We start from the raw sequence: 112,571 nt of genomic DNA on the forward strand, positions 1-112,571 counted from the left end.
GTCGGGTCGCATCATGAGGTGCTGGCTCCTGAAAAGAATCGGGAGCACAGCATTAAGCTTCAATGGCTGGTTGGGAATGTGGGGTTCATGAGGCGCTTACGATATTTCGGCAATTACTGTAGGGCCTTTCCTAACTACACGATCCAGAAAAAGCCGCAATAAGTGGTGATAACGTATTTTATCACCAGTAATGGTAAAAAATCAGATTGTGTCATTTGCACCCAATCAATGGACTCGACTCGGGAGGAAAAATAAAAATTGAAGAAAGACTACATTTGGACTTCAAACATGCGGCTTCGGCAATGCGAAAGCAGCCAAGCGATATGCATCAGTTCCTCGGTGCAACTAAGAAGGAGGTCTCAACTCATGCGAGTTGAAACAATTAGCTATCTGAAACGCAACGCAGCCGACCTGCCTCTCGATGAGCCATTGGTCGTCACGCAAAACGGTGTCCCGGCCTACGTGGTGGAGTCTTACGCTGATCGTAAGCGCCGCGATGAGTCAATTGCCTTGGTGAAGCTCCTCGCAATCAGTTCCCGTGAATACGCCCAAGGCAAGCACTGTTCTACTGACGAACTCAAAGCTCGATTGAGCAGGAGGTTTGCCCACAAATAAATAGAAGCATAAATGAATACGTCTGCACTACGCTTTACCGATGTTGCACAGCAAAGCCTCGAAGATCAGGTTGAACACCTAGCTGTCTATCAGGGATTCTCATCATCTGCTCAACGTATAGATTCCCTGATAGATGCCATCCAGGACAAGCTCCTGTCAACCCCGCTGGGCTACCCGGTCAGTCCTCAATTGAGTGAGCTGGGCGTATTGCACTATCGAGAGTTGAACACTGACGGATACCGAATCTTTTATGAGGTGATGGATTCAGATGGTATTACCGGCATCGTCGTATTGCTGGTATTAGGTGGTAAACAAAGTGTTGAACAGGTATTGATCCGCTATTGCCTGCTTCAACTTATTTAGAATTTTGACTTTAAGGCCGCCTGTTGAATCAGTCCTTTTGCTCTAGTCCTGAGCTTTGATAGCAACAAGACTAGAGGCTAAGCGTACTCAGGTTGAGGCCGAAATATTTTAGCGCGCGTCTGCAGACCATAAGTCCTTTTGAACGCGCATCCGGTCTCATATCTTGATTAGTTTCCCCACGGCCTTGGAGAAAGTGTCGACATTCTGATTGACCCACTCGGATTTATGGTCGTGACAAAACGCTCTGGAGAAGCTGGGATTCCAGCATGCACTTCCATCGCGTGTTGTAGAGCTTCCCGCATATCACTCCAGGCGGACATATCGTCTCGCATCGCCTGAACGTTTTCATGGGCCAGCATTCCAGGATTGACACCTGAAGCTTCTGTCATAAATCTATGCTGCATATCGGCCATGTGCAACGTTCGCTGAGTGTGAGTGTAGAGCCTGTTAAACCGGTTTTGTAAGGCTTGGGGCGCTTGACTAGTGATGAATTCATACTGGTCTCTAGGTAAGCCTGCCGCATCTGCCAGTTGATGCCTGACGTTAAGTAACTGGTTGGACGTTACATTATCATCTTCTCCTGAGTTGTTGCTGACTCGGTCCGGAGAGTTTACCTGATGGGCCATCCTGGATCCGCCAACACATATGTTTCCCATTTAAAATATCCTCTTCAATACGGTATCTGTGACCGCGTATGAGTGGTCCTTGGCAGGATTTGGTTCCATACGTACGTAAAAAATTGATTAAGCTTGGCGGAACGGTGGAATGTCACTAGGTGAAGCTCCTGGCAATCAGCTCCTGCGCGTATTCACAAGGCAAGCACTGTTCCACTGACGAATTCAAAGCCCTATTGAGCAGGAGGTTTGCCCACAAGTAAGTATGGACATCAATGGATACGTTTGCACTGCGCTTTACCGATGTTGCCCAGCAAAGCTTCGAAGATCAGGTTGAACACCTGGCTGTCTATCAGGGATTCTCATCATCTGCTCAACGCATAGACACCCTGATCGATGCCATCCAGGACAAGCTCCTGTCCACCCCGTTGGGCTACCCGGTCAGTCCTCAATTGAGTGAGCTGGGCGTACTGCATTATCGTGAGTTAAATGCTGACGGATACCGGATCTTTTGTAAGCGCTCCATAAACCCCACCTGTTCAAAAACAGGTGCCGCGCTTAGTGATGCAATGCGGGCGAGCAGTTCCACGGCAACAGCGCTTCGTAATCTTTTACCTAGCTTGCCAGTGGCAGCCGTTCTAATGCGTGGCGCAGCCACGTATAAGGCTCTTGGCCGTTGAGTTTGGCGGTCTCGACCAAGCTGTAGATCTGGGCGCTGGCCGTCGCCCCTTTGGGGGTGTCGCTAAACAACCAGTTCTTTCTTCCGATGGCAAACGGCCTGATTGCTCTTTCGGCAGCGTTGTTGTCGATCGGCAAGTAGCCTTCTTCGACATACCGTTCCAGTTTATTCCAGTTACTCGCCGGATAACCGATGGCCTTGCCCAAGGCGTTCTGAGACGTAACGTGTGGCTGCGTCTTTTCCAGCCAGCTTTTTAACTGAACCAGTATCGGCAGGCTCCGACCATGACGGCCTGTTTTACGATCGCCGTCACATGCGTCCTTCAGATCACGCTCTACGCCATAAAGTTTGTTAATCAAGTTCAGCGCGACGTCAGCACGTCCCGTCTTGCCTTTGGGCTGTACTTTTTGGGCCTCAACAAACTTGCGCCTTGCATGCGCCCAGCAGCCCAAACGCTCAACACCAGCTTGCGCGCCCAACACGTTATAACCGGAGTAATCATCGGTCATCAGATAGCCACGATAGCCATCGAGCAGGCGGGTCGGTACCTCCTGCGCGCGGCTGGTGGAATAGTCAAAAAGGATCACTGGCTTATCTGGCGGGCCGCTGGCTTGCACCCACATCCAGGACTGGCTGGTCGGCTCTCGGTCAGGTTCTTTCAACACCTGTACCCGTGTTTCATCACAGTGGACAACACGGCTGCCCAACAGGCTATCGCGCATTAAATTCAGCAGCGGCTGGAAGTGTTCGCTGCACTGGATTATCCAGCGAGCCAAGGTCTGACGCGGTATCTCGATGCCATGCCGGCTCAGCACTGTTTCGAAACGATGCAGGGGCAAGCCGTCGACATATTTGGTGGTCAGCAGCATCGCCAGTACGCTCGGGCTGGCCATGCTTTTTTCGATTAGCTGAGCCGGCTTGTCCGCAGTAACCGGTGCCATCTCGCAGTCGCGGCAACCGTAAACTTTACGCACGTGTTTGATCACACGGATCTGCATCGGCACGATTTCAAGCTGCTCGCTGACTTCTTCGCCAATCGTGTGTTTGCGGCAGCCGCAGACGCACGTCAGTTCTTCACCCTATGTCTTGGGCTGGGAATAACTGACTACCTCAACTCTGGACGCCCCATTTTCGAAATCGTCGCCACGGTTTTTTCACCTAACTGGCCTATCTGGGGATTTTTTTCTTTTTTGATCGCCAGCTACGGACTGTTTTTGCTCCAAGCCGTTTACCAAATTTCCACCACCCCCCCCATCCGCTTCAATCGCCAGCGCCGCGAAGTAGCGTACGTCGCCAAACGCGGCCAGCCGCCCAGGTTTATTCCGTGGGAAGAAGTCATTGCTTGCGTTAGCAGCAGCATCGTGCCAACGGAATATGGCTCTCAGCAGAAGTTCGCGCTGATGATCGGCCTGGTAGGTGCCTCGGACGGGCAAGTGATGTGGCTCACGGTGCCAACCTTCGCGCTCGGCATGGCCGTCAGCGAGTGGGAAGCCATCCGCGCGTACATGGAGGAAGGTCCAGACGCCCTGCCCAAGCCGATGATGGGCGATACTCCTGAGCAAGGCACCGTGGAGTTTTTCCACATGTGCCGCCGTGATTATCTGCTTGACCACGGCTACTTGCGCTACTTCTTCGGCTTTCTTTTGATCCAGTTATGCAGCGGCTGGACCCTGCCCTGCCACATCGCCACCTGGGTCGAGCGACTGCCGAAAACAGCTTTCCCGAAGTCGGTGCAGAACTGGTCCAAGCCCCTGCCTCGCGATCAATGGCAATCCCCGAGTGCCGAACTGATTGCGCAAAGTGAAGAAGTCCGCAGAAGCTTTCGCAAGGGGATGAGCATCTTCGAGCACTTTCGCGAGAGGGAAAACAACCCGAGCAAGACCGAAGGCTGATCAGGCATCAGCCCTGATCAATACAGCGTATCCGCAATCCGTCCGGGCAAGGCTTTGTCGTAGGCGTCACCATCGATTTGCTCGGCTGAAACTGCTTTCAGTATTTGCCCCGCCGAAGGCAGCGAGCTACGTTCGATGTGTTGTGTCGCGTCCCACAGGCCTGACCGGATGGTTGCCCGGCTGCACTGGAAATACACACTGGTCACGGTGATGCGCAGGACTGATTTGGGCAATTGGCCCTTCACTGCGAAACGCGCCAGCAGTTCGGGCTGAATCGAGATCTGCGCGGTTCCGTTGATGCGCAGGGTTTCACCGACGCCGGGGATGAGAAACAAGAGCGCGACGCGCGGGTCATTGACGATGTTGCGCAGCGTATCGATCCGGTTGTTGCCGCGTCGGTCAGGCAGGTAAAGCGTCTTGCTGTCTTCGATGTGCACGAAGCCCGCCTGATCGCCACGCGGCGACGCATCGAGGCCATCGGGCCCGGCAGAAGCCAGCACGACAAAAGGGGCGGCTTCGATGAAGGGCCGGTAGGCCGGGTGAATATGGTCGACTTCCTTGATCAGGGAAGGCGGCGCAATCGGACCATACAGCGCTTCCAGCGCCTGGGTGGTGGTCACGAACGCGCTGTTGTCCGGATTTTCCATCGGATAATCTCTGTTGGGCGGCCCATGCAGCATAAGCAAAAATGCCAGGGGCCGGCCAGCTTCAAAGATTCGTAACAACGCATTACGTCAGATGCAGTAAACGATAATCCCTCTTATTCAAACTGCAGCAGACTGATAAGCTTGCACGCCCTGATTTCCGCCTCGTTGCAGGATGTGTATGAGTACGCGGTTCCGTCTTTCTCTTGCCTTGCTCACGACTCTGGTCCTGAGCGCGTGCGACGACGCCCCGCGCTTCACTCATGCCGAGCCGGGCGAAGCGTTGTCCGCAGGCAGCGCAACAGTGCGCAAGACTGACCAGAACGCGTTCTCCATGCCATCGGCCAATCTGTCTCCGCTGCGACGGCTCGACTTCAGCGTCGGCAACAGTTTTTTCCGCAGCCCGTGGGTGATCGCTCCATCCACCACCACCGCTCGCGACGGCCTCGGGCCATTGCTCAACACCAACGCCTGCCAGAACTGCCATATCAAGGACGGCCGGGGCCACCCACCGGAAACCAGCGACAGCAATGCGGTGTCGATGCTGGTCAGGCTGTCGATTCCGGACGACCCGGCCTACGCCGATCTGATCCGTCACAACGGGGTGTTGCCTGAACCAACCTACGGCGGACAGTTGCAGGATATGGCCAACCCCGGCGTGGCGCCGGAGGGCAAGGTGCGGGTCGAATACGACGCGCTGGCGGTCATGTTTCGCGACGGCACGACTGTAGAGTTGCGTCAGCCCACCCTCAGCATCACCCAGTTGGGCTACGGCCCGATGCACCCGGATACTCAAATTTCGGCGCGTATCGCCCCGCCGATGATCGGCCTCGGGCTGCTGGAAGCCATTGCAGACGAGGCCATCCTCGCCAACGCCGACCCCGATGACAAGAACGCCGACGGTATTTCCGGTCGCGCCAACTGGGTGTGGGACGACGCGCAGCAAAAAGTCGTGATGGGCCGGTTCGGCTGGAAAGCCGGGCAACCCAATCTCAATCAGCAGAACGTGCACGCCTTTGCCGGTGACATGGGGCTGACGACCAGCCTGCGTCGTTTCGATGATTGCACCCCGGTCCAGACTGATTGCCTGGCAGCGCCGAATGGCAATGGCCCGAACGGCGAACCGGAGGTCAGCGACAACATCCTGCGCCTGGTGGAGTTCTACACCCGCAACCTGGGCGTTCCGGCGCGGCGCAAAGTGGATGATCCTCAAGTACTCGCTGGCAAGAATCTGTTTTTCGAGACGGGCTGTCAGCAGTGCCACACGCCAGCGTTCAAGACCCGTGGCGATGCTGCCGAGCCCGAACTCGCCAATCAGGAGATTCGCCCTTACAGCGATCTGCTGTTGCATGACATGGGCGACGGGCTGGCCGACAATCGTTCTGAGTTTCAAGCCACGGGAAGCGAGTGGCGCACGCCGCCGCTGTGGGGGCTTGGCTTGACCGGCACCGTGAGCGGACACACGCAACTGTTGCATGATGGTCGCGCCCGCAATGTACTTGAGGCGATACTCTGGCACGGCGGCGAGGCGCAGGCTGCGCAACGCAAAGTGCTGACATTCGACGCTGAACAGCGTGAAGCGCTGCTGGCCTTTCTGAATTCGTTATGATTGCGCCCAATTCCAACATTACTTCTTCAAAAATAAGGAGCCGGACATGTTCCGACCCAAGTTGTTGCTGACCAGCCTTGCGGCTCTCGCATTGGGTGCCTGTTCGCCATCCGACCCGCAAGCAGTCACGTCTGCGGCCATCGCCAAGCAGGTGATCCTGCCGACCTACAGCCGCTGGGTCGATGCTGATCGTCAGTTGGCAGCCAGCGCTCTGGCGTTTTGCCAGGGCAAGACCGATCTGGCAGCCGCCCGCGCCGACTTCCTCAAGGCGCAAAAGACCTGGGCCGAGTTGCAGCCACTTTTGATCGGCCCGCTGGCCGAGGGCAATCGCGCCTGGCAGATACAGTTCTGGCCGGACAAGAAGAATCTGGTTGGCCGTCAGGTCGAACAACTGGTTGCCGCGCAGCCGCAAATCACAGCCGATGAACTGTCCAAAGCCAGCGTCGTGGTTCAGGGTCTGTCCGCTTACGAATACATCCTGTTCGATGCTGAAATCGACATGGCCAATGCCGAGCAGAAAGCGCGTTACTGCCCGCTGTTGATGGCCATTGGTGAACGCCAGAAACAACTGGCGGAAGAAATACTCAACAGTTGGAACAGCACTGACGGCATGCTCGCGCAACTGAGCAAGTTTCCCAACCAGCGTTACGCCGACTCCCATGAAGCCATTGCCGAGCTGCTGCGGGTTCAGGTCACCGCACTGGACAGCCTGAAGAAAAAACTGGGGACCCCGCTGGGTCGCCAGAGCAAAGGCCAGCCGCAGCCGTTCCAGGCTGACGCATGGCGCAGCAAAGCGTCGCTCAGCAGTCTGGAAGCCAGCCTGATCAGCGCCGAAACAGTCTGGACAGGAGTGGATAACAAGGGCTTGCGAGGCTTGCTCCCGGCTGAACAGAAACCACTGGCCGACAAAATCGATGCAGCCTACGCCACCAGCCGCAAACTGCTCACGGAGCTCAAGCCACCGCTGGCCGACCTGCTGGCCAGCGAGGCCGGACGCCAGCAACTCAATGCGTTCTATGACAGCCTGAACGCAGTGCATCGCCTGCATGAGGGCGAACTGGCCAAGGCGCTGGGTATTCAATTGGGCTTCAACGCCAACGACGGCGACTGATCAGAGGATACGAATGATGTTGCGACGTCAGGTCATGGCCCTCACCAAATGGTTGCCAAGTGCTCGCATGCTCGGCGGCTGGACGCTGTTCAGGCAAAAGGACCAAGGTCCCCTGCTGCTTTCCGCGCGTGACGATAGCGACGGTCGGCATTACGCAGTGGGCTACCGACTTGACGGCACGCAGGTATTCGCCACCCAGGTCGGCCAGCGCTGTCACGACATCATCAACCATCCGGGCCTGCCGCTGGCGGTGTTCATCGCGCGTCGTCCGGGCACCGAAAGCTACCTTATCGATCTGCGCGACGGCAGCCTGCTGCAAACCATCACCTCACAGCCCGATCGACACTTTTATGGGCATGCCGTGATCCATCGTGACGGCGAATGGCTTTACGCCACGGAAAACGACACAAGCGATCCAGGTCGCGGTCTGCTGGGCGTCTATCGATTTGTCGGTGAGCGACTGGAGTATTCAGGCGAAATACCAACGCACGGCATCGGTCCGCATCAGGTGTCATGGATGCCGGACGGCGAAACCCTGGCAGTTGCCAATGGTGGCATTCGCACTGAAGCGGAAAGCCGCGTTGAAATGAACCTCGATGCGATGCAGCCCAGCCTGGTGCTGATGCAGCGCGACGGGACGTTGCTGAGCAAGGAAGTGTTGTCGCAGCAGATGAACAGCGTGCGGCATATGGGCATCGCAGCAGACGGCACCATCGTTGCCGGCCAACAGTTCATGGGGCCCAGCCACGAACTGGCCGAGCTGCTGGCGATCAAGCGTCCGGGCCAGCCATTTCAGGCGTTTCCGGTGGCAGAAGAGCAACTGCGCGCGATGGCCCACTACACGGCCAGCGTCGCGGTGCACAGCGAGCTGCGACTGGTCGCTCTCACGGCTCCGCGTGGCAATCGGTTTTTCATCTGGGATCTGGACAGCGGCGCCTTGAAACTGGACGCACCGCTGCCGGACTGCGCGGGCGTTGGTGCAGTGGCAGACGGTTTCGTGGTCACGTCAGGCCAGGGCCGCTGCCGGTTTTACGATTGCCGCAAAACCGGATTAATGGCCAAGCCTCTGGATTTGCCCGCAGGGCTTTGGGACAACCACTTGCACGTGGCGTAACTGTCGACACAAGCGACCGCATGCAAAAAGACCCCTTGAAGGGGCCTTTGGATGGACGTGAAACAGGCTCAGTTACGAACGCCGGTTCCCTGAACCAGGCCGTACATGAGCAGCAAAAGGTCGTGATCCGGGCTCACCGCAACCAGGCTTTTCGCCACTCGCGGCATCGGACAGTACCCCTCACCATGCACCGCGCTGAGTATCCGGGTCGCCGGTTGCTCAAACGCAGCAATTGCAACGGTCGCTGTCGCCAGCGCACCGAACACAAACAGACCTCTTGCCATTTCTAGTTTCATGACTCTAAACCTTTGATGGAGCTGCCAAATGCCGCCTCGTAAAAATAGACCAGCTTCTGCCAGTCTGCATCACTGAATGACGAATGGCGTCTGAGCTGTTTCATGTCGTGCTGGGCCGCACCGTAAGCGGTCACGCGGCGCCGGCCTTTTTCCAGATCGAGCAAGGCCACCTGGACGTCGGCGTCGGGGCCTTCGCCGGTTACGCGGACAAAAATGTGCTTGATGTACAGACAGCTGTGTTGCCAGCGACCGAGGTGCATGCGCGCCAGGGTAGTTGCGACTTCCTTGAGCATCCGCTCGTAAAACAGCTCGCCATGGCGCTCTCTTCCGCCGGCATCGAGCCATTTCTGGATTTCTCCGAAACCCACCAGTTCGACGGTGACCAACAGCGCCTGCCAAGCATTTTCATCGCCGCGTCTGGCACCGCAGAACACGACTTCCGGTACGACCACACCCTGCTTGCGCAACCCTTCGAGCGCCTCGCGTTCACGCAAGACCGTCGGGCGTCCGAGCGGATGCAACAGGCTGCGGTAGATATGACCCGTCTGGCGTTTGGCGTAAAGGGTCTTGCCGTCCTCCATCAGCAGCCGCTGTACGCCACTTTCTCCGCCGCGTCGCACATTAGGCTCTTCAACCCATTCGCCGCGCTTGCTCCAGAAATGGCTGAACTCATCCTGGATCGAGTTCACAACTGGCTTTTTCGAGGACTGCAAACCCATCTTTTTACCTTTTACGTAAGACATAGACACGCCACATGGCGTACATCGGCAGGAAATCCATTCGGTTCTGAATGCGAAATCCGGCCTGCTCAAATTCGGTTTCTACTGTTGTTACAGGTAACACAAAACGGTTCTGGTAACCTTCCTGCACACCTTTTTGCGAACGTTTTTTCTCCAGACGTCCGCGCTTCCAGGCCTTGAAGTTGCCGTCGACCCATAGCGAAACAATCACGCTGTCCCGGGTCACCCGCTGAAACTCCCTCAATAGAGCCATTCGGTCGGTGGACTGACCAATATGGTGCATCAGACGCATGCAAAAGATACTGTCTACCGCGTTGTCAGGCAGATCAATATCGAAGGCAGATGTCTGCAAGGGTTGTACCCTTTTCACAATTTCTGCCGGCTGCGACTCCATGGCGGTGTTAAGCATATGGACAGAGTTGTCAGCGCCGATGATCGAGCGGTTGGGCTTTTCGGCCAGTAATGGCCAAAAACGACCGGCACCGCACGGCAGATCCAGAACGAGCCCGGGGTCACCGGCCATGTGCAAAGCCTTTCTGGCCAGTTGCTCGTCACGATGGTGCGACAGCTTGCGCCACAGACCATCCTGATGCTTTTCAAAATATCGACGGGCGTGCGTCCTGTCGTATTTACGGGAAAACTCGAGTTCTATGCGCTCGCTCATGAGGGCAGCTCCTGACAGTGATGCGAGCCAAAGTAGAGGCCACGCCGTTACTGTCAGGTCATCTCAACGTGAAAAATTTGTCACGCTGGTGATACAGGTGTATCGAGATTTTACAGAGAGATAAGCACTGTGTGTGACCAATCGACGAAATGCAGTCGATTTCCGATCACACACTGACGCTTTTTGTCAGAGAAGGGACTCAGGACTTGACGACGTTCAGGGTCACGCTGAACCGGCAGCCATGCGGTTCCATGGGGCTCAGATCCACGCTCCAGCCCTGATTGACGCAGATGCGCTGTACCAGTGACAGGCCGAGCCCCAGCCCTTCACCCCGCTGCTCGTTGCCGCGCACGAACGGCTCGAACATGGCTTCGCGTTTTTCTTCCGGAATGCCGACGCCGCTGTCCTCGACCGTGAAGCTTTCCGCTTGCAGGGTCAGAATGATGAAGCCTTCGTCCGTGTAATGCAGGGCATTGCGCAGCAGGTTGCCCATGACCGCGTGCAGGAAAGTCGCGTTGTAACGAATGTCCGAGACCTGGTCTTCGGGTGGAGGGTTGTAGGTCAGCGTAAGGCCTTTGCTCTCGATAGGGTCGCGCCACTGCGAGATCAGTTGTTCGGCCACGCCGACCAGGGTGGCTTTCGGCGTCATGGCCGGGTCTTCACGCTGAGTGCGGGCGAGCATGAGGAAGGTCTGCACCAGATCGCGCATTTCCTCACAGGCACGGCCGATCCGCTCGACCTGCCGACGCGCGCGCTGGTCGAGTGCAGGATTTTCCAGCAGCAGCTCGCAGGAACTGGCCAGCACCATCAACGGTGTGCGCAGCTCATGACTCACATCGCTGGTAAACATCCGCTCGCGAATCAGCGCCTGTCTGAGGCGGCCCAGCGTAGCGTCGAAGGCGACTGCCAGCTCACCCACCTCATCGGCGGCGTAATCGGGTGCCAGCGGCGGTGCCAGCCCCAGAAGCTGGTCACGATGACGGACCTGCCTGGCAAGGCGCACGACCGGCGCCATGACGCGACGCGCCAGCACCCAGCCGAGAAACACCGCCAGCGCCAGCGCCAGCACGAAGCCCACCAGCACGACGGCAAACAGCACCCGCTCGCGCTCTTCGAAGTCGCTTTGGTCCTGCAGCAGCGCGTAATGCCGACCGTCCACCACCTCGATCATGGCGTGGTAAGACAATGGCCCGCGAAAAACCTCGTGAAAGCCCGGTTCAAGATGCCGAAGGTCCTTGGGCAGATCGAAGTCACCAGGGCCGTTGCTGAAATAGAACAACTGATCAGGCTTGGGACGGTGGCTCCAGTCGCTGACACTGTCCATCAACATCAGGCGATTGAGGTCGCCGCCAAGGCCCGCAGAGATCAGTTTTTCTTCGACCAGATGGACGGTGGAAATGATGCCGATGGCAAACGACCCGGCCACCAGTGCGCTCATCAAAGCGAAGGCAATGATGATCCGTTGGGCAAGACTCTGTTTAAACTCCATCCCGGCCCTCGGCCAAGCGATAGCCCACACCATGCACGGTTTGCAACAGCGGTTTGGCGAACGGTTTGTCGATCACCTGACGCAGTTGGTGCACGTGGCTGCGCAGGCTGTCGCTGTCCGGGCAATCGTCGCCCCACAACGCTTCCTCAAGAATCTCGCGACGCAGCACGTGCGGGCTCTTCTGCATCAGCACGGCCAGCAACTTGAGCCCGACCGGGTTGAGCTTGAGCAGGCGGCCTTCGCGCGTCACCTCAAGCGTATCGAGGTCGTAGATCAGATCGCCCACCTGCAAGGTGCGTCGCCCACCGCCCTGCGCCCGACGCAACACGGCTTCGATACGAGCGGCCAGTTCGGACAGGGCGAACGGCTTGAGCAGATAGTCGTCAGCCCCCGAGCGAAACCCCTGCAAACGGTCGTCCAGCTGGTCGCGGGCGGTCAGCATGATGACCGGCGTATCGCGACGGGCGTCCTCGCGCAGGCGCTTGCACAGCGTGTAGCCGTCAATGCCCGGCAGCATGATGTCGAGAACAATGAGGTCGTAATGCTCGGTGGCTGCCAGATGCAGTCCTGAGAGGCCATCCTGGGCGCAATCGACGGTGTAGCCTTTCATGCCCAGATAATCGGCCATGTTCGCCAGGATGTCGCGGTTGTCTTCAACCAGAAGAATTCGCATGGAGCACTCTCATATGCAGTTTGGGCTGGCGCAGCTTAAGACGAAGTGGGCCTCAGAGCCAGCGCCGAAATGGCATGACGTTTTTTTCACCTATGATCAACAACGCCCATGACACACTTTGAGACCTGCTGTAGCCCGTAAAAACAGCCGCCGTTCACCCATCGTTCTGGATTCGATATGTCGAAAACCGTCGCCCCGCCCTACTCTCGCTCGCTCAATCCATGGATTTATCTGGGCATCCCCATCACTGTCGCGATAGTGCTGGTGCTGCTCGAACTGACCTCGCTGGACATGGACATCGCCAAAATGGCCTACGACCCGGTCAGTGGCGAGTTCATCGGCAGGCACAGTCACTTTCTCGAAGATGTGCTGCACGACCGCGCCAAACAAATGGTCATGGCCTTCGGTGCCCTGGCCATCATCGGCTTTGCCGCGTCATTCAAGGTAGAACGTCTGATTCCATGGCGCAGGGAGCTGGGTTGCCTGGTGCTGTCCATGGCCCTGTCGACCGCCTTCGTCACCCCGGTGAAAGTCGTGACATCGGTGCAATGCCCGTGGAGCCTGAAAGAGTTCGGCGGCGAGGAAACCTACAGCGAACTATTGAGCCCGCGCCCCGCCACCGAAAAACCCGGACGCTGCTGGCCGGGTGGTCATGCGGCGACCGGCTTTACCCTGTTTGCACTGTTTTTTGCGCTGCGGGATCGTCGCCCACGGCTGGCAAAAGCGGGACTGGCGCTGGCCTTCGGTCTGGGATCGATATTTTCCATCGGCCGGATGCTGCAAGGGGCGCACTTCTTTTCCCATAACATCTGGACGGCAGTGTTTTGCTGGTTGATCTGTCTGGGGGTTTATTATTTCGTGCTGTATCGGCCTACGCCCAAGCAGCAGGTAAAAACGGAAACTCAGGCGACTCACTGAGTATTCCGACCCAAATTACCGGCATAAAAAACCCCGCACAAGGCGGGGTTCTTTATGGGTGTAGCTTAAGGGGTAAAGCCGGCTTACATCATGCCGCCCATACCACCCATGCCGCCCATGTCCGGCATGCCGCCGCCTGCTGGCTTGTCTTCAGGCACATCAGCGATCATTGCTTCAGTGGTGATCATCAAGCTGGCGATGGAGGACGCCGCCTGCAGAGCAGAGCGAGTCACTTTGGCCGGGTCGAGGATACCCATTTCGATCATGTCGCCGTATTCGCCGGAAGCAGCGTTGTAACCGAAGTTACCCGAACCCTGCTTGACCTTGTCGACAACCACGCTTGGCTCGTCGCCGGAGTTGGCAACGATCTGACGCAGAGGCGCTTCGACTGCACGACGCAGCAGAGCGATACCGACGTCCTGATCGGCGTTGTCGCCTTTCAGACCTTCGATAGCCTGCAGCGAGCGAACCAGTGCTACGCCACCGCCAGGTACCACGCCTTCTTCAACGGCTGCACGGGTTGCGTGCAGGGCGTCTTCAACGCGGGCTTTCTTCTCTTTCATTTCAACTTCGGAACCGGCACCGACCTTGATCACTGCAACGCCGCCAGACAGCTTGGCCAGACGCTCTTGCAGTTTTTCCTTGTCGTAGTCCGAGCTGGTGTCGCCGATTTGCTGGCGAATCTGAGAGATGCGCGAGTCGATATCGGCTTTAACGCCAGCACCATCGATGATGGTGGTGTTTTCTTTGTTCAGAATGACGCGCTTGGCATTACCCAGGTGTTCCAGGGTAGTGGTTTCCAGGCTCAGACCGATCTCTTCGGAGATGACGGTACCGCCAGTCAGAACAGCGATGTCCTGCAGCATAGCCTTGCGACGGTCGCCGAAACCTGGCGCCTTGACCGCTGCAACCTTGACGATGCCGCGCATGTTGTTGACAACCAGAGTTGCCAGCGCTTCGCCTTCAACGTCTTCAGCAACGATCAGCAGAGGACGACCAGCCTTGGCGACTGCTTCCAGAACCGGCAGCATTTCGCGAATGTTGGAGATCTTCTTGTCAACCAGCAACAGCAGCGGGCTGTCCAGCTCGGCCACCATGGTGTCCGGCTTGTTGATGAAGTACGGGGACAGGTAGCCACGGTCAAACTGCATGCCTTCTACAACAGACAGCTCGTTGTCCAGACCCGAACCTTCTTCAACGGTGATAACACCGTCTTTGGTCACTTTTTCCATGGCTTCGGCAATGATGTCGCCGATGGAGTGATCCGAGTTCGCCGAAATAGTACCGACCTGGGCAATTGCCTTGGTGTCGGTGCACGGCTTGGACAGCAGCTTCAGCTGAGCAACGATGGCGATGGTCGCCTTGTCGATGCCGCGCTTCAGATCCATCGGGTTCATGCCGGCAGCGACAGCCTTCAGGCCCTCGTTGACGATTGCCTGAGCCAGAACGGTAGCAGTCGTGGTGCCGTCACCGGCGTCATCGTTGGCACGGGAGGCAACGTCTTTGACCAGCTGCGCGCCCATGTTTTCGAAACGGTCTTTGAGCTCGATTTCCTTGGCAACCGACACACCGTCTTTGGTGATCAGCGGAGCGCCAAAGCTTTTCTCGATGATGACGTTACGGCCTTTTGGGCCCAGGGTCGCTTTTACTGCGTCAGCCAGGACGTTTACACCGGCGAGCATTTTTTTACGGCCAGCATCGCCGAACTTAACTTCTTTAGCAGCCATGATCATTATTCCTTGAATACTTTGTGGTAACGGAAATCAGCGGGAGCACTCAGCCTTCGACAACAGCAAGAATCTCGTTCTCGCTCATCACCAGCAGGTCTTCGCCGTCTACTTTCACTGTGTTGCTGCCGGAATAAGGGCCGAACACAACCTTGTCACCCACTTTTACGGCCAGCGCACGCACTTCACCGTTGTCCAGCACGCGGCCGGTACCTACAGCGACGATCTCGCCACGGTTAGGCTTTTCAGCAGCCGAGCCTGGCAGAACGATACCGCCGGCAGTTTTCGTTTCTTCTTCACTGCGACGAATGACGACGCGGTCATGCAGAGGACGAAGCTTCATTGCGATCTCCTGATTATGTTTTTTTATCGGCCGGTGAGTGCACTGGCCGGTTCAAATCCGGACTTGCCGGTTACGGTTCGACGCGCGAACCGCAGAATACGGTCTGGCCTTCAGGCCAGAAACCTTGCGGTGACCCATACATAAGGGCGAGCGAGTTGATTACAAGTCTTGGCACAGAAAATTTTTACAATCCGATACCCGTTCTGAAACCAGCGCGGCACCCGAAGGTGCCGCGCTGCGAGGCTGTGCAGGTTACTTGTCGCGGTGTTCGAACTCGCCCTCGATGACGTCGGGTTCGCGGGTCGATTGGTGAATCGCACTGGGGCGGCTGGCGGGCCCTTGATTGGCGGGTGTTTGCAAATCGTCAGCAAAAGCGCGTTGACGCATCGCCTGATCCTGAGCGCGCTGGCGCACTTTGCTGATCAGCAGGCGACGGGTTATCGGCAACAGACAGATCACGCCGAGAATGTCACTGATGAAACCCGGCAGCAGCAACAGACCACCACCCACAGCAACCATCAGGCCTTCGAGCATCTCCTGGGCAGGCAACTCGCCGCGCGTCAGGCTTTCGCGCGCGCGCAGCGCCGTTGCAAAACCGGCCACTCGCATCACGAACAGCCCGAGCATGGACGTCGCGACGACCAGCAGAAAGGTCCAGAGAAAGCCGATGGACATCCCGACTCGAACCAGCAGAAAGAGCTCGAGCACCGGGAATAATAAGAACAGCAGCAAAAAAACACGCATCAAATGAGTTCCTCAGGGGAAGAATGCCTTCCGAGTAGACCGTATGTGATGTCAGAAGATCGTTAATTCAAGCTCCGCGCATCTCGGTCGCAGGCTGATTATGCGCATAAACCGGCTGAACACAGGCTTCACGAACGTGTATCGGTGTATTTCAAGGCAGGGCAAATCTTCGGTCACAGCAGCGCCGGGCATTGGCTGGAGCCCCTGCTGCAGCGTCTTGCCGCGAAGGGAAGACGAGCGCGCGGAAACAGAATATAACGTCGTCTGGCTATGGCATTAGCACTCGCATCCAGCCAGTGATGCCATGGAAACGATCAACTGATTGGGCACGCACATGGAATTGAAAGACAAGCTGATAATAATCACCGGCGGATGCCAGGGCCTGGGCAGAGCCATGGCCGAATATCTGGGCAGCAAGGGCGCTAACCTTGCGTTGCTGGACCTGAATCAGGAGAAGCTGGACCAGGCGGTCGCCGCCTGCGAAGCGCTAGGCGTCAAGGCGCGCGCCTACCTGTGCGACGTCGCCAACGAAGATCAGGTCGTCGACACGGTCGACAAGGTCGCTAACGATTTTGGCGCCATTCACGGTCTGGTGAATAACGCCGGCATCCTGCGTGATGGCCTGCTGGTCAAGGTCAAGGACGGCGTGATGACCAAGCTGAGCCTCGCGCAATGGCAGGCGGTCATCGACGTCAACCTGACCGGCGTGTTTCTTTGCACCCGCGAAGTGGCAGCGAAAATGATCGAGCAGAAGAGTCAGGGCGCGATCATCAACATCTCGTCGATTTCCCGGGCCGGAAATATCGGACAGACCAACTATTCAGCCGCCAAGGCAGGTGTCGCGGCTGCAACAGTGACGTGGGCGAGGGAGCTGGCGCGCTATGGCATTCGCGTGGCGGGCGTGGCGCCGGGGTTCATTGAGACCGAGATGACCGGCAGCATGAAGCCTGAGGCGCTGGAAAAAATGACCTCAGCCATACCGCTCAAACGCATGGGCAGGCCGGACGAGATTGCGCACTCGGTGGCTTATATTCTGGAGAATGATTATTTCAGCGGACGCATCCTGGAGCTGGATGGCGCGATGCGGATCTAGGATCTGCTCCTGTTTCATCGCGGCCGCGTCGGAGTCTGTTTTGCCGCGAGGCAAGGCAGGCCCGACCCTTCGGGTTGCGTGCCAAATNCCTGCCAGTCGCTTACCAGCTCACGCCAAAGCCAGCGGTGTAGCGCGTCTTGTCGACGTCGCCATTGCTCGAACCGCTGATGACGTTCTTCTCGGCTTTCAGATTGAGCGACGCCCAATCGGTGACCTTGTAACGCAGGCCTGCCTCGGCATCCAGCGAGTAATCGGCTACGGCACTCAACGGTTTGCCCAGTTCGCCGTTGGTGAAGAATTCGACTTTCTTGCCGATCAGGTAGCGGGTGTAGTCCCAGGTGCCTGCCACGGAGTAGAAGTTTTCTTTCTGGCCGTTGGAGAATTCGAAGTCTGTGCGGTTGAGCAGCGCGCCGACTTTAAAGGCGCCCAGCTCGTCATCCCACAGCTGATAACCGGGACCGGTACCGACAACGCGCTGACGGGACAGATCTTCGACCTTGTCACGCTTGTAGCTGATGCGGCCGTCCCAGAAGAATTTCTCGGTCAGGAAGCGGTCCAGCGAGTACTCGGCGCTCCAGTTGTCGGTGCCGACCACTTCGTCCGTGGTCTCGCGGTTGTAATCGCCCCTGGCATTGTGGCGCCAGTCGCCATGACGAGCCGAGGTCTTGAAGGCGACGTTGTAGTCATTGGTATCGTTTTCAGCCTGCTGGAAGTCCAGCGCGGCATCGATATTGCCCTTCCAGACCAGATCGGTGATCACCGGTTTCGGCTTGATGATCTGCTGAATGCTCGCCAGCTCGACGGTCTTGGGCGCATCACCATTGGCCAGCACGACCTTGCCGTCATCGGCAGCCTGCAACGATTTGGCGACTTCGCCGGTGTGCTCGTCCTGCTTGACCAGCAAAGGCTGGTCGCTTTTCAGCGTCTTGACCTGTTTCCAGTCCAGCGCGATGGCGCCGCCGTACTCGGTCTGCAGCAGCAACTTGCCGCCATCGAACACTTTAATGGTCCCGGTCAGCCGATCGCCGTTCTTCAACCAGACGGTATCGGCAAGCAACGGAGTGGAGACGGCGGTGATTGCAAGGCACAGCAGGGTTCTGGACAACATAAGCGATAACTAGGCTCTGTAAGGCGGGAAATCGGGCATTATCCTGCGGGAAGGCGTCGGGGCGATCCATGTACCACCAAGCACGGTGGTAACAGACAGCCTGATTCAGCAAAAGTTCAGCGAACGACAATCAATATCGTTTTTATACAGGATTAATGTGTGGCTGACCCGAACTTGACATTACTTTACCCAGACGGGCAGTCGCCTGACGAAGTGCGACGTGCCGCTCTTTACCTGACCATGGCGCAAATACCGGAGGGCAAAGTAGTCGCCTACGGTCAGTTGGCCGAGCTGGCAGGCCTGGGCCGCGCCGCGCGCTGGGTCGGGCGCACGCTGAGTCAGTTGCCGGACGGCTCCTCTCTGCCGTGGCACCGGGTTTTAGGGGCTGACGGTCGCATCAGCCTGCCCGTCGGCAGCGCTTCCGGTGACGAACAGCGCGCACGTTTACGGGCCGAGGGCGTTACCGTTACGAATAATCGGGTTGATATGCAGCGCCATGGCTGGCGTCCGCTATAGCACAGCGGTTAGAGTGCGCCCTTTGTTTTCGTAACCTGAGGCAGATTCCAGCCCATGCCCCGTAAAACCTGGCGCGCCGCGCTCGCCGCATATGCCAGCCCGTCGACATTAGTGTTACTGCTGCTCGGATTCGCTGCGGGCATGCCTTACATGCTGGTCTTTTCAACGTTATCCGTCTGGTTGCGCGAAGCGGGTGTTGCTCGTGAAACCATCGGCTATGCAAGTCTGATCGGTCTGGCCTACGCCTTTAAATGGGTGTGGTCGCCCTTGCTCGACCAATGGCGCCTGCCCCTGCTCGGCAAACTCGGGCGCCGCCGCTCCTGGCTGGTGCTTGCGCAAAGCCTAGTGATTCTGGGCCTGATCGGCATGGGTTTCTGCGACCCGCAAAAACACCTGTCGTGGTTGATCGCCATTGCGGTAGTGGTGGCCTTTGCCTCTGCGACTCAGGACATCGCCATCGATGCCTATCGTCTGGAAATCGCTCAAGACACCCAGCAGGCCGCCCTCGCCGCCAGCTATATGTCGGGCTATCGGGTCGCCGCGCTGCTGGCAACCGCCGGCGCGCTGTATTTCGCCGAAGGCTTCGGCTCGACCGGCTTTGCCTACAAGCATTCGGCATGGACCGGCACCTATGTGCTGTTCGGCCTGCTGATGCTGCCCGCGCTGGTCACTACGCTGATCATGCGCGAGCCACCAGTGCCGCTGCGCACTCAGCTGTCGGCCGCGCGCTACGGTTTCACTCACCAGTTGGCGTCGGTGTTCGTACTGATCGTATTGCTGGTGTCCGTGCCGGCGATGTTTACCCAGCTTTACAACACCGACTTCGCCAGCGTGCTGTTCGACGGCACCAGCTGGATGGACCTGTTGCTGGAAGACCGGGCGTTTCTGCGCGCCATTCTCTACACGCTCCTGACCTTCGCCTGCCTGTCTGCAATGGGCCGGCGCGGTCTGGCACCGGTGCTGACACCGATCAACGATTTCATCATGCGCTACCGCTGGCAGGCCCTGCTGTTGCTGGGCCTGATCGCCACCTACCGGATGTCGGACACGGTGATGGGCGTGATGGCCAACGTGTTCTATATCGATCAGGGCTTCACCAAGGATCAGATCGCCAGCGTCAGCAAGATCTTCGGCCTGATCATGACCCTGCTTGGCGCAGGTGTCGGAGGGCTGCTGATCGTGCGTTTCGGCATTATGCCGATCCTGTTCATCGGCGGCCTGACCTCGGCATCGACCAATATTCTGTTCCTGCTGCTGGCAGACATGGGCCCGAACGTGAAGATGCTGATCCTGACCATCTCACTGGACAACCTCAGCTCAGGGCTGGCGACCTCGGCGTTCGTCGCCTACTTGTCGAGCCTGACCAACCTGAAGTTCTCTGCCACGCAATACGCCCTGCTCAGCTCCATCATGCTGCTGTTGCCGCGCCTGCTGGGCGGTTATTCCGGTGTGGTGGTGGAAAAGTTCGGCTACCACAACTTCTTCCTGATCACCGCCCTGCTGGGTATCCCGACGCTGGTGATGATCATCCTGCAATGGAACAGAGAGATACGTACGGCGCAGACCGAGGAGCCCAAGCAGGTTTCCCCGGTCGACCAGCCCTGATCCCTGGCTAACCCATCAAGGAACACCCTTGGACACTGAAAACAAAGCACGCTCTTTCAACCCGGTTCCACTGGGCCTTATCAGCCTGGGAATCTGGCTGCCGATCATCGGCGCCGCATTCCTGTCGAGCGGGCCTGCCGATCCGTCCGGATCGATGGCTTTCAGCGGCGGCACGGTCATCCTCGCGCAGATTGAAATCTTTGCGGTCATCTTTCTGCTGCTGTATGCCATCGCCATAAAGCCGTGGCGGCTTTCCAGAACAGTACGCACAGTGTTCTGGATCAACGCAGTGGCCGCCGTCGTTGCGGCAATTACCATCATTACTACGCTGGCCAGGATGTAGTGACCGCAGGGCGAAAAAAAGCCCTGACTCTCGCGAGCCAGGGCTTTCCCATATCGGTCTGACCACTATTCCTGAACCACCCGCACAATCCGCTGCGGCAGTGGAATCTCGATTCCGGCGTCCTTCAAACGGTCGCGCGCCTCGATGTTGAACATCGACGTCACATCGCCCATATCGCCCGTACTGGTCCAGACCCGCAATGACAGGGTAATCGCGTTCTCGCCAAGCGCTGCCACCACGGCCTGCGGGGCCGGGTCTTGCAGCACGCGGGGGTCATCGGCCATGTCCAGCAGGACCTGCAAGGCCTTCCTCAAATCCGCATCATGGCTGACGCCGATGTCGAAGGTGATTTTGCGGGTCGGCTGGCGGTTGGTATTGGTGATGATGCCATTGGACAGGTTGCCGTTGGGGATGATCACGGTACGGTTGTCGCCGGTGCGCAGGACGGTGTGGAAGATCTGGATGTTGTCGACGGTTCCCGACACACCCTGGGCTTCGATCCAGTCGCCGATACGGAACGGACGAAACAGCAGAATCAGCACGCCGCCTGCAAAGTTCGCCAGGCTGCCTTGCAAGGCCAGACCGATGGCCAGACCGGCCGCACCGATCGCGGCCACGAACGAGGTGGTTTCGACGCCGATCATCGACGCGACGCTGACCACCAGCAGGATTTTCAGAATGATGTTCGCCAGGTTGCTGACGAAGCCCTGCAAGGCCAGATCAGCGTGGCGCAGCGCCAGTAAGGCGCCCAGCCTGCCGGTTAGCCGATTGATCAGCCACCAGCCCAGGCACAGCGTTACCAGGGCCAGCAGCAAACGGCTGCCGTATTCCATGATCATCGGAATCCACGCCTGCGACGCTTGCCACAGATGACCGACTTCAGCGTTTAAATCCATTGTTGTCCCCATTACCCGTTACGAACCGACGTCAAATCGCGCTCAAGGCGATTCGGACTGGCCGGGGACCGCAAGGGTTCCCCGCAGCACAGTACCCATGTTCAGTCACGGAAGTTATTGAATTGCAACGGCATGTCCGCATCGTAGGCACGCAGTGCAGCGATGGCTTCTTGCAGATCGTCACGCTTTTTGCCGGTCACCCGAACCTGCTCGCCCTGAATGGCGGCCTGAACCTTGAGCTTGGCTTCTTTGATGTGAGCAACGATTTTCTTCGCCAGCTCTTTGTCGATGCCTTCGCGCAGCGTGGCTTCCTGCTTCATCAGCTTGCCGGACGCATAGGCGTCTTTGACTTCAAGGCACTTGGCGTCGATCTTGCGCTTGACCAGCGCCAGCTTGAGGATCTCGATCATGGCTTCCAGCTGAAAATCCGCTTCAGCCGTCAACGTGATGGTCAGTTCCTTGAACTCGAACGTGCCTTTGCCTTTGAGGTCGTAGCGACGGTCCAGCTCTTTGATGGCGTTGTCGACGGCATTCGTGACTTCGTGTTTATCCAATTCGGACACTACGTCGAACGAGGGCATGTATGTTCTCCAGATAAACGGCGTGCGCACAAGGATCGGGCACGCATGACTTGACGGTTTGAAAGAACGCTCATTATAACGAGACTTTCCCTGCGTTCACTGTGAGCCTTTCATGCACATCCCTGTTTTCACGTTCAGCAGACCGTTTCCGTCCATGATCGTGCCACGCTGATGGCCGTGATCTGGCATGTGCTGGGGGCCGGCAGTCTAGGTTGCCTGTGGGCGACGCGTCTGCGCCGGGCAGGCCTGCCGGTGCGGCTGATACTGCGTGACGCCGAGCGGCTGGCGGCGTATCGCGCCAATGGCGGCTGCGTGACGCTGATCGAAAACGCGCTGCCCCAGGCTTATCCCGTCGATGCGCAGACGGCAGATCGGCAAGAACCGATCGAACGCCTGCTGGTCGCCTGCAAGGCCTACGATGCCGAACAGGCCGTTGCGCAGTTGATTCCGCGCCTTGCGAAGGGCGCCGACGTCATCCTGCTGCAAAACGGCCTGGGCAGTCAGGACGCGGTGACAGCGCGCATTCCCGACGCTCGCTGCCTCTTCGCCTCCAGCACCGAAGGTGCATTTCGTGAATCGGACTGGTGTGTCAGGTTCGCCGGCCACGGTTTCACCTGGCTGGGTGATGCCACCAACCCGGTTGCACCGCTGCTGTTGAAGGATTTGCACGACAGCGGCATTCCTCATGAATGGACGCCGGACATCCTCTCGCGGTTGTGGCGCAAGCTGGCAATCAATTGCGCGATCAACCCGCTGACCGTGCTGCACGACTGCCGTAATGGGGGGCTGCTGGAACATGGCGGCGAGGTTGCAACCCTCTGCGCCGAACTGACGCAACTGCTGGAGCGCTGCGGTCAGTCCGCTGCCGCCCAAGACCTGCACAGCGAAGTGCTGCGCGTGATCAACGCCACGGCAGCCAACTACGCGTCAATGCATCAGGATGTCGCCAACCGGCGACGCACCGAAATCCGTTACCTGCTCGGCTATGCCTGCGCTGAGGCAGTTCGCCATCACTGCCCGACGCCACACCTGCAGCATTTGCAGACGCTTCTGACAGCTCATCTGGCAAGCAAGGGTTTGCGTACTGACTAGCCCGCGCTACCCTGCTCGCACCACCCGCCACTGCGACTCGCCCATGCCTTTGCGCCAACGCCTGGAAAACCTGCCGGTCGGCCAGAAACTGCTGGCCGCCCTGCTGATCCTGATGACCACCGTGCTGCTGGTCGCCAACCTGACTTTCATCAGCGCGGCCTATTACATCTCTCAAGAGGCCATGGCCCCGCAGGCCCTGCAAACCATCGGCCGCCTGATCAGCAGCGCCAACCTCAACGAGCGGGCCTTGTACTCGCCGAAGGAGGCGCGCGCCTTGCTCAAGGAATTGAGAAGCTACGGACCGTTACGGGCGGCAGCGCTGTATGACAACAACGGCGAGCGGCTGGAGCAGATGCATCAGGGCGAAAGCCTCGAGCTGCCCCGGCATTTCAAAGACCTGGACAACTGGCGTCTGACCGAATTTCGCAGCACCCAGGTGATTACCGTGCCCAAAGGCGACGAACCGCCAGGGCATCTGTTGCTGGTCGCCAGCAGCGAGCTGCCTGCAGCGTTCTACACCGGCACGCTGACCGCCAGCCTGGGCATCCTGGTGTTCAGTGTGCTGCTCTGGCTGGTCGTCGCCCGGCAGATCCGGCGCCTGATCACCGAGCCTATCTATCAACTGGAAGAACTGTCCCGACGCGTCACCCGCGAAGAGAACTACGCACTGCGCGCCGAGCCTGGCAACGAGGATGAAATCGGCAGTCTGGCGGAAGCGTTCAATACCATGCTGTCGCGTATCGAGGCCCGCGAGCAGCAACTCAAACGCGCCCGCGACGACTCTCAGGAAGCCTACGATCAGGCACAGGGGCTGGCCGAGGAAACCCGTCACACCAACCGCAAGCTGGAACTGGAAGTGCAGGTGCGCAGCAAGATCGAGAAAAAGCTCACCGGCTTCCAGAATTACCTCAACAGCATCATCGATTCGATGCCCTCGGCCATGATCGCGCTGGACGAGCAGCTTTACGTGACGCAGTGGAATCAGGAAGCCACTGCGCTGTCCGGCACCACGCTGGACGAAGCGCTGAACCAGCCGATCTTTCTCGCCTTCGAGCCGATGCGCTCGTTCCTGCCGCAGATCAAACACACCGTCGAGCGGCACAGTGTGACCAAGATCGAGCGCGTGACCTGGATCAAGAACGAAGAGGCGCGCCACTACGCTCTGACCTTCTACCCGTTGACGGGCGATGCCGGGCGCGGCGTGGTGATCCGCATCGATGACATCACTCAGCGTATCTCGCTGGAAGAAATGATGGTGCAGTCGGAGAAAATGCTCTCGGTCGGCGGGCTGGCGGCGGGCATGGCGCATGAGATCAATAACCCGCTGGGGGCCATTCTGCATAACGTGCAGAACATCAGGCGGCGCCTGTCTCCGGAATTGCCGAAAAACGTCGAGCAGGCCGAAGCCGATGGCATCGATCTGGCGCTGGTCAATCAATACCTGGAGAGCCGCGAGGTTCCAAAACTGCTGGACGGCATTCAACAGGCAGGCGCCAGGGCGGCGAAAATCGTCAGCCACATGCTCAATTTCAGCCGCTTGAGCAGCCGCCAGCTGGCACCGTGCGATCTGCCTGCGCTGATCGATCAAGCGGTGGAAATCGCCAGTAACGACTTCGACCTGACCATCGGATTCGACTTCAAGGGCCAGCACATCATTCGCCAGTTCGACCCGGAGCTGGGCCCGGTGCCGTGCATTTCCAACGAGCTGGAGCAGGTGCTGCTGAACCTGCTGAAAAATGCCGCGCAGGCTATTCACCAGCGGCCGGACAGCGCAGAACCAGGGCGCATCATTCTGCGCACCCGCCTCAATCCGCCGTGGGCCGAGATTCAGGTGGAAGACAACGGCATCGGCATGTCGGAAAACGTTCGCAAGCGGACGTTCGAGCCGTTTTTCACCACCAAGGAAATCGGTCAGGGCACTGGACTGGGGCTTTCGGTGTCGTACTTCATCATCACCAATAACCACAAAGGCCAGATGGAGGTGCAATCCTCCCTCGGCATGGGAACCTGCTTCACGCTGCGTTTGCCATTGGTCGCCAATCAGGCCAGTGTTCAGCAGCAGGTTATTTCCAAATCCTGATCAGGAGCCATCGCAATGGGCTTTCGTTTGTCGAAGATTTACACACGTACTGGTGACACCGGAGAAACCGGACTGGGCGACGGCCGTCGGGTGTCCAAGGACCACCCGCGCGTTGAGGCCATCGGCGAAGTCGATACCCTGAACAGTCAGCTCGGGTTGCTGCTGGCCGGGCTGATCGATGAGGCTCAGCGCGTTCCGGCACTCAACGAAGTCATCGAAGTGCTTACGCCCTGCCAACATCGATTGTTCGATCTGGGTGGGGAGCTGGCGATGCCGAGCTACAAGGCGCTGAACAGCACCGAAGTCGAGCGGCTGGAAGCAGCGATTGATGTGTGGAACGACGAACTCGGGCCACTGGAAAATTTCATTCTGCCGGGTGGCTCATCACTGATTGCCCAGGCGCACATCTGCCGCAGCCTGGCACGCAGCGCCGAACGCCGCTGCCAGCACCTGAATGCGGTCGAACCTCTGGAAGGTGCCGGGCTGGCGTACATCAACAGGCTGTCGGACCTGCTGTTCGTTGCCGCCCGCCTGATTGGCAGACGGCAGGGCATTGCGGAAATACTCTGGCAACCTGCGCCCAAGCCGGTTTGATGGGCATATCTATGACACGGGACTTCACAGAAGGCATCCTCACCAGCGTCTTAGCGTTATGTAGACCTTGTGGGAGCGTCGCCCGGCTCACTCCCACTAGACTTTTGTATATCCCTAGGGCATGCCGTTCTGGACGCTTTGCGTCCTCTGTGGCGACTCAGATGATTTCGTCAGGCCAGAACGCGCGGATCCCGGCTACGCCTTGCGCGCCGCTTTCCCAGGCTTTTTGACGCTCAGTCGGACCTACGCCGCCCAACAGAAAAACCGGTTTGTTAAAGCCTGCGATCAACTGTGTCGCCTGTTCCCAGCCCAGCGGCTGTGCATCCGGATGGGTCAGGGTGGGTTGAACCGGTGACAGGGTGACGAAATCCACGCCCATCTGTTCGGCGAGGGCCAGTTCTTCTGCGTTATGACAGGACGCCGCCAGCCAGCGATGCTCAGGGAACGGACGGCCTCGGCTGGCGTACTTGCGCAGTTGTTCTGCCGTCAGGTGCCAGCCAGCGGACGGAAAGTCTCCCAGCCACTCCAGAGGGCCCTTGAGCATGAGTTGCGCCTTGCCTGCGCACAGCCCCGCCGCATCGACCGCCAAATCGCGATACTTCGGGTCGTAGCCGCCCGGCGCACGCAACTGAACCAGCTTGATGCCCCCGGCGATTGCTTTCTGCACGCCACGCAGCAGCTCGATGGAGTCCAGCCCGTCCGGCGTGATCAGGTATTCAGCAGGCAAGCGTGCTGCCGCGACAATCGGCTGGTTGGCCGCCGGAAACTCGTAACCGGCAAGCTCGCGCGGCGTCACCCAAGCCAGCGGCTGACCTTCTGCACCATGCGGTTCGCCAGTGAATGCAGAAACTTCCCACACATCCAGCAGCACCTGCTTGTCCGGGTAATCATGGCAAACCTTGATCAACGGATGAGCAGCAGCCACAACGATGCCCAGCTCTTCCTGCAGTTCACGTGCAAGCGCCGCCTCGACGGTTTCGCCCGCCTCGACCTTGCCACCGGGAAATTCCCAGAGACCGCCCTGGTGCTGGCTGTCTGCACGTCGGGCGATCAGGACTTTATCGTCAGAACCACGAATGACTGCGGCGGCCACATGAACTCGTTTCACGATCAGGACTCCTCCAGACCAGCCTGCTGCCAGCGCTTGAAGGCAGGCCATTGGTAGATGGTTTCGATATAAGCCAGCGCTTCGGCAGGCAACTGGACACGATAGCCACGCAGACGGATCGCCACTGGCGCAAAGAACGCATCGGCGATGCTCGGCTTACCGAACAGAAACGGGCCAGCCTCGGCAGCAGCGGCGCGGCACTCGGCCCACAGCGCAACAATACGGTCGATGTCGTTCTGAGTGTCGACCGAAATCACTTCAAGCGCCTGATCCTGACGCAGGTCCATCGGCATGTTCGAGCGCAGGCTGACAAAACCGCTGTGCATCTGCGCACAGGCCGAGCGCGCCTGGGCACGGGCAGCGATATCACGCGGCCATAACTCGACGTCCGGGAAACGCTCGACCAGGTACTCGCAAATCGCCAGCGAATCAATGATCGTGCCATGCTCGCACTGCAACGCAGGCACTTTACCGGTAGGCGAGTACTTGAGAATGTTCTCGCGGGTATCAGGCTGATTAAGACGAATCACCTGATCGGTGAAGGGCGCGCCGGTCATGTCCAGGACCAGCCATGGACGCAGCGACCAGGAGGAGTAGCGTTTGTCGCCGATAATCAGATGCAGGCTCATGGTTCAGCTCCGTTGAGTCCGGCGCGAGAACAGGATGCCCCCGCGCTGGACGTTGAATCAGGTGCGGTATTCGGCGTTGATCTTCACGTATTCGTGGGAAAGATCGGTGGTCCAGATGGTTTCGCTGCAATCACCGCGGCCCAGCTCGATACGGATGGTGATTTCTTCTTCCGCCATGACCGCCGAGCCCTGCTCTTCGGTATAGGTGGTCGCGCGGCAGCCCTGGCTGGCGATGCAGACACCGCCGAGGAACACGTCGATCTTGCTGACGTCGAGATCCGGCACGCCTGCACGGCCGACAGCTGCCAGAATACGGCCCCAGTTCGGGTCGGACGCGAACAGCGCGGTCTTGATCAGCGGCGAGTGAGCGACCGCATAACCAACGTCCAGGCATTCCTGATGATTGCCGCCGCCATTGACTTCCACGGTCACGAATTTGGTCGCGCCTTCGCCGTCACGCACGATGGCCTGAGCGACTTCCATGCAGACGTCGAACACGGCCTTCTTCAAGGCCTCGAACAGCGGGCCTTTGGCCTCGGTGATTTCAGGCAGACCGGCCTGACCGGTGGCGATCAGCATGCAGCAGTCGTTGGTCGAAGTGTCGCCATCGATGGTGATGCGATTGAAGGACTTGTTGGCACCGTCGCGGATCAGGTCCTGCAAGACGCTTTGCGAGACTTTGGCGTCGGTCGCGATGTAGCCGAGCATGGTCGCCATGTTCGGACGAATCATGCCCGCCCCCTTGCTGATGCCGGTCACAGTGATGGTGACACCATCATGGGTGAACTGACGGCTTGCGCCTTTGGGCAGGGTATCGGTGGTCATGATCCCGGTCGCCGCAGCGGCCCAGTTATCCACAGACAGATCGTCGAGCGCGGCTTGCAGCGCGCCTTCGATCTTTTCCACAGGTAACGGCTCGCCGATCACACCGGTCGAATACGGCAGCACCGCCGACGCATCAACGCCCGTCAGTTGCGCCAGCGCTTCACAGGTACGACGCGCCGCCGCCAGACCCGGCTCGCCGGTGCCCGCGTTGGCATTACCGGTATTGGTCAGCAGATAACGCACTGTGCCCTGCACACGCTGTTTGGCCAGAATGACCGGCGCGGCGCAGAACGCATTCAAGGTGAATACGCCGGCAACGCTGGAGCCTTCGGCACAGCGCATGACCACGACGTCCTTGCGCCCCGGGCGCTTGATGCCGGCAGACGAAATGCCGAGTTCAAAACCGGGAACCGGGTGCAACGCAGGCAACGGACCAAGACCAACAGCCATCGGGGTGCTCCTCAAGGAGTAGGGGCGCCGTCCACATCGGTACGGCTATCAATGAAAAAACGCCGCGACGGGCAAGCCGGTCGCGGCGCAGGTATCACACAGTCAAAAGGCTTAGCTGATCTGGCCGTGACAGTGCTTGAATTTCTTGCCCGAGCCACACCAGCACAGCTCGTTGCGACCCAGTTTCTGGTCATTGCGCACGGGCTCGGAAGCGACAGCTACCGGCACTTCGCTACTTTCCTCATCCACCAATGGCTGGTCGAGACCCGGCGCTGGCGCGTGTTCGAACTGCATGCGGCTGGCCAGCTCTTCGGCTTCCCGGCGCTGACGAGCCTCTTCTTCCTCGGGATCTTCGCGACGGACTTGAACATGTGACAGGACACGGATGGTGTCGCGCTTGATCGAATCCAGCAGTTCCTGAAACAGGGTGAACGACTCGCGCTTGTATTCCTGCTTCGGGTTCTTCTGAGCATAACCGCGCAGGTGAATGCCGTGACGCAGGTGATCCATGGTCGACAGGTGATCTTTCCACAGGTCGTCCAGCACACGCAGGAGGATCTGCTTCTCGAACGAGCGAAGGGCTTCGGCGCTGGCCTGATCTTCCTTCTCGTTGTAAGCCACCAGCAGTTGCGCCATGATTTTTTCGCGCAAGCTGTCTTCGTGAAGGTGGTCGTCTTCGTCCAGCCACTGCTGAATCGGCAATTGCACCGCAAAGTCGGTATTCAGCGCCGCTTCCAGACCGGCGACATTCCACTGCTCCGGCAGGGATTGCGGCGGGATGTGCTGGCTGATGAGGGTGTTGAGCACCTCTTCGCGGAAGTCGGCAATCGTCTCACCGATATTTTCAGCGGCCAGCAGCGTGTTACGCATGTGATAGATCACTTTGCGCTGCTCGTTGGCGACGTCATCGTATTCGAGCAGTTGCTTGCGGATGTCGAAGTTACGACCTTCCACCTTGCGCTGCGCTTTTTCGATAGCGTTGGTCACCATGCGGTGCTCGATGGCCTCACCGGACTGCATGCCCAGCGCCTTCATGAAGTTCTTCACCCGGTCAGAGGCGAAGATGCGCATCAGGCTGTCTTCGAGCGACAGGTAGAAACGGCTGGAACCGGCGTCACCCTGACGACCGGCACGGCCGCGCAACTGGTTATCGATACGACGCGATTCGTGACGCTCGGAAGCAATCACGTGCAGGCCACCGGCCTCGATCACTTGCTGATGGCGTTTCTGCCAATCGGCCTTGATCTGGGCGATCTGCTCCGGGGTCGGATCTTCCAGGTTGGCAACTTCAACTTCCCAGTTGCCGCCCAACAGAATGTCAGTACCACGACCGGCCATGTTGGTGGCGATGGTCAGCGCACCCGGACGACCGGCCTGCGCAATGATTTCCGCTTCTTTTTCGTGGAACTTGGCGTTCAGAACCTTGTGCTCGATGCCTTCCTGGTTGAGCAGCCTGGACATGTGCTCGGACGTTTCGATGGTCGCCGTACCGACCAGCACCGGGCGGTTTTGCGCCAGGCAGGCCTTGATATCGGTCACGATGGCCGCGTACTTCTCTTCCGCCGTCAGGTAGACGAGGTCGTTGAAGTCTTTACGCGCCAGTGGTTTGTTCGGCGGGATGACCATCACGGCCAGATTGTAGATCTGGTGGAATTCGAACGCTTCGGTGTCAGCTGTACCGGTCATGCCGGACAGCTTGTTGTACAGACGGAAGTAGTTCTGGAACGTGGTCGATGCCAGGGTCTGGCTTTCGGCCTGAATGTTCAGACCTTCCTTCGCTTCGATGGCCTGGTGCAGACCCTCGGACAGGCGACGACCCGGCATGGTACGACCGGTGTGCTCGTCGACCAGCAGAACCTGACCGTCCGACACGATGTATTCGACGTTGCGATTGAACAGCTTGTGCGCACGCAGACCGGCGTAAACGTGGGTCAGCAGGCCAAGGTTGTGCGCCGAGTACAGGCTTTCGCCCTCGGCCAGCAGGCCGACTTCGGTGAGCATTTCTTCGATGAACTGGTGACCGGCTTCGTTCAGCTCGACCTGACGCGTCTTCTCGTCAACGGTGAAATGCCCCGGCTTGGTGACCTCGCCTTCCACTTCCTCGATGTGCTGCTCGAGCTTGGGGATCAGGCGGTTGATTTCGGTGTACAGCTTGGAGCTGTCTTCGGCCTGACCGGAAATGATCAGCGGGGTACGCGCTTCGTCGATCAGAATCGAGTCGACTTCATCGATCACGGCGAAATTGAGTTCACGCTGGAACTTGTCGTCCATGCTGAACGCCATGTTGTCGCGCAGGTAATCGAAACCGTATTCGTTGTTGGTGCCGTACGTGATGTCGGCAGCGTAAGCGGCGCGCTTCTCTTCCGGCGGCTGGAATGGCGAGACGATGCCTACGGTCAGACCGAGGAATTCGTACAGCGGGCGCATCCAGTTGGCGTCGCGGCGTGCGAGGTAGTCGTTCACGGTGACCACGTGAACGCCCTTGCCGGACAACGCATTGAGGTACACAGCCAGGGTGCCGACGAGGGTTTTACCTTCACCGGTGCGCATTTCCGCGATCTGACCTTCGTGCAGGGTCATGCCGCCAATCAACTGAACGTCGAAGTGGCGCATGCCCATGACGCGTTTGCCCGCTTCACGAGCGACGGCAAAGGCTTCAGGCAGCAATTGATCGAGGGTCTCGCCTTTGGCTATGCGGGCCTTGAACTCTTCGGTCTTGGCGCGCAATTGCTCGTCCGAAAGGGCCACCATTTGCTCTTCGAAGGCATTGACGATCTGTACCGTCTTGAGCATGCGTTTGACTTCACGCTCGTTCTTGCTTCCAAAAAGTTTTTTCAACAAAGGCGCAAACATATCGACAGGATCTTCCACACATAGGAATGGAGGGCGGCCCCGTGAGTCGCCCGTGCAGCCCAGATGGCCACATGCGAACGAGCATTCTACCCGGAAACGGTGGTGAGGAAAGTGGCGTTATTCCACGATGCTGGCACAGCGCTGTGACGGGGCAGATTTACAATGGGGCCATTTTCAAGCACTTCAACCCGAAAAATGGGGAAGTTACTCATTGATTTGCATATGAAAGCACGGAAACGCCTCAGAAAGCAGCCGTCAGAATGCTTTCTGTTAACATGTTCGTCTTGTTACCAGGCAATTACCCATGGCCTTTCGTCCCCTCAACGCCCGCCCCCCTGCGGTTCTGCTGCGCGAAGCCAAGCCGCTGAAGGCCATCTTTCGCCACGCCGAACGCCTGAGCCATCTGCAGCGCTTGCTCGAAAGCCAGTTGCAACCGGCAGCGCGTGAGCATTGTCATGTGGCTTCGTGGCGCGAGGGCACTTTATTGCTGATCGTGACAGACGGTCACTGGGCCACGCGCCTGCGCTACCAGCAAAAGCGCCTGCACCGACAACTGATCGCCTTCGACGAATTCATCAACCTGACCCGGATCGTCTTCAAAGTCCAGCCGCCCGAAGCCCCACGCGGCGCTGCCACGCACACCATCGATCTGTCGACCGTGGCCGCCGAAAACATCCAGGCCACCGCCGAAGGCATCAGCGACCCCAAGCTGCGCGCGGCACTCGAGCGCCTCGCCAGTCATGCCAGGGACAGGAAGTAAAGCGACAGGACATAAGCACACAACCCGGCCACATCAGTTCGTCTTTGGCGGATTATCTTGGCGATAAGTGTGATCAAGCTTGATCACCAGCTTTTTGACCTGACTGTCCAGCTCTTTGCTGTGATACAAGTCCAGGCACTTCAGCAGGTCAAAGCGAACGCCCTTCACTTCCGACTCGACCAGCGGGTTGTGATAGTCCCGCGCCAGAAACCGATCGATCAGCGGCTTCCCGGCACGAGGATCCTGCTCCATGTCGTAGTAGGTCCAGTCCAACAGAGCGCTGGCACTGCTTCCGGCATCCTGAGCAGCCTTGAGGTCGTTTTTGTACGCCGTAGCAATACACTCGGCAAGCACCATGTCCTTGTAGTTTTGCGCATAGGTGCGCCCGCCTGCCTGGGGCGAATGAGCAGTGTCATCCTTGGCCCAGCTGTTGAAAGACAACGCTGTGCATGCCAGCACCACGACCGCGCTCAAGCACCTCATCAGGACAAACTCCAGAAGTTTGCACGATCGGTTTGATAGTTCACGCCTGGTTCGTTGAAATAACAATGGTCATAGGTCTCGGCGCTTCCCCACTGCTGTTCCAGGTAGCCAATCAGACTTTTGACGCGGTAAAAATACCAGCGCTTGTCAGCACCCGACACCGTCTCCCCAGCTATTCGAGGGATGAGCGAACCCGAGTAGTTAAGGATGTAGCTCATGCGTACCGCGCAGGTATTGACCCACTTCAAGGCTGGATCACGACTATTGATATTCAATGCGACATTGCCGCCGATGACGGTTGCAACTTTTTCAGACGGGTTAAGCGTGTTGTAGATACGTTGCGAGGCAGCCCATGCGCTGGAGAATGAGGGTCGAATCATTTTTTCATCCTTGATGTAAGTACACGCTGAAGTCGCGCCAGTTTATTCCTTAACAACTGGATTTTCGAGGCGCTGAAAACTCGATTCGCCTGAAACCGCTTAAAACCCCATAAAAAAAGGCCACCCGAAGGCAGCCTTTAAAAAACAAAAGGAAAGAGAGTAAAGCTTGCTTACACGGCCGCGACAGGGCGCATGTAAGAAATAGGTGCCGTACTGGCATCCTCGAAGGTCACGACTTCCCAGGCGTCTGTCTGCTCGATCAATGCGCGCAGGAGACGATTGTTCAGTGCATGCCCCGACTTGAAGCCCCGGAACTCCCCGATCAGGCTGTTGCCCAGCAGGTAGAGATCACCGATGGCGTCCAGGATTTTGTGTTTGACGAATTCGTCCTCATACCGCAGGCCGTCTTCGTTCAATACGCCGTCCTTGTCGACCACGATGGCGTTTTCCACACTGCCGCCGAGTGCGAGGTTGTGCTTGCGCAGGTACTCGATATCACTCATGAACCCGAAGGTCCGGGCACGGCTGACTTCCTTCACGAAGGAAGTGCTGGAAAAGTCCACGCTTGCACTTTGGGTGCGGTCACGGAAGACGGGGTGATCGAAATCGATCTCGAAACTGACCTTGAACCCTTCAAAAGGCACGAAAGTAGCGCGCTTACCGCCCTCTTCCACTGTGACTTCACGCAGGATCCGGATGAATTTCTTCGGCGCGTCCTGTTCTTCCAGGCCTGCCGATTGAATCAGGAATACGAATGGGCCTGCGCTGCCGTCCATGATCGGGACTTCGGAGGCAGAGAGCTCGACGTAGGCGTTATCGATGCCAAGGCCAGCCATGGCCGAGAGCAAGTGTTCTACCGTGTCGACTTTGACATCACCATTGACCAGTGTGGTCGAAAGAGTGGTGTCGCCGACGTTTTCCGCGCGCGCAGGGATCTGCACGACGGGGTCAAGGTCAGCTCGGCAAAACACAATGCCGGTATTCACAGGTGCGGGCTTGAGGGTCAGGTAAACCTTCTCCCCGGAGTGCAGGCCTACACCTGTGGCACGGATAATATTTTTCAGGGTGCGTTGTTTAATCATGGCATGGGCCGCTTCAGCGCAAGTTGCGAACTGGTATCAACAAAGGCTGGCGATGATAGCAGACCATGCCTTTGCTGAACACCAATCACCCTAATACCCCTGATACATTTCATCAATCGGCCTGACGACGCAGGAAAGCCGGGATGTCCAGGTAGTCGAGGTCATCGTTAGGGTTCATCTTTGCCGCAGCGGTCGCGCTGGCGTGAGCCTGGTTGCGCATCACGGTCGGACGATCCAGATCGCGGTAGTTGACCGACGGCGCTTCCTGACGGGACGCCTGCTGTGCAGGAGCCTGCTGAGTGGTCTGCAGCGTGTTGTCGATCACCTTGACAGGCTTCTCGATTTTCGCGCCCAGGCCGGTAGCGACCACGGTCACGTGCAACTCGTCACGCATGTCCGGATCGATAACCGTACCGACCTTGACCATGGCGTGCTCGGAAGCGAACGCTTCGATGATGCTGCCCACGTCCGAGTACTCACCCAGCGACAGGTCAGGACCGGCAGTGATGTTGACCAGGATGCCGCGAGCGCCCTGCAGGTTGACGTCTTCGAGAAGCGGGTTGCGAATGGCTGCTTCGGTCGCTTCACGTGCACGGTTCGGACCGCTGGCGCAGCCAGTGCCCATCATCGCCATGCCCATTTCGCTCATCACGGTGCGAACGTCGGCGAAGTCGACGTTGATCATGCCCGGACGCTTGATGATGTCGGAGATACCGCGAACGGCACCGGCCAGTACATCGTCAGCCTTGGCGAAAGCCGACAGCAAGCTGGCGTCCTTACCGAGGATGGTCAGCAGCTTCTCGTTGGGAATAGTAATCAACGAGTCGACGCTTTCGGACAGCATGCGGATGCCTTCATCGGCGATCTGCATACGCTTGCGACCTTCGAACGGGAACGGACGGGTCACGACTGCTACCGTGAGGATGCCCATTTCCTTGGCCACTTCAGCAATGATCGGAGCCGCACCGGTACCGGTACCGCCGCCCATGCCGGTGGTGATGAACACCATGTTGGTGCCTTGCAGGACTTCTGCAATACGCTCACGGTCTTCCATAGCGGCCTGACGACCGACTTCCGGGTTGGCGCCAGCGCCAAGACCTTTGGTCACGCCTGTGCCCAGTTGCAGGATGGTCCGCGCGCCAATGTTTTTCAGCGCTTGAGCATCGGTGTTGGCGCAGATGAATTCCACGCCTTCGATGTTGCTCTTGACCATGTGATTGACAGCGTTTCCGCCACCACCGCCTACACCGATTACTTTAATGACCGGGCTTTGCGGGACGTTGTCTACGAGTTCGAACATTTTCTCTCTCCTTCCGCTTTCTAGTTAGTTTTGCCTACTGCCTGCCGATACTGCTTTTTGTTGCCCTGAAACGTTACAACCTGAAACTTAGAAATTGCCCTGCACCCAACGCTTGATCCGCTCAAGCACCGGGGCCTTGGTTTCGTCGCTGTAGCTGCTGTTGCCGACAATCCCGGACAGCGAAATACCGTCCGACTGTTTTTGCAGCCCGTACAGCAACAGGCCTACGCCCGTTGAATAGATCGGGTTACGCACGACATCGGCGAGCCCCTTGACGCTGTGCGGCACGCCCAGGCGCACTGGCATGTGGAAGATTTCCTCGGCCAACTCGACCGCACCTTCCATTTTCGCCGTACCACCGGTCAGCACGATGCCGGCCGGGATGAGGTCTTCGTAGCCGCTGCGACGCAGTTCGGCCTGGATCAGGGTGAACAGCTCGTCGTAACGAGGCTCGACCACTTCGGCCAGGGCCTGACGCGACAGCTCGCGCGGTGGACGGTCGCCCACGCTCGGTACTTTGATGGTTTCGCCGGCGCCGGCCAGTTTGGCCAGGGCACAGGCGTAACGAATCTTGATTTCTTCGGCGTACTGGGTGGGTGTGCGCAGCGCCATGGCGATGTCGTTGGTCACCTGATCGCCGGCAATCGGGATCACCGCGGTGTGACGAATGGCGCCTTCGGTGAAAATCGCGATGTCGGTGGTGCCGCCGCCGATATCCACCAGGCAGACGCCCAGCTCTTTCTCGTCATCGGTCAGTACCGAATAGGCCGAAGCCAGTTGCTCGAGAATGATGTCGTCGACTTCGAGACCGCAGCGACGCACGCACTTCTCGATGTTCTGTGCGGCGTTCACTGCGCAGGTCACTACGTGCACCTTGGCTTCCAGACGCACGCCGGACATACCCAGTGGCTCACGTACGCCTTCCTGGTTGTCGATCACGTAATCCTGCGGCAGGGTGTGCAGCACGCGCTGGTCGGCAGGGATGGCCACTGCCTGAGCAGCATCGAGCACGCGCTCCAGATCCGCAGCGCTGACTTCACGATCACGAATCGCCACGATGCCGTGCGAGTTCAGGCTGCGAATGTGGCTGCCCGCAACGCCGACGAATGCCGAGTGAATCCGGCAGCCAGCCATCAGCTGCGCTTCTTCGATCGCGCGCTGGATCGACTGCACGGTCGACTCGATATTCACCACCACGCCCTTTTTCAGGCCGCGTGAGGGATGGGTGCCGATACCCACGATTTCCAGCGAGCCATCGGCCGCGACTTCGCCTACCAGTGCCACCACTTTGGAGGTACCGATATCCAGCCCGACGATCATTTTGCCGCTTTGCACGTTTGCCATGGTCCTGCCTCTTATCAATTCTTCGCGACGGCGGGTTTTTCCGTCGTCGGCGCTGCCTGTTCGCGCCAACCGACCGCAAGGCCGTTGGAGTAACGCAGGTCGACGCGCGCGATGTTCGTGATCTGTTCTTTAAGCGTCTTGTCGTAAATCGCGATGAAGCGGCGCATTTTTTCGACAAGGTGGTCGCGTCCCAGCAACAATTCGATACCCGGGCCAGCACTACCAGCACCTGTTGTCAGGAACCAGCTGCCGCGCTCGCGCAGCTCCAGGCGTACGATGGAGAAGCCCAGCGGGCGCAACATCTGACTCAACACCTGGTACTGCTGCATCACCTGCTGCTGGGCCCGCTGCGGGCCGAACAACTGGGGAAGATGTTCATAGTTGGACAGTTCACGCGGCGTGAAAGCCTGCCCCTGGTTATTCAACAACGACTCGTCGCCCCACCGCGCAACCGGCAGTTGCTCTTCAAGACGAATCACCACCTGATCCGGCCAGACCCGACGCACTTCGGCGTGCGCGATCCACGGCATCTGCTCAAGCTCGGTGCGCATGGCGGCCAGGTCGATCTTGAAGAAACTCGACGCCACATACGGAGCGATGCGCTGCTGCACTGCCTGCTGGCTGATGTAACTCAAATCACCCTGTACGTTGATGCGGGTGATCGGGCGATCGGCATACGGCAGCAGACGCTGAGCGCCCTCATACGTGGCGAAGCCCAGAATCACCAGCAGCACCGGCCAGAACAGGCGCTTCAGGAAACTGAAGTTGGCCTTCGGCAGGCGCGCCGACAGTGGCTCTTTGGCTACCATCCGACTGGCGCCACGCGGCACCGGCTTGTTACGGCCGGGGGCTGGTGGCTGAGGACGTGCCGAAGGGCCGTACATGCCTTACCCTCTCACCGGAACGCTGTCGGCCAGAATCGCCAACACCAGTTGCTGAAAATCCAGACCCGCAGCACGTGCGGCCATCGGCACCAGGCTGTGATCGGTCATGCCCGGTACGGTGTTCACTTCCAGCAGCCAGAATTTGCCTTGCGCATCCTGCATCACATCCGTGCGCGCCCAGCCCGCAATGCCGATGGCGTCGCAAGCACGTGCAGCGAGTTGCTTGAGTTCCTGTTCCTGTGCATCGCCCAGGCCACACGGAATCCGGTACTGAGTATCGGAGGCCAGGTACTTGGCGTCGTAATCATAAAAACTGTGAGGAGTGCCCAGGCCGATGGGAGGCAATACCTGGCCACGCAGAGACGCAACAGTGAACTCCGGCCCGTGAATCCACTGTTCGACCAACACTTGCGAATCATAGGTACTGGCGGTCTTCCAGGCGGCGATCAATTCGTCGACGCTGTTCACCTTGGCCATACCGATACTTGAGCCTTCATGGGCCGGTTTGACGATCAAAGGGAAGCCCAGTTCCGTCGCGGCGCAAATACAATCGCGCTCGTTTTCGAGCACAGCGTGCAAGGGGGTCGGCAGGCCAAGACTCTGCCAGACCTGCTTGGTCCGCAGCTTGTCCATGGCCAGTGCCGAAGCCAGTACGCCGCTGCCGGTGTAAGGGATTTTCAGGCACTCCAGCAGGCCTTGCATGGTGCCGTCTTCGCCACCACGCCCGTGCAGAACGATAAAGGCGCGGTCGATCTTTTCGCTGACCAGCCGCTGCAGGAAATCACCGCCCACATCGATGCCGAACGCATCCACGCCAGCGTCGACCAGCGCCTTGAGCACCGCCTGTCCCGAGTTCAGGGACACTTCCCGCTCGGCACTCTTGCCGCCGAACAGCACGGCAACGCGGCCGAAGCTTTTCGGCTCGAGTGTCGAGCACAGGGAAGACAAGGCAAGGGCTGTCATTTCAGCTTCCCTTCGGTTGACGCCACGGTAGCGCCGATGAACAGCGGGCTCTTGAGCAGTTGCGGAGCAAGACCACCGATGTCACCAGCGCCCTGACACAGCAGAATGTCACCGGCACGCAGCAACGGCTTGACCAGCGGCGCGAGTTCGACACCGCGCTCGATGTAGATCGGATCCAGCTGGCCACGTTGACGGATGCTGTGGCACAGGTTGCGACTGTCCGCACCAGGAATCGGTTCTTCACCGGCCGGGTAGACTTCCATCAGCAACAGCACATTGGCGTCGGCCAGCACCTGCACGAAATCATCGTACAGATCACGGGTGCGACTGAACCGGTGCGGCTGGTAAACCATCACCAGACGACGATCCGGCCAGCCACCGCGTACAGCGTTGATCACAGCAGCGACTTCACGCGGATGGTGGCCGTAGTCGTCGACCAGCATGACGTTGCCGCCTTCGACCGGCAGCTCGCCGTAAATCTGAAAACGCCGACCCACGCCCTGGAAGCCGGACAGGCCCTTGACGATGGCTTCATCGCTGACGCCTTCATCGGTCGCAATGGCGATAGTGGCCAGCGAATTGAGCACGTTGTGATTACCGGGCATGTTCACCGACACGTCCAGCGGCTCGCGGTCGCGGCGCAGTACGGTGAAGAACGTCAGCATGCCGTCCTGGCGCACATTGATCGCACGCACGTCGGCTTCTTCGCTGAAGCCGTAGGTCATGGTCGGACGTTTGACCAGCGGCAGAATTTCACGCACCACCGGATCGTCGACGCACATCACCGCCAGCCCGTAAAACGGCAGGTTGTGCAGGAACTCGACGAACGTCTTCTTCAGTTTGTTGAAGTCGCCCTCGTAGGTCGCCATGTGATCGGCGTCGATATTGGTGACCACGGCGACCAGCGGTTGCAGGTGCAGGAAGCTGGCATCGCTCTCGTCAGCCTCGGCGATCAGATAACGGCTGGTGCCCAGCTGCGCGTTGGTGCCGGCTGCGTTCAGCCGACCGCCAATCACAAACGTCGGGTCCAGGCCACCGGCCGCGAACACCGAAGCGATCAGGCTGGTGGTGGTGGTCTTGCCATGCGTACCGGCAACGGCGATGCCATGGCGATAGCGCATCAGTTCGGCAAGCATTTCGGCGCGTGGCACCACCGGAATACGACGTTCCAGCGCAGTGGCGACTTCCGGGTTGGACGTGTTGATGGCGCTGGACACCACCAGTACATCGGAACCGATGGTGTTCTCGGCACGATGGCCGAGGAAAATCTGTGCGCCGAACGACTCGAGGCGCTCGGTCACGGCGGAGCTCTTGAGGTCGGAACCGGAGACTTCGTAACCCAGGTTCAACAGCACTTCGGCGATGCCGCACATGCCCACGCCACCGATACCGACGAAGTGGATGCGGCGGATGCGGCGCATTTCAGGCTGCGGCATGGCGCGTTGATTCTCAACCATGGGCCACCTCCACACAGACATCGACGACGGTGTTGGTTGCATCAGGCTTGGCCAGGCGACGTGCAGTGCGGGCCATGCTGTTCAATTGTTCGGGTTGCATCAAAACCTCTTTCAGGCGTGCGGCCATCTCGGCGGCGCCAGTTGTTGCTTGTGGCATGACGAAGGCTGCGCCTTCTCGGGCCAGATAGTCAGCATTACGAGACTGATGGTCATCAATCGCGTGGGGCAGCGGTATCAGCAACGACGGCAGACCGGCGGCGGCCAGTTCGCTGATGGTCAGTGCGCCTGCGCGGCAGACCACCAGATCAGCCCAGCTATAGGCTTGGGCCATGTTCTGGATGAACGGCGCAACTTGCGCCTCGACACCGACATTGCGATAGCGCTCGGCGGTGACAGCATCGTGATTCTTGCCCGACTGGTGAAACACTTCGGGCAGGATGTCCTGAGGCAACTGAGCCAGCGCCTCGGGCAGTAATTTGTTCAGCGGCTCCGCGCCCAGGCTGCCGCCCAGCACCAGCAGACGCGCCTTGCGACCGGCGAGCGCCTGACGCGGGGTTTCCAGAAACAGCTCGACGCGCACCGGGTTTCCGGTGGTACGGCGCTTGGCCGAGGCCGGGAACGTATTCGGGAACGCTTCGCACACGCGGCTGGCGAACGATGCCAGGCTGCGGTTGGCAGTTCCGGCGACGGCATTCTGTTCGTGGATGATCAGCGGCACACCAGCCAGCCTCGCCGCCAGACCGCCGGGGCCGGTGACATAGCCACCGAAGCCGACCACGCAGGCCGGTTTCACCTGGCGAACCACCTTGCGCGCCTGCATCAGGCTTTTCAGCAACATCAGCGGTGCTTTGAGCAGCGACAATCGGCCCTTGCCACGCAACCCGGTCGCGTTGATCAGGTGCAGCGTCAGGCCAGCCTGCGGCACCAGCTCGTTTTCGATCCCGCGCGGTGTACCCAGCCAATGGACCTTGTAGCCACGCGCCTGGAATTCGCGCGCGCAGGCCAGCGCCGGGAACACGTGCCCGCCAGTACCGCCCGCCATGATCAGCACGTTAGCGTCCATTGTGCGGCTCCTCGGCGAAGTCGCTTTCCTGGAATTCGGCCTCTTCACTGCCCATGTTGTTGCGCGATTCCCACTCGATACGCAGCAACAGGCCAAGGCTCGCACAGCAGATCACCAGCGAGCTGCCGCCATAGCTGAGGAACGGCAGCGTCAGACCCTTGGTCGGCAACAGGCCGACGTTCACGCCGATGTTGATCAGGAACTGACCGATCCACAGGAACGACAGGCCATAAGCGACATAAGCACCAAAGAACTGTTTGGCCCGCTCTGCCCACATGCCGATGTACATGCCGCGAATACTGACGAACAGGAACAGCGCGACGGTCAGCAGCGAGCCGATGACGCCCAGCTCTTCTGCAAGCACCGAGAACACGAAGTCGGTGTGCGCTTCCGGCAAGTAGAACTGCTTCTGCACGCTGTTGCCCAGACCGACGCCAAACCACTCGCCGCGACCGAAAGCAATCAGCGCCTGCGTCAATTGATAGCCGGAGCCGAACTGGTCAGCCCATGGATCGGTAAAGTTGGTCAGGCGCGCCATCCGGTAAGGCTGGGCCTGTACCAGCACGACCACCGACGCAACGGCCAGCACCACCATCAGCGAGAAACGGAACAAGCCGACGCCGCCAAGAAACAACATGGCAGCTGCCGAACCCATCATGACCACGGTGGCACCGAAGTCAGGCTCCATCAGCAACAGACCCGCCATCGGCAGCAGCACGATGAACGGTTTGAAGAAGCCCATCCAGCTTTCGCGGACTTCCTGCTGACGACGAATCAGGTAACCGGCGAGGAAGATCACCACGAAGACCTTGGCGATTTCCGAAGGCTGTACGTTGAACGCGCCGAAGCCGATCCAGCGCATCGAGCCGTTGACCTCGCGCCCGATGCCAGGCACCAGCACCATCAGCAGCAGGCCGAACGCACCCAGTAGCATCAACCAGCCCAGGCGCTGCCAGGTGGCGACCGGAATCATCATGGTCACACCGCACGCGCCGAGACCGATCAACAGATAGACCAGATGGCGAGTCATCATGTACAGCGTATTGCCCGACTGCACGGCCGCAACTTCCGACGAGGCGGACGTGATCATCACCAGGCCAAGGCCCAGCAATGCCAGACAACCGACCAGCATCGGAAAATCGAGGTCGATACCGCGGCCGCTGATCAGTGGCGATGGGTAAGGCTTGATCACACCGAAGATCATGACAAGCACTCCACTGCCTGCGCGAACACACGTCCGCGCTCTTCATAATTCTTGAACATGTCCAGGCTGGCGCATGCGGGAGACAACAACACGGCATCACCGCTGCGGGCCAGCCCGGCACTGCGCTCAACCGCCGCTTGCAGCGTGTCGACACGAACCAGCGGAACGGCATCACCCAACACCTGAGCAATCAGCTCGGCGTCGCGACCGAGCAATACGGCGGCGCGGCAATGTTTAGCCACTGGCGCACGCAAACCGCTGAAGTCAGCACCCTTGCCATCGCCACCGGCAATCAGCACCAGCTTGCCGTCGATGTCCGCGCCCAGGCCTTCGATGGCCGCCAGTGCAGCACCCACGTTGGTGGCCTTGGAATCGTTGTAGTAATGAACGCCTTGGCGCTCGCGCAGCCATTGGCAGCGGTGCTCAAGCCCGGTGAACTCGCGCAGGCTGGCGAGCATGGCGTCGAACGGCAGACCGACCGCATGGCCCAGTGCCAGCGCCGCCAGCGCGTTGGCCTGATTGTGTGCGCCGCGCACTTTCAGCTCGCGCACCGGCATCAGGTTCTCGAACTGGAAGGCCAGGTACTTTTCGCCATTCTCTTCCCGCAGACCAAAGCCGTGGAAGTCAGGCGTGTTCAGGCCAAAGGTCCAGCACGGCAGCCCTTCGCCGATCAGCGGACGGGACAACGCATCCTGCCGGTTGACCACTACCTGCCGCGCGCCGCGGAAGATCCGGTGCTTGGCCAGATGGTAGGCTGGCAGGCCGCTGTAGCGGTCCATGTGGTCTTCGCTGATGTTCAGCACAGTCGCCACTTCAGCGTTGAGCTGGTCGGTGGTTTCGAGCTGGAAACTGGACAGTTCCATGACATAAAGCTCGACATCGTCGCTGAGCAGATCCAGCGCCGGCGTGCCGAGATTGCCGCCCACTGCGACGCGCTTGCCAGCGGCAACGGCCATTCCGCCAACCAGCGTGGTCACGGTGCTTTTCGCGTTGGAACCGGTGATGGCAATCACCGGCGCCTTCGCGTGACGGGCGAACAGTTCGATATCGCCCGACAGCTTGACACCGCGTGCGTGGGCCTGTTGCAAGGCCGGTGTTGCCAAGGCCAGACCGGGGCTGACATATAGCTCATCGGCACGGCAGAGGAAGTCCACGTCCAGCTCGCCACAACGCACTTCCACCTGCGGATAATCGCGACGCAAGGTCGCCAGCTCAGGAGGATTCTCCCGCGTGTCGGCCACAGCAAAGGACACGCCCTGATTCGCCAGGAAGCGAACCAGAGACATGCCGCTTTTGCCTAGACCCACGACAATGCGGAAGCGGTCGGAAACGATCAGGGACACTCGTTCTACCTCAGTTTCAACGTGGCAAGGCCGATCAGCACGAGAATCACGGTGATGATCCAGAAACGGACGATCACGCGTGGCTCGGGCCAGCCTTTGAGTTCAAAGTGGTGGTGTATCGGCGCCATGCGAAACACCCGGCGGCCGGTGAGTTTGAAAGACGCAACCTGAATGACCACTGAAAGGGTTTCCATCACGAACACGCCACCCATGATGAACAGGACCATTTCCTGACGCACGATCACGGCCATGGTGCCGAGCGCAGCGCCAAGTGCCAGCGCACCGACGTCACCCATGAAGACTTGCGCCGGGTAGGTGTTGAACCACAGGAACCCCAGCCCCGCACCGATCAGTGCACCTGAGAAGATAATCAGTTCACCCGCCCCCGGCACATAAGGAATCAGCAGGTATTCAGCGAATTTCACGTTACCCGACAGGTAGCAGAAGATGCCCAGCGCGCCGCCGACCATCACCGTTGGCATGATCGCCAGACCGTCCAGGCCATCCGTCAGGTTGACCGCGTTGCTCGAACCGACGATCACGAAATAGGTCAGCACGATGAAGCCGATGCCGAGCGGGATGCGCACATCCTTGAGCATCGGCACGATCAGCGTGGTCTCGGTCGCGGACGGCGCAGTCGTATAAAGGAAGATTGCCGCGCAGAGGCCGAATACCGACTGCCAGAAATACTTCCAGCGACTCGGCAGGCCCCGGGAATTCTTTTCGATCACCTTGCGGTAATCATCGACCCAGCCGATGGCACCGAACAGAAAGGTCACCAGCAACACCACCCAGACGTAACGGTTGCTCAGGTCGGCCCACAGCAAGGTACTGATCCCGATGGACGACAGAATCAGCGCGCCCCCCATGGTTGGTGTGCCGGACTTGGACAGGTGCGACTGCGGACCGTCGTTGCGCACCGACTGACCGATCTGGCGCATCTGCAAGGTGCGGATCATCCACGGCCCCAGGCACAACGACAGTGTCAGCGCAGTAAGCACGCCAAGGATCCCGCGCAAAGACAGGTATTGAAAGACCGCGAAGCCTTTGTAGAACTGTTGTAAAAACTCGGCCAACAGCAGCAGCATCAATGTTTCTCCAGGCTAGAACCGCACAAGGCAGCCACGACGTTTTCCATCGCAGCGCTACGCGAGCCCTTGATCAGTAAAGTGGTGTCAGGGTTTTGCTCGGCACCCAGTGCCGCGATCAGCTCTGCCTGGCTGGCAAAGTGATGCGCGTGTTCGCCAAAGGCGCTCACGGCATGAGTCATCAACGGGCCGACGGCATAAAGTGCGGAGACCTTGCCCGCCGCGTAAGCGCCGACTTCGCGGTGGCCCTGCTCGGCCCAGTCGCCCAGCTCGCCGATATCACCCAGCACCAGCACGGTACGCCCGCTGAAACCGGTGAGGACATCGACGGCCGCGTTGATCGACGCCGGGTTGGCGTTGTAGGTGTCGTCGATGACGCGCACGCCATTGCTGGCGGTCTGCGCCACAGCGCGGCCCTTGACCGGCTGCACGTTGTTCAGGCCAGCGGCGATGCCTTCCAGGCTGACGCCCAGCGCGCAGGCAGCGGCCGCTGCGGCCAGGGCATTGGCCACGTTGTGCGTGCCCAGCAGATTCAGTTGTACCGGTGCGGCGCCGAGCGGGCTGTTGAGCATGAACGCCGGGCAACCGCGCGCGTCACGACGCAAGTCGGTGGCATGCAGGTCGGCCGCAGGGTTATTCAAAGCGAACGTCATGACCTTGCGCTCGCCTGCGCGCAGTTGCCAGATCGGAAATGCCTTGTCATCCAGATTCAGGACGGCTGTGCCGGTGGCGTCGAGCCCTTCGAGAATCTCGCCCTTGGCTTCAACGATCCTGTCCGGACCACCGAACTCGCCAACGTGGGCGGTTCCGGCATTGGTGATGATCGCAACGTGCGGCTTGGTCAGGCTTACGGTGAAGGCGATTTCGCCCACTCGCGACGCGCCCAGCTCGATGACAGCGGCAGCATGCTCGGGCGCGAGTTCCAGCAGCGTCAGGGGCACGCCAAGCTCGTTGTTCAGGTTGCCACGGGTGGCCAGCACCGTCCCGCGCGTGCGCAGAATGCTGGCGAGCATTTCCTTGACCGTGGTCTTGCCGCTGGAACCGGTCATCGCCGCAACAGGCTTGTCGACAAACGCATTGCGGTTCATCGCGCCCAGTTGCGCGAGCGCCTTGCGGGTGTCGAGCACGACCAGTTGCGGCAGGCTTGCACCCTCCACTTCGCGCTCGACCAAAGCACCGACGGCACCTTTGCCAGCGACCTGTTCCAGGTACTCATGCCCGTCGAAACGCGGCCCGGTCAGGGCGACGAACAGTTGCCCTGGTGCAATGCCGCGGCTGTCGGTGCTGACGCCATCAAAACTGCAGTCGCCGCCTGCCAGCCGAGCGTCGAGATGGGTCACCAGTTCGCCGAAGGTCATTGGCTTAATCATGCGCAGGCTCCCATGCAGCAAGCGCCTTGGCAGCTTCTTGCAAATCGGAAAACGGATGACGCTGGCCGACGATTTCCTGGTAGTCCTCGTGACCCTTGCCTGCCAGTACCACGACATCATCGGCGCTGGCCGAAGCGATCAGCTCAGCGATGGCCTGACCACGACCTTCAACAAAGCGCACCTTGTCGGCAGCAACGAAGCCTGGGCGGATGTCATCGAAAATTTGCGAAGGCGGCTCGTTACGCGGGTTGTCATCGGTCACCCAGACGCCGTCGGCCAGACGCTCGACCACTTCGGCCATCAACGGACGCTTGCCGCGATCACGATCACCGCCGCAGCCGAACAGGCACAACAGCCGGCCCTTGGCATGCGGACGCAGTGCTTCAAGCACTTTTTCCAGCGCATCCGGGGTGTGCGCGTAATCGACGACGACCAGCGGTTTGCTGGCGCCACCCAGACGCTGCATGCGTCCAACCGGGCCTTCGAGTTTCGGCAGCACCTTGAGAATTTCATCCAGCGCGTAATCCAGCCCCAGCAGCGCGCCCACCGCAGCCAGCACGTTGCTCAGGTTGAAGCGGCCCAGCAACGCGCTGCGCAGGAAGTGCTCGCCCTGCGGCGTGACCAGCGTGGCGCGCACGCCATCGTCGTCGAACCTGGCGTCGCGGCAATACAGATAAGCAGCGCTGTCCAGCTGGCTGTAGGTGATCAGCCGCGATTCGTGCTTGAGCGTGGCCAGCTTGCGACCGAACTCGTCATCGAGGTTGATTACCCGACAATTGAGGTTAGGCCAGGCAAACAGCTTGGCCTTGGCCGCGCCGTAGGCTTCCATGGTGCCGTGGTAATCCAGATGGTCACGGGACAGATTGGTCAGCACCGCGACATCGAATGCAATGGCCGTCGCACGTCCCTGATCCAGCCCGTGGGACGAAACTTCCATGGCCACGGCACGCGCGCCGGCTTTTTTCAGGTCGGTCAACGTCGCCTGAACGGCTATCGGGTCAGGCGTGGTGTGGCGGCCGCTTTGCAGCGCACCGTGAAAACCGGTGCCGAGGGTGCCGACGATGCCGCAGTGCTGACCAAGCATGTCCAGCGCCTGGGCAACCAGCTGGGTCACGCTGGTCTTGCCGTTGGTACCGGTGACGCCAACCATATTCAGGCTGCGGCTCGGGTCACCATAGAAGCGCCCCGCGACATCCGACAGCTGCGCTGCCAGGCCTTTGACCGGAATAAGCGGCACGTCGGTGATCGGCAGAACGCTCGACCCTTCGACTTCATAGGCCACGGCCGCTGCACCGCGCTTCAAGGCGTCGGCAATGTGTGCGCGCCCGTCGGAATTGATCCCAGGCACGGCCAGAAACAGATCCCCCGGACGCACGTTACGGCTGTCGAGTGTCAACTCGCGGATCAACGGATCGCGGTCGGTATGAGCGAAAATCTTGCTCAGATTAAAGGCCATCAACCACGCCCTCCTTTGGCTGCCGGTGCGGCATTGACTTGTTCCGGTGGCGCAAGGTTGTCTGGCGTCACGTTCATCAGACGCAACGTGCCGGACATGACCTTACTGAAGACCGGCGCCGAAACCAGACCGCCGTAGTAGCCACCCTTGCTCGGCTCGTCGATCACCACGACGATCGCGTAACGCGGATTGCTCATCGGCCCGAACCCGGCGAACAGGGAGCGGTAGGAGTTTTCCGCATACCCCTTGGTGCCGATGGACGTTTTGCGCGCCGTACCACTCTTGCCGCCGACGTGATAGGACGGCACACGGGCACGGTACACGCCGCGCGGGTCTTCGATCACCTGCTGCAACATGCCTTGCAGAGTCTTGGCGGTTTTTTCGGGAATGGCCTGAGTCGACTCCGGCTCTTTATCGGTTTTCAGAATGGTCAGCGGCACGAGGCGGCCGTTATTGGCCAGCGCGCCATAGGCATGCACCAGCTGCAATGCGGTGACCGACAGGCCGTAGCCGTAGGACAGCGTGGCCGTTTCTGCCTTGCGCCATTCGCGGTAGTTGGGCAGGTTGCCGACACGCTCGCCCGGGAAGCCCAGACCGGTGTACTGACCGAAGCCCACACGCTGCATGGCGCGGAAAATAGCTTCACCGCCGACGTCGAAGGCCACCTTGCTCATGCCGACGTTACTGGAGTTGATCAGGATGCCGGTCAGATCGAGGATCGGGCCTTCGGTCTTGGTCACGTCACGAATCGTGTACTTGCCGATCTGCAACGTACCGGGATACACCTCGACCTTGTCGGTCGGCTTCCAGCGGCCGCTGTCCAGCGCGGCCGTCATTGAAATCGGCTTCATGGTGGAGCCCGGCTCGAACACGTCGATGATCGCCCGGTTACGCATGGCGGCAGGCACCATGGTCCGACGATTGTTCGGGTTGTAAGTCGGCTGATTGACCATCGCCAGAACTTCGCCGGTCTTGACGTCCATGATCACCATGCTGCCAGCCTTCGCCTCGTTCTCGACGATGGCGTTGCGCAGTTCACGGGTGGCCAGATATTGCAGGCGCAGGTCAATAGACAAAGCCAAGGTCTTTCCGGCCTTGGCATTCTTGGTGACCTGAACGTCCTTGATCAGTCGCCCTCGCCGGTCCTTGATGACCTGACGTTTGCCGGGCACGCCGGCAAGCCAGTCGTCATACGCCAGCTCGACACCTTCACGGCCATGGTCATCGAGGTCGGTAAAGCCGACCATGTGCGCAGTTACGTCGCCTGCCGGGTAGAAGCGGCGGAATTCTTCGATGCCGTAGACACCAGGCACTTTCAGATCGATGACCGACTGACCCTGTTCAGGCGTAAGGCCACGAACCAGGTAGATGAATTCTTTATTGGCCTGCGAATCCAGACGCTCGGTCAGGGCCTTGAGGTCCTGGCCCAGAGCGGCGGCGAGCATCGGCCACTTGGATTTGTCCTGCTGCATTTCGCGCGGATTGGCCCACAGCGTGGTCACTGGCGTACTGACGGCCAGCGGCTCGCCGTTACGGTCGGTGATCAGACCACGGTGAGCCGGAATCGGAATGTGCCGCAGGCTGCGCGCATCGCCCTGTTCCTTGAGGAACGTGTGATCAACGACCTGCAGATCGACGATGCGCCAGCAAATCGCAAGCACCAGCGAAACCAGCAGGCCCACGACCACGCGGAAGCGCCACGGGTAAAGTGCGCCTTCGAGCTTCATCATGGCGCCACCATCCGCACTTCAGCAGCACTGGGAATGTGCATCTTCAGTTGTTCGGTGGCCAGGGTCTCGATGCGACTGTGGGCAGTCCAGGTGCTCTGCTCGAGAATCAGGCGCCCCCATTCGGCCTGCGCCTTGTCGCGCACGCTCATTTCCGAATACAGCGAATTGAGCAGCTGCCGGTTCCAGTGAGCGCTATAGGAAACACCAATCGCCGAAATCAGGACGGCGACGAACAGCAGCAGCATAATGAAGCTGCCGCCTGGCAAAGGCTTGAGGAAAACCCGGCTCACCTGAGTTTCTCCGCGACGCGCATGACGGCGCTGCGCGAGCGTGGATTGGCCTTGGTTTCTGAGTCGGAGGCGAATTGCGCCTTGCCGTGAATCTTGATCTTCGGCTCGAAGGGCTTGAACTGGATCGGCAGGTCACGCGGCATGTTGTCGGCTTCGCCCTTGGCGAGCTTGCGCATGAACAGCTTGACGATGCGGTCTTCAAGCGAGTGAAAGCTGATCACCACCAGACGGCCGCCGATTTCCAGAGTGTCCAGCGCGGCTTCAAGCCCGGCTTCCAGGTCACCCAGTTCGTTGTTGACGTGAATGCGCAAGCCCTGAAAGGCACGCGTTGCAGGGTTTTTGCCTTTTTCCCACGCAGGATTGGCGACCTTGAGCACTTCAGCCAGATCGGCAGTGCGCTCGAAAGGCTGGACTTCACGGCGCTGAACGACGGCGTTGGCCATGCGTTTGGCGAAGCGCTCTTCGCCATATTCCTTGAACACGCGGGCGATTTCTTCGGCCGGTGCGGATGCGATGAATTCGGCCGCACTAACACCGCGCGTCGGGTCCATACGCATGTCCAGCGGGCCGTCATTCATGAAACTGAAGCCACGCTCAGGATCATCCAGCTGCGGGGACGACACACCCAGATCCAGCAGGATACCGCTGACTTTGCCCGCCAGCCCGCGCTCCTGAACTTCCGAACCGAGTTCTGCGAAGCTGCGCTGCACAATGACAAAGCGGCCGTCTTCGGCCGCTAGCGCTTGCCCGGTGGCAATCGCTTGAGGGTCCTTGTCGAATCCCAGCAGCCGGCCGTCCGGCCCGAGATGACTGAGGATCAGACGACTGTGCCCGCCACGCCCGAACGTACCGTCCAGATAGCAGCCATCCGCGCGTACCGCGAGAGCCTCCACGGCTTCTTCAAGCAGTACGGTGATGTGGGTAAAGGCGCTATTCATAGTCACAGGATCAGGTCACGTAATTCGTCGGGCATCGCGCCAGGTTGTTGAATGGCCGCAAGGTCTGCATCAGCAAGAGCATTCCAGGCGTCCTCGTCCCACAGTTGAAACTTGTTGAGCTGGCCCACCAACATCACGCGCTTGTCGAGCTTCGCGTACTCGCGAAGACGCGGCGGCACCAGAAAACGCCCGCTGCCGTCCAGCTCCAGATCGACTGCATTACCAATCAGAAGCCGTTGCAAGCGACGGTTTTCTTCACGAAATGTCGCCAGATCCCGAAGTTTGGCTTCTATCAGTTCCCACTCGGACAGCGGGTAGAGACACAAACAGGGGTCAACGGCGTCGATGGTCACGATCATTTGCCCGGCACTGCGCGAATCCAACTCGTCACGGTACCGGCTCGGCATAGCGAGACGGCCCTTGGCATCGAGATTGATCGCGTTGGCACCACGGAACACAGGCGCATTCTCCGAATATTAGCTTTTTGCGCTAAAAAAACCCACTTCGTGCCACTTTCTGCCACTTGCGCACACTATAGGAACGCGCCCACCACACCGTCAAGGCACGGTCTTAAGGAAAACCCTTACATTTCGGAGATTTAGGAGGGGTTTTGGAGTCAGAACGGATAATTTACGAGCAATCCGACAGATAAATCCCACACAGCTCAAATCGTTGCGATTCAAAGTTAATGTGATTTATGAACTGTAAGATTTTTTTGGTATTACGAAGGGGATTTGCTGCTTAAAACGAAGGGTGGAAAAAAGGTGGAGAGTCGATCTGTAAGCCGGGTTCTGTCGAGGACAGTCATTCCTCTACGACGGCCATCACTGGACGCCTTTAGCAACCTACCCGGTTCCAGCGCGGGCCACGCCTTGGAACCCTATTTGGTCTTGCTCCGAGTGGGGTTTACCTTGCCACGCACTGTTGCCAGACGTGCGGTGCGCTCTTACCGCACCTTTTCACCCTTACCGGCACCGAAGTGCTTAGGCGGTTATTTTCTGTGGCACTTTCCGTAGGCTCGCGCCTCCCAGGCGTTACCTGGCACTCCGCCCTATGGAGCCCGGACTTTCCTCCCCCCCTTGTTGCGGAACAACAAGAGGCAGCGACTGTCCAATCGACTCTCCACCGACAAGGTTAGCGGCACACGCCATCAAGAACAAGCTTTAAAAGTGCCTGCAACCCGCATGGCGCCCCGAAAGCCCGCCTTACTCGTCCTTCTGTTTTTCCAGCGCCACCTGATAAAGCAGGTTCTTGCGCACCCCGGTTATCTCGGCCGCCAAAGCAGCCGCGCGTTTGAGCGGCATTTCTTCGAGCAGCAGATCGAGCACCCTGCGCGCCTCGGTGCCGATGACGTCTTCGTCCGCGGGCGGGGTCCAGCCGGACACCAGCACCACGCACTCGCCGCGCTGCTGATTGCTGTCGGCTTCGACAAAAGCGCGAAGCTCACCCAAAGGCAGACCTTTGAGCGTTTCGAAAGTTTTGGTTATTTCACGCGCCAGCAAAGCATGCCGCCCGGCACCGAAGACCAGCTCCATATCCTGCAGGCATTCCAGGATCCGATGAGGCGCCTCGTAGTAGATGAGCGTGCGCGGCTCTTCTTTTACCAGCTCGAGCTTCGCCCGACGGCCGACCGCCTTCGCCGGAAGAAAGCCTTCGAAGATGAAACGATCAGAAGGCAGCCCCGCCGCAGACAACGCGGCAATCAGGGCGCAGGCGCCAGGCACCGGAACGACCGGCACACCGGCGGCACGCGCCTGGCGAACCAGGTGATAGCCCGGATCGGAGATCAGCGGCGTACCTGCATCGGAAATCAGCGCGACATCGTCGCCCGCCAGCAGCCGTGTGATAAACCGGCTGCCTTCATCACGCTCGTTATGCTCGTGGCAGGCGGCCAGTGGCGTCGCTATACCGAAGTGTTGCATCAAACGTGCTGAATGACGCGTATCTTCTGCCGCGATCAACGCGACTTCACGCAGTACTTTCAGCGCCCGCACGCTCATATCGTCCAGATTGCCGATAGGGGTCGCCACGACATAAAGCGAGCCCGGGGTGGAATTCGAAACAACCGGAACAGTCAAAACGCAGACCTCTTGTGGTAAAGCTGGATTTTCGTGAACACGCATTGTACAGGCTGCGACCGCGTCAACGGCTCGCGCATCAGGGAAGCAGGTAAAAAAGGAATAAAAACGTGATGACGGCTCACCGAAACACGCGTCGACAGCCCCGAATTGAACGATTTGGCCGACGGATGACCCTAACGCGACCAATATCATCGCTTTACGCACCTTCGACGTCGCACCCCGGCCAGCGCTTGGGTACAATTCTCCGCTAATTCGCTCGAGTATCAGGAACATACCAATGATCGCTTGTCTGCGGCTGCTCTCTGCCCTCTGCTTCGCTGCACTTCTCGCAGCTTGCGCCAGCTCGCCCTCGTCCAGCCTTGGCGAGCTGCCGCGCACCCCTGACGCCAGCATCGAGCAATTGCTCGATCAGGCCGCCAATGCCAAGTCGCCCGAGCAGGCCGCGACATTGCGTTTGAGCGCGGCCGATCTGGCCAGCCGCCAGAACGACGCCGGACGCGCTGCGCAGATCCTTGGTCAGGTCCAGCTTGATCAACTCAAGCCAGGCCTGCAGGTCTACGCCAGCACCTTGTCCGCCGAACTGGCAATGGGCCGCAATCAGCCCAAAGCCGCGCTGACTGCCCTCAATCATCCAGGCATGCAGCGCCTGGGTGAACTGTCGGTCGAACAGCAGGTTCGCACCCACCGGGTCAAGGCGCGCGCGCTGGAAGCCGATGGTCAGATGCTGGCAGCCGTCAACGAGCGGGTCTTTGCCGGTCCGCTGTTGCAGGGCGCAGACCTCAGCACCAACAACGATGCGATCTGGACCCTGGTCTCCGCCCTGCCGGCCGAACAACTGCAGAGCAGCGCTACCGATGACTTGGGTGGCTGGCTGAACCTGGCTCGCTCGATCAAAGGTGCCGGCACGCTTGAGCAGCAACAGGCGGCCATCGACAACTGGAAAGCGCAGAACCCGAAACACCCTGCAGCCCTGCAACTGCCAGACGCTCTTGCCAAACTGCGCGCCCTGACCAGCGAACCGATTACCAAAATTGCCCTGCTGCTGCCGCAGGACGGCCAACTGGCATCCGTTGCCAAGGCACTGCGCGAAGGCTTCATGGCTGCGCACTTCCAGGCTCAGCAAGCAGGCGAAAACCCGCCTGCCATTCAGGTCTTCGACAGCTCGCGCGTCACCTCGATGGACGAATTCTATCGCCAGGCACAGGCCGCTGGCGCTCAACTGGTCGTCGGCCCACTGGAAAAGAACCTCGTCAAGCAGCTGAACAGCCGTCAGCAATTGCCGATCACTACGCTGGCGCTTAACTACAGCGACACCAGCACCGAAGGCCCTGCGCAGCTGTATCAATTCGGCCTGGCCGCAGAAGACGAAGCCCGCGAAGTGGCTCGTCGTGCCTGGGCCGACGGCAAGCGCAGCGCAGTGGCCATGGTGCCGAAAGGCGAATGGGGCGACCGCGTTCTGGATGCTTTCCGCAAAGCCTGGCAAGCCAAGGGCGGCACATTGATCGCCGCCGAGCATGTCGATCAACCCGTAGAGCTGGCCCAGCAGGTCGCCGATCTGTTCCAGTTGCGTAACAGCGAAGGCCGCGCCCAGCGCCTGCAAAGCACTGCCGGCACTCAAGTGGCCGCGCAGCCTAGCCGTCGCCAGGACATCGACTTCATGTTCCTCGCCGCAACCCCTCAACAAGCCCAGCAAATCAAACCGACCATGGTCTTCCAGTACGCAGGCGACGTACCGGTGTATGCGACTTCGCATCTGTTCACCAACAGCAATGACCACGCTCAGTACATGGACCTCAACGGCGTGCGCTTCTGCGAAACACCTTGGCTGCTCAACGCCGACGACCCGCTGCGTCAGCAAGTGACCGCCCAATGGCCGCAGGCTGCAGGCAGCCTGGGTCGCCTGTATGCAATGGGTATCGACGCTTACCGTCTGGCACCGCGCCTCGGTCAGCTCAAGGCGATGCCTGATACGCGCCTCGACGGCTTGTCCGGCAGCCTGAGCATGAACCCTGGCCGCCGCATTGAGCGCCAATTGCCGTGGGCAGAGTTTGTGGACGGCAAGATCCAGCGCCTGCCGGACACCGCCCCTTGACGCAACGCAGCACCCGGCAGCAAGCAGGGCGTGAGGCAGAAGCCTACGCCCTGCAGTATCTGCAACAGCAGGGGCTGCAGCTCATCGAACAAAACTGGTTATGCAAACGCGGCGAGCTTGATCTAGTCATGCTCGACGGCGATACAGTAGTATTCGTCGAAGTTCGCTATCGTCGCCATGCTGGCTGGGGTGGCGCCGTAGAAAGCGTTGATTTTCGCAAGCAGGAGAAACTCGTCACTGCTGCACAGCTTTTTCTGCAACAGGTCGCGGACTGGGCCGATTACCCCTGTCGTTTCGACGTGATCGCGATTGAAGGCACACCCGGCACCGCCGCACCGCTGAACTGGATCAGAAGTGCTTTTGACAGCTGAAGCGCATCAGGGCGAGCAGCCCGACTGCCTTCACGACTATAACCAGCCTCTGTCATCATCGATTTCGCTATTTGTTTTGCCGGCTGCACACCCTGTGTGCCGGATAGCAGCCGGGAGACTCCGGCGCATCCGTCCCGCCGCCGTACGCTCTAATTAAGGTCACATTGATGGACATGCAATCCCGAATTCGCCGGCTGTTTCAGGCCAGCATCGAAACCAAGCAACAGGCGATGGAAGTCCTTGCACCCTATATCGAGCAAGCCAGTCAGGTCATGGTCAATGCCCTGCTCAACGAAGGCAAAATGCTTTCGTGCGGCAATGGCGGGTCGGCGGGCGATGCACAGCACTTTTCCTCGGAACTGCTCAACCGTTTCGAACGCGAGCGGCCAAGCCTGCCAGCCATCGCACTGACCACCGACAGCTCGACGATTACCTCGATCGCCAACGATTACAGCTACAACGAAATCTTCTCCAAACAGATTCGTGCACTGGGTCAACCGGGCGATGTGTTGCTGGCAATTTCCACCAGCGGCAACTCGGCGAATATTATTCAGGCCATCCAGGCCGCACATGATCGCGAAATGATTGTCGTAGCATTGACGGGACGCGACGGCGGCGGCATGGCTTCATTGCTATTGCCCGAGGACGTGGAAATCCGCGTACCGGCCACTGTCACGGCACGCATACAAGAAGTCCATCTGCTGGCGATCCATTGTCTTTGCGATCTGATCGACAGCCAACTGTTCGGGAGTGAAGAATGACCCCTAATCGTCTCAGCCTACTGGTTCTGACACTGTGCCTCAGCATCACCGGATGCAGCTCGGTGATCACGGCTACTCGCGACAAGCCGATCGAAGATGATCGTGGCACGCGCACGTTCGGCAGCAAGATCGATGACTCGCTGATCGAAACCAAGGCCGCAGTCAATATCTCCAAGGCGCACCCCGATCTGGCCGAAGGCTCGCACATCGTAGTGACCAGCTACAACGGCATCGTGCTGCTCGCAGGCCAGACCCCGCGTGCCGACCTAAAGGCCATGGCCGAACAGGCTGCCAGCACGGTCCAGCGCGTCAAGAAAGTCAACAACGAGATCCAGGTCATGGCGCCCTCGTCGCTGCTGGCCCGCAACAACGACGCCTGGCTGACCACCAAGATCAAAAGCCAGATGATCGCCGACGCTTCGATCCCGGGCTCGCGCATCAAGGTTGTGACCGAGAACGGCATTGTATTCCTGCTGGGCCTGGTCACTCAGGACGAAGCCAACCGCGCGACCAACCTGGTGCAAAGCGTCTCGGGCGTGCAGAAGATCGTAAAACTGTTCGAGTACATCGACTGACCGCAGACGAGCAGACATGAAAAAGGCGATCCGAGGATCGCCTTTTTCATTTCAACTGTTTGTCACTTGACCACTTTCAGACTCGGCCTGCCGCTTGGGCGCGGAGGCTCGCTATCAGGCGGCGTGTCGTCTTCGACCTCAATCTCAATCTCGTCGCCATCCTCAAGGGCGGGCTCCAGATCGAAAACCATGCCCTGCCCGTTCTCCCGAGCATAAATGCCCAGAATGGCAGCAACAGGCACGTACAGCGTGTGTGGCACACCCCCGAAGCGACCTTCAAAGCTGACGGCTTCGTTATCCATATGCAGATGACGCACTGCACTGGGCGAAACATTCAGGACAATCTGTCCATCGTTGGCGAACCCCTGAGGGACCTGAACGGATGGGTACTCCGCATTGACCAGCACATGCGGGGTGCAATCGTTATCGACGATCCACTCGTAAAGAGCGCGAACAAGATAAGGGCGACTGGAGTTCATTAACGGCTCCTTAAGCCTTAGCGCATTTCACGTTCGGCAGCAGACAGACTCGCCTGAAAAGCCTCACGCGCAAATTGGCGCTCCATATAATCAAGCAACGGCTTGGCAGGCCGCGGCAATTCGATACCCAAAATCGGCAAACGCCAGAGTATGGGCAATAGACAGCAATCAACGAGACTTAGCTCGTCGCTCATGAAAAAAGCTTTTTCTGCGAACAGCGGGGAAACCCCGGCCAGACTTTCACGCAGCTCCTTGCGCGCCTGAACGCGAGCAGGCTCTTTACTGCGAGTGTCCAGAATCAGGTCCACCAGGCCGCACCAGTCCCGCTGAATCCTGTGGATCAACAGACGGCTATTGGCACGCGCTACCGGATAGACAGGCAGCAGGGGCGGATGAGGATAACGCTCATCCAGATACTCCATCACCACTGTCGACTCGTACAGCGCCAAGTCACGGTCCACCAGCGTGGGGACGCTGCCATACGGATTCACTTCAATAAGCTGCGGCGGATGACGACCTGCCACAACCTCAATTATTTCGGCGCTGACACCTTTCTCCGCGAGCACGATGCGCACACGATGGGAATAGTGGTCGGCGGGGTCGGAGTAACAGGCCAACCGGTTGGTCACGCCCATGGCGGTCCTCCTCGCTTGTTAAAATTTATCGGACAGACGAACGAACGCGCCTCAAGGCGCCTCCGATAATGATCGCAACAGGACAGGTGCTCGTCGCGGGCGACAAGATAGCTTATTTACGCGATCTAAATTCTGCAATCTTGCACGAGTAAGCTATGAGCTTCGCGATATGCCCAGTGGCGCCGCAAAAAAACGTCCATAAAAAAACGCCCAGCTCCCTGAGGAGATGGACGTTCTTTTGAACAAAGAGCTTCGAACAAGGAGCTTTTGAAAAAGGGCCTTGAGCAACGCGCTTCGAACGAAAGCGAATTAACGCTTCGAGTACTGCGGACGCTTACGCGCTTTACGCAGACCGACTTTCTTACGTTCAACTTCACGAGCATCGCGGGTCACGAAGCCTGCTTTACGCAGTGCGCCACGCAGCGTCTCGTCGTACTGCATCAGAGCGCGAGTGATACCGTGGCGGATTGCGCCAGCCTGACCACTTACACCGCCACCGATAACAGTGACGTAGATGTCGAACTTTTCAACGGTCTCGGTCAGTTCCAGCGGCTGACGAACTACCATGCGGGCAGTTTCGCGACCGAAGAAATTTTCCAGAGTGCGGTTGTTGATCGAGATGTTACCAGTACCCGGACGCAGGAAAACGCGTGCGGTTGCGGTCTTGCGACGGCCAGTGCCGTAATTTTGAGTCGCCGACATAATGAACTATTCCGTTAAAACTTCAGTTCTTGGGGCTGCTGAGCAGTATGAGGGTGTACAGCGCCCGCATAGACTTTCAGCTTACGATACATGTCGCGACCCAGCGGGTTCTTAGGCAGCATGCCTTTGACCGCGGTCTCGATCACGCGCTCAGGAGCTTTGGCGATCAGCTTTTCGAAGTTGATCGACTTGATCCCGCCCGGAAAACCGGAGTGTGAGTAGTAGATCTTGTCGGTGGTCTTGGCACCAGTAACGCGGATCTGCTCGGCATTGATCACGACAATGTAGTCGCCGGTGTCAACGTGCGGAGTGTATTCCGGTTTGTGCTTGCCACGCAGACGGCTCGCGATTTCGGTGGCCAGACGACCCAGGGTCTGACCAGCAGCGTCGACGACGAACCAGTCGCGCTTAACTGTTTCCGGTTTAGCAGTAAAAGTTTTCATTCTTTATAGCCTCAGGGGCCGCCCTGAAAATTAGACGGCGGATCTTACTGAATAGTGCGTACTTTGACAAGTCAAAGGCAGCCGGAAACAGACGCTATCGGGGGCTCGGGTCAGCGCGTCCGTTATACGGCAAGATTCTTCGGCAGACGGCGCATCACTTCCACTGCAAAGAGCTGGCGGATTATACAGACTGCAAAAATAACCTCAACCGGATTTTTTTGTTCACGTTCTGTTTATTGCCTGCGGTGGCCCGATTAGCGGATATTTGCCCTCGAAGCACAAAGCCATCATTCACAGCGCTCGGGAATCCTGCCAAGGCAGACTGGACATCATCGTCAAAAAATAAGACGATCCAGCCGTTGCTTGACCATTTACCCATATAAGAATAAAGATTATGCCGATCCAGCAAACCGCCCTTCTACGGCGCGTCAGCATTCTGACCACCGACAAAATGTTCGCTTCGACTGTCATGCAGGCCAAGGACTTTTTCCATCTGGCCAGCCTGCGTTACAGCAAGCAATTGGGCCAAGGCCTGATACCTGCGTTCGAAACCCGCCTGATCAGCCCGGACGGCCTTCCCGTCAGCAGTTTCAGCGACGTCACGCTGCCGGTGGACGGCGCACTGTGCCAAAGTGACATCATCGTCATCCCGGCGTTCTGGGACGACTTCGACATCCTCTGCCAGCGCTACCCGCAGGTCTTGCCCTGGCTGCGCGAACAACACGCCGGCGGCGCGGTGATCTGCGGCGAGGCGACCGGCGTGTACTGGCTGGCCGAAGCCGGACTGCTCGACGGCAAGGAAGCAACCACCTATTGGCGGTTCTTCGGCGCCTTTGCAGAGCGCTACCCGAACGTGCTGCTCAACCAGGAAAAACACCTGACCGACGCCGACAACGTGTATTGCGCAGGCGGCACGACTTCGGCCTGCGACCTGTATATCTATCTGATCGAGCGATTCTGCGGCGCCAACGTCGCCCAGGCCGTGGCCCGCGACATTCTCTATGAAGTGCGCCGCACCTACGCGCCGGGACGAATCGGCTTTGGCGGGCAGAAACTGCATCAGGATGTGGTGATTCTGCAGATTCAGCATTGGCTGGAAGAGCACTTTGCCGACAAATTCCGCTTTGAAGACGTGGCGCGCGAGCACGGCATGAGCATTCGCAATTTCATGCGCCGCTTCCAGACGGCGACCGGCGACAAACCGTTGCATTACCTGCAACGGCTGCGCATCGAAACAGCGAAGGGATTGCTGTCGGGCACGCGCAAGAGCATCAAAACCATCAGCTATGAAGTCGGCTACGACGACGCCAGCTTCTTCGCCCGCCTGTTCCGCCAGCACACCGAGCTTTCACCCAATCAATATCGGCATCAGTTCGAGAGTCAGAGGGAGAGGCTTTGAGCTGCAAGCTGCAAGCTGCAAGCTGCAAGCTTTTGACTTGCGGCTTGTAGCTTGCAGCTGCTCTGCTACTAGGGCCTATGCGCCCGCGACAGGAACCCGTGGGACTGCATTTCGAGCAGGCGGCTCAGGGTACGCTGGAACTCGAACATCAAGCGGCCACCGGTATACAGGTCCTTCAGCTCGACTTCGGCCGAGATGATCAGCTTGACGTTGCGGTCGTAGAACTCGTCAACCATGTTGATGAAGCGTCGGGCGATGTCGTCAGTGGAGACGTCCATCTGCTCGACGCCGCTGAGCAGCACAGCATGGAAGATCTTGCCCAGCTCGATGTAGTCGTTCTGGCTGCGCGGGCCGTCACACAGCTCGCGGAAGTCGAACCAGGCCACGTCATCACAAGTCCGCAGCGCACGGATTTCGCGGTTTTCGATCATCAGCACATCGTTTTCGATGGTTTCCGCGCAGTCCGGGGTCAGTGCCTTGAAGCTTTTGCGCAGGCTTTCCTGCGCAGCTTCGTTGAGCGGGAAGTGGAACAACTCGGCCTGTTCCAGGTGACGCAGACGGTAATCGACGCCGCTGTCGACGTTGACGATCTCAGTGTTCTGCTTGATCAGCGCAATCGCCGGCAGGAAGCGCGCGCGTTGCAGGCCGTCCTTGTACAGGCCGTCCGGGACGATGTTCGAGGTCGCCACCAGCGTCACGCCGTTCTTGAACAGCTCTTCCATCAGCGTGCCGAGGATCATGGCGTCCGTGATGTCGGAAACGAAAAATTCGTCGAAGCAGATGACCCGCGCCTCGTCGGAAAAACGCCTGGCGATAATCGTCAGCGGGTTTTTCTCGCCCTTTAGGGTTTTCATCTCCTCGTGCACACGCTTCATGAAGCGGTGGAAGTGCGTCCGGACCTTGTCCTGGAACGGCAGCGCCTCGAAGAACGTATCGACCAGATACGTTTTACCGCGCCCTACTCCGCCCCAGAAATACAGGCCCTTGACCAGGGTCGGTTCTTTCTTGCCGAACAGCTTGCCCAACAGGCCGGGCTTGCTGTCGTGCGCGGCGACCAGATCGTCGTACAGCCGCTGCAAATGACGCACAGCATTTTCCTGCGCGGCATCATGGAAGAAGTCCGGGCGTTTCAGATCAGCTTGATATCGTTCTAAGGGCGTCATAATTCGTTAGCAAGGCAACAAAAACGGGTCGTCACTGTAGCGACGACCCCGGGGATTGGCAATCAGTCCTGTTGAGGAGCGAGCGCCAGCTTGAGGGTCTGGATAGCGGCGTCGCGCGCTGTAGGGTCGGCAAACACCGGACTGTCGGCGACACACTCACCGTCCAGCCACAGCGTGAAACGATCATCGTCGCTGCGCAGGTCCAGCGCGCCGCCCTGCTGCAACTGCTTGCTGACAATGCCGGCAGCCTTGCCGTCGGCAAAGTTGCGCGACAATAGCAATTGCTCGCCATCGGCCGCCAGAAGACGGAAGCGGAAGCTGCCATCGTCCTCACGGAAACTGACGAAACGTGCGCCTTTGCTGGCTTTCTTTTTGCCGGTATCGACATTCTGCACAGCGGTTCGGAACGAGCGCAGGCCAACGGCCTCTCGCAATTCCTCGAGGAACGGGGTAGCGACACGACGAGCTTTCCGGGCACCGGCGAGCAGGATGTCTTCCAGATCGGCCGGGCGCTCGATCAGGCTCAGGTACTGCTCACGCGCCTCGCCCAACTGGCCGTCCAGCAAGGTAAACAGGCGAGTCTTCGCCTCACCCCAGCCCAGGCCCTGCAACAGCTCAGAGCGGAACTCTGCGCACTGCTCGGGGGTGGAGAATGCCTGATACAGTGTGAACAGATGGGAGTTGTCCGGATCTTTCGCTTCACCGGGCGCCCGCGAGTCGGTGACGATGCGTGAAATGGCGCTCTTCATCTCCTTGGCACTGCTGAACAGCGGGATGGTGTTGTCGTAGCTCTTGGACATCTTGCGTCCATCGAGACCCGGCAACGTGGCAACGCTCTCTTCGATCAACGCCTCAGGCATGACAAAGAATTCCTTGCCCTTGCCGAACAGGTGGTTGAAACGCTGACCGATGTCACGGGCCATTTCCACGTGCTGGATCTGATCGCGACCCACCGGAACCTGATGCGCGTTGAACATCAGAATGTCGGCCGCCATCAGCACCGGATAGCTGTAAAGGCCCATGGTGATGCCCGCATCCGGGTCTTCGCCGCCTTCGACGTTCTTGTCGACCGACGCCTTGTAAGCGTGCGCACGGTTGAGCAGGCCTTTAGCCGCAACGCAGGTGAGCAACCAGGTCAGCTCCGGAATCTCCGGGATGTCCGACTGGCGGTAGAAGGTTACGCGATCAACGTCCAGGCCAGCGGCCAGCCAGGTCGCTGCGATTTCCAGACGCGAGCGCTGAATGCGCAGCGGGTCATCGCATTTGATCAGGGCATGGTAGTCCGCCAGGAAGTAGAACGAATCGAAATCACTCTGGCGACTGGCAACGATGGCCGGACGGATCGCGCCCGCGTAGTTGCCCAGATGGGGAGTGCCGGTGGTCGTGATACCGGTCAGGATACGAGTGGTCATGGCAGGTCGCTTATCTAAAGGATGCAATACGGGCTGCAATCAGTTGGGAAGTCGCGGCAGCAGCAGATCTTTCAGATCGGTCAGCTTGCCGTGAAAAAAGTGTCCGCATTCTGCCACTTTCAGCAGCTCATGGGGGCGTTGCAGCGCGGCCGACCATGCATACACCGTTTCAGGATCGATCACTTCGTCGTTCTCGGGCTGAATAATCGTCAGCGGACAGTTTTGTGGCAGCACGCTGTGATCCTCGAGCCGCGAGGCCGCTGCAGCAATCAGAAACAGATGCGTCAGTTTTTCGCCCTGCGCTTCGAGCCTTCCACCCAGGTTTGCGGCAACATAGCCGCCAAAGGAAAAGCCAAACAGGGTCATGGGCAGATCGGGGTGTTGCGCCCTGAGCCATTGCGCGGCGGCTTGAGCATCGTCGATCTCGCCCGGCCCGGCGACCGACGTGCCGGCACTGGCACCGACGCCGCGATAATTGAAGCGCAAGGTGATCAAACCCTGGTCCCGTGCGGTACGCTGCAGCGTCGAGACGACTTTATTGAGCATCGTTCCGCCCTGGATCGGGTTAGGATGACAGATCAGCGCAACGCCTCTGGCGTCGGGCACATTCTGATACAGCGCTTCGAGCTGGCCTTCTGGGCCATCGATAAATAATGGGGTTTCACGCATGAGCAAAACAGAACTCCGTGACCTCGAAATGGGTCGACTCGTCTAGCTGATTGTCTGCGGCTTGCATATCAACGACACGTCGCGGGTATACAGCGCAGGTTCGAGCCGTTAACGTAAAGCAAAGCCGTTTATAGAGGAAGGACTCGTGGAACACTCGCTCTTAGTCTGGTTGCTGCCGACGCTCGCCCTGGTGGCCGGTGTCGTCATTGGTTTCCTGGTCGCACGTCTGCTGCCCAACACCGTTCCGAACAGCACTCAGCGCCAGCTGGATGACATTCAGGAGCGTTTCGACACCTATCAGAACGAGGTGGTCACTCACTTCAACAGCACGGCCAATCTGGTACAAAAGCTTTCGCAGAGCTATCAGGACGTTCAGGAACACCTCGCCGAGGGCGCCAACCGTCTGGCCCTCGATGAGCTGACTCGCCAACGCCTGCTGGCCGCCCTGCACCCGGAGGCCAGCCATGCGCATCGCGATCATCGCGACCGCCTGACGCCGCCGCGTGATACCGAAACACCCAAGGACTACGCCCCCAAGTCGCCTAACTCACCAGGCATGCTGGATGAGCATTACGGTTTGAAAAAGTAAGGTTTGCCGCTACGAAAAAGCCCGCCACAGAGAGCTTCTGCGGCGGGCTTTTTTTGTGGAAGTAAAACGGTGAAGCTGAGGGTTATACACAAGCCCTGAAACACCTGAAGAATGGCTTCTGCCCGCAGGGCGTAGAAGCGAAGCGTCGACCGGTCCGCTCCTACGGAGCGGACTTAGCGTTTGTATCAGATCGCGCCGCGACTACGCAGCAGATCCAGCACCTGTTTGACGCTTTCTTCCACGCTGAGTGTCTGCGTGTCGATCACCAGATCGGCATTCAGTGGCACGTCATACGGGAAGGACTCGCCCGGAATGTTGTCGCCATCGGCGGCATACAGGCCTTGCGGGTCGCGTTCGCGGCAGACTGCTGGAGACGCCTGAACATAAATAGTCACCAGACGATCCTTGCCGATCAGCGCCTTGGCGCGTTCACGGCCTTCAGCGTCAGGTGCAACGAATGCCGCCAGGGTCAACAGGCCCGCTTCGTTGAACTGACGCGCCACGTGCGCAGCACGGCTCCAGTTCTCGGTACGCCCGGCACGGTCCTGCGGCAAGCCCTTGTTCAGGTCATGACGCAGGTTCTGGCCGTCCAGCACAAAGACCGCGCGGCCCATGTCGAACAACTTGCGCTCGACCGCATACGCCAGCGTGCTCTTGCCCGCGCCGGACAGGCCGCTGAACAGCACGGTCGCAGGCTGCTGACCGAAACGCTGTGCACGCTCCTCGGTAGAAACGTGAGCCAGTTCGCCATGATGCTGCGAGCCACCGCCCGACACCGGCCTGGCGATGATCATGCCCGCCGCAACGGTGCCATTGGTCAGGCGATCAATAACGATAAACGCGCCAGTAGTGCGGTTACTGCTGTAGCCATCCAACGCGATAGGCGCATCCAGGCTGACTTTGACGCGACCGATCTCGTTCAACTGCAGCGAGCTGGCAGGACCTTCTTCCAGCGTGTTCACATCCACGCGGTGGGTGATGCTGGCGATCGAGCCCGGTACATAGCTGGTGGCGCGCTTGATGTCGTATTTCTTGCCCGGCAGCATCGGCTCTTCTGCCATCCACACCAGCATGGCATCGAACGCATCGCTGACCTGCGGGACACTGTCGGCATGCACCAGCAGATCGCCACGGGAAATGTCGATCTCGTCTTCCATGGTCAGCGTCACCGCTTGACCCGGGCCGGCCTGTTCCAGCTCGCCCTCGAAAGTGACGATGGATTTCACGCGACTGCTCTTGCCCGAAGGCAACACGACGACTTCATCGCCCTTGTGCACGATGCCGCTGGCGAGCGTACCGGCGAAACCACGGAAGTTGAGGTTCGGACGGTTGACGTACTGCACCGGGAATCGCAGGTCCGTGTAATTGCGGTCATTGGCGATTTCGACGGTTTCAAGAATCTCCATCAGCGACTGACCGGTGTACCAGGGCGAACGCTCGCTTTTGTTCACCACGTTGTCGCCTTTGAGCGCCGACATGGGCACAAACGCCATCGTGGTCGGCTTGAAGGCAATGCCTTCGGCAAACTTGAGGTAATCGGCCTTGATCGACTCGAACACGCTTTCATCAAAACCGTTGAGGTCCATCTTGTTGATGGCGACAACGATGTGCTTGATACCCAGCAGCGAGGCGATGTAGCTGTGACGACGGGTCTGGGTCTGCACGCCATAACGCGCATCCACCAGAATGATCGCCAGGTCACAGGTCGACGCGCCAGTGGCCATATTGCGGGTGTACTGCTCGTGGCCTGGCGTATCCGCGATGATGAACTTGCGCTTGGCCGTGGAGAAATAGCGATAGGCGACATCGATCGTGATGCCCTGCTCGCGCTCGGCCTGCAGGCCGTCTACCAGCAACGCCAGATCGACGTCATCGCCGGTGGTGCCGGACTTCTTCGAGTCACGGGTAATAGCCTCGAGGTGATCTTCGTAGATCATCTTCGAATCATGCAGCAAACGCCCGATCAGCGTGCTCTTGCCGTCGTCGACGTTGCCACAGGTGAGAAAGCGCAGCATTTCCTTGCGTTCGTGCTGGCCCAGATAGGCGAGGATGTCCTCGCTGATCAAATCAGATTGATGCGACATGTGACACCCCTTAGAAATAACCCTGACGTTTCTTTTCTTCCATCGAGCCGGCACCGTCGTGGTCGATGACCCGGCCCTGGCGTTCGGAAGTTCGCGTCAGCAGCATTTCCTGAATGATGTCGGTCAGGCTGGTCGCGTCAGACTCCACCGCGCCGGTCAGCGGATAGCAGCCGAGGGTGCGGAAGCGGACCTTTTTCTTGACGATGCGCGACTTCTCTTCATCGGTGAGATGTTCGAGGATGCGGTCGTCGTCGATCATGATCAGCGTGCCGTTCTTCTCGATCACGTCGCGTTCTGCGGCGAAATACAACGGTACGATCGGGATGCCTTCCAGGTAGATGTATTGCCAGATGTCCAGTTCGGTCCAGTTGGACAGCGGGAACACGCGGATCGACTCGCCCTTGTTGACGTTGCCGTTATACACATTCCACAGCTCGGGACGCTGGTTCTTCGGGTCCCAGCGGTGCTTGCTGTCACGGAAGGAATACACGCGTTCCTTGGCCCGGGACTTCTCTTCGTCGCGTCGGGCGCCGCCGAACGCAGCATCGAAACCATGCTTGTCCAAGGCCTGTTTCAGGCCCTCGGTCTTCATGATGTCGGTGTGTTTGGCGCTGCCGTGAGTGAACGGATTGATATTCTGCGCCACACCATCAGGATTGATGTGGGTAATCAGGTCCAGCCCCAGGTCCTTGACCATCTGGTCGCGAAAGCGATACATCTCCTGGAATTTCCAGCGAGTATCGACATGCATGACCGGGAATGGCAGTTTTCCGGGAAAGAATGCCATGCGCGCCAAATGCAGCATCACGGCCGAATCCTTGCCGATCGAGTACAGCATCACGGGGTTATCGAACTCGGCGGCGACCTCACGGATGATGTGGATGCTTTCCGCCTCCAGCTGTTTCAGATGCGTCAGTTTGTCAACCATGGCTACTCACGTTCGTTATGGACCGGGGGAAACCCGGGGCGGCCTGCGGGCCGTTTTCGAGCCGGTGACTTTAACATGCGTGATATCGCTAATCAGCGATGCATCTAGATCGAAACGATCTATGCATATACCACGCTGTTTGATCCCTCAGATCGGGTTCGGGCAATCGATGAAGATGTGCTCCAGCGCAAAACGCCGTGCCAGATAATCACCCAGCGCCTAAACACCATAGCGCTCGGTAGCATGATGACCGGCAGCGATGAAGCTGATGTCGTTTTCTCGGGCACTGTGGAATGTTTGCTCTGACGCTTCGCCGCTAAGGAACAGATCGACGCCTTCCAGCACGGCCTGATCGATGTAACCCTGGCCGCCTCCGGTGCACCAGCCGACGCGCCGAATCATCTGGCTGCCTTCGATCAACAGCGGCTCACGCCCCAGCGCATCCTGAACACGGCGAGCAAAATCACGCGGGGTCATGGCTTCGGACAGCGACCCTATCAACCCGACGACGCGCGAACTCTCCGGGTCCAGCGGCCCTTCGATGGTGATGTCGAGCTGACGAGCCAGTTGCACGTTATTGCCAACCTCAGGATGCACATCCAGTGGCAGATGATAGGCCAGCAGGCTGATGTCATGCTTGAGCAAGGTTTTCAGACGGCGCTGCTTCATGCCCACCACACAGGGATTTTCGCCCTTCCAGAAGTAGCCATGATGGACCAGGATCAGATCGGCCTGAGCATCGACGGCAGCGTCCAGCAGCGCCTGGCTGGCCGTCACGCCGCTGACAATGCGCGTGACCTGCGGACGCCCTTCGACCTGCAAGCCATTGGGGCAGTAATCCTGAATCCGCGCACTGTTCAGGTAACGGTCGGCTTCTTCAACCAGGGTGCTCAGGGCAACAGCCATAAAAGACTCCTAAATATGCAGTTCAGAGCTGCGTTGTGCTCGTATAATGCCCGCCATTATGGCGCACCCGTGGCAAAACTTTCTGCGCCCGCAACCATCAGGACTTGTTCAATGCTCAAGGCACTGCGCTTTTTCGGCTGGCCACTGCTGGCTGGTGTGCTTATCGCCCTGCTGATCATTCAGCGCTACCCGCAGTGGGTCGGTCTGCCGAGTCTGGATGTCAATCTGCAGCAGGCACCGCAAACGACCACTGTGATTCAAGGCCCGACTTCGTATGCCGACGCAGTCATCGCTGCTGCGCCTGCGGTGGTCAACCTCTACACCACCAAGATGGTCAACAAGGGCAACAATCCGCTCTTTGAAGACCCACAGTTTCGACGCTTCTTTGGCGACAACACGCCCAAGCAGAAACGCATGGAATCCAGCCTGGGCTCCGGCGTGATGATGAGCCCTGAAGGCTACATTCTGACCAATAATCACGTCACCACCGGTGCCGACCAGATCGTTGTGGCACTCAAAGATGGCCGCGAAACCATCGCCAGGGTCATCGGCAACGACCCGGAAACGGACCTGGCCGTGTTGAAGATCGACCTGAAAAACCTGCCGGCGATCACCATTGCGCGCTCTGACAGCATTCGCATCGGCGACGTTGCGCTGGCCATCGGCAACCCGTTCGGGGTCGGCCAGACCGTAACGATGGGCATCATCAGTGCGACCGGGCGCAATCAGCTGGGGCTCAACACCTACGAAGACTTCATCCAGACCGACGCGGCCATCAACCCCGGCAACTCCGGCGGCGCGCTGGTGGATGCCAGCGGCAACCTGATCGGCATCAACACCGCGATCTTCTCCAAGTCAGGCGGTTCTCAAGGGATCGGCTTTGCCATTCCGACCAAACTGGCAATGGACGTCATGAAGTCGATTATCGAGCACGGTCAGGTGATTCGTGGCTGGCTGGGCATCGAAGTGCAACCGTTGACCCCGGAACTGGCTCAGTCTTTCGGCCTGAAAGATCGTCCGGGCATCGTGGTGGCTGGTATTTTCCGCGATGGACCGGCGCAGAAAGCCGGACTGCAGCTGGGTGATGTGATTCTGAGCATCAACGGCGAACCCGCCGGTGACGGCCGCCGCTCGATGAATCAGGTCGCGCGCACCAAACCCAAGGACAAGATCGCTATCGACGTGATGCGCAACGGCAAGGAAATGCGCCTCAGCGCAGAAGTGGGCCTGCGTCCACCACCTGCGCCTACGCCAGTGGCTGCGCCGGAGTGATGGGCCAGTACCTGAAAGTGCGGTACAGCGCAGATCTGTGACGCGGAGCGTCGCGAAAAGTATTCCCACGCTGGAGCGCGCGGAACGATGTGGGGTCTTAAAACACCATCGTGCCCATGCTCCGCGTGCATGCCGCTCTGAACGCTCTGCGTCCGATCTTGAGTGGCAGCGCAGAGCCAGCCCGTTTTCGGGCTGACTGATCCGCTTTTCAGATGTCGCTCAACCCTTCCAGCAACGCCTGGTGCTGTTCCGGCGTGCCAATGCTGATGCGCAGGAACTGAGCGATGCGTTGTTGCGTGAAGTGGCGCACGATGACGCCCTGCTCACGCAGCTTCGCAGCCAGGGCGGCGGCGTCGTGTTGCGGGTGGCGGACGAAGATGAAGTTGGCGGCCGAGGGCAGCACTTCAAAGCCTTTGCCCTGCAATTGCTCGATCAGCGCCTCGCGACTTTCGATGACCTTGTTGCGCGTCGACTCGAAGTGCTCGCGATCTTCAAACGCTGCAGCACCACCGACATTAGCCATGCGATCCAGCGGATAGGAATTGAAGCTGTTCTTGACCCGCTCCAGCGCCTCGATCAGGTCCGGATGCCCGACCGCCAGCCCGACCCGCAATCCGGCCAGTGAGCGTGACTTGGACAACGTCTGGGTGACCAGCAGGTTCGGGTAACGATCCACCAGCGTGATCGCGGTTTCGCCGCCGAAATCGATGTAGGCCTCGTCAACCACGACCACCGAATCCGGGCTGGCCTTGATGATCTGCTCGACCGCTTCCAGCCCCAGCAAGCAGCCAGTCGGCGCATTCGGGTTGGGAAAGATAATCCCGGCATTCGGCCTGGCGTAATCTTCGGCGCGAATCTGGAATTGTTCGTCCAGCGGGACTGTTGCGTAATCGATGCCATACAGGCCGCAATACACCGGATAAAAGCTGTAGCTGATATCCGGGAACAGCAGCGGCGCGTCGTGCTGAAACAAGGCGTGGAAGATGTGCGCCAGCACTTCATCGGAGCCGTTGCCGAGAAACACCTGATTGGGCTGCACACCGTAATAACCGGCCACCGCGTGCTTGAGCAGATCACTGTTGGGATCGGGGTACAAACGCAGATCGTCGCTCAGCGCGGCACGCATGGCCTCGACAGCCTTGGGCGATGGACCGTAAGGGTTCTCGTTGGTATTGAGCTTGACCAGCTTGGTCAGCTTCGGCTGTTCGCCCGGCACGTATGGCACCAGACCGCTGACGAAAGGGCTCCAGAATTTGCTCATTATTTGCCGTCCTCAAGGTTGCCAGCTTTCCAGTCGAGATCAGTGATGCGGTATTCGGCGCTACGGGCGTGACCACTCAACGATTCGCCACGAGCCAGCACTGAAGCGGTCTTGCCCAGCTCGGAGGCGCCCTGCGGCGAGCAATAAATGATCGACGAACGCTTCTGGAAATCGTAAACGCCCAACGGCGAAGAGAAGCGCGCCGTGCCTGAAGTCGGCAAAACATGGTTAGGACCGGCACAGTAGTCGCCCAGTGCTTCCGAGGTATGACGCCCCATGAAGATCGCGCCCGCGTGACGAATCTGCGGCAGCCACGCTTCAGGATCGGCAACCGACAACTCGAGATGCTCGGGCGCAATACGGTTGGCCACTTCGATCGCCTGGGCCATGTCCGCTACCTTGATCAGCGCGCCACGGCTGTTGATCGAGGTTTCGACAATCGCCGCTCGCTCCATGGTCGGCAGCAAGCGGGTGATGCTGGCAGCGACCTTGTCGAGAAATTCGGCATCCGGGCTGACCAGAATGGCCTGGGCGTCTTCGTCGTGCTCAGCCTGAGAAAACAGGTCCATGGCGATCCAGTCCGGATCGGTCTGCCCGTCGCACACCACCAGAATCTCGGAAGGGCCGGCAATCATGTCGATACCCACCTGACCGAATACATGGCGCTTGGCCGTAGCGACATAGATGTTGCCGGGGCCTACGACCTTGTCGACCCTGGGCACGCTTTCCGTGCCGTAAGCCAAGGCCGCAACCGCTTGCGCGCCGCCGATGGTGAACACCCGGTCAACGCCGGCAATGCACGCGGCAGCCAATACCAACTCGTTGATTTCGCCACGCGGCGTCGGCACGACCATGACCACTTCCGTCACGCCGGCAACTTTCGCCGGGATGGCGTTCATCAATACTGACGACGGGTAGGAGGCTTTACCGCCCGGCACATACAGGCCTGCACGGTCCAGCGGCGTGACTTTCTGGCCCAGCACCGTGCCATCTGCTTCGGTGTAGCTCCAGGAATCCTGCTTCTGCTTCTCGTGGTAGCTGCGCACCCGCTCGGCGGCTTTTTCCAGCGCTTCACGCTGGACCGGGGTAATACGCGTCAACGCCAGCTCCAGACGCTCGCGAGGCAGGATCAGGTCGGCCATCGAGGCAACCTGCAGGCCGTCGAACTTCTGAGTGAACTCGACCAGCGCTGCATCGCCACGCTCACGCACAGCCTTGATGATGTCGAGCACACGCTGGTTGACCGAGTCGTCAGACACACTTTCCCAGCTCAGCAGATGATCCAGATGTCGTGCGAAATCCGGGTCAGCAGCGTCGAGTCGGCGAATTGCAGTGGGCGTGGTCATAGCGGGGCCTCAATAATTGGCGAATGCTCAGGAGCCTAAAGCTACCAAGCTATCCGCGCAGGCACCTGAGAAATTTGGCTATGACACGGATAGCTGGACGCAACTCAACGTTGCGTGAAAGGGTCAGCCGCGGTGTCGCGACTCCACTGCTTTGCGCAGGGTGTCGATCAGCGCCTGGATGCGTGCATGCTGCATCTTCATGGAAGCCTTGTTCACCACCAGACGCGAGCTGATGTGTGCGATCAGCTCCTGAGGCTCGAGACCGTTGGCACGCAAGGTGTTGCCGGTGTCGACCACGTCGATGATCTTGTCCGCCAACCCGATCAGCGGAGCCAGCTCCATGGAGCCGTAGAGCTTGATGATGTCGACCTGACGACCCTGCTCGGCGTAGTAACGCTTGGCAACATTGACGAACTTGGTAGCGACGCGCAGACGACCCTTGGGCTCGACGGCGCCGATTGCACCGGCAGTCATGAGCTTGCACTTGGCAATCTGCAAATCCAGCGGCTCGTACAGACCCTGGCCGGTGTATTCCATCAACACATCCTTGCCCGCGACACCGAGGTCGGCCGCACCATGCTCGACGTAGGTCGGCACGTCGGTAGCGCGCACGATCAGCAGACGCACGTCAGGCTGGGTCGTGGGGATGATGAGCTTGCGGCTCTTGTCCGGATTCTCGGTCGGCACAATGCCTGCTTCGGCGAGAAGCGGCAGGGTGTCATCAAGGATACGGCCCTTGGACAGTGCGATGGTCAACATGGGAAACGTCAGTCCTTATCAGGAAACTTTTGTCACGGCGCAAACAGCGCCTGACAACCCTCCGGCCTGGCAGGCCCGAGGTGGAACGAATCAGAAATCACACCTGCGACAGAACAGGTAGCCCCGACGCCAGCGGCATCGGAGCCACGCGCTACTAGCCCGGAACGCGGCGGATCTTGGCGCCCAGCATTTGCAGCTTCTCTTCAATGCACTCGTAGCCACGGTCTATGTGGTAGATGCGATCGATCAGCGTGTCGCCCTGAGCGACCAGCGCAGAGATCACCAGACTGGCCGACGCACGCAGGTCGGTCGCCATGACTGGCGCGCCCTTGAGCACCTCAGTCCCGGTAACGATTGCAGTATTGCCTTCGACCTGAATCTGAGCGCCCATGCGGTGCATTTCGTACACGTGCATGAAGCGGTTTTCGAAGATGGTCTCGATGACCGCACCGGTGCCTTCGGCAATGGCGTTGAGCGAGATGAACTGCGCCTGCATGTCGGTCGGGAACGCCGGGTATGGCGCGGTCCGCACGTTGACAGCCTTGGGACGCTTGCCGTGCATGTTCAGCTCGATCCAGTCTTCACCGGTGGTGACTTCGGCACCGGCTTCCTGAAGCTTGAGCAGCACGGCTTCGAGAATGGTCGGATCGGTGTCCTTGACCCTGACGCGACCGCCAGTAACGGCTGCCGCCACCAGATAGGTGCCGGTCTCGATGCGGTCAGGCATGACCTTGTACGTAGCCGGACCCAGGCGCTTGACGCCATCAATGGTGATGGTGTCAGTGCCTGCGCCGTGGATTTTCGCACCCATGGCAATCAGGAAGTTGGCCAGGTCGACCACCTCAGGCTCACGCGCGGCGTTTTGCAGCACGCTGCGACCGTTGGCCAGACTGGCCGCCATCATGATGTTTTCAGTGCCGGTCACACTGACGGTGTCGAAGAAGAAATTCGCACCACGCAAACCACCCTCAGGCGCCTTGGCTTTGATGTAACCACCTTCGACGTCGATGATCGCACCCATGGCTTCGAGACCACGGATGTGCAGGTCAACCGGACGCGAACCAATGGCACAACCACCCGGCAGCGCCACTTCGGCCTCACCGAAGCGGGCAACCATGGGCCCCAGGACCAGAATCGACGCACGCATGGTTTTCACCAGTTCGTACGGTGCGATCAGTGTCTTGATGGTACGCGCATCGATCTCGACGCTGAGTTTCTCGTCGATCACCGGCTCGATACCCATGCGACCGAACAGCTCGATCATGGTGGTGATGTCGTGCAGGTGCGGCAGGTTCTGAACGGTGACCGGGCCATCAGCCAGCAAGGTCGCAGCAAGGATCGGCAGAGCAGAGTTCTTTGCCCCGGAAATGCGAATTTCGCCATCAAGACGAACGCCGCCGGTAATAATCAATTTGTCCATTAGAGTCTCGACACCAATTGGCTCAGGTACGCTCGGCCCACGCAGCGCGGCTGAAAAATTTCATGGTCACCGCGTGGATGCTGCCATCGGCAATCCAGGGGTTCAGATGGGTGTAAATCTGTTGCTGACGCTTGACGGCGCTCAGGCTGGCCAGCTCGTCACTGATAATGTTCAGCTGAAAGTTGCAGCCTTCGCCTTCGACTTCCACCTTGATTTCCGGCAGCTTTCCTTCAAGGAAGCTCTTCACTTCTACAGCCTGCATGCTCAACCTCGATCGGCGCTGTACGCGCGCGGGTCGGCCATCATACAAAAAAGCCCATGTTATGCGAAGCCCAACGAGTGGGTCCGTACAAACGGGCTTTCAGGATAACGCCTGTCAATGAATGTTCAATAGCTCGGTCAAACCGGAAACACGGGCTATTTCACGCATGTCATGGGGCAGCGAGCGCACAGTGAGCGACTTGCCGGCATCCCGGGCGTCGCGCATGAACGCCAGCACCAGCGCAAGGCCCACGCTGCTGGACTTCTCGACCTCCGAACAGTCCAGCGTCAACTCGGTCAGATCGCCAGACTTGATCAGTGCCGCACCCTGCTTGCGCAGTTGCGGCCCGCTGCGAAAGTCCAGCACGCCGATCAGTTTGAGCTCGCCAGGCCCGGCGAGACGGACGGCGGACTCGGTCATTGCGCAGGCTTCTGCGCAGCGTCTACGGTCGATTTGGTCTTGGCGACCTCGCCAGCCCAGTTATTGATCGTGGTGTCCAGGTTATTGCCGTTACGCTGCATGGCATCCGCGAATTGATCACGGAACAGCTTGCCGATGTTGATACCGTTGATGACAACGTTACGTACCTTCCACTCGCCATCCAGCTTTACCAGCGTGTAGGAAACCGGATAGACAGCGCCGTTGGAGCCCTTGACCTGCATATCGACGCTGGTGCGATCGTCACCTTCGTCCTTGGCCGGTGCCACGGTGATGCCCTGGTTGTTGAATTCGAGCAAAGCGTTGCCGTAGAACTGCATCAGGCTGCGCTTGAAGTTTTCTTCGAAGCGCTTGACCTGTTCAGGCGTCGCCTTGCGGGAATACTTGACGGTCATGATGCTTTTGGAAATGCCATCCGCGTCCACAACCGGACCGACAATACGGTTCAGCGCATCGTAGAACGCGCTCGGATTGGACTTGTATTGCTCACGGTTGGTCGCCAGATCACTCAGCAATTCCTTGGTGGTGCGTTCCACCAGATCATGAGCCGAGGGGGTCGCCGCGGCATTCGCCAGCATGGGCAGAGTGGCCAGCAATACCAGCAGACCACGGCGCAGAATAGAGATCATTTGAAGCTCCTCACTTAGCGTCTTTACTTACAGTATTGAGCAGGAATTTGCCGATCAGGTCTTCAAGCACGAGCGACGACTGCGTGTCATGGATAGTCCCGCCATCCTTGAGCTTCTTGTCATCGCCACCCACACTGAGACCGATGTATTTTTCACCCAGCAAGCCGGCAGTCAGAATCGACGCCGTCGAGTCGGAAGGCAGGTTGTCGACCTTTTTCTGAATCTCCAGCGTGACACGACCCGTAAAGGTATCGCGATCCAAATCGATCGCGGTCACCTTGCCGATGGTCACACCCGCCATGCTGACCTTGGCTCTGACAGTCAAACCGGCAAGATTGTCGAAGTAGGCATAAAGTTTATAGGTGTCGGTGCTCGCACTTGTGCTCAGACCACTGACTCGCAGGGCCAGCAGGAGCAGAGCCAGTATCCCGGCGAGCAGGAACAAGCCGACTCCGGTTTCGATGGCACGGTTTTGCATCAGAAATCTCCAAACATCAAGGCGGTCAGAATAAAGTCCAGTCCCAGCACGGCCAGCGAGGCGTACACGACAGTCTTGGTTGTCGCGCGACTGATCCCCTCGGAAGTAGGATCGCAGTCATACCCCTGAAAAACGGCAATCCACGTCACCACGAAGGCAAATACGACGCTTTTGATCACCCCATTGAGCACATCGTTCGTGAAAGAAACACTATTCTGCATGTTCGACCAGAAAGAGCCGTCATAGACTCCCAGCCAATCGATCGCCACCCAGGACGCGCCCCAGATGCCGACCACGCTGAAAATCATCGCCAGAATCGGCAGCGAGATAAAGCCCGCCCACAAACGCGGCGCAACGATATATTTGAGCGGATCGACGCCAATCATCTCGAGGCTCGACAACTGCTCGGTGGATTTCATGTTGCCGATCTCGGCGGTCAGCGCAGAACCTGCGCGACCGGCGAACAGCAAGGCAGTCACCACCGGGCCCAATTCGCGCAGCAGGGTCAGCGCCACCATCTGACCGACGGCCTGCTCGGACCCGTACTTGGCCAGGATGCTGAAACCCTGCAAGGCCAGCACCATGCCGATGAAGATACCCGACACCACAATGATGACCAGCGACATGACGCCAACGGAATACAACTGCTTGACCAGTAACTGAAAACTGCTGCCAGCACCGCCGCGACCCAGCAGGGCGTGCACCAGAAACAGGCCGGAGCGACCCAGAACAGCAACGATATCAATGGCCGAGCGCCCCAGCAGGGCAACGCGGTCCATCAGTGACTTCTTGCGCATCAGCGCTTCCCCAATAGATCTTCGCGAAAATCCGGCGCCGGATAATGAAACGGCACAGGGCCGTCGGGCTCGCCGGTCATGAATTGACGAATGCGTGGATTGTCCGAAGACATCAGTTCCTGAGGCGTACCCTGCCCCAGCACCTGCCCGTCGCCAACAACGTATAAATAGTCGGCAATGCTCGCCGTCTCGCTGAGGTCGTGAGACACCACGATGCTGGTGATACCCAGCGCGTCGTTGAGCAGCCGGATCAGACGCACCAGCACCCCCATCGCAATCGGATCCTGGCCGACGAAGGGCTCGTCATACATCAGAATCTGCGGGTCGAGCGCAATGGCACGCGCCAGCGCAACACGGCGCTTCATGCCACCCGAGAGCTCATCCGGCATCAGTTCGACCGCACCGCGCAGGCCGACAGCCTGGAGTTTGAGCAGAACGATGTCGCGGATCATCTCTTCCGGCAGCTCCGTGTGCACGCGCAACGGAAAGGCGACGTTCTCGAAGACGTCCAGGTCGGTAAACAGCGCACCGCTCTGAAACAGAACCCCCATCTGCTTGCGCGCATCAAACAGATCGCTGCGCGACAGCTCCGGCAGGTTCTGGCCATTGACCCACACCTGGCCTTCACTCGGACGCAACTGGGCACCCATCAAACGCAGCAAGGTAGTCTTGCCACAGCCCGATGGCCCCATGATTCCGGTGACCTTGCCCCGCGGAATACGAATATCGACATTATTGAAAATACTGCGCGCACCGCGTTTGAAAGACACACCTTTCAACTCGACCGCATAGGCGTCATCGGAACTCATCTAAACTCCTTGCGATACAGCCTCCGCCCACAGCCGCCGGTTCTTGGAGGCAAGACAGGCCATGCAGGCGGGCCGAACCAGCCGCGAACTATATCACCGCAGTCACCCGCCCCCAAGAAGAGAACCGCTCGGTTCAGGTATCCGCCGAATTATTCTGTACCACAATGTTATGACTACAGGCCTGATACAGACCCGCAAGAGCGTAGGAAATTCGTTTAAAAACCACACAACGACGATCAGACGTGAGGGAATCGTTCATTACCGCTATAATCGCCGCCTTTCAACCGGCTGACCCTTCCCAGACATGACTCGATCCAGTGACCTGATTCAAGCGGCGCAACGCACCATTCGTCTTGAGATAGAAGCCATACAAGGCTTGCTTGAACGCCTCGACGGCGATTTTGTGCGCGCGTGCGAGATGATTCTGGCCAGCCAGGGCCGGGTAGTCGTGGTCGGCATGGGCAAGTCCGGACATGTCGGCAACAAGATTGCCGCCACGCTGGCAAGCACCGGGACCACCTCGTTTTTTGTGCATCCGGCCGAAGCCAGCCATGGCGACATGGGCATGATCACGCGCGAAGACACTATTCTCGCTCTGTCCAACTCCGGCACGACCAATGAAATCGTGACCCTGCTGCCGCTGATAAAACGCCTGGGCATCAAGATGATCAGCCTGACCGGCAACCCGGACTCGGTGCTGGCCAAGGCTGCAGACGTCAACCTCAACGTCCACGTTACACACGAAGCCTGCCCGCTCAATCTGGCGCCGACTTCGTCCACGACGGCCGCCTTGGTCATGGGCGACGCACTGGCCGTGGCGCTGCTCGAAGCGCGTGGCTTTACGGCCGAAGACTTCGCGTTTTCGCATCCGGGCGGGGCGCTGGGCCGACGCCTGCTGCTGAAAGTCGAGAATGTCATGCACTCCGGCGATGCGCTGCCGAGCGTACAGCGCGGCACCCTGTTGCGCGACGCACTGCTGGAAATGACCCGCAAGGGCCTGGGCATGACCGCCATTATCGAAGCCGACGGCAAGCTCGCCGGTATCTTCACCGACGGCGACCTGCGCCGGACTCTGGATCGCCCTTTCGACATCCGCCAGACCACCATCGATGAGGTCATGACCCATCACGGCAAGACCGCCCACGCAGAAATGCTCGCGGCCGAAGCGCTGAAAATCATGGAAGACAACAAAATAGGCGCGCTGGTTGTCGTGGATCAGGATGATCGGCCGGTGGGTGCGTTCAATCTGCAGGATCTCCTGCGTGCAGGCGTCATGTAATGGAAACCAGAACGATGAACCCGGAACTCATGCAACGCGGCAAAGCCATCAAACTGGCGGTTTTCGATGTCGATGGCGTCCTGACTGACGGCCGCCTGTTCTTTCTGGAAGATGGCAGCGAGATCAAGACATTCAACACGCTGGACGGGCAAGGCATAAAAATGCTGATCGCTTCCGGCGTGACCACCGCCATTATCAGCGGCCGCAAAACTGCAATCGTCGAGCGACGGGCAAAGAGCCTGGGCATCACACACCTTTTTCAAGGCCGCGAAGATAAACTGGTCGTACTGGACCAATTGCTGGCAGAGTTGAAACTTGATTACGAACAAGTCGCCTATCTGGGTGACGATCTGCCAGACTTGCCGGTCATCCGGCGTGTCGGCCTGGGCATGGCAGTGGCCAATGCGGCAGGCTTTGTCCGCGAGCATGCGCACGGAATAACCAAGGCGCGAGGCGGCGAAGGTGCGGCACGCGAATTCTGCGAACTGATCCTGAGTGCGCAAGGCAACCTTGAAGCGGCTCACTCCGCCTATTTATAGAAGCCATTATGTTCACTAAAAAAATTCGGAAGTTCCTGCTTCTCGGGGTACTGGCACTGCTGCTGGCAGCCGTCGGTTACTGGAATATAAGCCCGGAAAGTTTTATGGATCAGCCTGACGGGTCGGTTGACGACACCGCCATCGACTACTATGCGATCAACACGCGCAGTGTGCAGTACCTGCAAGACGGCACGCTTCAGTACGACATGACTGCCGACAAGGTCGAGCACGTGAAGGCCACGGATGTAAGCTTGCTGACCACCCCCAACCTGAACATGTACCGGGGCGGCGCGTTCCCGTGGCATGTACAGAGTAAAAGGGGCGAAGTTTCATCCGCCGGGGATCAGGTCGAGTTGATGGACTCCGTTCGCGTCGAACGCACCGATGAAAAACAACGCACGACCATTATTACCAGCAGTCGCATGACCGTATTCCCTCAGAAGGAATATGCGGAGACCGACCAAGACGTTAGAATCGACGGCGCGGGCGGTGTCACTACGGCCAAGGGAATGAAAGCGTATTTGAAAGACAGCAGGATGGACCTGCTATCCAACGTAAGAGGACAGTATGAGGCTCGTTAAAACTCTTCCTTTATTGCTCGGCTTGGGCGCAGCACTGGGAAGCGCGAGCGCCTGGTCCCTGCCAACCGACCGCGATCAGCCGATCCACATTCAGTCTGACGACGCTCAGCTCGATGACAAGAAAGGCGTTGCTACCTACCGGGGCAATGTCGTCATCACGCAAGGTTCGATGAAAGTCACCGGCAACACCGTGACGATCACGCGTAATGCCCAAGGCGAAGTGGATGTGTTCACGTCCGTTGGCAACCTGGCTTACTACGAGCAGAAGCCTGCCCCGGACAAACCGATCGTGCAGGCCTATGCCGTCACGATCCAGTACTACGCCGGCCAGGACCGTATCGTCCTGATCGACAAGGCCAAGGTCATCAACGACGGCAACACGTCGGAAGGCGAGAAAATCGTCTACGACACGGTCAGACAGGTGGTCACTGCCGGCCGGGCCAGCGGTGGCACCAAGCTGACGACTCCACGGCCCCGTATCGACATGGTCATCCAGCCGAAGAAGAAAACCGATCAACCGCAGAAGGCCCCGTAAATGGCAACGCTCAAAGCCCAGCATCTGGCTAAAAGCTACAAGAGCCGACAAGTCGTGCGCGATGTGAGTATCTCCATCGAAAGCGGGCAGATCGTCGGCTTGCTGGGCCCCAACGGCGCCGGCAAGACCACGTGCTTCTACATGATCGTGGGCCTGGTCCAGGCGGATCAGGGCCGCGTGCTGATTGACGATCTGGATGTCAGCCACCAGCCCATGCACGGTCGTGCACGCGCCGGTATCGGCTATCTGCCACAGGAAGCCTCGATCTTCCGCAAGCTGTCAGTGTCCGACAACATCATGGCGATCCTCGAGACCCGCAAGGAACTCGATGCCGGAGCCCGTCGCAAGGAGCTCGAAAGCCTGTTGCAGGAGTTCCACATCACGCACATTCGCGACAACCTGGGCATGAGCCTGTCAGGTGGCGAACGTCGCCGTGTGGAAATCGCCCGCGCCCTGGCCACCTCGCCAAAATTCATCCTCCTGGATGAACCGTTCGCAGGCGTGGACCCGATCTCGGTGGGCGATATCAAGCAGATCATCCACCACCTGAAAGCCAAGGGCATCGGCGTGCTGATCACCGATCACAACGTCCGTGAAACCCTCGATATCTGTGAAACCGCATACATCGTCAACGATGGACAGCTGATTGCAGAAGGCGATTCGGAAACCATTCTGGCCAATCAGCTGGTGAAAGAAGTGTACCTCGGCCACGAGTTCCGTCTCTGATAAAGCGCCTTTGGCACGCCCCGGCTGATTGATGCCTCTTTAGCGTATTGACAAGATTTTATTTGTCATAACGCTCTAGGCAAAGCTGTAGGTTTCAGGCATATAATTTGCTTAATGATGGCGCCCCGGCGCCTGTAGTAGATGGCGCACGTGCGTCAGCGAATAAGGTGTTTAGCCCCTGCCATGAAACCATCGCTAGTCTTGAGAATGGGCCAGCAGCTGACGATGACGCCGCAGCTGCAACAGGCAATCCGTTTACTTCAGTTGTCCACTCTGGACCTCCAGCAGGAGATTCAGGAGGCGCTGGAGTCCAACCCTATGCTCGAACGGCAGGAAGAAGGCGACGATTTCGACAACTCCGATCCGCTTGCCGACAACATCGAACAAAAGCCCAACCCCGACGTTCAGGAGCCGACCTACCAGGAAGCCGCCCCCACGGTGGACAACCTGGAAGACGGCGAATGGGGCGAACGCATTCCAAACGAACTGCCCGTCGACACCGCCTGGGAAGATGTCTACCAGACCAGCGCCAGCAGCCTGCCCAGCAGCGATGATGACGAGTGGGACTTCACCACCCGTACTTCCGTCGGCGAAAGCCTGCAGAGCCATCTATTGTGGCAACTGAACGTGGCGCCAATGTCCGACAAGGATCGGCTGGTTGCAGTGACGCTGATCGACTGCATCAACAATCAGGGCTATCTGGACGAAACGCTGGAAGAGATTCTCGAGTCCTTCGATCCCGAGCTGGACATCGAACTCGACGAGATCGAAGCTGTACTGCACCGTATTCAGCAATTCGAACCTGCCGGCATCGGCGCGCGCAACCTGAGCGAATGCCTGCTCTTGCAATTGCGCCAGCTGCCCGCGAAAACACCCTGGCTGGCAGAAGCACAACGTCTGGTCACCGAGTACATCGACCTGCTGGGCAGTCGTGATTACGCCCAGCTGATGCGGCGCATGAAGATCAAGGAAGATGAGCTGCGTCAGGTCATCGAACTGGTCCAGAGCCTCAACCCGCGTCCTGGTTCGCAAATCGAGTCCACAGAAGCCGAATACGTCATTCCTGACGTGATCGTGCGCAAGGACAACGAACGCTGGCTGGTCGAACTCAATCAGGAGTCGGTACCACGCCTGCGCGTCAACCCGCAATACGCCGGGTTTGTGCGGCGCGCCGATACCAGTGCCGACAACACCTTCATGCGCAACCAGTTGCAGGAAGCCCGCTGGTTCATCAAGAGCCTGCAAAGCCGCAACGAAACCCTGATGAAGGTCGCGACCCAGATCGTCGAGCATCAGCGCGGTTTTCTCGAGTATGGCGACGAGGCCATGAAACCACTCGTCCTGCACGATATCGCCGAGGCGGTGGGCATGCACGAGTCGACCATCTCGCGCGTCACTACGCAAAAGTTCATGCACACCCCACGGGGCATTTACGAGCTGAAATACTTCTTTTCAAGCCACGTAAGCACCTCCGAGGGCGGCGAATGCTCGTCCACGGCCATTCGCGCAATCATCAAAAAACTGGTTGCGGCGGAAAATCAGAAAAAGCCGTTGAGTGATAGCAAGATCGCTGGTTTACTGGAGGCACAAGGCATTCAAGTAGCCCGTCGCACAGTCGCCAAGTACCGCGAATCATTAGGGATAGCGCCTTCCAGTGAGCGTAAGCGACTGATGTGATGCAGGCCGAGCCACAGCGTTCCAGTGGCAGGCGCCATGCCTGTCTCTTTATGCATTGGCAAAGGAGAAAGCTGTATGCAAGTCAACATCAGTGGACACCAACTGGAAGTGACCAAACCCCTTCGCGAATATGTCGGGCTCAAGCTCAAGAAGCTCGAAGGGCATTTTGACAAGATTACGAACGTGCAGGTCACGATGGCGGTCGAGAAGCTCAGGCAGAAGATCGAAGCCACTCTGCACATCCACGGTGGAGAGGTCGTTGCCAATGCTGAACATGACGACATGTACGCTGCCATCGACCTGCTCACCGACAAGCTCGACCGACAATTGCTCAAGCATAAGGAAAAGCAGCAAAGCATCCTCAAAGGTGCGGCCGCTCGCTAACGCCATTTAAATGATCCGATTTGAAAATATCCTGACCCCCGGCCGTTCACACGTGAACGTGCCGGGAGGCAGCAAAAAGCGTGTACTCGAAAACATTGCCAACCTGATCGGTCGTGAAGTACCGGGCATGGTTCCGGACACTGTATTCGCAAGCCTCGTCGCCCGGGAAAAGCTGGGGTCGACCGGTTTTGGCAACGGCATTGCCATCCCGCACTGCCGCCTCAAAGGCTGCGGCGAACCCGTCAGTGCGGTCATTCACCTCGCTACCCCTATCGACTTCGACGCCATCGACGGTGCGCCGGTCGACCTGCTTTTCGTATTGCTGGTCCCGGACGCCGCCACCGATGCTCACCTGGAACTGCTTCGCCAGATTGCCAGCATGCTTGATCGCGCCGATGTGCGTGAGCGCCTGCGCCGCGCCGAAAGCGGTGAGGCACTCTATCAAGTGGTGCTGGACGTGCAGAAAGGCCACTGACCATGCGCATGATCATCGTCAGCGGCCGCTCCGGCTCGGGAAAAAGCACAGCACTGGATGTACTGGAAGACAACGGTTTCTACTGCGTCGACAACCTTCCTGCCGGCCTGCTGCCAGAACTGGCAGAACGCGCACTGATCAATACCGAGCTGGCAGAACCACTGCTGGCGGTGTCGATCGATGCACGCAATCTGCCAAGCCATCTGACCCGTTTCCCGCAAATGCTGGATGAAGTGCGCTCACGCAACATTCAATGTGATGTGCTCTATCTGGATGCGGATGAAGCAACGCTGCTCAAGCGTTTCTCGGAAACCCGACGTCGCCACCCTTTGAGCACGTCGGATCGTTCGCTGGCCGAGGCCATACGCGACGAAACTACGCTGCTCGGCCCGATCATCGATCTGGCCGACCTCAAGATCAACACCACTCACCTGAATCTCTACCAACTGCGCGATGCACTGAAATTGCGCCTGCTCAACAAGCCCGAGCCGGGCACCGCGTTTCTGCTTGAGTCGTTCGGTTTCAAGCGCGGCATGCCGGTCGATGCCGACCTGGTATTCGATGTGCGCTGCCTGCCCAATCCCTACTGGAAGCCCGAGCTGCGCGATCACTCAGGTCTTGAACAGCCAGTGATCGATTACCTGTCTGTGCAACCCGACGTTGAAGAGATGTTTCAGGACATTTTCTCGTATTTGAACAAATGGCTGCCCCGATTCGCGGCCAGTAACCGTTCTTACGTTACCATTGCCATCGGTTGCACGGGCGGGCACCACCGCTCCGTCTACCTGACAGAACGCCTGGGTCAGGTATTGCAACAATCACTCAAGAACGTTCAGGTCCGCCACCGGGACCTTAGCTGAAAGGATTTACACTGCGATGCCCGCTCGTCAAATCACCATCATCAACAAACTGGGCCTGCACGCCCGCGCCGCCGCCAAGTTCGTCGGCGTTGCCGGCAAGTTTCCCTGCCAGATCCGCGTCGGCCGCGCCCCGGAAAACATGGTCGATGGCAAAAGCATCATGGCCGTGATGATGCTGGCTGCGGGCAAAGGCACCGAGCTCCATCTGCATACAGAAGGTGAATCCGAGCAGGAAGCCCTGAACGGGTTGGTCGAGCTGATCAACAACAGGTTTGATGAGGGCGAATAAGCCCTCGGTTTCAAGCTGCTTTCCAGCAATACTGTATCCATCGTCAGCAGCACATTCGAAGCCAACACACCCCCCGCCCTGCCAGCAACACTATACCCGCCAACAGCAGCACGGTTCCTACACCCCTGCGGAGCATCCGTACGCCAGCGGCCTTGAGTATTTCTGAACGCATGGATGCCCTTGGCTGTTTGTCGAGGGAATCAGACCAGAGCGGCCTGATAGCGTCGGGAAACTTCCTGCCAGTTGATCACGTTGTAAAACGCATTGATGTACTCGGGGCGGCGGTTCTGGTAGCGCAGGTAGTACGCGTGCTCCCATACGTCCAGGCCCAGTATTGGCGTGTTGCCATTCATCAGCGGGCTGTCCTGGTTGCCGCTGCTTTCGACCACGAGTTTTTTGTCAGGGGTGACGCTCAGCCAGGCCCAGCCGCTGCCGAAACGCGTCAGCGCGGCCTTGGTGAACGCTTCTTTGAAGCGGTCAAAACCACCCAGTTGCTCATCGATTGCAGCAGCGATCGCACCTTCAGGCACACCGCCACCACCTGGCACCATGACTTCCCAGAACAGCGAATGGTTGGCGTGACCGCCCCCATGATTGATCACCGTCGGCTGCAGATTTTCAGGCAGTTGCTTGACGCTGGCGACGAGCTTTTCGACAGACCAGTCGGCGAATTCAGTGCCGTCGACCGCTGCGTTGAGGTTGGTGATGTAGGTCTGGTGATGCTTGGTGTAGTGGATTTCCATGGTTTGCGCATCGATGTGCGGCTCAAGCGCATCGTAGGCATAAGGCAGTGCTGGCAAGGTATGAGACATTCAATGTGCTCCGTAGAAAAGTCCGGATTGAGTCGCTGAAGTGCGCTGCAGCGATGAACGCGTGTGCTCGCTGCTGCTGTTCAGCAATCGATGGGTACGCGGGTACTCGCCATGCTCGCTGATGAAACTCAATAGCTCGGCGTAGGTTTTGCTGCTATGGCGCAAGGCTGCTTCACGCAGGGCGGGAGGCAGGCGCTGGCTCTGCATGGTCTGCAACAGGTGTTGATGGATGGCGCACAGGTATTCGGCGCTTTCCTCCGGCTGCCCCAGGCTGAGGTGCAGATCCGCCAGGTTGTGATGGGAGATCACACACGCCGCGACGGCTTCGTCCACGTCCGGCCAACGCTCGAACAGCACCTGCGCCAAGGCCAGCGCCTGAAGGTACAGCTCACGGGCTTCGACCCACTCACCGAGACTGAAACAGCGATTGGCCTGTTCAATGGTGCGTTTCCAATGCTGCATGGCATACCTCCAGAGGCGCAGGCTGGCCGGATCAACTGATCGCGACGGCCACAGCACACCTTCAAATGATATTCATTATTAAATGAGATTTTGACTCAATACAAGCGAGTTGATGAGATTGATTCTTGAGGAAGGGATGATGCAAGGCTGCAAACGCTGTCGATCGCTCTTGATCACGGGACGAAGCGCAGTCGAGATGTGTGACACGGAATGTCGAGAACTGCGTGCCAAAGCCAATGGGGCATTGGCACGCGTTCAGTCAAGTGCGGGGCTGACGAGGCAGGCTGATCAGCTCCCCGCCACCATCATGCGCTCGATCAACACCGAACCTGTGCGGATGTTGCTGCGCAGCTCGAGATCACTGCCGACGGCGACAATCTGTTTGAACATGTCGCGCATGTTCCCGGCAATAGTGACCTCCTGAACCGGGAACTGAATTTCGCCGTTTTCGACCCAGAACCCTGCCGCGCCACGCGAATAATCACCGGTCACCATGTTCAGGCCGCTGCCCATCAGTTCGGTGACCAGCAAGCCGCGGCCCATGCGCCGGATCAGCGCGTCCTGATCTTCAGAACCATGGGTGACGAACAGGTTATGCACACCGCCCGCATTGGCGGTGCTCGGCATGCCTAGCTTGCGGCCGGAGTAGGTGCTCAGCACATAGGACACCAGGTCGCCTTTATCGACGAATGGCTTGGCATAAGTTGCCAGGCCGTCGCTGTCGAACGCGGAACTGCCCATGGCGTGCATCAGGTGTGGACGCTCGTCGATGGTCATCCATTCCGGAAACAGGCGCTGGCCAAGGGAGCCTTCAAGGAACGACGACTTGCGATACAGGTTGCCGCCGGAAATGGCACCGAGAAAACTGCCGAACAAGCCGCCGGCCAGTTCAGCGGCAAACAACACCGGCACTTCGCAGGTCGGCACCGGGCGCGCGCCCAGACGGCTCGCTGCCCGCTGCGCAGCCTTGCGGCCAATGCTTTCGGCATCGGCCAGCAAAGAGCCCTTACGGTTGACGTCATACCAGTAGTCGCGCTGCATCTGGCCTTCGCCTTCGGCGATCATCACGCAACTCAGGCTGTGCCGGGTCGACGCATAGCCGCCGATGAAACCATTGCTGTTGCCGTATACGCGGCAGCCCTGATGGGTATTGAGGGTGGTGCCATCGGCGTTCTTGATCCGGCTGTCGGCTGCAAACGCTGCCGCCTCGCAGATCAACGCTTTCTCGATGGCCTGCTCGGGCGTGATGTCCCAGGCATGATAGAGATCGAAATCCATGGTCTCTTTAGCCATCAGCGCAGCATCGGCCAGCCCGGAGCTTTCATCTTCGGAGGTGTGTTCGGCAATCGCCAGTGCAGCGGCAACCGTTTCACGAATGGCATCGGCGCCCGTGGCCGATGTGCTGGCCGAGCCTTTGCGCTGACCAACGTACAACGTGATGCCGAAACCCTGATCGCGGTTGAACTCGACGGTCTCGACCTCGCGCTGGCGGACCGATGTCGACAGTCCCTGATCCACCGACACGGCCACTTCACAGGCGCTGGCGCCCTGACGCCGCGCTTCGGCAATGATCTGCTCGACCTGTTCCTGCAGCTCGGGCAAGGCTTGTGGGCCGACGCTTTGGGTTGCACTCATGACTTTCTCCATCAAATTCTTCTTTCAGCACAGGCCGAATACCGACCGGGCCGGACAAGCGGCCCACGACTGGTTATCATGGCGGCGTTTCTTTGCGGACTGCCCCCATGGTTGATTCTTACGACGACTCCCTCGACGGGGAGAAAAGCAAAACTCAGGTCAAGCGCGAGCTGCATGCGCTGGTTGACCTCGGTGAGCGACTGACAACACTCAAAGCCGACGTGCTGGCCAAGCTGCCGCTGACCGACGCTTTGCGCAAGGCCCTGGCCGAAGCGCCCAAGCACACGGCCAACATTGCGCGAAAGCGGCACATTCTGTTCATTGGCAAGCTGATGCGCGATCAGGACCAGGAAGCCATTCTGGTATTGCTGGACCAACTCGATGCCTCCACCCGCCAGTACAATGAACGGTTTCACAATCTGGAACGCTGGCGGGATCGCCTGATTGCCGGTGATGACGCCGATCTCGAGAAATTCGTGATCGAGTACCCCGACGCTGATCGCCAGCAATTGCGCTCGTTGATCCGTCAGGCGCAACACGAAGTTGCACGCAACAAACCGCCGGCCACCAGCCGCAAAATCTTCAAATACATCCGTGAGCTGGACGAACTTCAACGCGGTCTGCGTTGATATCGACCTCGGGGCCAGATGCAGCAAGCAGCTGGCCCCGACTCACATTCAGTTACCCGTACCACCGACCGTGATCGCGTCGATTTTCAGCGTAGGCTGCCCCACGCCGACCGGCACTGACTGGCCGTCTTTCCCGCACGTACCGACGCCGCTGTCCAGCGACAGATCGTTACCGACCATCGACACCCGACTCATCGCCTCCGGCCCGTTGCCGATCAAGGTTGCGCCTTTGACCGGTGCGGTAATCTTGCCGTCTTCGATCAGGTAGGCCTCACTGGTCGAAAACACGAACTTGCCACTGGTGATATCCACCTGACCACCGCCCAGATTGGCGCAGTAGATGCCGCGCTTGACCGAGGCGATGATTTCCTGCGGATCGCTCTGCCCGCCCAGCATGTAGGTGTTGGTCATGCGCGGCATCGGCAGATGAGCATAGGACTCGCGGCGACCGTTACCGGTCCGCGCCACGCGCATCAAGCGGGCATTGAGCTTGTCCTGCATGTAGCCCTTGAGCACACCGTTCTCGATCAGCGTGGTGCACTCGGTCGGCGTACCTTCATCATCGACGCTCAGCGAGCCGCGACGCCCTGCGAGGGTGCCATCGTCGACGATGGTGCACAGCTTCGACGCCACCATTTCACCCATACGCCCGCTGTAGGCCGAACTGCCCTTGCGGTTGAAGTCGCCTTCCAGACCGTGGCCAACCGCTTCGTGCAGCAGCACCCCGGACCAGCCGGAACCCAATACCACCGGCAATGTGCCCGCCGGCGCGGGAATCGCTTCCAGATTGACCAGCGCCTGACGCAGCGCTTCACGGGCATAGCCCATGGCGCGGTCATCATTCAGGAAATAACGGTAGTCGGTACGCCCCCCACCGCCATGCCCGCCTCGTTCGCGACGGCCATTCTGTTCGACGATGACGCTGACATTGAAGCGCACCAGCGGACGCACATCGGCGGCCAGACTGCCGTCGGCAGCCGCCACCAGAATGCGCTCCCAGACCCCGGCCATGCTCACCGACACCTGCTGGATACGCGAGTCCAGCGCGCGAGTTGCGACGTCGATGCGTTTGAGCAGCTCGACCTTCTCGGCACGGCTCAGCACTTCCAGCGGGTTATCCGGGGCATACAGCTGAGCCACGTCCTGCGACGTAAACGTCTGCACGCGGCCATTCTGGCCAGCGCGAGAAATCGACCGGGCAGCGCGGGCAGCGGTGCGCAGCGCATCCTCAGTGATCGCGTTGCTGTAGGCGAAACCGGTCTTCTCGCCTGACTGAGCGCGTACGCCCACGCCTTGATCGAGATTGAAACTGCCTTCCTTGACGATGCCGTCTTCGAGCGACCAGGACTCGGAGATCATGCCCTGAAAATACAGGTCAGCCGCGTCGATACCAGGGCCGGCAAGCTCGCCGAGCACCGATTGCAGGTTGTCGAGGCTCAGGCCACCGGGTGCAAGAAGGTGTTCGCTGACTGAGGACAGATCACTCATATTCACTCCGAAGCAGGCCGCATGGCGTCCTGCGAAAAAAAGCGCCGGTGACTGGACACCGGCATCCGCGCCCGTATGGACGCCTGTTCTTCACTGTCTCGTGTGCCCGGCAACACGGCTTCACCCTGTGCCTGCTGAGCCAGTATGCGGCCCCATGGATCAACGATGGCCGCGTGCCCGTAAGTCTCGCGCGGCCCGGGATGGACCCCGCCCTGTGCCGCCGCCAGCACGTAACACTGGGTTTCGATGGCCCGCGCCCGGATCAGAATGTCCCAATGCGCAGCCCCCGTTACCGCAGTGAAGGCTGACGGCGCGGTAATCAGTTCAGCACCGGCTTCACGCAGCGCGGTGTACAGCTCGGGAAAGCGCAGGTCATAACAGACAGTCAGCCCCAGACGCCCCACAGGCGTATCGGCTACCACCACCCTGCTCCCATGAGCATAGTCATCCGATTCACGATAACGGCCCCGACTGTCCGCGACGTCCACATCGAACAGGTGCAGCTTGTCGTAACGCGCCACCTGCTCGCCGTGTTCATCGATCAGCAACGAACACGCCGTCACCTTGCCATCGGGCCGAGCGTTCGGCGGCAGTGGCAGGGTTCCGGCAACTATCCATAACTTGAGGTCGCGAGCGGCCAGTTTCAACCACGGCAGGATCGGTCCGTGCCCCTGCGCTTCGGCGCGGCCGATGTCAGCCACGTCGCGGCGGCCGATTGCGACGAAGTTTTCAGGCAGCACCGCCAACCGGGCACCGCCCGCGGCGGCCTGCTCCAGCAAGGCACGTGCCCTGGCCAGATTGGCTTCGATGTCGCTCTGGCTGACCATTTGAATCACGGCAAAAGACATGGCGACCCGCTGTTTGATGTCATGGCCACCACTGTACTCCATGCAGCGCTACTGAGGCTTTTCAAATGGTTTGTCGAACGTGATCTTCGGTTCTTTCCACGGCCCTTCGACCTTGTATTGCACGCTGGCAAAACGTGCAACCCGGTCGCCCAGCAGCTTGTCGACCAGAAACAGGGCACCACCAATGGCCGGCGCGCCGACGATCAGCGCCGCAATCGGCAAGTTGTTGGTCACCGGCAAGGTCACCAGCAGCTTGGCATCCACGCGGTCGCTGACCATGTCCAGCGTGCCGTTGAGCTCAAGGTTGCTGGATGGCCCGGTCAGGGTGATCGGCTTGCGGGTCACATAGACGCCGTCGCTGGCCACCAGCAGCCCCTTGACCCGGTCATAGCTGAGGCCCTTGCCGAGCAGGTCCGAAAAATCCAGACGCAGACGACGACCGATGGAGTTGAAATTCAGCAAACCGAACACGCGCAGCGCCTGGGCACCGCCCTCGACTTCCACGAACTGGCCGCGATTCAACGTGGCATCGAGACTGCCGGAGTAACGCTTGAGCCCCACCCAGGCAGGCGAACCCGGCCAGCGTCCATCCACATTCAGCTCGAAATTTTCACTGGTCACCGTCGGTGCAAAACTCCAGGCCTTGAGCACATCCGCCAGGTTCTTGCCTTCCAGATGGCCTTTGAACCAACTGCTGCTCGCCCCCGGCGCACCGTCCCAGGCACCCTCGCCTTCGAGCTGGATACCTTTAAGCCCCAGACTCATGTCAGACATGCGCATTCCGGTCGGCGTAGGGCGAATCTTCAGCGCCCACGGTCCCAACAGTTGATCACCCTGAAACAGTTGGGAAATATTTATGTCCAGTGCCGGAATCTTGCGCGGATCAACGTCTGCCAGCGGATCAGGGGCATTTTCGACCACTATGGCTTTCGGGTCGGGCGCAGGCAGGCGCACATACAACATATTGATACCAATCGGTGCGGACTTGGCGTCTGGAAGCAACGCAGTGCCCTTGGCCAGTGAGCTGTCCAGCGACAGGGCCCAAGCGGCGGCGTTACGCTGCAATTGCACACGCACATCATCCAGCGTGGTGCCCATCGCCGTCAGCTTGCCGATCTGCAGGTCAACGCTGTTGAGCAATTGTTTGGCGCTGCCGCCCGCATCGCCCCCGGCATAACGCCCGGCAAGCTCCTGCCAGGGCGCGACATCCAGCTCGGACAGCTCGCCACGAATTCGCAAACCCTTGGCCTCCGGCACGATGGCGCCGCCACGGCCCAGGTACAGCTCGCCACGGCCGTCTGCAAACTTGCCACCGGGTGCGGCGAACGCAAAGTTGGCCAGGTTATCGTACGCAGCGCCCAGTCGACGTTCCGGGCCCTGCAACGTCATACGGAATTCGCTCGGGCGCTCCACTTCGACGGGTTTGCCGAACGGCGCAGGCAGGTCGATTGCCACACCCTTGAGCGTGGAATTGATCACCAGCGGGCTGTCTTTGCTGTCCAGCGTCAGTTGCAATTGATACGGCAGATCGCCAGACACCGGCAAAGGCTGGGTCACGCTCAGCCAGTCAGTCAGTTTTTTTACCGTGACCTGGCCGTTCGCCACAATACGCGTCACGTTGGCACTGGGCGTGCCTTCTGCCGAGATTTCCGCAGTCACCGGGTTATCGAAGGCCTGCGCCTTGATGCCCTTGCCGCTCAAGCCGCTGGCGCTGTCGAAGCGAAAATCGCCTTTGAGCCGGGTCAGTTCCAGCACAGGGTCGGCCAGCCTCAAACGCGCGTTGTCAGTGCTGAAATCGACCACGACCTTCGGCTCCACACCTTTGGCCAGCGGGATATCCAGTTTGAGTTTGCCGTTCAGAGGACCCTCGCCCTGCCACCCGGCAAAGGTGCTACCGGTACCGATGGGCGCTTGCTGAAGAATTTTCAGGCCATCGCCCAGGCTTCCGGCAAAACTGCCATCGACCAGCAAGTGGCTGTCCTGGCCTGTTGGGACGTGAGGAATATTGACCAGCACATTGCTGACCTTAGTGTCGAGCAGTTGCCCCTTGCTGGCCTTGACCCGCACGCCGCTGTTTTCAACGTAAACCTTGCCATCGACGCCGGTCAGCGACGGCCAGCCCGGCTGAAACGCCAGCGTCGCGTTGCTGACATCGAAAAACAGGCTGATGACCCGCGCAGTGTCAGGCGAATTCTTGTTCAGCGAACCCTGATACTGGAAAAAACCCTGCTTGACCGCGCCACTTACCACGGCAGTGCGCAGCCAGTGATCGAGTTCGGGGCTGAGGGCAGTCGGCAGGTATTTGCTGGTGTAGCGGCCATCGCCATCGACCATGCCGACCCGCAGGTCCATGTAGTCTTCCTGATCATGACTGAGGTGGATCTTGATCAGGAAATCCGCAGCGATCCTGCCTTCATCGCCCAATACTTTGATGTACGGCGCGATGAGGGTGAAGGCTTGATCGTCCAGCTTCCAGGTCAGGCGGGCATTGGCTTTCTGATAGCGCCACGGTTTGGCGAAAATCGGCTCCAGATGCAACATGAAATCGTCGCTATCGAGCCGCAACTCGCCCTGCCCCAGATCGCCGCTGATCGCACCGCTTACATTTCCGGCTGCCGGTGCGCCGTGATAGGCGTTGAAGCCTGCCTTGTCGAGATTGGCGGCAAAACCGAGACGCTTGTCACCGGTCGCTTGCGGACGGTAATCGAGCAATACATTGCGCAGCCCACCCGTGACCTTGAGGCCGTCGACGACGGCCATTGCCTTGTCCGGCAAGGGTACAAGGGAGTCGATCAAGGGCGTGAGCGGCGTCAGGTCGAGGCGGTCGGCCTGCACGTGCCAGAGTTCTTCGCTGTCGGGTGTTGCGGCCGTTTGCGTCAGTTGCAGACGACTTTCCCAGCGTTTGCCGGCAAGGTCCATCGCCAGCGAATCGAGCGTGAGCCGGAAGCCGGTTTCAGTCCGGGCGAACCAGGCGTTGAGCGCCAGATTATCTACCGTGGTCGGCTTACGTGCGGCGTAGACACCTTTGATTTTCGGCGCATTGAGGCGCGCGGTTGCGCTCTGCACAGTGCCCTTGCCCCAGCTCATCCACACTTCGCCACCGGCTTGCAGCGTCGACAGCGTCCATTCGCGGGTGAGGCTCTTGGGCAGCCATTTGCCCCAGTCGCTTTGCGGCAGGCTGGCGTAGAAATCCGCCTCGCCCTCTTTCCAGCGGCTGGCCTGCACGCGAGAACGCATGTTCAGCGCCAGCGGCTGGCCGTCCGGCAGGGTCACCCGCGCATCCAGACGCTGATGGTAACTGCCCGTGGTCAGGCTGACGTTGACGTACGTCAGGGTCAGCGGCGCAGCGTCGAACGGTTGCACCGTCACCTGGCTGTCGAGCAGCGACAGGTGCGCCACCCTTTGCATCTGATTCAACACTTGCTCGGGGTTGAACGGGCTGTCGTCACGCACCGGCAGGCCTTGAACTGCCCAGCTACCGTCCTGACCCTGCTTGACAATGAACTGCAGGCCGTCGACTTCCAGATGATCGATACGCACTTCACGCGCCAGCAGGCTCGCCCAAAGATCGGGGACGACCCGCACGCGATCCAGACGCAAGGCGCTGGGGCCCTCGCCGACCATCACGTCACGGGCCAGCACCACCGGGGAGAAACTGTTCCAGCTACCTTCCAGGCGGCCAATGCTCAGTGGCATGCCCAGCGCAGTGCTGGCACGGCTTTCGACATCGACACGGTATTCCGCCACCAGAGGCGTCAGTTGACGGCCGAGGCTGACATACAGCGCCGCCAGTACCAGAATCAGCGCGCAAATGCTCAGCCCCCAGCGCGTCAGGGTTGCAACGATGCGAGAAAGACGGCCCATCTCAGGATGTCCTCCGCTGCGAGATGCAAAGACCGGATTCAGCGAACAGCTTTCGGCTCGGGTCGGCAGGTGCAGTCAGGTTCAGGTTGTGCTCGTTCGCCACGCATCATTCTCAATAAACGGCATACCTGCCAGAAACCCGTCGGGCGCCAGTCGTCTACATTTCCCTGCGGCCAGCAACCTCAGAGCAGGACGACGTCGTATTGTTCCTGCGAGTACATGGTTTCTACCTGAAAACGGATGGTTCGTCCGATAAAGCTCTCCAGTTCCGCCACATTGCCAGACTCTTCGTCGAGCAGCCTGTCGACCACGCGCTGGCTGGCCAGCACCCGATAGCCGACTGCCTGATAGGCCCTGGCCTCGCGCAAAATCTCGCGGAAGATTTCGTAACAGATGGTCTCGGGAGTTTTCAGCTTGCCGCGTCCTGCACAGCAATGACACGGCTCGCACAGCACTTGCTCAAGGCTTTCACGGGTGCGCTTGCGCGTCATCTGCACCAGCCCCAGCTCGGTGATGCCGATGATGTTGGTCTTGGCGTGATCGCGTTCCAGCTGTTTTTCCAGGGTCCGCAGCACCTGACGCTGATGCTCGCCGTCTTCCATGTCGATAAAATCGATGATGATGATGCCGCCCAGATTACGCAGGCGCAGTTGGCGGGCAATCGCGATCGCCGCTTCCAGGTTGGTCTTGAAGATGGTCTCTTCCAGGTTCCGGTGGCCGACGAACGCCCCGGTGTTCACATCGATGGTGCTCATGGCCTCGGCCGGGTCGATGACCAGATAGCCGCCAGACTTGAGCGGCACTTTGCGCTCAAGGGCTTTCTGGATTTCGTCTTCGACGCCGTACAGGTCGAAAATCGGTCGCTCGCCAGGGTAATGCTCGAGCCGGTCGGCAATTTCGGGCATCAGCTCCGCGACAAACTGGGTGGTTTTCTGGAAGGTTTCCCGTGAATCGATACGGATCTTCTCGATGCGCGGGCTGACCAGGTCACGCAAGGTGCGCAGCGCCAGGCCGAGATCTTCGTAAATGACAGTGGGCGGGCTGACGGTCTTGATCTGCTCGCCGATCTGGTCCCAGAGCCTGCGCAGGTAGCGGATGTCCATGAGGATTTCATCGGCACCGGCGCCTTCGGCAGCGGTGCGCAAAATAAAGCCCCCGGCCTCCTTGATGCCTTCCAGCGCCACGCAATCGCTGACCACTTTCTTGAGCCGCTCGCGCTCGGCTTCGTCCTCGATCTTCAGGGAAATGCCCACGTGCGCAGTGCGCGGCATGTACACCAGATAACGCGACGGGATCGACAACTGCGTGGTCAGCCGGGCGCCCTTGCTGCCGATCGGGTCCTTGGTGACCTGAACCACCAGACTTTGCCCGTCATGCACCAGCGACGCGATACTCTCGACCGCAGGCCCTTCACGCATGGAGATTTCCGAGGCGTGAATAAACGCTGCGCGGTCCAGACCGATGTCGATGAACGCCGCCTGCATGCCGGGCAGCACCCGCACGACCTTGCCCTTGTAGATATTGCCGACGATGCCGCGACGCTGGGTGCGCTCGACATGCACCTCTTGCAGCACACCGTTTTCGACCACTGCCACCCGCGATTCCATCGGGGTGATGTTGATCAGAATCTCTTCACTCATGACTTGTCACCTTCCAGGCGTTGCCAGCAGGGTATGCCGAAACGGCCGAGCAATTCTGCGGTTTCACACAGAGGCAGACCAACCACCCCAGAATAGCTGCCCTGCAAGCCTTGGACGAAAATTGCCGCCAGGCCTTGAATGGCATAGCCGCCCGCTTTGTCGACAGGCTCGCCGCTGGCCCAGTAGGCTTGCGCCTCATGCAGCTGAATCTCGCGAAAGCGAACGCGGCTGGTCACCACACAGGTTTCGCTGCGCTGCCGATTGATGAGCGCAACGGCCGTCATGACGTCGTGTTCGCGCCCCGACAAGGCCGTCAACATGCTCAGCGCGTCCGCTTCATCGACCGGTTTGCCAAGAATTCGCCCGTCCAGCACCACGGCGGTGTCCGCGCCCATCACGCAGCCATGCTGATCAGCCTGCACCAACGACAGGCCCGCCTGAGCCTTGCCCAGCGCAAGACGCTCGACATAGGCGGCCGGGGTTTCGTGGTCGAAAGGGGTTTCATCGATCTGCGTGCTCAACACAGCGAAGGGCACGCCGATCTGAGTCAGAAGTTCGCGACGGCGCGGTGAGCCGGAAGCCAGATAGAGCGAGGGCATAAGGACATCTCCGTGTCGGTGACGGTTAACGCGCAAGCCCTCTCAGGGTGCAGCGCTCACCTTGCGCTTAATTGATTTTCAAACGTTTGCGCAATCCACGCAGACCGTAACTGACCCAAGGCCACAGCAACGCACTGACCAGCGCGGGCAACACCAGCGCCAGAGTCGGCTGACGATTTCCGGTCAGGGCACTGAGCCACAGTTGCGCAAGCTGCGCCAGACCGAATATCACCAGCAACACCAGACATTGCTGCCACATCGGGAACATGCGCAGGCGCTGTTGCAGGGACATCACCAGAAAGGTAATCAGGCTGAGGATCAACGCATTCTGACCGAGCAGCGTGCCGTACAGCACATCCTCCATCAGGCCCAGAACCCACGCGGTGGTCATCCCGTACTTGTGCGGCAATGCCAGCACCCAGAAGGTCAGCAGCAGGGCCAGCCACAAGGGGCGAAAGATTTCCATGAACTGCGGCAACGGCGAAACGCTCAGCAACAGGCCGATTGCAAAAGTCAGCCAGACAACCCAGCCATTGCGCCCGGAGACATGACTAACCATCAATTGGCTCCCGAGCAGTGGAAGGGATGGACGCAGGCGGCTGCGACGCGGCGGGACGGGACGCTGGACGAGCCGGTTTGACCGGCGTCGCAGCAGGCGCGGCAGGCGCTGGCGTCGTCGCCTGAGAAGCGGGTTTATGGATGATCGCAGCCCCTGGAAATACCGGAATGGTCGCTTGCGGCCACATCGGGAATGCCGGTGTTGGCGGCGGCAGCGTTGCCATCACGGTGGGCTCGATGCCCTTTTCAATCGATTCCTGCGCCTGCGCGGCATCGGCGGCACGCTCTTCCGGGGAGCGACCATCGGAGAACACCAGCAGCAGATAACGGCTGCGATTCAGCGCAGCCGTCGGCACAGCGCGGACAATGGCGAACGGCTGACCGGAATCGTGGATGACTTCCTTGACCGTCGCCACCGGATAACCGGCCGGAAAACGCTGACCGAGACCGGAACTGACCAGCAGATCGCCTTCCTTGATGTCCGCCGTATCTGCCACATGGCGAAGCTCCAGACGCTCCGGGTTACCGGTGCCGCTGGCAATAGCGCGCAGGCCGTTGCGATTCACCTGAACCGGAATGCTGTGCGTGGTATCCGTCAGCAGCAAGACGCGCGAGGTGTAGGGCATCAGCTCAACGACCTGGCCCATCAGGCCACGGGCATCGAGTACCGGCTGCCCCAGTACAACGCCGTCGCGCTCGCCTTTATTGATGATAATCCGGTGAGTAAAGGGGTTCGGGTCCATGCCGATCAGCTCGGCGACCTCGACTTTCTCATTGACCAGCGCCGAAGAGTTCAGCAACTCGCGCAGCCGAACGTTTTGCTCGGTCAGGGCCGCCAGTTTTTGCAGGCGGCCTTGCAGGAGCAGGGCTTCGGTCTTGAGTTTTTCGTTCTCGGCGATCAGTTCGGTACGGCTGCCGAACTGGCTGGCAACGCCTTGATACAAACGTTGTGGCAGATCGACAATCCAGTAGGACTGCATGAGCACCATGGACATCTGGCTGCGCACGGGCTTGAGGATCGTAAAACGGGCGTCGACAACCATCAACGCAACCGACAGAACGGCCAGCACCAGCAGACGTACGCCCAGCGAAGGGCCTTTTGCGAAGAGCGGTTTAATAGGCCGCTCCTACGGGGCATGCGATCACGGGATCGAGCTTCAATGGGCTGTTATTCATGCGCTATGGAACCGGCCTGGACAAATGAAAGAGATAGGCAGCCTGTTTCGGCGTCAGCCTGACGCATACAGGTAGCACATACGCTACCTGCATACAAAAGACTCCGTGAACGGCACCCCGGCGATTTACTCGCTGGAGAGCAGGTCCATGGTGTGCTTATCCATCATTTCCAGCGCACGGCCACCGCCACGCGCTACGCAGGTCAGCGGGTCTTCGGCAACGATCACCGGCAGACCGGTTTCCTGAGCGAGCAGTTTGTCCAGATCACGCAACAACGCGCCACCACCGGTCAGCACCAGGCCACGCTCGGCGATGTCCGAAGCGAGTTCCGGCGGCGATTGCTCCAGAGCGCTCTTGACCGCCTGAACGATGGTCGCCAGCGACTCCTGAAGCGCTTCGAGCACTTCGTTGGAGTTCAGGGTGAACGCACGTGGCACGCCTTCCGCCAGGTTACGGCCACGAACGTCGACTTCGCGCACTTCGCCGCCCGGGTAGGCGGTGCCGATTTCCTGCTTGATGCGCTCGGCAGTGGACTCACCGATCAGGCTGCCGTAGTTACGACGCACGTAGGTGATGATCGCTTCGTCGAAACGGTCGCCGCCCACTCGCACGGATTCGGCGTAGACAATGCCGTTCAGGGAGATCAGAGCGATCTCGGTGGTGCCGCCGCCGATGTCGACAACCATCGAACCGCGAGCTTCTTCCACCGGCAGACCGGCACCGATCGCTGCGGCCATTGGCTCTTCGATCAGGAAGACTTCACGCGCACCTGCGCCCAGGGCCGACTCGCGAATTGCGCGACGCTCAACCTGAGTGGATTTGCATGGAACGCAGATCAGCACCCGAGGGCTGGGCTGCAGAAAGCTGTTTTCGTGGACCTTGTTGATGAAGTACTGCAACATTTTTTCGCAGACACTGAAATCGGCAATAACGCCGTCTTTCATGGGACGAATCGCTGCAATGTTGCCTGGAGTACGGCCCAGCATGCGCTTGGCTTCGGTACCGACAGCTACGACACTCTTCTGGTTGCCGTGAGTACGAATGGCAACGACAGAGGGTTCATTCAGGACGATACCGCGCTCACGCACGTAAATAAGGGTGTTGGCAGTGCCCAGGTCGATGGATAGATCACTGGAAAACATGCCACGCAGTTTCTTGAACATGGGAAAGGGACCCTAGGGAACGCGTGGTAAAAAAAGTGCGGCAAACTCTAACAACGACAGGGATTTTGGGCAAGGAGCCAATATGCTAAATTGGCGGTTTTCCGAACACCATTCTCCGCGTTAGCGGCTTGAGACAGCAATAACGCGATAGTGTTCCGCAATTGGCAACAATGCAAATCCGTCAGCATTCCACTGGAGATACCCCATGGCGCTTGAACGCTCCGACGTGGAAAAGATCGCTCATCTGGCTCGACTGGGCCTTAATGACGCCGATATCCCGCGTACTACCGAAGCACTGAACAGCATTCTCGGTCTGGTCGACCAGATGCAGGCGGTCGACACTGCAGGCATCGAACCTCTGGCTCACCCGCTGGAAGCGACCCAGCGCCTGCGCGAAGACGCCGTTACCGAACGAAATCGCCGCGATACTTACCAAGCCATCGCACCTGCGGTCCAGGACGGTCTGTATCTGGTTCCGAAAGTCATCGAGTAAGGGAAAGCGCCTGCATGCATCAAATGACTCTGGCCGAGATCGCTCGCGGACTCGCCGATAAAAAGTTCTCTTCTGAAGAGCTGACCCGTGTCCTGCTGTCGCGCATCGCACAGCTCGATCCGCAGCTCAACAGCTTCATCAGCCTCACCGAAGACCTGGCCATCACTCAGGCCCAGGCGGCAGACGCACGCCGCGCCGCCGGTGAAAACGGCCCGCTGCTCGGCGCCCCGCTGGCGCACAAGGACCTGTTCTGCACGCAGGGCATCCGTACCAGCTGCGGCTCGCTGATGCTCGACAATTTCAAGGCGCCCTACGACGCCACCGTCGTGTCGCGGCTGGCCTCGGCGGGCACCGTCACGCTGGGCAAGACCAATATGGACGAATTCGCCATGGGGTCGGCCAACGAATCCAGCCATTACGGCGCGGTGAAAAACCCGTGGAACCTCGAATGCGTGCCCGGCGGCTCTTCTGGCGGTTCGGCTGCGGCTGTCGCTGCCCGCCTGCTGCCCGCCGCAACCGGTACTGACACCGGCGGCTCGATTCGCCAGCCGGCGGCGCTGACCAACCTCACCGGCCTCAAGCCAACCTATGGCCGCGTCTCGCGCTGGGGCATGATTGCCTACGCGTCCAGCCTCGATCAGGCCGGCCCCATGGCCCGTACTGCTGAAGACTGTGCCCTGCTGCTGCAAGGTATGGCCGGTTTCGATCCGCAGGATTCCACCAGCATCGACGAGCCGGTCCCGGACTATTCCGCCAGCCTCAATACCTCGCTCAAGGGCCTGCGTATCGGGGTGCCGAAAGAATATTTCAGCGCCGGCCTCGACCCGCGCATCGCGCAGCTGGTGCATGAAAGCGTCAAGGAGCTGGAAAAGCTCGGTGCAGTCGTCAAGGAAGTCAGCCTGCCAAACCTGCAACACGCCATTCCGGCCTATTACGTCATCGCGCCGGCAGAGGCCTCGTCCAACCTGTCGCGCTTCGACGGTGTGCGCTTCGGCTACCGTTGCGAAGACCCGAAAGACCTGACCGACCTGTACAAGCGCTCACGCGCCGAAGGCTTTGGCCCGGAAGTTCAGCGACGCATCATGGTCGGCGCCTACGCGCTGTCGGCGGGCTATTACGACGCCTATTACTTGCAGGCGCAGAAAATCCGTCGCCTGATCAAGAACGACTTCATGAGCGCATTCGCCGACGTCGACGTGATTCTCGGCCCGACCACGCCCAACCCGGCTTGGAAAATCGGCGCCAAGACCAACGATCCGATTGCCGAATACCTGGAAGACTTCTACACCATTACCGCCAACCTGGCGGGCCTGCCGGGCTTGTCGATGCCAGCGGGCTTTGTCGATGGTCTGCCGGTCGGCGTGCAATTGCTCGCCCCGTATTTTCAGGAAGGCCGTCTCTTGAATGTGGCGCATCAGTATCAGCAAGTCACTGACTGGCACACTCGCGCACCTGAAGGCTTCTGAGGAGAAACACATGCAATGGGAAGTCGTCATCGGGCTGGAGATTCATACCCAGCTTTCGACCCAATCAAAGATTTTTTCCGGCAGCGCCACCACGTTCGGCTCCGAGCCCAACACCCAGGCCAGCCTGGTCGATCTGGGCATGCCGGGCGTGTTGCCGGTGCTGAACAAGGAGGCCGTACGCATGGCCGTCAAGTTCGGCCTGGCGGTGGACGCCGAAATCGGTCAGCACAACGTGTTTGCCCGCAAGAACTACTTTTACCCTGACCTGCCCAAGGGTTATCAGATCAGCCAGATGGAATTGCCGATTGTTGGCAAAGGCCACCTGGACATCACCCTGGAAGACGGCACGGTCAAGCGCATTGGCATCACCCGCGCGCACCTGGAAGAAGACGCAGGCAAGAGCCTGCACGAAGACTTCCAGGGCATGACCGGTATCGACCTGAACCGCGCCGGCACGCCGCTGCTGGAGATCATTTCCGAGCCGGACATGCGCAGCGCCAAGGAAGCCGTCGCCTACGTCAAAGCCATCCACGCGATCGTCCGTTACCTGGGCATCTGCGACGGCAACATGGCCGAAGGGTCACTGCGCTGCGACTGCAACGTGTCGATTCGCCCTAAAGGCCAGGTCGAGTTCGGCACCCGCTGCGAGATCAAGAACGTCAACTCGTTCCGCTTCATCGAGAAGGCGATCAACAGCGAAATCCAGCGTCAGATCGATCTGATCGAAGACGGTGGCAAGGTTATCCAGCAGACGCGTCTGTACGACCCGAACACCAATGAAACCCGCGCCATGCGCAGCAAGGAGGAAGCCAACGACTACCGTTACTTCCCCGATCCTGACCTGTTGCCGGTGATCATCGAGGATTCGTTCCTGGAAGAAACCCGCGCCACGCTGCCGGAACTGCCGCCACAGAAACGCGAGCGCTTCCAGAGCCAGTTCGGCTTGTCGACCTACGACGCCAGCGTGCTGGCTTCGAGCCGCGAGCAGGCCGACTATTTCGAAAAAGTGGTCAGCATCAGCGGCGATGCCAAGCTGGCGGCCAACTGGGTCATGGTCGAACTGGGCAGCTTGTTGAACAAGCAGGGTGTCGAGATCGAGCAATCGCCAGTCAGCGCCGAGCAACTGGGCGGCATGCTCAAGCGCATCACCGACAACACCATCTCGGGCAAGATCGCAAAAATGGTCTTCGAAGCGATGGCCAATGGTGAAGGCAGCGCCGATGAAGTCATCGAGAAACGCGGCCTGAAGCAGGTGACCGACAGCGGTGCCATTGAATCGATGCTCGACGAAGTGCTGGCGGCCAATGCAGAACAGGTCGAACAGTATCGGGCTGCTGATGAAATCAAGCGCGGCAAGATGTTTGGCTTCTTCGTCGGCCAGGCCATGAAAGCCTCCAAAGGCAAAGCCAACCCGCAGCAGGTCAATGAACTGCTGAAGGCCAAGCTGGAGGGTTGATCGTCCCAAGCGCCGGACTCATCGCCATGCATGAGTCTCTATAGGCCGGGAAAATGGGTCTGAAACCGTAGCACCAAGCGGACTGCAGATCCCTGTGGGAGTGAGACGGGCGACGCTTCGCTTGCTCACGAAGACTATGTCAAAGCGCCCTGTCTCTTGGGGCTGTACCGACCTATTCGCGAGCAAGCTCGCTCCCACAGGTTTTGTATATAACGCAGAGCATTGGCACGAGCGTCAGGTAGATCTTGCAGAACTCAACCCCACTGGCACCCAGGACCCCATCCATGCGCCGACTTCTTCTTGCCAGCAGCCTGCTGACCTTGCTGGCTGGCTGCGCCAATCACATCATTGACCCTCACGGTTATGATGAAACCGGCACCGCCGCCTATTACGGCGCTCGCCATCACGGCAATCGCACTGCCAGCGGCGAATCCTTCAATCAAAATGCCCTGACCGCCGCCCACCGGCAATTACCTTTCGGGACGCGGGTCAAGGTGACCAACCTCGACAATCAGCGAACGGTCGTCGTGCGCATCAACGACCGAGGGCCGCACACGCGTGGCCGATTGATCGATGTCTCTCGCGAAGCAGCCGAACAACTGGGTATGCTGCGCAGCGGCACTGCGCCCGTTCGCGTTCAGGCCCTCGACTAAGGACACACGGTATTCTCCAGCTATCGGCCCTGCCCGCTCCCGCCCTCATTCAAATGTTCGGCGGCTTTCTTCTGCTGCTGATCGGGGCGGAGTTGTCGGTGCGCGCGGCGGTGCACCTGGCCGCGATCTTCAAGGTCAGACCGTTGATCATCGGCCTGACTGTCGTGGCGATGGGCACCAGCGCTCCGCAAATGGCCGTCAGCCTGCAAGCTGCCTTCTCGGACAACACCGACATCGCAGTGGGCAGCGTTATCGGCGGCAACATCTTCAACGTGCTGGTGATCCTTGGCCTGTGCGCATTGATCATTCCGTTGCGGGTGGCGCGACAAGTGCTGCACATCGACATACCGTTGATGATCGGCGCCTGCCTGCTGGCGATCGGCCTGTCGTGGAACGGCGAGTTCAGCACGTTCGACGGCGTCGTGCTGCTGGCCGGATTGCTGGTTTGCCTGTTCATCATCGTGCGTCAGGGCGGTCATGGTCCGCGCCACGGCCAGGCCGACATCACGGACAAGCCCCGCACCCTTACGCGCATGCTCATGCTCGCCGCCGGCTTGCTGATGCTGACCGCTGGCGGGCATCTGCTGGTCAATGCCTCGGTAGTGATCGCCCTCCATCTGGGGCTTTCCGAGCGCATTATCGGCCTGACCGTGATCGCTATCGGCACCTCGCTGCCCGCACTGATGGCCTCGCTGATCGCCGCACTGCGCGGCGAACGCGACATCGCGGTCGGTAACGTGATTGGCAGCAACCTGTTCAACCTGCTCGGGGTACTCGGCGTGACCGCTCTGGTGGCCCCCATGCCGCTGACGATCTCGCCCAATGCGCTGGTTTTCGATCTGCCGGTGATGCTGGGCGTGGCATTGCTGTGCGTGCCGCTGTTTTATTCCGGCTACCGGATAGACCGCATCGAAGGCTTGCTGCTGCTGGCGTTGTACCTGACCTACGGCTTGCATATCGTGTCGATCAGCACCGGCATGGCATTGGCTGAAAGGCTTGAAGGCTGGATGCTCACGCTGGTTCTGCCGCTATTGGGCATCATCGTCGCCTGGGGCACCATTCGTGCGTGGCGGCGCCAGCACTGATTTCAATCCGTAGTGATCAGAGGAGAAACGCCATGACCGACAACACGATCAGCGAAGGCGAGCAGATTCGTCGCCAGGTGATGGGCGATGTCTACGTCGACCGTGCGCTGGGCAACGCCACCGATTTCAGCCAGCCCTTGCAGGATTTCGTCAACGAACACGCGTGGGGCAGCGTCTGGAGTCGTGAGGGTTTGCCGCTGAAAACCCGCAGCCTGATCACCCTGGCCACCCTCACCGCGCTCAAATGCCCGCAAGAATTGAAAGGCCATGTGCGGGGCGCACTGAACAACGGTTGCACCGTCGAAGAAATTCGTGAAGCGCTGCTGCATTGCGCGGTATACGCCGGAGTGCCTGCGGCCATCGATGCATTTCGTGCCGCTCAGGAAGTGATCGACAGCTACGTGAAACCGGACTAGATCCAGCCGCCCCATTGCAGAATGAAAATGCCCACATTGGTGGTGACGGCGGCGGCCAGCGTGGTGATCACGATGATTGCAGCCGCCAGTTCGTAATTGCCGTCCGCCGTGCGCGCCATGATGTAGCTGGCGGCGGCGGTCGGGCTGCCGAAATACAGAAACAGAATTCCCAGCTCCGCACCGCGAAAGCCGGCCAGCCAGGCGGCCAGCGTGCAAAGCACTGGCAACGCGACCATTTTCATGACGCTGGCACTGACGGCCAGCTTGCCGCTCTTGCGCAATGACGCCAGCGACAGCGTGCCGCCAATACAGATCAGCGCCAACGGCAGGGTCATCTGTGCCAGATAGCTGCCGGACGTCTCCAGCCATTTGGGCAAACCGATACTGAAATACGCGAAGGGCGAGGCCACGATCACACTGATGATCAGCGGGTTGGCCAGCACGCTCTTGAAAATGCTCCACGGGTCGGACTTGATCACCGGGCTGTAGACCGCCAGCACCACGGTCGAGAGCGTGTTATAGAACACGATAACCAGTGCCGCGAGAATGGCACCCAGCGAAATGCCGTAAGAGCCATACATGCTGGCCGCCAGTGCCAGACCGATCACGCCGTTATTGCCGCGAAACGCGCCCTGAACGTAGATCCCCCGCTCTGCATACGGGCAGCGCCATACGGCCCAGAGCCAGGCGAACGCGAAACTCAGCAGCGTCGCCACGCTGAAGAAAATCAGCAGTTTGGGCTGCAGTGCGCTGCGCAGATCGGCGTGAATGATGCCCAGAAACAGCAGCGCGGGCATGGTGACGTTGAACACCAGCCCCGAGGCCGCCACGATGAACCCGTCGTTGATCGCGCCGATGCGCCTGAGCAACACGCCCAGGAACAGCATGGCGAACACCGGGGCGGTGATGTTCAGGGTTTCGAGAAAGATAGCCAACATGCAACGCACCCGATCCATCATTAGGTGGCTAATGATAAGCCACCCATGCCGGGCATGTTGCAAGGATTTTCAGGAAAGCCTGCGAAGCGTCAGCCCTTTGCCTGTCAGACGATTCGATTGACCTCTTTCACCGGCTGCAACTTGCGCTCGAACACCGACACGCCGTCCAGATCGCGCAGAGCGACCGTCATCTCACCGCTCTGCCCATCGATATTCACTTCGCCGAAGAACTGATAACCCGCAAACGGCGAGGTGTTCTGCGCAGGCGGCGCTTTCTGGAACACCAGCTCGGGGCCGAACGTCTTGTCCAGCACATTGGGGCCATAACTGCCCGCATTCAGCGGCCCGGCCACAAACTCCCAGAACGGATCGAAATCCTGAAACACCGCCCGATCCGGCTGATAGTGGTGCGCAGCGCAGTAATGCACATCGGCGGTCAGCCACACGCAATCGCGAATTTTCTGCTCACGCAGATACCCCAGCAACTCGGCAACCTCCAGTTCACGCCCCAGCGCCGGACCATCATTGCCATTGGCGATGGCCTCCCAACGCGCAACACCGGGGCTCACCTCGCCATCCGGTACGCCCAGACCAATGGGCATGTCGGCGGCGATCACTTTCCACTGCGCGCGCGACCCGTTGAGCTCGCGCTTGAGCCAGTCCAGTTGTTCGCGGCCCATGAAGGCAGTGGTCGGACCGGGCTTGTCGGCCAGATTGGCATCGTTGCCGTCGCGATAACTCCGCATGTCGAGGACGAACACGTCGAGCATCGGCCCATAAGGAATCTTGCGATAAATGCGCCCGCCGTTATCCGCTGCCTGCAAGCGCAGCGGCGCGTACTCCAGATACGCCTGACGTGCGCGGGAAGACAACAGCTGGATGTCCTTGACCTTGTAGCGGTCATCGAGCTGCTTGCTCGGCGACCAGTTGTTGGTCACCTCGTGGTCATCCCACTGCCAGATCTGCGGCACTTCGGCGCTGAAACGGCGCAGGTTTTCATCCATCAGGTTGTAGCGGTAATTGCCGCGGTATTCGTCGAGCGTCTCGGCCACCTTGCTTTTCGCCTCGGTGGTGATGTTGCGCCAGATCCGCCCGCCTTCTGTGGTGAGCTGCTCGGGCACCGGGCTGTCGGCGTAAATGGTGTCGCCGCTGTGGATAAAGAAGTCCGGAAGGCGCAGGCGCATGGCTTCGTAAATACGCATGCCGCCGATGTCGGGGTTGATACCGTAACCTTGCCCGACCGTATCGCCGCTCCAGACAAAGCGGATGTCCCGACGCTCTTGTGGCGTGCTGCGCAAATGACCGAACCAGGGTTCGCTGGCGACACCGCTTTGGGCATCCTCGAACGAAACACGGTAGAAAATCGCCTGATCGACCGGCAATCCGCTCAGCTCGACGCGCGCCGTGAAGTCAGTGCGCTGGTCCGCCAGCGCCGAGACCACACGTCGTGGCTGGGTAAACATGCTGCGCGTGTCCCACTCGACCACCATGCGCGAAGGCCGGTCGCTGCGGCTCCAGACGATCGCCTTGTCGCCGAACACATCGCCGGACTGGACACCATCAGTCATTTTTGGACGGTCCTGCACCGAGGCGATGACCGCCGGCGCAACACCCGGTAATAGCAGACCGGCCCCCACGGCTCCGACGGCCTGGATGACACGGCGACGCTTGAGATCGAACTGGCTCACGGTTATCCCCTCGCTGACAGGCAAAACAGCAACCTAGCAGGACAATGTTGGCGCTGTGTGACAGCGCTGCCGGATATTCAGCGGATCAGGAAGACTCAAAAACCGTGCACAGCCGGTAACTGCTAAACTCCCGCGCCTTTATTCCAGCCCGAGACGCTTTGCATGTCTTCTTTGAATCAGGCGCTCAGCGTCGCCCTCGATAACCGTGAATCGTTGCTTGCCGAGCTGCATCGGCAAGGCACCGACTGCTATCGCCTGTTTCATGGCAGCCAGGAGGGCGCCAGCGGCCTGACTATCGACCGCTATGGCCCGCAATTGCTGGTGCAGAGTTTTCACACCTGCCTTGAGCGCGACGCGCTGCTGGAACTGCATGCGCAGGTCAACGTGCACCTGGGCCTGGAGACGCTGCTGGTCTACAACGACCGCTCGCAAGGCAACTCGCGGGTAGATCGCCAGGACGCTGTTTACAAGGCCGACGAAGCGGCCCTGGCCGACCATGTCGGTCACGAGTGGGGGCTCAATTATCGGGTGCGCGGGCGGCATGCCGGGCAGGACCCGCTGCTGTTTCTCGACCTGCGCAACACGCGCGGCTGGGTCAAGCAGCACAGCGCGGGCAAGAGCGTGCTGAACCTGTTCGCCTACACCTGCGGCGTCGGTCTCAGCGCCGCAGCCGGTGGCGCGAGCGAAGTCTGCAATCTGGATTTTGCCGAGGGCAATCTCGCCGTGGGCCGCGAAAACGGTGCGCTTAACCCGCAGCTGCCGGCCATGCAATTCATCCAGTCGGATTACTTCCCGGCCATCCGCCAACTCGCCGGCCTGCCGGTCGCCGCCCGCCGCAGCCAGAAGCTGCCCAGCCATGTAAAGCTCGATCAGCGTCAATACGATCTGGTTCTGCTCGACCCGCCCGCCTGGGCAAAAAGCGCGTTCGGCACCGTCGATCTGTTGCGCGATTATCAGAGCCTGCTCAAGCCTGCACTGCTGACCACGGCAGACGATGGCGTGCTGATCTGCTGCAATAATCTGGCGAAGGTCAGCATGCAGGACTGGCGCGAGCAGGTCCTGCGCTGCGCCAGCAAGGCGGGTCGTCCGGTACGGGACTGGCAAATGATGCACCCCGCCGCAGACTTCCCGTCGAAGGACGGCCAACCGCCATTGAAAACCCTGATTCTGCAACTCTGATCAGCCGGGTCCATCCAGCGGCCTGATCAGCCGCTGACTTACATGATGAAAATTCCTACACACCGGAGCGGCATCGCCTTAGGAACCGAACAGGCATGCCATACTCCAAGGACCTCCAAAAGAGAGAGAGACGTCGCTGCCCATGTCCAGAGGATTGAAATACACACTTGGCTCCGTGCTGGCTGTGCTCGTGCTCTACAGCCTGTTGGGGTTTTTCATCCTCCCCGGCGTCGCTCTGCGAATCGCCAATCAACAACTCGCCAACTACTCGACCGTGCCCGCCAAACTGGAACGCCTGGAGTTCAACCCCTACACCCTGGAGCTGACCCTCTGGGGCCTGAACATCGGCACGCCCGGCAAAGAACAGATCGCGTTCGAAAAGCTTTACGCCAACCTGCAGATCGACAGCCTCTGGACCCGCGCGGTGCATTTGCAGCGCGTCGAGCTGATCAAGCCCAAGACCGAGCTGTTGTTCGACAAGCAAGGCAAGCTCAACCTGGCGCAATTGTTCAAGCTGCCTGCCAGTGAGCCGACTGCGGACGAGCCGCCGAGCAAGCCGTTTCCGCTGCGCATTGGCGAGATCAAGCTGGCTGACGGTTACGTGCATTTCCAGGACATGCGCCCCAGCGCGCCAATCGAATTTCTCTACGACGCCCTGAATTTCGAACTGAAGAACCTCAGTACCCTGCCCGAAGACAATGCCGACATGACGCTGGTGGCAGCGGGCCCCGACGGCGGCCAGATCGACTGGGTGGGCCGCATCAGCCTGGTGCCAATCGCCTCCGAGGGCACGCTGAAAGTCACCGATGGCAAAATGAAGCTGTGGTGGCCCTATGTTCGGGATGCGTTGCCGTTGGCGCTTGAGGATGGCGTGCTCAACTTCAGCACCGCCTATAAACTCAATCTGGCCAAGGAAACCGAACTCCAGTTGACCAACCTGTCGGCCAGCGTCGCGCCCTTCGCCTTGAACACGCCTGACGGACGCCCGCTGGTGCGCCTGCAACGCCTGGAGGTGAGCGAAACGTCGGTTGATCTGGCGAAGCAGCGGGTGACGGTGGGCAAGATTCGCAGCCAGAAGCTGGAAACCTGGGCCGCACGCGAAAGCGACGGGCAACTGGACTGGCAGAAGCTGTTTGCCCCTCAACCGGGCAAGCCTGCAGCGCCGCAAAAACCGGCGGTGGACGACAAGGCCGCAGAGCCGGCTCCCGCCACTGCCAGCGCTCAACCGGCAACGCCGGGCAAACCGTGGCAGGTGCTGCTGCGCGATGTGCAACTGCGTAACTACACGGTCCATCTGGCGGATCGCGTCCCCAAGGAGCCCGTGGCGCTGGATATCGGCCCGCTGAACGTCGACATCCAGAATTTCGACAGTCTGAACGCATCACCTTTTACCCTCAAGCTCGACACCCGGCTGGGTAAACAGGGCACTCTGACCGCCGCTGGCGACGTGAATCTGAACCCGGTCAGCGCGCGTTTGAACGTGACGACCCGTGACATCGACTTGCGGGTTGCTCAGGCTTACATCAGCCCGTTCATTCTGCTCGAGCTGCGCAGCGGCATGTTGGCCAGCGACCTGGCAGTCAACCTGAAGAGCACCGAGCCGCTGGCATTCAGCGTCACCGGCAAGGCGCAGGTCAGCCAGCTGCACACCCTCGATACCGTCAAGCAGCGCGACTTTCTCAAATGGCAGCAGCTCGACCTGGAAGGGCTGGACTACCAGCACGGCACCGGTCTCTCGATTGCCAAGGTCAACATGAGCCAGCCGTATGCGCGCTTCATGATCAACGAGGACCGTACCACCAACGTTGATGACCTGCTGATCCCACAACCGGATGACAAGAGCGCGTCGAAGCCGAAAACCGCCAACGCGCAGCCCAAGGCCAAAAAAGACAATCCGCTGGCAATCTACGTCGGCGAAGTGAATATCAAGGACGGCTCGGCCAACTTTGCCGACATGACCCTGACGCCCAACTTCGCGACGGCCGTGCAGCAGCTCAACGGTCGCATCGGCACCATCGACAACCGCAAGGCCACCCCGGCCCCGGTCGATATCCAAGGCAAGGTCGACCGTTATGCACCGGTGACCATCAAAGGCAGCCTCAATCCGTTCGACCCGATGGCCAGCCTCGACATCACCACCAGCTTCAAACGTGTCGAGCTGACCAACCTGACGCCCTACTCCGGGAAGTTCGCAGGCTTCAGGATTCGCAAGGGCCGGCTCAACCTCGACCTGCATTACCTGATTACCAAAGGCCAGCTCAAAGCCCAGAACAAGGTGTTGATCGAGCAATTGCAACTGGGTGAGCGGGTCGACAGCCCGGATGCGCTGGACCTGCCTATCCGGCTGGCCGTGGCACTGCTCAAAGACACGCAGGGGCGGATCTCCCTTGAGCTGCCTATTGAAGGCGACCTTAACAACCCGCAGTTCAGTGTGATGCCGATTGTCTGGCAAACGCTGCGCAATCTGGTGCTGCGCGCAGCACAGGCGCCGTTCAAGATGCTCGGCAGCCTGGTGGCCGGCGGAAGCTCTGAAGACCTCGGCAGCGTAAGCTTCGCGCCGGGCAGCAGCGAATTGTCGGTCGAGACCCAAAACGCGCTGGAAAAGCTCTCGGCGGCTCTCAAGGCGCGTCCCGACCTCAAGCTGGAGATCGAAGGTACCAGCGCTGCCAGCAGTGACGGCCCGCTGCTCGCGCAACAACGACTGGAGCGTGAATACCAGTACACGTACTACAAGATCCTCCAGCGCCGTGGCGACAAGGTCCCGGCCAAGGCAGGCCTGATAGAGGTCCCGGACGCTGAAAAAGCGCCGATGCTGGAAGGTATCTACCGCACGCGTCTGAAACAGCAACCGCCTGCGGAATGGGCGAATCTGAGCAAGGAACAACGTGCCAGCCAGATGCGTGCTGCGGTACTCAAGTTCTGGAGCGGCAACGAGGTATTGCTGCGTGAACTGGGTCAGAGCAGGGCCAGCAGCATCAAGGACTATCTGGTGGACAAGGGCAAGCTGGAAGACGCTCGCGTGTACTTCGTCGACGCCCGCCTGGGTCAGGCCCAACCGGATGGTAAAGTCATCAG

110 protein-coding genes, 1 other RNA gene and 3 pseudogenes (1 of these 114 running past the window's edge) are annotated in these 112,571 nt (G+C 59.4%); 43 read left to right on the forward strand and 71 right to left on the reverse strand.

The genetic code is table 11. From position 1 onward, the window contains the following. Window positions 1–366: 366 nt before the first annotated feature. Both ABJ99_RS04175 and ABJ99_RS04180 read left to right on the forward strand, forming a co-directional pair. Window positions 367–615 (forward strand): type II toxin-antitoxin system prevent-host-death family antitoxin, encoded by a 249-nt coding sequence (locus ABJ99_RS04175; protein WP_005618754.1) that lies wholly within the window; start codon window positions 367–369, stop codon window positions 613–615. Window positions 616–627: 12 nt separating this feature from the next. Then, window positions 628–978, forward strand: a complete 351-nt coding sequence (locus ABJ99_RS04180; protein WP_054084741.1) for a type II toxin-antitoxin system RelE/ParE family toxin — start codon at window positions 628–630, stop codon at window positions 976–978. A 167-nt stretch (window positions 979–1,145) separates the two neighbouring features. Here ABJ99_RS04180 and ABJ99_RS26570 read toward each other — a convergent pair whose 3' ends face one another. Then, window positions 1,146–1,604, reverse strand: coding sequence for a type III effector (locus ABJ99_RS26570; protein WP_310886753.1), 459 nt, complete (start codon window positions 1,602–1,604; stop codon window positions 1,146–1,148). 149 nt (window positions 1,605–1,753) lie between these two features. Here ABJ99_RS26570 and ABJ99_RS26575 point away from each other — a divergent pair. Both ABJ99_RS26575 and ABJ99_RS29575 read left to right on the forward strand, forming a co-directional pair. After that, a pseudogene (locus tag ABJ99_RS26575) lies at window positions 1,754–1,855 on the forward strand (type II toxin-antitoxin system prevent-host-death family antitoxin); the annotation flags it as partial. Window positions 1,856–1,867: 12 nt separating this feature from the next. Then, on the forward strand, window positions 1,868–2,272 hold the full coding sequence (locus ABJ99_RS29575) for a type II toxin-antitoxin system RelE/ParE family toxin (protein ID WP_326828201.1): 405 nt from the start codon (window positions 1,868–1,870) through the stop codon (window positions 2,270–2,272). Here the strand turns inward: ABJ99_RS29575 and tnpC are convergent. After that, window positions 2,208–3,344, reverse strand: a pseudogene (gene tnpC, locus ABJ99_RS04185) (IS66 family transposase); the annotation flags it as partial. The gene ABJ99_RS29575 and the pseudogene tnpC overlap by 65 nt on opposite strands. Here tnpC and ABJ99_RS04190 point away from each other — a divergent pair. Further along, window positions 3,246–4,163 carry a DUF6708 domain-containing protein gene (locus tag ABJ99_RS04190; RefSeq protein ID WP_412032774.1) on the forward strand — a complete coding sequence of 306 codons (918 nt, stop codon included), beginning with the start codon at window positions 3,246–3,248 and terminating at the stop codon, window positions 4,161–4,163. The pseudogene tnpC and the gene ABJ99_RS04190 sit on opposite strands and share 99 nt — an antisense overlap. Before the next feature lie 17 nt (window positions 4,164–4,180). Here the strand turns inward: ABJ99_RS04190 and ABJ99_RS04195 are convergent, their stop codons facing one another. After that, window positions 4,181–4,810: a pyridoxamine 5'-phosphate oxidase family protein gene (locus tag ABJ99_RS04195; RefSeq protein WP_054084837.1), complete on the reverse strand. Its 630-nt coding sequence runs from the start codon at window positions 4,808–4,810 to the stop codon at window positions 4,181–4,183. A gap of 178 nt (window positions 4,811–4,988) precedes the next feature. Here ABJ99_RS04195 and ABJ99_RS04200 point away from each other — a divergent pair, with 178 nt between their 5' ends. From ABJ99_RS04200 to ABJ99_RS04210, 3 genes are read left to right on the forward strand one after another with little or no spacing between them, the layout of a single operon-like run. Continuing rightward, entirely contained in the window at window positions 4,989–6,416 is a 1,428-nt protein-coding gene (locus ABJ99_RS04200; RefSeq protein ID WP_054084742.1) for a di-heme oxidoreductase family protein, read from the forward strand. Between the two features lie 46 nt (window positions 6,417–6,462). Then, window positions 6,463–7,527, forward strand: coding sequence for an imelysin family protein (locus ABJ99_RS04205; protein WP_054084743.1), 1,065 nt, complete (start codon window positions 6,463–6,465; stop codon window positions 7,525–7,527). 16 nt (window positions 7,528–7,543) lie between these two features. Continuing rightward, complete coding sequence (locus ABJ99_RS04210; RefSeq protein WP_054084744.1) at window positions 7,544–8,641, forward strand: DUF1513 domain-containing protein; 1,098 nt, start codon at window positions 7,544–7,546, stop codon at window positions 8,639–8,641. A gap of 68 nt (window positions 8,642–8,709) precedes the next feature. On the opposite strand, the gene ABJ99_RS04215 is transcribed toward ABJ99_RS04210, so the two are convergent. The 5 genes from ABJ99_RS04215 to colR form a co-directional block, all read right to left on the reverse strand. After that, a complete protein-coding gene (locus ABJ99_RS04215) occupies window positions 8,710–8,937 on the reverse strand; it encodes a hypothetical protein (RefSeq protein WP_042912529.1) in 228 nt (75 codons plus the stop codon). Next, window positions 8,934–9,656, reverse strand: a complete 723-nt coding sequence (locus ABJ99_RS04220; RefSeq protein ID WP_007248916.1) for a lipopolysaccharide kinase InaA family protein — start codon at window positions 9,654–9,656, stop codon at window positions 8,934–8,936. The genes ABJ99_RS04215 and ABJ99_RS04220 overlap by 4 nt, the downstream gene beginning before the upstream one ends. 4 nt (window positions 9,657–9,660) lie before the next feature. Further along, on the reverse strand, window positions 9,661–10,341 hold the full coding sequence (locus tag ABJ99_RS04225) for a class I SAM-dependent methyltransferase (protein ID WP_054084745.1): 681 nt from the start codon (window positions 10,339–10,341) through the stop codon (window positions 9,661–9,663). Window positions 10,342–10,540: 199 nt separating this feature from the next. Beyond that, window positions 10,541–11,830: a sensor histidine kinase gene (locus ABJ99_RS04230; RefSeq protein WP_007248918.1), complete on the reverse strand. Its 1,290-nt coding sequence runs from the start codon at window positions 11,828–11,830 to the stop codon at window positions 10,541–10,543. Next, entirely contained in the window at window positions 11,820–12,503 is a 684-nt protein-coding gene (colR, locus tag ABJ99_RS04235; protein WP_007248919.1) for a two-component system response regulator ColR, read from the reverse strand. Before colR ends, ABJ99_RS04230 begins: the two co-directional genes overlap by 11 nt. A gap of 177 nt (window positions 12,504–12,680) precedes the next feature. Here colR and ABJ99_RS04240 point away from each other — a divergent pair, with 177 nt between their 5' ends. Then, window positions 12,681–13,421, forward strand: coding sequence for a phosphatase PAP2 family protein (locus ABJ99_RS04240; protein WP_054084746.1), 741 nt, complete (start codon window positions 12,681–12,683; stop codon window positions 13,419–13,421). Window positions 13,422–13,504: 83 nt separating this feature from the next. Here the strand turns inward: ABJ99_RS04240 and groL are convergent, their stop codons facing one another. The 3 genes from groL to ABJ99_RS04255 form a co-directional block, all read right to left on the reverse strand. Then, window positions 13,505–15,148: a chaperonin GroEL gene (gene groL / locus ABJ99_RS04245; RefSeq protein ID WP_054084747.1), complete on the reverse strand. Its 1,644-nt coding sequence runs from the start codon at window positions 15,146–15,148 to the stop codon at window positions 13,505–13,507. A gap of 49 nt (window positions 15,149–15,197) precedes the next feature. Next, on the reverse strand, window positions 15,198–15,491 hold the full coding sequence (locus tag ABJ99_RS04250; RefSeq protein WP_003304675.1) for a co-chaperone GroES: 294 nt from the start codon (window positions 15,489–15,491) through the stop codon (window positions 15,198–15,200). Window positions 15,492–15,743: 252 nt separating this feature from the next. Further along, complete coding sequence (locus tag ABJ99_RS04255) at window positions 15,744–16,235, reverse strand: FxsA family protein (protein WP_054084748.1); 492 nt, start codon at window positions 16,233–16,235, stop codon at window positions 15,744–15,746. Window positions 16,236–16,569: 334 nt separating this feature from the next. Between ABJ99_RS04255 and ABJ99_RS04260 the strand changes: the two genes are divergently transcribed. Next, window positions 16,570–17,328, forward strand: coding sequence for an SDR family oxidoreductase (locus ABJ99_RS04260; RefSeq protein ID WP_054084749.1), 759 nt, complete (start codon window positions 16,570–16,572; stop codon window positions 17,326–17,328). A 100-nt stretch (window positions 17,329–17,428) separates the two neighbouring features. Here ABJ99_RS04260 and ABJ99_RS04265 read toward each other — a convergent pair whose 3' ends face one another. Next, entirely contained in the window at window positions 17,429–18,436 is a 1,008-nt protein-coding gene (locus ABJ99_RS04265) for a DUF481 domain-containing protein (RefSeq protein ID WP_054079822.1), read from the reverse strand. A gap of 159 nt (window positions 18,437–18,595) precedes the next feature. Here ABJ99_RS04265 and ABJ99_RS04270 point away from each other — a divergent pair, with 159 nt between their 5' ends. The 3 genes from ABJ99_RS04270 to ABJ99_RS04280 are packed head-to-tail and all read left to right on the forward strand — an operon-like array spanning window position 18,596 to window position 20,900. Next, on the forward strand, window positions 18,596–18,952 hold the full coding sequence (locus ABJ99_RS04270; RefSeq protein WP_007248927.1) for an MGMT family protein: 357 nt from the start codon (window positions 18,596–18,598) through the stop codon (window positions 18,950–18,952). Between the two features lie 54 nt (window positions 18,953–19,006). Further along, entirely contained in the window at window positions 19,007–20,557 is a 1,551-nt protein-coding gene (locus ABJ99_RS04275; protein WP_007248928.1) for an AmpG family muropeptide MFS transporter, read from the forward strand. A 28-nt stretch (window positions 20,558–20,585) separates the two neighbouring features. Continuing rightward, window positions 20,586–20,900, forward strand: a complete 315-nt coding sequence (locus ABJ99_RS04280) for a hypothetical protein (protein WP_054084750.1) — start codon at window positions 20,586–20,588, stop codon at window positions 20,898–20,900. A gap of 65 nt (window positions 20,901–20,965) precedes the next feature. Here the strand turns inward: ABJ99_RS04280 and ABJ99_RS04285 are convergent, their stop codons facing one another. Then, the gene (locus ABJ99_RS04285; protein ID WP_007248930.1) at window positions 20,966–21,796 is read right to left on the reverse strand and encodes a mechanosensitive ion channel family protein; all 831 of its coding nucleotides are present in this window, start codon (window positions 21,794–21,796) and stop codon (window positions 20,966–20,968) included. Window positions 21,797–21,897: 101 nt separating this feature from the next. Then, a complete protein-coding gene (locus ABJ99_RS04290; protein ID WP_007248931.1) occupies window positions 21,898–22,377 on the reverse strand; it encodes a YajQ family cyclic di-GMP-binding protein in 480 nt (159 codons plus the stop codon). 171 nt (window positions 22,378–22,548) lie between these two features. Here ABJ99_RS04290 and ABJ99_RS04295 point away from each other — a divergent pair, with 171 nt between their 5' ends. From ABJ99_RS04295 to ABJ99_RS04305, 3 genes are read left to right on the forward strand one after another with little or no spacing between them, the layout of a single operon-like run. After that, on the forward strand, window positions 22,549–23,469 hold the full coding sequence (locus tag ABJ99_RS04295; protein WP_054084751.1) for a putative 2-dehydropantoate 2-reductase: 921 nt from the start codon (window positions 22,549–22,551) through the stop codon (window positions 23,467–23,469). A 43-nt stretch (window positions 23,470–23,512) separates the two neighbouring features. Beyond that, entirely contained in the window at window positions 23,513–25,549 is a 2,037-nt protein-coding gene (locus ABJ99_RS04300) for a sensor histidine kinase (RefSeq protein WP_054084752.1), read from the forward strand. A gap of 15 nt (window positions 25,550–25,564) precedes the next feature. After that, complete coding sequence (locus ABJ99_RS04305; RefSeq protein ID WP_054084753.1) at window positions 25,565–26,143, forward strand: cob(I)yrinic acid a,c-diamide adenosyltransferase; 579 nt, start codon at window positions 25,565–25,567, stop codon at window positions 26,141–26,143. A gap of 157 nt (window positions 26,144–26,300) precedes the next feature. On the opposite strand, the gene ABJ99_RS04310 is transcribed toward ABJ99_RS04305, so the two are convergent. The 4 genes from ABJ99_RS04310 to secA form a co-directional block, all read right to left on the reverse strand. Continuing rightward, the gene (locus ABJ99_RS04310; RefSeq protein WP_054084754.1) at window positions 26,301–27,251 is read right to left on the reverse strand and encodes a Nudix family hydrolase; all 951 of its coding nucleotides are present in this window, start codon (window positions 27,249–27,251) and stop codon (window positions 26,301–26,303) included. A gap of 2 nt (window positions 27,252–27,253) precedes the next feature. Continuing rightward, entirely contained in the window at window positions 27,254–27,880 is a 627-nt protein-coding gene (locus ABJ99_RS04315) for a glutathione S-transferase family protein (protein ID WP_054084755.1), read from the reverse strand. 57 nt (window positions 27,881–27,937) lie between these two features. Beyond that, window positions 27,938–29,155 (reverse strand): bifunctional glutamate N-acetyltransferase/amino-acid acetyltransferase ArgJ, encoded by a 1,218-nt coding sequence (gene argJ, locus ABJ99_RS04320; protein ID WP_007248938.1) that lies wholly within the window; start codon window positions 29,153–29,155, stop codon window positions 27,938–27,940. Between the two features lie 111 nt (window positions 29,156–29,266). Beyond that, window positions 29,267–32,008 carry a preprotein translocase subunit SecA gene (secA, locus tag ABJ99_RS04325; RefSeq protein WP_054084756.1) on the reverse strand — a complete coding sequence of 914 codons (2,742 nt, stop codon included), beginning with the start codon at window positions 32,006–32,008 and terminating at the stop codon, window positions 29,267–29,269. Window positions 32,009–32,312: 304 nt separating this feature from the next. On the opposite strand from secA, the gene ABJ99_RS04330 reads away from it, so the two are divergent. Beyond that, window positions 32,313–32,768 (forward strand): DUF721 domain-containing protein, encoded by a 456-nt coding sequence (locus tag ABJ99_RS04330; RefSeq protein WP_054084757.1) that lies wholly within the window; start codon window positions 32,313–32,315, stop codon window positions 32,766–32,768. Window positions 32,769–32,801: 33 nt separating this feature from the next. Here ABJ99_RS04330 and ABJ99_RS04335 read toward each other — a convergent pair whose 3' ends face one another. The 20 genes from ABJ99_RS04335 to rsmI all read right to left on the reverse strand — a co-directional run bounded on the left by ABJ99_RS04335 (window position 32,802) and on the right by rsmI (window position 53,221). Then, the gene (locus ABJ99_RS04335) at window positions 32,802–33,251 is read right to left on the reverse strand and encodes a type VI secretion system amidase immunity protein Tai4 (protein ID WP_054084758.1); all 450 of its coding nucleotides are present in this window, start codon (window positions 33,249–33,251) and stop codon (window positions 32,802–32,804) included. Next, the gene (locus tag ABJ99_RS04340) at window positions 33,251–33,631 is read right to left on the reverse strand and encodes a T6SS effector amidase Tae4 family protein (protein WP_054084759.1); all 381 of its coding nucleotides are present in this window, start codon (window positions 33,629–33,631) and stop codon (window positions 33,251–33,253) included. The genes ABJ99_RS04335 and ABJ99_RS04340 overlap by 1 nt, the downstream gene beginning before the upstream one ends. 170 nt (window positions 33,632–33,801) lie before the next feature. Then, entirely contained in the window at window positions 33,802–34,713 is a 912-nt protein-coding gene (gene lpxC, locus ABJ99_RS04345; RefSeq protein WP_003377651.1) for a UDP-3-O-acyl-N-acetylglucosamine deacetylase, read from the reverse strand. A gap of 112 nt (window positions 34,714–34,825) precedes the next feature. Then, on the reverse strand, window positions 34,826–36,013 hold the full coding sequence (ftsZ, locus tag ABJ99_RS04350; protein WP_007248943.1) for a cell division protein FtsZ: 1,188 nt from the start codon (window positions 36,011–36,013) through the stop codon (window positions 34,826–34,828). Between the two features lie 87 nt (window positions 36,014–36,100). After that, on the reverse strand, window positions 36,101–37,357 hold the full coding sequence (ftsA, locus tag ABJ99_RS04355) for a cell division protein FtsA (protein ID WP_003377649.1): 1,257 nt from the start codon (window positions 37,355–37,357) through the stop codon (window positions 36,101–36,103). A gap of 14 nt (window positions 37,358–37,371) precedes the next feature. Beyond that, window positions 37,372–38,241 carry a cell division protein FtsQ/DivIB gene (locus ABJ99_RS04360; RefSeq protein WP_054084760.1) on the reverse strand — a complete coding sequence of 290 codons (870 nt, stop codon included), beginning with the start codon at window positions 38,239–38,241 and terminating at the stop codon, window positions 37,372–37,374. 3 nt (window positions 38,242–38,244) lie between these two features. Beyond that, window positions 38,245–39,204 (reverse strand): D-alanine--D-alanine ligase, encoded by a 960-nt coding sequence (locus tag ABJ99_RS04365; protein WP_054084761.1) that lies wholly within the window; start codon window positions 39,202–39,204, stop codon window positions 38,245–38,247. Continuing rightward, the gene (gene murC / locus ABJ99_RS04370; RefSeq protein ID WP_054084762.1) at window positions 39,201–40,661 is read right to left on the reverse strand and encodes a UDP-N-acetylmuramate--L-alanine ligase; all 1,461 of its coding nucleotides are present in this window, start codon (window positions 40,659–40,661) and stop codon (window positions 39,201–39,203) included. The genes ABJ99_RS04365 and murC overlap by 4 nt, the downstream gene beginning before the upstream one ends. Then, window positions 40,654–41,724, reverse strand: coding sequence for an undecaprenyldiphospho-muramoylpentapeptide beta-N-acetylglucosaminyltransferase (gene murG / locus ABJ99_RS04375; RefSeq protein WP_054084763.1), 1,071 nt, complete (start codon window positions 41,722–41,724; stop codon window positions 40,654–40,656). The genes murC and murG overlap by 8 nt, the downstream gene beginning before the upstream one ends. Beyond that, window positions 41,714–42,928, reverse strand: a complete 1,215-nt coding sequence (gene ftsW / locus ABJ99_RS04380; protein ID WP_054084764.1) for a putative lipid II flippase FtsW — start codon at window positions 42,926–42,928, stop codon at window positions 41,714–41,716. Before ftsW ends, murG begins: the two co-directional genes overlap by 11 nt. Next, window positions 42,925–44,271 (reverse strand): UDP-N-acetylmuramoyl-L-alanine--D-glutamate ligase, encoded by a 1,347-nt coding sequence (gene murD / locus ABJ99_RS04385; RefSeq protein WP_054084765.1) that lies wholly within the window; start codon window positions 44,269–44,271, stop codon window positions 42,925–42,927. The genes ftsW and murD overlap by 4 nt, the downstream gene beginning before the upstream one ends. 5 nt (window positions 44,272–44,276) lie before the next feature. Further along, complete coding sequence (mraY, locus tag ABJ99_RS04390; RefSeq protein ID WP_054084766.1) at window positions 44,277–45,359, reverse strand: phospho-N-acetylmuramoyl-pentapeptide-transferase; 1,083 nt, start codon at window positions 45,357–45,359, stop codon at window positions 44,277–44,279. Then, complete coding sequence (locus tag ABJ99_RS04395; RefSeq protein ID WP_054084767.1) at window positions 45,359–46,729, reverse strand: UDP-N-acetylmuramoyl-tripeptide--D-alanyl-D-alanine ligase; 1,371 nt, start codon at window positions 46,727–46,729, stop codon at window positions 45,359–45,361. The genes mraY and ABJ99_RS04395 overlap by 1 nt, the downstream gene beginning before the upstream one ends. Beyond that, complete coding sequence (locus ABJ99_RS04400; protein ID WP_054084768.1) at window positions 46,722–48,185, reverse strand: UDP-N-acetylmuramoyl-L-alanyl-D-glutamate--2,6-diaminopimelate ligase; 1,464 nt, start codon at window positions 48,183–48,185, stop codon at window positions 46,722–46,724. The genes ABJ99_RS04395 and ABJ99_RS04400 overlap by 8 nt, the downstream gene beginning before the upstream one ends. Then, window positions 48,185–49,912 carry a peptidoglycan D,D-transpeptidase FtsI family protein gene (locus tag ABJ99_RS04405; RefSeq protein WP_162491528.1) on the reverse strand — a complete coding sequence of 576 codons (1,728 nt, stop codon included), beginning with the start codon at window positions 49,910–49,912 and terminating at the stop codon, window positions 48,185–48,187. Before ABJ99_RS04405 ends, ABJ99_RS04400 begins: the two co-directional genes overlap by 1 nt. After that, window positions 49,912–50,205 carry a cell division protein FtsL gene (ftsL, locus tag ABJ99_RS04410; protein ID WP_007248956.1) on the reverse strand — a complete coding sequence of 98 codons (294 nt, stop codon included), beginning with the start codon at window positions 50,203–50,205 and terminating at the stop codon, window positions 49,912–49,914. The genes ABJ99_RS04405 and ftsL overlap by 1 nt, the downstream gene beginning before the upstream one ends. Then, window positions 50,202–51,143, reverse strand: a complete 942-nt coding sequence (rsmH, locus tag ABJ99_RS04415; protein WP_080378007.1) for a 16S rRNA (cytosine(1402)-N(4))-methyltransferase RsmH — start codon at window positions 51,141–51,143, stop codon at window positions 50,202–50,204. The genes ftsL and rsmH overlap by 4 nt, the downstream gene beginning before the upstream one ends. 2 nt (window positions 51,144–51,145) lie before the next feature. Then, entirely contained in the window at window positions 51,146–51,601 is a 456-nt protein-coding gene (gene mraZ, locus ABJ99_RS04420) for a division/cell wall cluster transcriptional repressor MraZ (protein WP_007248958.1), read from the reverse strand. Window positions 51,602–51,907: 306 nt separating this feature from the next. Beyond that, window positions 51,908–52,265, reverse strand: an RNA gene (gene rnpB, locus ABJ99_RS04900) — RNase P RNA component class A. A gap of 83 nt (window positions 52,266–52,348) precedes the next feature. Next, window positions 52,349–53,221 (reverse strand): 16S rRNA (cytidine(1402)-2'-O)-methyltransferase, encoded by an 873-nt coding sequence (rsmI, locus tag ABJ99_RS04425; protein WP_054084770.1) that lies wholly within the window; start codon window positions 53,219–53,221, stop codon window positions 52,349–52,351. 280 nt (window positions 53,222–53,501) lie between these two features. On the opposite strand from rsmI, the gene ABJ99_RS04430 reads away from it, so the two are divergent. The 4 genes from ABJ99_RS04430 to ABJ99_RS04445 all read left to right on the forward strand — a co-directional run bounded on the left by ABJ99_RS04430 (window position 53,502) and on the right by ABJ99_RS04445 (window position 57,023). Beyond that, window positions 53,502–55,316 carry a penicillin-binding protein activator gene (locus ABJ99_RS04430; protein WP_054084771.1) on the forward strand — a complete coding sequence of 605 codons (1,815 nt, stop codon included), beginning with the start codon at window positions 53,502–53,504 and terminating at the stop codon, window positions 55,314–55,316. Beyond that, window positions 55,313–55,687: a YraN family protein gene (locus ABJ99_RS04435; protein WP_054084772.1), complete on the forward strand. Its 375-nt coding sequence runs from the start codon at window positions 55,313–55,315 to the stop codon at window positions 55,685–55,687. The genes ABJ99_RS04430 and ABJ99_RS04435 overlap by 4 nt, the downstream gene beginning before the upstream one ends. A gap of 167 nt (window positions 55,688–55,854) precedes the next feature. Beyond that, complete coding sequence (locus ABJ99_RS04440) at window positions 55,855–56,448, forward strand: phosphoheptose isomerase (protein WP_054084773.1); 594 nt, start codon at window positions 55,855–55,857, stop codon at window positions 56,446–56,448. Then, window positions 56,445–57,023: a BON domain-containing protein gene (locus ABJ99_RS04445; protein WP_054084774.1), complete on the forward strand. Its 579-nt coding sequence runs from the start codon at window positions 56,445–56,447 to the stop codon at window positions 57,021–57,023. The genes ABJ99_RS04440 and ABJ99_RS04445 overlap by 4 nt, the downstream gene beginning before the upstream one ends. A gap of 62 nt (window positions 57,024–57,085) precedes the next feature. Here the strand turns inward: ABJ99_RS04445 and ABJ99_RS04450 are convergent, their stop codons facing one another. The 4 genes from ABJ99_RS04450 to rplM all read right to left on the reverse strand — a co-directional run bounded on the left by ABJ99_RS04450 (window position 57,086) and on the right by rplM (window position 59,282). After that, window positions 57,086–57,502, reverse strand: a complete 417-nt coding sequence (locus ABJ99_RS04450) for a ClpXP protease specificity-enhancing factor (protein ID WP_054084775.1) — start codon at window positions 57,500–57,502, stop codon at window positions 57,086–57,088. A gap of 17 nt (window positions 57,503–57,519) precedes the next feature. Then, a complete protein-coding gene (locus tag ABJ99_RS04455; RefSeq protein WP_007248965.1) occupies window positions 57,520–58,137 on the reverse strand; it encodes a glutathione S-transferase N-terminal domain-containing protein in 618 nt (205 codons plus the stop codon). Window positions 58,138–58,446: 309 nt separating this feature from the next. Beyond that, complete coding sequence (gene rpsI, locus ABJ99_RS04460) at window positions 58,447–58,839, reverse strand: 30S ribosomal protein S9 (RefSeq protein WP_003216038.1); 393 nt, start codon at window positions 58,837–58,839, stop codon at window positions 58,447–58,449. Between the two features lie 14 nt (window positions 58,840–58,853). Then, complete coding sequence (gene rplM, locus ABJ99_RS04465; protein WP_002555065.1) at window positions 58,854–59,282, reverse strand: 50S ribosomal protein L13; 429 nt, start codon at window positions 59,280–59,282, stop codon at window positions 58,854–58,856. Between the two features lie 493 nt (window positions 59,283–59,775). Here rplM and ABJ99_RS04470 point away from each other — a divergent pair, with 493 nt between their 5' ends. Next, on the forward strand, window positions 59,776–60,681 hold the full coding sequence (locus tag ABJ99_RS04470) for a GlxA family transcriptional regulator (protein ID WP_162491553.1): 906 nt from the start codon (window positions 59,776–59,778) through the stop codon (window positions 60,679–60,681). Window positions 60,682–60,749: 68 nt separating this feature from the next. Here ABJ99_RS04470 and zapE read toward each other — a convergent pair whose 3' ends face one another. From zapE to ABJ99_RS04485, 3 genes are all read right to left on the reverse strand, one after another. Then, on the reverse strand, window positions 60,750–61,844 hold the full coding sequence (zapE, locus tag ABJ99_RS04475; RefSeq protein ID WP_054084777.1) for a cell division protein ZapE: 1,095 nt from the start codon (window positions 61,842–61,844) through the stop codon (window positions 60,750–60,752). Between the two features lie 62 nt (window positions 61,845–61,906). After that, a complete protein-coding gene (locus ABJ99_RS04480) occupies window positions 61,907–63,256 on the reverse strand; it encodes a tryptophan--tRNA ligase (protein ID WP_054084778.1) in 1,350 nt (449 codons plus the stop codon). Window positions 63,257–63,295: 39 nt separating this feature from the next. Further along, window positions 63,296–63,925, reverse strand: a complete 630-nt coding sequence (locus ABJ99_RS04485; protein WP_054084779.1) for an alpha/beta hydrolase — start codon at window positions 63,923–63,925, stop codon at window positions 63,296–63,298. 145 nt (window positions 63,926–64,070) lie between these two features. On the opposite strand from ABJ99_RS04485, the gene ABJ99_RS04490 reads away from it, so the two are divergent. Continuing rightward, entirely contained in the window at window positions 64,071–64,514 is a 444-nt protein-coding gene (locus ABJ99_RS04490) for a Z-ring associated ZapG family protein (protein WP_054084780.1), read from the forward strand. A 185-nt stretch (window positions 64,515–64,699) separates the two neighbouring features. On the opposite strand, the gene cysN is transcribed toward ABJ99_RS04490, so the two are convergent. The 3 genes and pseudogenes from cysN to ABJ99_RS04505 form a co-directional block, all read right to left on the reverse strand. Further along, window positions 64,700–66,598: a sulfate adenylyltransferase subunit CysN gene (gene cysN, locus ABJ99_RS04495; RefSeq protein WP_054084781.1), complete on the reverse strand. Its 1,899-nt coding sequence runs from the start codon at window positions 66,596–66,598 to the stop codon at window positions 64,700–64,702. Window positions 66,599–66,608: 10 nt separating this feature from the next. Beyond that, window positions 66,609–67,526 carry a sulfate adenylyltransferase subunit CysD gene (cysD, locus tag ABJ99_RS04500; protein WP_054084782.1) on the reverse strand — a complete coding sequence of 306 codons (918 nt, stop codon included), beginning with the start codon at window positions 67,524–67,526 and terminating at the stop codon, window positions 66,609–66,611. A 147-nt stretch (window positions 67,527–67,673) separates the two neighbouring features. Continuing rightward, window positions 67,674–68,432 (reverse strand): annotated as a pseudogene (locus ABJ99_RS04505) (Nif3-like dinuclear metal center hexameric protein). 111 nt (window positions 68,433–68,543) lie between these two features. On the opposite strand from ABJ99_RS04505, the gene algW reads away from it, so the two are divergent. Then, the gene (gene algW, locus ABJ99_RS04510) at window positions 68,544–69,704 is read left to right on the forward strand and encodes a Do family serine endopeptidase AlgW (RefSeq protein WP_054084783.1); all 1,161 of its coding nucleotides are present in this window, start codon (window positions 68,544–68,546) and stop codon (window positions 69,702–69,704) included. Between the two features lie 208 nt (window positions 69,705–69,912). Here algW and hisC read toward each other — a convergent pair whose 3' ends face one another. From hisC to ABJ99_RS04560, 10 genes are all read right to left on the reverse strand, one after another. Beyond that, complete coding sequence (gene hisC, locus ABJ99_RS04515) at window positions 69,913–70,965, reverse strand: histidinol-phosphate transaminase (protein ID WP_054084784.1); 1,053 nt, start codon at window positions 70,963–70,965, stop codon at window positions 69,913–69,915. Continuing rightward, entirely contained in the window at window positions 70,965–72,311 is a 1,347-nt protein-coding gene (hisD, locus tag ABJ99_RS04520; protein ID WP_054084785.1) for a histidinol dehydrogenase, read from the reverse strand. The genes hisC and hisD overlap by 1 nt, the downstream gene beginning before the upstream one ends. Before the next feature lie 123 nt (window positions 72,312–72,434). Beyond that, complete coding sequence (gene hisG, locus ABJ99_RS04525; protein WP_054084786.1) at window positions 72,435–73,070, reverse strand: ATP phosphoribosyltransferase; 636 nt, start codon at window positions 73,068–73,070, stop codon at window positions 72,435–72,437. A gap of 154 nt (window positions 73,071–73,224) precedes the next feature. Further along, a complete protein-coding gene (murA, locus tag ABJ99_RS04530) occupies window positions 73,225–74,490 on the reverse strand; it encodes a UDP-N-acetylglucosamine 1-carboxyvinyltransferase (protein WP_054084787.1) in 1,266 nt (421 codons plus the stop codon). Between the two features lie 22 nt (window positions 74,491–74,512). Then, the gene (locus ABJ99_RS04535; protein ID WP_054084788.1) at window positions 74,513–74,752 is read right to left on the reverse strand and encodes a BolA family protein; all 240 of its coding nucleotides are present in this window, start codon (window positions 74,750–74,752) and stop codon (window positions 74,513–74,515) included. 114 nt (window positions 74,753–74,866) lie between these two features. After that, window positions 74,867–75,172, reverse strand: a complete 306-nt coding sequence (locus ABJ99_RS04540) for an STAS domain-containing protein (RefSeq protein WP_007248981.1) — start codon at window positions 75,170–75,172, stop codon at window positions 74,867–74,869. Next, window positions 75,169–75,819, reverse strand: coding sequence for an MlaC/ttg2D family ABC transporter substrate-binding protein (locus tag ABJ99_RS04545; protein WP_054084789.1), 651 nt, complete (start codon window positions 75,817–75,819; stop codon window positions 75,169–75,171). Before ABJ99_RS04545 ends, ABJ99_RS04540 begins: the two co-directional genes overlap by 4 nt. 10 nt (window positions 75,820–75,829) lie before the next feature. After that, window positions 75,830–76,297 (reverse strand): outer membrane lipid asymmetry maintenance protein MlaD, encoded by a 468-nt coding sequence (gene mlaD, locus ABJ99_RS04550; RefSeq protein WP_054084790.1) that lies wholly within the window; start codon window positions 76,295–76,297, stop codon window positions 75,830–75,832. Continuing rightward, window positions 76,297–77,094, reverse strand: coding sequence for a lipid asymmetry maintenance ABC transporter permease subunit MlaE (mlaE, locus tag ABJ99_RS04555; protein WP_007248984.1), 798 nt, complete (start codon window positions 77,092–77,094; stop codon window positions 76,297–76,299). Before mlaE ends, mlaD begins: the two co-directional genes overlap by 1 nt. Next, window positions 77,094–77,903 carry an ATP-binding cassette domain-containing protein gene (locus ABJ99_RS04560; protein WP_007248985.1) on the reverse strand — a complete coding sequence of 270 codons (810 nt, stop codon included), beginning with the start codon at window positions 77,901–77,903 and terminating at the stop codon, window positions 77,094–77,096. Before ABJ99_RS04560 ends, mlaE begins: the two co-directional genes overlap by 1 nt. A 304-nt stretch (window positions 77,904–78,207) precedes the next feature. Here ABJ99_RS04560 and ABJ99_RS04565 point away from each other — a divergent pair, with 304 nt between their 5' ends. The 10 genes from ABJ99_RS04565 (at window position 78,208) to ABJ99_RS04610 (ending at window position 85,248) form a co-directional block, all read left to right on the forward strand. Beyond that, window positions 78,208–79,182, forward strand: coding sequence for a KpsF/GutQ family sugar-phosphate isomerase (locus ABJ99_RS04565; protein WP_054084791.1), 975 nt, complete (start codon window positions 78,208–78,210; stop codon window positions 79,180–79,182). A 14-nt stretch (window positions 79,183–79,196) separates the two neighbouring features. Next, the gene (locus ABJ99_RS04570) at window positions 79,197–79,721 is read left to right on the forward strand and encodes a KdsC family phosphatase (protein ID WP_375232724.1); all 525 of its coding nucleotides are present in this window, start codon (window positions 79,197–79,199) and stop codon (window positions 79,719–79,721) included. Between the two features lie 8 nt (window positions 79,722–79,729). Further along, entirely contained in the window at window positions 79,730–80,302 is a 573-nt protein-coding gene (gene lptC, locus ABJ99_RS04575; RefSeq protein ID WP_054084793.1) for an LPS export ABC transporter periplasmic protein LptC, read from the forward strand. Next, a complete protein-coding gene (gene lptA, locus ABJ99_RS04580; protein ID WP_042912547.1) occupies window positions 80,289–80,837 on the forward strand; it encodes a lipopolysaccharide transport periplasmic protein LptA in 549 nt (182 codons plus the stop codon). Before lptC ends, lptA begins: the two co-directional genes overlap by 14 nt. Further along, window positions 80,838–81,563, forward strand: coding sequence for an LPS export ABC transporter ATP-binding protein (lptB, locus tag ABJ99_RS04585; protein WP_007248990.1), 726 nt, complete (start codon window positions 80,838–80,840; stop codon window positions 81,561–81,563). Between the two features lie 183 nt (window positions 81,564–81,746). Then, window positions 81,747–83,240: an RNA polymerase factor sigma-54 gene (locus ABJ99_RS04590; protein ID WP_054084794.1), complete on the forward strand. Its 1,494-nt coding sequence runs from the start codon at window positions 81,747–81,749 to the stop codon at window positions 83,238–83,240. 75 nt (window positions 83,241–83,315) lie between these two features. After that, a complete protein-coding gene (hpf, locus tag ABJ99_RS04595; protein WP_054084795.1) occupies window positions 83,316–83,624 on the forward strand; it encodes a ribosome hibernation-promoting factor, HPF/YfiA family in 309 nt (102 codons plus the stop codon). Between the two features lie 10 nt (window positions 83,625–83,634). Next, a complete protein-coding gene (gene ptsN / locus ABJ99_RS04600) occupies window positions 83,635–84,099 on the forward strand; it encodes a PTS IIA-like nitrogen regulatory protein PtsN (RefSeq protein ID WP_054084796.1) in 465 nt (154 codons plus the stop codon). 2 nt (window positions 84,100–84,101) lie between these two features. Then, window positions 84,102–84,959 carry an RNase adapter RapZ gene (gene rapZ / locus ABJ99_RS04605; protein ID WP_054084797.1) on the forward strand — a complete coding sequence of 286 codons (858 nt, stop codon included), beginning with the start codon at window positions 84,102–84,104 and terminating at the stop codon, window positions 84,957–84,959. Between the two features lie 16 nt (window positions 84,960–84,975). Beyond that, window positions 84,976–85,248, forward strand: coding sequence for an HPr family phosphocarrier protein (locus ABJ99_RS04610; RefSeq protein ID WP_054084798.1), 273 nt, complete (start codon window positions 84,976–84,978; stop codon window positions 85,246–85,248). 200 nt (window positions 85,249–85,448) lie between these two features. Here ABJ99_RS04610 and ABJ99_RS04615 read toward each other — a convergent pair whose 3' ends face one another. From ABJ99_RS04615 to pmbA, 3 genes are all read right to left on the reverse strand, one after another. Then, window positions 85,449–86,060: a superoxide dismutase gene (locus ABJ99_RS04615; protein WP_054084799.1), complete on the reverse strand. Its 612-nt coding sequence runs from the start codon at window positions 86,058–86,060 to the stop codon at window positions 85,449–85,451. Next, a complete protein-coding gene (locus ABJ99_RS04620) occupies window positions 86,061–86,522 on the reverse strand; it encodes a tetratricopeptide repeat protein (protein WP_054084800.1) in 462 nt (153 codons plus the stop codon). Between the two features lie 288 nt (window positions 86,523–86,810). Then, window positions 86,811–88,157, reverse strand: a complete 1,347-nt coding sequence (pmbA, locus tag ABJ99_RS04625; RefSeq protein WP_054084838.1) for a metalloprotease PmbA — start codon at window positions 88,155–88,157, stop codon at window positions 86,811–86,813. Between the two features lie 107 nt (window positions 88,158–88,264). Here pmbA and yjgA point away from each other — a divergent pair, with 107 nt between their 5' ends. After that, window positions 88,265–88,786, forward strand: a complete 522-nt coding sequence (gene yjgA / locus ABJ99_RS04630) for a ribosome biogenesis factor YjgA (protein WP_003377535.1) — start codon at window positions 88,265–88,267, stop codon at window positions 88,784–88,786. A 48-nt stretch (window positions 88,787–88,834) separates the two neighbouring features. On the opposite strand, the gene tldD is transcribed toward yjgA, so the two are convergent. The 8 genes from tldD to mreB form a co-directional block, all read right to left on the reverse strand. Beyond that, entirely contained in the window at window positions 88,835–90,274 is a 1,440-nt protein-coding gene (tldD, locus tag ABJ99_RS04635) for a metalloprotease TldD (RefSeq protein WP_054084801.1), read from the reverse strand. Between the two features lie 2 nt (window positions 90,275–90,276). Further along, on the reverse strand, window positions 90,277–91,122 hold the full coding sequence (locus ABJ99_RS04640) for a carbon-nitrogen hydrolase family protein (RefSeq protein WP_054084839.1): 846 nt from the start codon (window positions 91,120–91,122) through the stop codon (window positions 90,277–90,279). A 48-nt stretch (window positions 91,123–91,170) separates the two neighbouring features. Then, complete coding sequence (locus tag ABJ99_RS04645) at window positions 91,171–94,986, reverse strand: YhdP family protein (protein WP_054084802.1); 3,816 nt, start codon at window positions 94,984–94,986, stop codon at window positions 91,171–91,173. Window positions 94,987–95,168: 182 nt separating this feature from the next. Next, window positions 95,169–96,626 (reverse strand): ribonuclease G, encoded by a 1,458-nt coding sequence (rng, locus tag ABJ99_RS04650; RefSeq protein WP_054084803.1) that lies wholly within the window; start codon window positions 96,624–96,626, stop codon window positions 95,169–95,171. Then, window positions 96,623–97,225 carry a Maf family protein gene (locus tag ABJ99_RS04655; RefSeq protein ID WP_054084804.1) on the reverse strand — a complete coding sequence of 201 codons (603 nt, stop codon included), beginning with the start codon at window positions 97,223–97,225 and terminating at the stop codon, window positions 96,623–96,625. Before ABJ99_RS04655 ends, rng begins: the two co-directional genes overlap by 4 nt. Window positions 97,226–97,292: 67 nt before the next feature. Next, the gene (gene mreD / locus ABJ99_RS04660) at window positions 97,293–97,784 is read right to left on the reverse strand and encodes a rod shape-determining protein MreD (protein ID WP_054084805.1); all 492 of its coding nucleotides are present in this window, start codon (window positions 97,782–97,784) and stop codon (window positions 97,293–97,295) included. Next, window positions 97,777–98,853: a rod shape-determining protein MreC gene (gene mreC, locus ABJ99_RS04665; RefSeq protein WP_054084806.1), complete on the reverse strand. Its 1,077-nt coding sequence runs from the start codon at window positions 98,851–98,853 to the stop codon at window positions 97,777–97,779. Before mreC ends, mreD begins: the two co-directional genes overlap by 8 nt. A 231-nt stretch (window positions 98,854–99,084) precedes the next feature. Further along, window positions 99,085–100,122: a rod shape-determining protein MreB gene (gene mreB / locus ABJ99_RS04670; protein ID WP_007249007.1), complete on the reverse strand. Its 1,038-nt coding sequence runs from the start codon at window positions 100,120–100,122 to the stop codon at window positions 99,085–99,087. Between the two features lie 205 nt (window positions 100,123–100,327). Here mreB and gatC point away from each other — a divergent pair, with 205 nt between their 5' ends. The 6 genes from gatC (at window position 100,328) to ABJ99_RS04700 (ending at window position 105,691) form a co-directional block, all read left to right on the forward strand. After that, complete coding sequence (gatC, locus tag ABJ99_RS04675) at window positions 100,328–100,615, forward strand: Asp-tRNA(Asn)/Glu-tRNA(Gln) amidotransferase subunit GatC (protein WP_003400217.1); 288 nt, start codon at window positions 100,328–100,330, stop codon at window positions 100,613–100,615. Between the two features lie 14 nt (window positions 100,616–100,629). After that, on the forward strand, window positions 100,630–102,081 hold the full coding sequence (gatA, locus tag ABJ99_RS04680; RefSeq protein ID WP_054084807.1) for an Asp-tRNA(Asn)/Glu-tRNA(Gln) amidotransferase subunit GatA: 1,452 nt from the start codon (window positions 100,630–100,632) through the stop codon (window positions 102,079–102,081). A 10-nt stretch (window positions 102,082–102,091) separates the two neighbouring features. After that, window positions 102,092–103,537, forward strand: a complete 1,446-nt coding sequence (gatB, locus tag ABJ99_RS04685; RefSeq protein ID WP_054084808.1) for an Asp-tRNA(Asn)/Glu-tRNA(Gln) amidotransferase subunit GatB — start codon at window positions 102,092–102,094, stop codon at window positions 103,535–103,537. A 284-nt stretch (window positions 103,538–103,821) separates the two neighbouring features. Beyond that, window positions 103,822–104,190 carry a septal ring lytic transglycosylase RlpA family protein gene (locus ABJ99_RS04690; protein WP_007249010.1) on the forward strand — a complete coding sequence of 123 codons (369 nt, stop codon included), beginning with the start codon at window positions 103,822–103,824 and terminating at the stop codon, window positions 104,188–104,190. A gap of 53 nt (window positions 104,191–104,243) precedes the next feature. Continuing rightward, a complete protein-coding gene (locus tag ABJ99_RS04695; protein WP_054084809.1) occupies window positions 104,244–105,275 on the forward strand; it encodes a calcium/sodium antiporter in 1,032 nt (343 codons plus the stop codon). Window positions 105,276–105,307: 32 nt separating this feature from the next. Then, window positions 105,308–105,691 carry a carboxymuconolactone decarboxylase family protein gene (locus tag ABJ99_RS04700; protein ID WP_054084810.1) on the forward strand — a complete coding sequence of 128 codons (384 nt, stop codon included), beginning with the start codon at window positions 105,308–105,310 and terminating at the stop codon, window positions 105,689–105,691. Here ABJ99_RS04700 and ABJ99_RS04705 read toward each other — a convergent pair. Beyond that, the gene (locus tag ABJ99_RS04705; RefSeq protein ID WP_054084811.1) at window positions 105,688–106,629 is read right to left on the reverse strand and encodes an AEC family transporter; all 942 of its coding nucleotides are present in this window, start codon (window positions 106,627–106,629) and stop codon (window positions 105,688–105,690) included. The genes ABJ99_RS04700 and ABJ99_RS04705 overlap by 4 nt on opposite strands. Before the next feature lie 104 nt (window positions 106,630–106,733). Further along, window positions 106,734–108,317, reverse strand: a complete 1,584-nt coding sequence (locus ABJ99_RS04710) for an alkaline phosphatase D family protein (RefSeq protein WP_054084812.1) — start codon at window positions 108,315–108,317, stop codon at window positions 106,734–106,736. A gap of 162 nt (window positions 108,318–108,479) precedes the next feature. On the opposite strand from ABJ99_RS04710, the gene ABJ99_RS04715 reads away from it, so the two are divergent. Continuing rightward, window positions 108,480–109,496 (forward strand): class I SAM-dependent rRNA methyltransferase, encoded by a 1,017-nt coding sequence (locus tag ABJ99_RS04715; protein WP_054084813.1) that lies wholly within the window; start codon window positions 108,480–108,482, stop codon window positions 109,494–109,496. 142 nt (window positions 109,497–109,638) lie between these two features. Then, a protein-coding gene (locus ABJ99_RS04720; protein WP_054084814.1) for a DUF748 domain-containing protein crosses the window boundary here: on the forward strand, window positions 109,639–112,571 show its 5' portion. It continues 25 nt past the right edge of the window; the window shows 2,933 of its 2,958 coding nt (coding positions 1–2,933); it begins with the start codon at window positions 109,639–109,641; its stop codon lies off the right edge, out of view.

It is taken from the genome of Pseudomonas syringae pv. cilantro (assembly GCF_001293775.1).
Taxonomy (GTDB): Bacteria; Pseudomonadota; Gammaproteobacteria; order Pseudomonadales; family Pseudomonadaceae; genus Aquipseudomonas; species Aquipseudomonas syringae_P.

Excerpts from the sequence above, each read along its gene's own strand:
- ABJ99_RS04175 (WP_005618754.1), top strand. The coding sequence starts at position 367 with ATGCGAGTTGAAACAATTAGCTATCTGAAACGCAACGCAGCCGACCTG.
- ABJ99_RS04180 (WP_054084741.1), top strand. The coding sequence starts at position 628 with ATGAATACGTCTGCACTACGCTTTACCGATGTTGCACAGCAAAGCCTC.
- ABJ99_RS26570 (WP_310886753.1), bottom strand. The coding sequence starts at position 1,604 with ATGGCCCATCAGGTAAACTCTCCGGACCGAGTCAGCAACAACTCAGGA.
- ABJ99_RS29575 (WP_326828201.1), top strand. The coding sequence starts at position 1,868 with ATGGATACGTTTGCACTGCGCTTTACCGATGTTGCCCAGCAAAGCTTC.
- ABJ99_RS04195 (WP_054084837.1), bottom strand. The coding sequence starts at position 4,810 with ATGGAAAATCCGGACAACAGCGCGTTCGTGACCACCACCCAGGCGCTG.
- ABJ99_RS04200 (WP_054084742.1), top strand. The coding sequence starts at position 4,989 with ATGAGTACGCGGTTCCGTCTTTCTCTTGCCTTGCTCACGACTCTGGTC.
- ABJ99_RS04205 (WP_054084743.1), top strand. The coding sequence starts at position 6,463 with ATGTTCCGACCCAAGTTGTTGCTGACCAGCCTTGCGGCTCTCGCATTG.
- ABJ99_RS04210 (WP_054084744.1), top strand. The coding sequence starts at position 7,544 with ATGTTGCGACGTCAGGTCATGGCCCTCACCAAATGGTTGCCAAGTGCT.
- ABJ99_RS04215 (WP_042912529.1), bottom strand. The coding sequence starts at position 8,937 with ATGAAACTAGAAATGGCAAGAGGTCTGTTTGTGTTCGGTGCGCTGGCG.
- ABJ99_RS04220 (WP_007248916.1), bottom strand. The coding sequence starts at position 9,656 with ATGGGTTTGCAGTCCTCGAAAAAGCCAGTTGTGAACTCGATCCAGGAT.
- ABJ99_RS04225 (WP_054084745.1), bottom strand. The coding sequence starts at position 10,341 with ATGAGCGAGCGCATAGAACTCGAGTTTTCCCGTAAATACGACAGGACG.
- ABJ99_RS04230 (WP_007248918.1), bottom strand. The coding sequence starts at position 11,830 with ATGGAGTTTAAACAGAGTCTTGCCCAACGGATCATCATTGCCTTCGCT.
- colR (WP_007248919.1), bottom strand. The coding sequence starts at position 12,503 with ATGCGAATTCTTCTGGTTGAAGACAACCGCGACATCCTGGCGAACATG.
- ABJ99_RS04240 (WP_054084746.1), top strand. The coding sequence starts at position 12,681 with ATGTCGAAAACCGTCGCCCCGCCCTACTCTCGCTCGCTCAATCCATGG.
- groL (WP_054084747.1), bottom strand. The coding sequence starts at position 15,148 with ATGGCTGCTAAAGAAGTTAAGTTCGGCGATGCTGGCCGTAAAAAAATG.
- ABJ99_RS04250 (WP_003304675.1), bottom strand. The coding sequence starts at position 15,491 with ATGAAGCTTCGTCCTCTGCATGACCGCGTCGTCATTCGTCGCAGTGAA.
- ABJ99_RS04255 (WP_054084748.1), bottom strand. The coding sequence starts at position 16,235 with ATGCGTGTTTTTTTGCTGCTGTTCTTATTATTCCCGGTGCTCGAGCTC.
- ABJ99_RS04260 (WP_054084749.1), top strand. The coding sequence starts at position 16,570 with ATGGAATTGAAAGACAAGCTGATAATAATCACCGGCGGATGCCAGGGC.
- ABJ99_RS04265 (WP_054079822.1), bottom strand. The coding sequence starts at position 18,436 with ATGTTGTCCAGAACCCTGCTGTGCCTTGCAATCACCGCCGTCTCCACT.
- ABJ99_RS04275 (WP_007248928.1), top strand. The coding sequence starts at position 19,007 with ATGCCCCGTAAAACCTGGCGCGCCGCGCTCGCCGCATATGCCAGCCCG.
- ABJ99_RS04285 (WP_007248930.1), bottom strand. The coding sequence starts at position 21,796 with ATGGATTTAAACGCTGAAGTCGGTCATCTGTGGCAAGCGTCGCAGGCG.
- ABJ99_RS04290 (WP_007248931.1), bottom strand. The coding sequence starts at position 22,377 with ATGCCCTCGTTCGACGTAGTGTCCGAATTGGATAAACACGAAGTCACG.
- ABJ99_RS04295 (WP_054084751.1), top strand. The coding sequence starts at position 22,549 with ATGGCCGTGATCTGGCATGTGCTGGGGGCCGGCAGTCTAGGTTGCCTG.
- ABJ99_RS04300 (WP_054084752.1), top strand. The coding sequence starts at position 23,513 with ATGCCTTTGCGCCAACGCCTGGAAAACCTGCCGGTCGGCCAGAAACTG.
- ABJ99_RS04305 (WP_054084753.1), top strand. The coding sequence starts at position 25,565 with ATGGGCTTTCGTTTGTCGAAGATTTACACACGTACTGGTGACACCGGA.
- ABJ99_RS04315 (WP_054084755.1), bottom strand. The coding sequence starts at position 27,880 with ATGAGCCTGCATCTGATTATCGGCGACAAACGCTACTCCTCCTGGTCG.
- argJ (WP_007248938.1), bottom strand. The coding sequence starts at position 29,155 with ATGGCTGTTGGTCTTGGTCCGTTGCCTGCGTTGCACCCGGTTCCCGGT.
- secA (WP_054084756.1), bottom strand. The coding sequence starts at position 32,008 with ATGTTTGCGCCTTTGTTGAAAAAACTTTTTGGAAGCAAGAACGAGCGT.
- ABJ99_RS04330 (WP_054084757.1), top strand. The coding sequence starts at position 32,313 with ATGGCCTTTCGTCCCCTCAACGCCCGCCCCCCTGCGGTTCTGCTGCGC.
- ABJ99_RS04335 (WP_054084758.1), bottom strand. The coding sequence starts at position 33,251 with ATGAGGTGCTTGAGCGCGGTCGTGGTGCTGGCATGCACAGCGTTGTCT.
- ABJ99_RS04340 (WP_054084759.1), bottom strand. The coding sequence starts at position 33,631 with ATGATTCGACCCTCATTCTCCAGCGCATGGGCTGCCTCGCAACGTATC.
- lpxC (WP_003377651.1), bottom strand. The coding sequence starts at position 34,713 with ATGATTAAACAACGCACCCTGAAAAATATTATCCGTGCCACAGGTGTA.
- ftsZ (WP_007248943.1), bottom strand. The coding sequence starts at position 36,013 with ATGTTCGAACTCGTAGACAACGTCCCGCAAAGCCCGGTCATTAAAGTA.
- ftsA (WP_003377649.1), bottom strand. The coding sequence starts at position 37,357 with ATGGCAAACGTGCAAAGCGGCAAAATGATCGTCGGGCTGGATATCGGT.
- ABJ99_RS04360 (WP_054084760.1), bottom strand. The coding sequence starts at position 38,241 with ATGTACGGCCCTTCGGCACGTCCTCAGCCACCAGCCCCCGGCCGTAAC.
- ABJ99_RS04365 (WP_054084761.1), bottom strand. The coding sequence starts at position 39,204 with ATGACAGCCCTTGCCTTGTCTTCCCTGTGCTCGACACTCGAGCCGAAA.
- murC (WP_054084762.1), bottom strand. The coding sequence starts at position 40,661 with ATGGTTGAGAATCAACGCGCCATGCCGCAGCCTGAAATGCGCCGCATC.
- murG (WP_054084763.1), bottom strand. The coding sequence starts at position 41,724 with ATGGACGCTAACGTGCTGATCATGGCGGGCGGTACTGGCGGGCACGTG.
- ftsW (WP_054084764.1), bottom strand. The coding sequence starts at position 42,928 with ATGATCTTCGGTGTGATCAAGCCTTACCCATCGCCACTGATCAGCGGC.
- mraY (WP_054084766.1), bottom strand. The coding sequence starts at position 45,359 with ATGCTGCTGCTGTTGGCCGAGTTTTTACAACAGTTCTACAAAGGCTTC.
- ABJ99_RS04395 (WP_054084767.1), bottom strand. The coding sequence starts at position 46,729 with ATGATTAAGCCAATGACCTTCGGCGAACTGGTGACCCATCTCGACGCT.
- ABJ99_RS04400 (WP_054084768.1), bottom strand. The coding sequence starts at position 48,185 with ATGGCCTTTAATCTGAGCAAGATTTTCGCTCATACCGACCGCGATCCG.
- ABJ99_RS04405 (WP_162491528.1), bottom strand. The coding sequence starts at position 49,912 with ATGAAGCTCGAAGGCGCACTTTACCCGTGGCGCTTCCGCGTGGTCGTG.
- rsmH (WP_080378007.1), bottom strand. The coding sequence starts at position 51,143 with ATGAATAGCGCCTTTACCCACATCACCGTACTGCTTGAAGAAGCCGTG.
- ABJ99_RS04430 (WP_054084771.1), top strand. The coding sequence starts at position 53,502 with ATGATCGCTTGTCTGCGGCTGCTCTCTGCCCTCTGCTTCGCTGCACTT.
- ABJ99_RS04440 (WP_054084773.1), top strand. The coding sequence starts at position 55,855 with ATGGACATGCAATCCCGAATTCGCCGGCTGTTTCAGGCCAGCATCGAA.
- ABJ99_RS04445 (WP_054084774.1), top strand. The coding sequence starts at position 56,445 with ATGACCCCTAATCGTCTCAGCCTACTGGTTCTGACACTGTGCCTCAGC.
- ABJ99_RS04450 (WP_054084775.1), bottom strand. The coding sequence starts at position 57,502 with ATGAACTCCAGTCGCCCTTATCTTGTTCGCGCTCTTTACGAGTGGATC.
- ABJ99_RS04455 (WP_007248965.1), bottom strand. The coding sequence starts at position 58,137 with ATGGGCGTGACCAACCGGTTGGCCTGTTACTCCGACCCCGCCGACCAC.
- rpsI (WP_003216038.1), bottom strand. The coding sequence starts at position 58,839 with ATGTCGGCGACTCAAAATTACGGCACTGGCCGTCGCAAGACCGCAACC.
- rplM (WP_002555065.1), bottom strand. The coding sequence starts at position 59,282 with ATGAAAACTTTTACTGCTAAACCGGAAACAGTTAAGCGCGACTGGTTC.
- zapE (WP_054084777.1), bottom strand. The coding sequence starts at position 61,844 with ATGACGCCCTTAGAACGATATCAAGCTGATCTGAAACGCCCGGACTTC.
- ABJ99_RS04480 (WP_054084778.1), bottom strand. The coding sequence starts at position 63,256 with ATGACCACTCGTATCCTGACCGGTATCACGACCACCGGCACTCCCCAT.
- ABJ99_RS04485 (WP_054084779.1), bottom strand. The coding sequence starts at position 63,925 with ATGCGTGAAACCCCATTATTTATCGATGGCCCAGAAGGCCAGCTCGAA.
- cysN (WP_054084781.1), bottom strand. The coding sequence starts at position 66,598 with ATGTCGCATCAATCTGATTTGATCAGCGAGGACATCCTCGCCTATCTG.
- cysD (WP_054084782.1), bottom strand. The coding sequence starts at position 67,526 with ATGGTTGACAAACTGACGCATCTGAAACAGCTGGAGGCGGAAAGCATC.
- algW (WP_054084783.1), top strand. The coding sequence starts at position 68,544 with ATGCTCAAGGCACTGCGCTTTTTCGGCTGGCCACTGCTGGCTGGTGTG.
- hisC (WP_054084784.1), bottom strand. The coding sequence starts at position 70,965 with ATGAGCAAATTCTGGAGCCCTTTCGTCAGCGGTCTGGTGCCATACGTG.
- hisD (WP_054084785.1), bottom strand. The coding sequence starts at position 72,311 with ATGACCACGCCCACTGCAATTCGCCGACTCGACGCTGCTGACCCGGAT.
- hisG (WP_054084786.1), bottom strand. The coding sequence starts at position 73,070 with ATGTTGACCATCGCACTGTCCAAGGGCCGTATCCTTGATGACACCCTG.
- murA (WP_054084787.1), bottom strand. The coding sequence starts at position 74,490 with ATGGACAAATTGATTATTACCGGCGGCGTTCGTCTTGATGGCGAAATT.
- ABJ99_RS04535 (WP_054084788.1), bottom strand. The coding sequence starts at position 74,752 with ATGCAGGCTGTAGAAGTGAAGAGCTTCCTTGAAGGAAAGCTGCCGGAA.
- ABJ99_RS04540 (WP_007248981.1), bottom strand. The coding sequence starts at position 75,172 with ATGACCGAGTCCGCCGTCCGTCTCGCCGGGCCTGGCGAGCTCAAACTG.
- ABJ99_RS04545 (WP_054084789.1), bottom strand. The coding sequence starts at position 75,819 with ATGATCTCTATTCTGCGCCGTGGTCTGCTGGTATTGCTGGCCACTCTG.
- mlaD (WP_054084790.1), bottom strand. The coding sequence starts at position 76,297 with ATGCAAAACCGTGCCATCGAAACCGGAGTCGGCTTGTTCCTGCTCGCC.
- mlaE (WP_007248984.1), bottom strand. The coding sequence starts at position 77,094 with ATGCGCAAGAAGTCACTGATGGACCGCGTTGCCCTGCTGGGGCGCTCG.
- ABJ99_RS04560 (WP_007248985.1), bottom strand. The coding sequence starts at position 77,903 with ATGAGTTCCGATGACGCCTATGCGGTCGAGTTGAAAGGTGTGTCTTTC.
- ABJ99_RS04565 (WP_054084791.1), top strand. The coding sequence starts at position 78,208 with ATGACTCGATCCAGTGACCTGATTCAAGCGGCGCAACGCACCATTCGT.
- ABJ99_RS04570 (WP_375232724.1), top strand. The coding sequence starts at position 79,197 with ATGAACCCGGAACTCATGCAACGCGGCAAAGCCATCAAACTGGCGGTT.
- lptC (WP_054084793.1), top strand. The coding sequence starts at position 79,730 with ATGTTCACTAAAAAAATTCGGAAGTTCCTGCTTCTCGGGGTACTGGCA.
- lptA (WP_042912547.1), top strand. The coding sequence starts at position 80,289 with ATGAGGCTCGTTAAAACTCTTCCTTTATTGCTCGGCTTGGGCGCAGCA.
- lptB (WP_007248990.1), top strand. The coding sequence starts at position 80,838 with ATGGCAACGCTCAAAGCCCAGCATCTGGCTAAAAGCTACAAGAGCCGA.
- ABJ99_RS04590 (WP_054084794.1), top strand. The coding sequence starts at position 81,747 with ATGAAACCATCGCTAGTCTTGAGAATGGGCCAGCAGCTGACGATGACG.
- hpf (WP_054084795.1), top strand. The coding sequence starts at position 83,316 with ATGCAAGTCAACATCAGTGGACACCAACTGGAAGTGACCAAACCCCTT.
- ptsN (WP_054084796.1), top strand. The coding sequence starts at position 83,635 with ATGATCCGATTTGAAAATATCCTGACCCCCGGCCGTTCACACGTGAAC.
- rapZ (WP_054084797.1), top strand. The coding sequence starts at position 84,102 with ATGCGCATGATCATCGTCAGCGGCCGCTCCGGCTCGGGAAAAAGCACA.
- ABJ99_RS04610 (WP_054084798.1), top strand. The coding sequence starts at position 84,976 with ATGCCCGCTCGTCAAATCACCATCATCAACAAACTGGGCCTGCACGCC.
- ABJ99_RS04615 (WP_054084799.1), bottom strand. The coding sequence starts at position 86,060 with ATGTCTCATACCTTGCCAGCACTGCCTTATGCCTACGATGCGCTTGAG.
- ABJ99_RS04620 (WP_054084800.1), bottom strand. The coding sequence starts at position 86,522 with ATGCAGCATTGGAAACGCACCATTGAACAGGCCAATCGCTGTTTCAGT.
- pmbA (WP_054084838.1), bottom strand. The coding sequence starts at position 88,157 with ATGAGTGCAACCCAAAGCGTCGGCCCACAAGCCTTGCCCGAGCTGCAG.
- yjgA (WP_003377535.1), top strand. The coding sequence starts at position 88,265 with ATGGTTGATTCTTACGACGACTCCCTCGACGGGGAGAAAAGCAAAACT.
- tldD (WP_054084801.1), bottom strand. The coding sequence starts at position 90,274 with ATGAGTGATCTGTCCTCAGTCAGCGAACACCTTCTTGCACCCGGTGGC.
- ABJ99_RS04640 (WP_054084839.1), bottom strand. The coding sequence starts at position 91,122 with ATGTCTTTTGCCGTGATTCAAATGGTCAGCCAGAGCGACATCGAAGCC.
- ABJ99_RS04645 (WP_054084802.1), bottom strand. The coding sequence starts at position 94,986 with ATGGGCCGTCTTTCTCGCATCGTTGCAACCCTGACGCGCTGGGGGCTG.
- rng (WP_054084803.1), bottom strand. The coding sequence starts at position 96,626 with ATGAGTGAAGAGATTCTGATCAACATCACCCCGATGGAATCGCGGGTG.
- ABJ99_RS04655 (WP_054084804.1), bottom strand. The coding sequence starts at position 97,225 with ATGCCCTCGCTCTATCTGGCTTCCGGCTCACCGCGCCGTCGCGAACTT.
- mreD (WP_054084805.1), bottom strand. The coding sequence starts at position 97,784 with ATGGTTAGTCATGTCTCCGGGCGCAATGGCTGGGTTGTCTGGCTGACT.
- mreB (WP_007249007.1), bottom strand. The coding sequence starts at position 100,122 with ATGTTCAAGAAACTGCGTGGCATGTTTTCCAGTGATCTATCCATCGAC.
- gatC (WP_003400217.1), top strand. The coding sequence starts at position 100,328 with ATGGCGCTTGAACGCTCCGACGTGGAAAAGATCGCTCATCTGGCTCGA.
- gatA (WP_054084807.1), top strand. The coding sequence starts at position 100,630 with ATGCATCAAATGACTCTGGCCGAGATCGCTCGCGGACTCGCCGATAAA.
- gatB (WP_054084808.1), top strand. The coding sequence starts at position 102,092 with ATGCAATGGGAAGTCGTCATCGGGCTGGAGATTCATACCCAGCTTTCG.
- ABJ99_RS04690 (WP_007249010.1), top strand. The coding sequence starts at position 103,822 with ATGCGCCGACTTCTTCTTGCCAGCAGCCTGCTGACCTTGCTGGCTGGC.
- ABJ99_RS04695 (WP_054084809.1), top strand. The coding sequence starts at position 104,244 with ATGTTCGGCGGCTTTCTTCTGCTGCTGATCGGGGCGGAGTTGTCGGTG.
- ABJ99_RS04700 (WP_054084810.1), top strand. The coding sequence starts at position 105,308 with ATGACCGACAACACGATCAGCGAAGGCGAGCAGATTCGTCGCCAGGTG.
- ABJ99_RS04705 (WP_054084811.1), bottom strand. The coding sequence starts at position 106,629 with ATGTTGGCTATCTTTCTCGAAACCCTGAACATCACCGCCCCGGTGTTC.
- ABJ99_RS04715 (WP_054084813.1), top strand. The coding sequence starts at position 108,480 with ATGTCTTCTTTGAATCAGGCGCTCAGCGTCGCCCTCGATAACCGTGAA.